This is a genomic window from Paenibacillus radicis (ex Xue et al. 2023) (assembly GCF_024722015.1).
Lineage (GTDB): Bacteria > Bacillota > Bacilli > Paenibacillales > NBRC-103111 > Paenibacillus_S.
Window position 1 is genome coordinate 57,672 of sequence record NZ_JANQBD010000004.1, and the last position, 115,343, is coordinate 173,014.

Consider the following 115,343-nt stretch of genomic DNA (forward strand, 5'->3'; position numbering starts at 1 on the left):
GCAAAACCGTACGGATCAAGTGATGAAGTGGATTTTTGTCAGCAGCGCGATTATGGTATCGGCAATTATTTTCTCCATCATTTCTTTCGTAGGGATTCAAGGCGTTAAAACATTCAGTGATGTATCACCATGGACATTTTTCTTTTCTACAGAATGGACACCTACCAAGGGTGAATTTGGTATCTTCGCGTTTCTATACAGCACGCTGCTGCTCACGCTCTTATCTATTGTACTTTCCGTGCCATTGGCATTATCAGGTGCTGTTTTCATGGCAAAAATCGCTCCTAATTGGGTGCGCGAAATCATGAGGCCTGCAACTGATTTGTTCGTAGGAATTCCATCTGTTGTATATGGCTTAATTGGTTTGACTGTCATTGTACCTGCTTTGGCTAAGATGACAGGAACTATCGGTTATGGAATTTTGCCGGCTGCTATCATTTTGGCCATTATGATATTGCCAACCATATTATCCATTTCAGAGGATGCGATTCGTGCTTTGCCTGGCCGCTTGGAGGAAGCTTCATTAGCGCTTGGAGCGACACGCTGGCAAACGATCTGGAGGGTGCTTGTTCCAGCCGCACGGCCGGGAATTATAACAGGCATCATTCTGGGGATGGGCAGAGCAATCGGTGAAACAATGGCGGTGTTTATGGTTATTGGTAACTCTCCGCAAATGCCAGGATCGTTATTGGAATCGACCACTGTGCTTACGACAGCGATTGTTAAGGATATGGGGAATACAAACTATGGAACAGCCTGGAATAACTCCTTGTACTTAATGGCGTTAGTGCTTCTGTTGATTTCATTGACTATGATTCTAGCGATTCGAATTGTTTCCAAGAGGAGTGAAGTGAAGTGACAAGTAAAAGTACGGATCGCATTGCTACCCTATATTTTTGGGCGGTCGGCATCGTTATTATATTGCTGTTAGCGTGGTTCTTGATTCGGATATTGGGTGATGGGCTTCCACAGCTATCCTGGAATTTCATTACAGGTAAGCCGCAGGAAATAGTGGCAGGCGGCGGCGTTGGACCGATGCTATTTAACTCCTTCTATATTTTATTCCTATCCTTGCTATTTTCCGTTCCAATCGGAATTGGATCAGGCGTATACTTAACTATTTATGCTAAACAAAATCGTTTTACTGATTTCATCCGTATCTCTGTAGAAGCCTTATCCTCAGTTCCGTCCATCGTATTTGGTTTGTTCGGTTTTCTATTGTTTGTAAACCTGATGGGGCTGAAATTTTCTATCATTGGCGGAGCTGCAACCTTATCCTTGCTGAATTTGCCTGTCCTGGTGAGGGTTACAGAGGAATCTTTGCGCTCAGTGCCGGATTCGTACTGGGAAGCCTCGCTGGCGCTTGGCTCAACCCGCTGGCAGGCGATACGTAAGGTGCTCTTGCCAGCAGCATTGCCTACCTTAATTACCGGTATAACACTGGTTGCAGGACGGGCTCTAGGGGAATCCGCTATTTTGATATATACAGCCGGTTTGTCCGTTTCCAGGTATTTTCCGGATTGGAATCCTCTGGCGATGGGAGAAACTTTGGCTACTCATCTGTGGTACGTACAGTCTGAAGCTATTGTTCCTGATGCCAAAAAAATTGCTCAAGGAAGCGCCGCGCTTCTCCTGATCGTCGTTCTAATCTTTAACTTGTTAATTGGTATTCCTAGCCGAATGCTGCAAAAAAGACTGACCGGGGGGAAATAATCATGATAGAAAAACATAAGATTAAAGTAGAGAAGCTTAATTTGTACTACGGTGACAATCAAGCGTTAATTAATATTGGCTTGGAGATCAGGAATCATTCTATCGTGGCGTTAATTGGCCCTTCGGGCTGCGGAAAATCGACCTTTCTGAGAACGTTAAACCGTATGAATGATCTTATTGATATTGTTAAGATTGACGGTAAAATTTATGTGGATGGTCAAAATATTTATGATCAAGAGACGGATGTCGTTTCGCTCCGCAAAAAAGTCGGCATGGTGTTTCAGCGTCCTAATCCGTTTCCAATGAGTATTTATGACAATATTGCTTATGGTCCTCGAATTCATGGGATCAAGAAAAAAGCGATGCTGGATGAAATTGTGGAAAAGAGCTTGAAGCAAGCTGCTTTATGGGATGAGGTTAAGGATCGTTTGAATAAATCTGCCTTGGGACTGTCCGGCGGTCAGCAGCAGCGTTTATGCATCGCTCGCCTGTTGGCGGTAGAGCCTGATGTTCTCTTGATGGATGAGCCTACCTCTGCGTTGGATCCTATCTCCACATTGAAGGTCGAGGAGCTTACACAAACGTTAAAAGAAAAATACACGATTATTATTGTAACGCACAATATGCAGCAGGCAGCCAGAATTTCGGACTATACTTCCTTTTTCCTGAATGGAGAATTAATTGAATCCGACCAAACGGATAAAATTTTCACAGCCCCAACAGATCAAAGAACGGAAGATTATATTACGGGACGTTTCGGATAATAAACAGGTCAATAGAAAGGGTGTATATATGGATACCAGAATTATTTTTCATCAATCCGTTGATGAACTGAAGAAAGCGCTGCTGCGCATGGGAGGGCTTGTAGAAGAGTCCATATCCAAGGCTGTCGAATCATTGTCTTCATTGGATGAAGGGCTTGCCAGAGAGATCGTGGCCAAGGATGATGTTATCGATGAGTTGATGTTAGGCGTTGAGGAGAGCTGCCTGCGTTTGATTGCATTGCAGCAGCCAATGGCTAGTGATCTAAGATTAATCGGTATGGCATTAAAGATTGCCACGGATTTGGAGCGTATTGGAGATCATGCGGTTGATATTGCAAAAATTACGATTCGCCTGTCAGGCGAAGAATTGATCAAGCCGCTTGAGGATATACCGAGAATGGCTCTGCTTGTCAAAAACATGCTTCATGAAAGCTTGCTGGCATTTACTGAAGGCGATATACATCGTGCAGCAGCTTTGGCTGAGAAGGATGACGAGGTAGATAAGCTTTACAGTATTCTTATGACGGAAATCATCGGCTTAATGAGCCAAGATCTTATTCGGAACAGACAGCTGTCTCATCTCATGTTTGTAGCGCATTATCTGGAGCGGGTGGCGGATCATGCAACTAATATTGGTGAGGGCGTCATCTATATGGTAACGGGCAAGCGCAAGGATTTGAATATTTAAAAGAAAAGAGCCGGGAAACCGGCTCTTTTTGCCGCTAAGACAAGAATGTATCTTCATCGAGAGGCTTCGAATAGAAGCTTTTCTTATCGAATAATATCAGCAAGCCGCTTGCTGGAATGTTTACGGTATGCTACCGTCCACAATATAGCTGCGCCGATGAACCCATAAAATACAAAATTCGAAACAATTAAGAATTGTGCGGTCGTTAGCTCGTAAACCAATATTACTCTCACGGCTGCTTCTGCGAGCAAAATAAATCCCCAAACGAGTGTCATCAGCCTCAAAACATAGCGAAAGTAAGCAAAATTCCATCTTGCTGCAAAAGCTTGTTGGGCTTGGGGATCTTTTTTCACATTAAACCTCATGGCCAGATGAAAAATAAGGGGTCTAGGGAATAACAAGGAGATTATAAACAGAAGACCTACCGCTGCGGTGATGAATGATTCTCGAATCAGCAGCAGCTTTTCATCGCCGCCCATGGCTATCAAGCCGATTCCAAGCAGGAAGGTGAAGAGCATAATGGCGGCGAATACATCCATTTTCTTATGGCGTATCAGATGCATCAGATTATCACACATAGGTATGACAGTAGCTATCGATAGGGCGGCAAAGCCGGACATATGAGGCTCAAGAATTAAGTAGACAATGAAAGGAGCGGCGCCGTTAATAAGGATCGTGAACAGTAATCCGCGAATCAATGGGGACATAGGTTTCCTCCAGCTGAGTTGTTATAAACTCGGTTATTGTTGTTTTAAGGTAGTCATGATCATATGGTATAAATATGCAGAATCTATAGCTGTAGACGTGGGGGCTATTAAATTTTGGACGCGTAAGCCGTAGGTAAATATAAGGAATAGATCTGCCATTTTAGCCGGATCGACGGAATGGGGAATAGCCTTCTCCTGCTGACCCGATTTAATCCATTGGATTGTAGTCTCTCTGGAGTACTGCTGCAGCTGCGCTAATATTTTAGCGATTGCAGGGTTTTCCTTTTGACTGAGCAGGTAGATAAAAATGCTGTTGTATGCGCTGCTTTCTTTGCTGGATTCATGTAGTCCCTGGGCTACAGCAAGAAAGGGGGCATTGGAATCGTTGCTTTTCATGGCTCGCGCTATGGCTTCTTGGAAGCTATCGTTCATGGCTTTGACTTTGGATTGAAGAATGAGTCCGAACAGCTCATCCTTGCTGGAAACGTAATGATAAATGGCTCCTTTGGAGAGTCCCGTTTTATTAATAATATCTTGCAAAGTAGTAGCGCGGCAGCCTTTTTCACGAATCAGCTCTTCTGCGGCTGCAAGCAGCAGCAGTAAACTCGGATTGGTATTGTTTGAATCGATAATCCTCATCATCCCTTCTTTACTCCATACCGACCGGCGGTCTGTATTACTTTCCTTTAGTATACAAACCGACTGGCGGTCTGTCAAGAGGCGGTAGCGGTAAACTTTATATAAAATATGGCTCAACCTTAAAATCAGTACTTGACCCTCTGCTCGCTATAAGTGCTCACAATCATCCAGCCACAAGTCCTCACAATCATCCACCCACAAGCCCTCACAAAATCCTGCAAAAACGCAGTTATTTTCCTACCGAAATTGCTGTAGAGAGAACAAACCTGCAAAAGTACATCCATTTTCATGGAAAACGCTCCGATTAAGCTAAGAATGAAAAAATAAATGCACATTTGCATGAATTCAATAAGACTTCGGATTTACCGGCACAAAGACTGTATAGATGCAGGTTTTTGGGAGAAGGCAATAGTTTCGAATCGAATAAATTGGAATAAAGTCGTGTGCGCTGTCACTATCGTTTTTAAGTTTTGTCTAGGGCTAGGCTGGACATGGTGACGAAATCGAATGACTTCGTCGAGCGCTGACTTCGGTTTTGAGCCTAAATTATTAGAATTAATATTTACAAAACCTCAACTTTAGTATATAAGTAAGTAGTTATATAATAATGTATATGAAATGCAAGGCGTTTGAAATGCTCTTGTAAGCAGGTATAGAAAGGAGAGAACCTCATGAGTGTAGTTGAAATTGAACAGATGGCTAACGTGCTGAAGCTGCTGGGGGATAAGACAAGACTTACTATTATCTCTTTGTTAATTGAGAAGGAGCTATGTGTATGTGAAATTGTCGATGTATTGCAAACCAGCCAACCTAATATTAGCCAGCATATGCGAAAGCTGAAGGATGGCGGACTTGTTAGGGAAAGCAAGAGGGGGCAGTGGGTGTATTACTCACTATCCGTTCAAGATAAACCTTATATGGCTGAGCTGCTGGCTCATCTTCCTTCACAGCAGGACACGCTAGGGAAACTGACTTGCAAAGATAATGAATGCTGTAATTAAACGGAGGACTGATGTTGAATGTTTCGCTAATGCGAAACACAGTGTGGATGTTAACGAATCCAGTTTTTGCTTACTTCAAGATTTTCGGGAGGTCTTATGCTTTACGCAGCTTGCATTATTTTTCTCATCACGTTGGTATTTGTAATTTGGCAGCCTAAGGGTTTGAATATTGGGTGGTCTGCCATGGGCGGCGCCGTATTGGCATTAATATTTGGGGTTGTAAGTTTCAGTGATGTTTGGCTTGTTACCTCCATCGTGTGGAATGCTACTCTAACTTTTGTAGGTATCATTCTCATTTCGCTTATTTTAGATGAAATTGGTGTGTTTGAATGGGCAGCGTTACATATGGCGCGAATAGCTAAGGGGAATGGCTTGTTAATGTTTATTTATGTCATTCTGCTCGGTGCCGTTGTAGCGGCCTTGTTCGCTAATGATGGAGCAGCTCTGATTTTAACCCCAATTGTTTTGGCGATGGTTCAGGCACTTAAATTTGAGCAGCGTATGGTTCTGCCTTTTATAATGGCTAGCGGTTTTATAGCGGATACAACCTCGCTTCCGTTCGTTATCAGTAATTTAGTGAATATCGTTTCGGCAGACTATTTTGGAATTGGATTTGTGGAATACGCGAGCCGAATGATTGTGCCCAGTTTATTTTCGCTAGCTGCCAGTATCCTGGTGTTGTATCTTTTGTTTCGTAAAAAAATTCTCAAAAACTATGATATGGAGCAGTTGAAGAAGCCGGCTGAAGCAATTAAAGACCTCAAGCTGTTTAAAATGTCCTGGTTCATTTTAGCCATTCTATTAATCGCATATGTCTTAAGCGAGTTTATTTCAATACCGGTATCCCTCATTGCAGGTGCAGCGGCTTTTAGTTTCATTATAATGGCGAGAAAAAGTGAGGTTATCGAAACGAAACAGGTCATCAAGAATACACCTTGGGCAATCGTTGTGTTTTCTATAGGCATGTATGTGGTTGTATATGGTTTGCAGAACGTGGGTCTTACAGATAAGCTGGGCGAGGTCATACAAATTATGGCGGGCTTCGGTCTGTATGCTTCAACGCTAGGCATGGGATTCATCGCAGCGATCCTATCTTCAGTTATGAACAATTTGCCCACCGTGATGATTGATGCTTTAGCAATTAAGGGCACACAAACGAATGGCGCCATTCGTGAAGCACTGATTTACGCGAATGTCATTGGCTCGGATTTGGGCCCCAAAATGACTCCAATAGGCTCGTTGGCCACTTTACTGTGGCTTCATGTCTTATCCCGCAAAGGGGTGAACATTACATGGGGCTATTATTTTAAAATAGGGATCGTCTTGACGGTGCCGACGCTTTTTATTACGTTAACCGGGTTGTACTTGTGGCTGCGGTTAATCTCATAAATTCATTATGAAATGAAAAGAGGGAATTACATGAACAAACCACTGATTTATTTTTTGTGTACAGGCAACTCCTGCCGCAGCCAGATGGCGGATGGATTTTTTCGGGCATTAGGCTCAGATCGTTATGAAGTAAAAAGCGCAGGACTTGAAGCACACGGACTGAATCCACGAGCAGTTATAGTAATGAAGGAGATAGGTGTCGATATTAGCAGCCATAGCTCTGATGTCATTGATCAGGAGACTTTGAACCGTGCTGATTATGTAATTACTTTGTGCGGTCATGCGGATGAGCATTGTCCAGTTATTTCGAATAATAATGTGGTGAAATGGCATTGGGGATTTGACGACCCTGCTAAAGCAACGGGAACAGAAGACGAAATAATGACACATTTCAGAAGCGTTCGTGATGATATCAAAAAACGAATAGAACAGTTCTTACACGAAGGGAAGTAAGTAAGACGAGCATTTCAGGGGAGATATTTTAAAGGTAAAACGTATGCATGTCCTGTAAACTGTACGGATTTAGTTAGTCGATAGCTTTATGCAAAAGTTTTTTGGAGTGGAGCTATTGGAGAAAGGCTGCGTCAAAGGGCTTATAATTGGTTTGCGGCGAAGCTGTTATGTGCCATGAAGGGTTTGGACGGAGCTAAGAGTTCCGTTATTCCGTCTGCCGCCTTCAGATTTAGATGTTAGCGGAAGTCGGAATTCCTTTATTTGGGTGAAACGAAGAACTAAGCACAAAAAACAGATTGATAAAGGAACAAGCTGTTCCCGTATCTCTCTGTTTTTTGTGCTTTTCGGGTGATAAAGGAACGAGCGCTTCCGTTATTGTTCTTCACTTTATTAATTGCAGTGGTGTTGCCTTTAAGAATCGAATGTATCTTCACTGAGAGGGCATCGAATAGCAGTTTTTATTGTTTTTCATTTACACAAACTTAACAAATGGCAATAGGGACATTTAACACTGGGATGAATTTCCTATGCTATAGTTAACACTATCAAGCATTTTACTGGAGTAGGGATGAAAATGGCGACTGACAAATCGATGATAAGTATGGGCGAAGACGGTGCTTTTTACCGGGAGCAATTCCAACAAATTCTTCAGCATAGATTGATCCACTCCGTTTATCAGCCGATCGTTTCCCTGAAAGACGGTGCAATTGCAGGTTATGAGGCGTTGACCCGCGGGCCAGAGAATAGTCCTTTTCAATCGCCTGTAAGATTGTTTGAGTATGCAGAAAGAGAAGGTATGCTATATCCACTGGACTGGCTCGCCCGTGAAATGGCCATTAGAGGCTCGTTTTTTTCCAAAGGTCAGGAGCTGCTGTTTATCAACATTCCTGCCGCCATTTTACAGGATCCGCAGTTTGCTTCAGGTAAAACGATGGAACTGCTGCATGCCCGTGGACTCACCCCAGGCAATGTAGTGTTTGAAATCACGGAGCGCAGCTCGATTGAGGATTTCTCCACGGCCAAGCAGGTGCTGGAGCACTACCGCAGTCAAGGCTATCGCATTGCCATTGATGATGCAGGTGCGGGGTATTCTTCCTTACAAGCGATTGCGGAGCTTCAGCCGGATTTTATAAAAGTCGACCGCTCTTTGGTCCAAGACATTCATTTGCATAAAACTAAGGAATATATAATGGAAACCTTCGTGACCTTTGCCAAAAAACTTCATATTGAGGTTATTGCCGAGGGAATCGAGTGTATCGAAGAGCTGCTTCATTTGACCCGAATGGGCGTCCATTATGGACAAGGCTTCTTGCTAGGAAGGCCAGGCTTGGAAAAGCTGTCGGTTGATACCGAAATGGTTAAACAAATTGTGCAGCATCGAAAAATTCATGATTCTGTTGGCAGTACATGGGCTATTGGCGATCTGACAGCACCCATTCAGGAATTTGATTCCAAGTCCCTTATTTCTGAGGTGGCCAATTATTTCAAGAAAAACGGTAATGCTGTTGGAGCTGTTGTTGTATCCGATAAGATTCCAGTAGGCTTGATTATGAGGGAACGGCTATTTCAGCAGTTGGCCGGTCAGTATGGATTCTCTCTATTCTGGAACCGGACCATCGATCAGGCTATGGATTCGAACCCTCTAATCGTAGAGAAGAATACACCGGTTGAAACCGTATCCCAGTTGGCGACCTCGCGAAATACGAATTTATATGATTTGGTGATCATTACAAGCGAAGGCAGAATGGCGGGCGCCGCTTCCATTAGATCGATTCTGGAATGTATAACAAACGCTCGTATGGAGACAGCCAAGGTAGCTAGCCCGTTGACCGGACTCCCTGGCAACATTCAAATTCACAGGGAAATGAATAAACGTCTCTTGGAGAAGAGAAAATTTTCCGTAATTTATGCGGATTTGGATTATTTCAAGTGGTTTAATGATAGATACGGGTTTCAAAAAGGTGATCAGCTGATCCAGTATACGGCAGATGTCATTCAGCAATCCATAGTCGTATGCGGCATGCCTTTTGATTTTGTCGGTCATATCGGAGGAGATGATTTTATCGCGCTTACCTCCACGGATATACCTGAGAAGCTGTGTGTAGAACTAATTCGCCGCTTTGACCAAGGGGTAAGAATGTTTTATGAAGGCGACGATTGGTCATATGTTGAGGATCGCAGCGGCAACCGTATTGATACGAGTGGTGTTACGATATCTTTATCTCTTATCGTTTGCGAGAATGAAGCAGCCGTTACGCTGGAGGAAATATCGCAGGCGGCGGCTAAGCTCAAGAAGCAGTCCAAGTCGAAGCTGGGCAGCGTATTTGTAAGCGAGCGAATAGGATTGCCTTCAATTGCGGAGGAACAGATTAATGAGATTGTCTACGAAAACAGCTCTAACAGCTGATCCATCTGCTGAATACAGAATACATTCCGTTTCCCGAGCTTTTGCTGGGAAATTTTTTTTGCTGATCCATCGGTATGCCGCTGTATCCAAACGGCATCCATACCGGATTTAACCGCTCCACATACATCGTGCTTCCAAGAATTTCCGACCATAACCGCTTGCCGCGGAGATAGGTCCAAAGTGCGTACGGCCGTTTTGAAAAGCGGAGTACCAGGCTTCTTGTCTGCATGCTTAACCGCTGTAAAGATGCGCTCGTTGGGGAAAAAAGGATGAAGTCCAAACCTGTCCAGCAGGTGAATGACCTCACTGCGCGGACTGTTGCTAATAATAGCCAGCTTGAAGTTGGGTGAGAGTTCACGAAGCGTATCCACTACACCCGGAGCAAGCGATTTGGCAGCTAGTCGGTGATTGCGGACCATGCGGAAGAAATCGATGGGAAAGTGCTGATGCACTGGGATTTCCAATTCCTTAAGAGCGTCCATCAGGCATTTCTGCTGCAATTCATCGAGCTGCAGCTTAACACCCCTGAGTTTTTTCTGCTGCTGCCAGTTAGCTTGATAAGCCTCCCATAGTCCAACAGCCCGCGGGGTTTCGTCGTCTCGTGACCAGCGGGCGGAATACTCGTTCCATACGGTAAGGAATGCCTGCTCAAAATGAACACCCTGATAAATAAGGGTTTGGTTAACGTCGAAGCAAATGGCTTTCTTGTCATGTGTTCGGTGTTGAATACTCATGATCGACTACCTCCGTTCGTGCTTGCGTTTTACCTGATAGTTATGTTTATGCGGAAGCTGGAGGCGTCACCCCCTTGGACAGGAGTAGAAGCTTATGCTTTTTTTAAAATATCAGATTTTGTAGGTTTTCAGCGGAGCTGAACAAGTATGATATTGCAAGAAAAGTTACTGCTGCGACCAATGAGAAGCTACGAGCATCCTTATATCTTTATGAATGGAAATCGAATAGTTTTTCTAATTGCATTATCCTATGCTATCATAGAGTTAGTATGGAAAATGAGGTGTAATCATGTCTAAATTAGTAGTGATCGATGGCAATAGTATTGCTTACCGCGCTTTTTTTGCGCTCCCGTTACTGAGTAATTCGAGCGGTTTACACACGAATGCAGTATACGGATTTACAACCATGCTGTTAAGGCTGCTGGACGAACAGAAGCCGACCCATTTTCTGGTAGCATTCGATGCCGGGAAAGCAACTTTTCGACATAAGGATTATGCAGAATATAAAGGTGGGCGGGCCAAGACTCCTCCTGAGCTGTCCGAGCAGTTTCCACTATTAAAGGAATTGATTAAAGCTTTCGGTATTTCCCAGTTTGAGCTTGACGGGTACGAGGCTGACGATATTATAGGTACATTGACCAGGATGGCTGATGAAAAAGGCGGCATGGAAGTAGTTGTTGTAAGTGGAGATAAGGATATGCTGCAGCTGGCATCCGATCAAGTTAAAATCGCTTTGACGCGCAAAGGCATCAGCGAGGTTGAGCTGTACGATCCTCCTTATATTAAGGAGAAATACGGTCTAACACCGAATCAAATCATTGATTTGAAGGGCTTGATGGGAGATACGAGCGATAATATTCCGGGGATTCCAGGAGTAGGGGAGAAAACAGCGCTCAAGCTTCTGCACGAGTTCGAATCCGTGGAAGGCGTTCTGGCCAATACAGATCAAATTAAGGGCAAGATGAAGGAAAAGATTATAGAGCATGCGGAAGACGCTCGGATGAGCAAGGGGCTGGCGACCATATTCCGCGAGGTGCCTCTTACCTCTACATGGGATGAATTAGCTTATACAGGCTATGAGGGACAAGCTCTAGCCCAAATGTTCCGCAAGCTGGAGTTCAAATCGCTGCTGGATAAAATGGATTTCGGTGGTGCGGATACATCATTGGACTCTAACCAGTCTCCACAGGAAGAAATCCAGACGGTTGCTATAGACCGGGAGCGCATGCCGGAGCTGCTTGAAGCACTGCCTCAAGTGAAAGCACTGCATGTTGAAGTGGTGGGAGATAATCCGCATACCGGGTATGTGCTTGGTTTAGCGTTAGCTTCGCAGGATACTTGCTACTATGTGCCGTTTGAGCTGCTGCGCGAAGAAGGAGCTTATTCAGAGGCTCTAAGAGCATGGGTGGAATCTCCGGATAAGTCTTTAGCCATCTACGACCAGCATCGGGCTGAAGTGGCTTTGGGCTGGCAAGGCCTTAGTCTGTGCGGATCGTCCTTTGATGTGCTGCTTGCTGCCTATCTGCTTGATCCAACGGAGTCGTCTTTAACATTGAACGGCCTAACGGCTAAATATGGCTTGTCTTCCTTGAAGGCGGACGAGGATATATTCGGCAAAGGCGCCAAATTTCAAATTCCCGCGGCCGAAGTCATCTGTGAGCATTTGTGCCGGAAAGTAACGGCTGTTCAACAATTGATGGAGCCGATGCAAAACGATCTGGAGAGCAATGGTATGCATCAGCTGTTCTACGAGTTGGAGCTTCCTTTGGCCAGTGTACTTGCATCGATGGAGAAAAAGGGAATCAAGGTAGATGTTGAAGGTCTGAAGCAGTACGGTTCAGAGCTCGCGGTTCAGCTGGAATCCATCATGAAATCCATTTATGAAGCGGCAGGAACCGAGTTCAACATTAACTCGCCTAAGCAGCTCGGAGAAATATTGTTTGAAAAGCTGCAGCTGCCTGCTGTGAAGAAAACGAAAACAGGCTACTCCACTGATGCTGAAGTGCTTGAAAAGCTGGAGCCTTATCACCCGGCTATCGGCCATATTCTTAATTACCGGACATTGGCGAAGCTTCAGTCCACTTATGTGGAAGGATTATTGAAAGAGGTTCGCGGTGAAACAGGTAAAGTACACACGTATTTCAAACAGACGATTGCCGCGACTGGTCGTTTGAGCAGTCAATACCCGAATTTGCAAAATATCCCGATCCGACTGGAGGAAGGCCGTAAAATCCGCAAGGTATTCGTACCTTCCAGGCCTGACTGGTCGATATTAACCGCTGACTATTCGCAGATTGAACTTCGTGTGCTAGCCCATATTTCGCAGGATGAGAGGCTGATGGAAGCATTCCTGAAGGATATGGATATTCATACGAAAACGGCGATGGACGTGTTTGGTGTGCCTGAATCAGCAGTCGATTCCAATATGCGCCGGCAGGCCAAAGCCGTTAACTTCGGCATTGTGTATGGCATCAGTGATTACGGCTTATCGCAAAACTTGAACATTACCCGTAAGGAAGCGTCTGCTTTTATTGAACAGTATTTTTTCGTATTCCAAGGGGTTCGCCAATATATGGATGACATTGTAAAAAAAGCGCGTCAGGACGGATATGTAACGACTTTGCTCCAGCGTCGACGTTATTTGCCTGAGATTACGGCTTCCAATTTCAACTTGCGCTCATTTGCTGAACGAACAGCGATGAATACGCCCATACAGGGCACAGCTGCTGACATTATCAAGCTGGCCATGGTACAAATGGATGAACGGATGAAGCGGGACGGCTTGCAGAGCCGCATGCTGCTTCAGGTGCATGATGAATTGGTATTCGAGGTGCCTGAAGAAGAAATTGAAATTATGAAAGCAACTGTAAAAGATGTTATGGAAAATGCGCTATCACTAGACGTTCCATTGAAAGCAGATGTCGATACCGGATCAAACTGGTATGAAGCGAAGTAAGGTAGTCCCCCACCCAAACCATGCATCCCCACCCAAACCCTCCCCGCCGGGAGGGCTCCAAGGGCTACGCCCTCTGGACACCCGTAAGAGAACGGTTATACTTGGATACCGTGATAGGGGATCGCTGTTGTCCCTGCGGGACAAGCTTTACAGTAGTTCTCTCTATTAACGATTCGGATGTACAAGGTGAGGAAAATTCACGAGTCGCTGCTGCACGGTCGGCCAAAACATAGTATAATGGTTAGCTTCAAGCGACAGCTGCACACACTACAAATGTTTATTGAGGTGAAATCATCATGCCGGAATTACCAGAGGTTGAAACGGTACGAAGGACCTTGAACGAATTAGTTTTACAAAAGAAGATTGATCACGTTACGGTTCATTTGAACCGAATAATACTGCTGCCGGAGGAGCCGCTGGAATTTTGCTTGCTGCTCGCCGGACAGACCATTCAAAACGTTGAGCGCAGAGGCAAGTTTCTTTGTTTTATGATGGATGACTTCACCCTGGTATCCCATCTGCGGATGGAAGGCAGGTATGGCTTATATGATCAGTTGGACCCATTGGAGCCCCATACGCATGTCGTATTCCATTTTACAGACGGCAGCGAGCTTCGTTATAAAGATGTTCGTCAATTCGGGACTATGCATCTTTTCCCAAAGGGACGTGAATTAGAGGAAAATCCGCTGAAAAAGCTCGGGCTCGAGCCGTTGGATGAGGACTTCACCTTAGCCGCTTTTAGCAGCAAGCTATCCGGTCGTTCAACCAAGATCAAGCCTTTGCTCCTCAACCAGGAATATATCGTTGGTATAGGGAATATTTATGTGGATGAGTCCCTTTTCTTGGCAGGTATTCACCCGGAGCGAGCAGCTAATACATTGACCCGACGGGAGCTTGCCTCTCTTTACGAGGCAATTGTAAAAACGCTGCAGGAAGCTGTAGCGGCGGGAGGATCATCTATCAAATCCTTTGTGAACGGACAAGGTGAGATTGGATTGTTCCAGCACCAGTTCAAAATGTACGGCCGCAAGGGAGAGCCCTGCTACACCTGTGGCCAGCCAATTGAAAAGAGTGTTGTTGCAGGTCGTGGAACCCACTTTTGCCCCAAATGCCAACCGCTTAAATGGAAGCAGAAACATGTAAAGAAGGTTAGGGTTTAATCAGTTGTGCACCCTCCGCCCATTTTTTCATATAGTAGGGGTAAAGCGATCGGGAGGGGAAAATTAATGCTGCTGCCTGTTATATCTTTATTGATTTTGGCTTTGGCTGTTAGTCTGGATGGTTTCGGTGTAGGAGTCATGTACGGCTTACGCAAAATTCGGATACCCTTATTATCTGTAGCCATCATTTCTGTATGTTCTGGGCTTATTATTTATATGTCAATGCAGATTGGCGTTTTTATAAGCAGGTTTGTAGACCCGGACGTTGCAAAAGGAATTGGTGGGATCATCCTGATTGGAATTGGAATATGGGCTTTATATCAGGTTGTGACGCAGAAAAAGGATTCAGCGGAGCAAGAAGAAAATATCGATCAGCCGAATACATTCGCGGCAGCAGATATCCAGGACGAGGCGGCTGTTCAAAGCGCCAAAGAAATTATGTATATAGAGCTTAAGAGGCTTGGGTTAGTCATTCAAATATTACGAACGCCCTCTATAGCTGACAGGGACCGTTCAGGCAACATATCTGCATCTGAGGCTGTGTTGTTAGGAGTGGCTCTTTCCCTGGATGCCTTTGGCGCTGGTATAGGGGCAGCTTTAATCGGATTTACTCCATGGCTTACTTCAGCTGTAATAGCATTTGCGAGCGGGGCATTTCTGGCTACAGGATTGCGGATAGGTTACAAGTATTCGGAGCTGGTATGGATTCGAAGGCTATCTGTTTTTCCGGGATTCGTTTTAATTTTTATGGGAATTATGAAACTGTTGTAATATAATGCTTACAAGCTGAGGAGAATTACTATGAACATCGGTTTGACCGGAGGCATCGCCTGTGGCAAAAGCACTGTTTCTAACATGCTGGTGCAGCGCGGGGCGATGCTGGTTGACGCCGACCGTATAGCTAGAGAGGTTGTCGAACCGGGCAGCCCTGTGCTGGAACAAATAGCAGAACGGTTTGGCCAGGAAGTGCTGCTTGAGGATGGGACATTAAATCGCAAAAAGCTGGGTGAAATGGTTTTTGGAAACCAGGCAGCTTTGAAGGATTTGCAGGATATGATGCATCCTTCTATCAGGGCCTTATTGCGGCAAAGAATGAAGGATTACGAACAGCAGCATCCGGATAAGCTGGTAGTAGTAGATGTGCCTCTATTGTACGAATCCGGACTGCAATCAATGTTTGAAGAGGTAATGGTCGTTTATATTCCCCGAAATGTGCAGATGGACAGGCTTGTTCTACGCGATGGTTTGTCATTGGAGCAGGCTGAGAAAAGACTGCAGGCCCAAATGGATATCGAGCAGAAGAAAGCATTGGCTGATATTCTCATCAACAATGAGGGCTCCTTACCGCAAACAGAAGAGCAAGTAGAACAATTCCTGAGAAAGAGAGGGCTTCTATGAGCTTTGGCTTTTGGCGAAGGAAGCGGGTATTTGCACTTTTCTTAATTGCATTTATCATATTTATGTTTTTAAGCAGCAGTATGGTGGGCCGATTACTTTATCCGATTCAATACAAGGATGAAATACTGCTTAATGGTGATAAATATGGTTTAGATCCGTTTTTGATCGCAGCCATTATTCGTGTAGAATCTAACTTCAAAGTGGATATCGAATCGAAAAAGGGCGCTTTTGGGCTAATGCAGCTTATGCCCGACACTTCAGATTGGATTGTGGAGATGGGACGTTTCTCTTCTACTCATAAAGAAAATTTACATAATCCTACGGTCAGTATACAATTAGGATCATGGTACTTAAGCTGGCTGCACAAGCAGTATAAAGGCAATACAGTGGCGGCCATAGCCGGATATAACGCAGGACAGGGAAATGTAAACCGTTGGCTGCAAAATCAGGAGTGGGATGGTACACTGGAAAAGGTGAATTCAATCCCATTTGGTGAAACAAGGCATTACATTCAGCGCGTTTTATATTATTATAATAAATATCATAAGCTTTATGCAGAAGAGTGGGGAGTTTCACCCAAAATGCAAAGAAGCATTGGACAAGCTCCCTGAGGAGCAATTGTCCAACACTTCTTCTTCCTAAAATGATTACTTAAATTGTCCAGCTAATTGTTGTTCAGCGATTTGTACCAAGCGGCGGGTAATGTGTCCACCGATCGCACCTGTATCACGAGTAGCCATGTTACCGTAGTAACCGTCTTGAGGAATGGAGATACCCAATTCCTGTGCTACCTCGTATTTCAGTTGATCCAACGCTGCGTTCGCTTGAGGAACTACAAGTACGTTGCTGCTCCGAGATTGTCCTGCACCCATGTCTGTTCACCTCCTTGTAGTTGGTAAACCTATTATGTGCGTTTATCGGAAGTTCATAACAGGGATTCGTTGGCAATCCGTTGGATTAGTTCGCAAGGGATATTCCCGGCAAAAGGAGTGTTAGAAGATGAAATGTCCATACTGCGATTACCTTGGAACTAAAGTGCTGGATTCCCGCGCAGCCAATGAGAACAAATCCATTCGCCGCCGCAGGGAATGTGAGAGATGCACCAAGCGATTTACGACGTTTGAAATGGTGGAGGAAACCCCCCTTATCGTTATTAAGAAAGATGGCAGCCGTGAGGAATTCAGCCGGGAAAAGATGCTTCGCGGTCTAATACGAGCCTGTGAGAAGCGCCCAGTGTCGGTAGAGCAGCTCGATAAAATCGTCTCTGAGGTGGAAAAGCAGGTCCGCAATACGGCGCATGCAGAAGTAGATAGCCGCAACATCGGTGAAATTGTAATGGAACAGCTGTACCCAGTAGATGAAGTTGCCTATATTCGGTTTGCATCTGTCTATCGTCAATTCAAAGATATCAATATGTTTATGCGTGAGCTCAATGACATTCTCTCTAAGCATGGCGTTGGCGAAGATAATAAATAGGCCGCAGGTGTGTGTTGTCATTTTTTGTTGACAACCTTTAAGCACCTGTGGTATTATCATTTTTGTCGCTACAGAGCTTTAGCTCAGCTGGAATTCCATGCTGGCCGGCGACACTGCTCTAAAAGTAACATGGAAAAATGAAATTGGTTTCCTTGATTGCGAATCTATGGGGAATTAGCTCAGCTGGGAGAGCGCATCGCTGGCAGCGATGAGGTCAGGGGTTCGATCCCCCTATTTTCCACCAATATCTAACACAAACGGCAGAAATGTCGTTTTTTTTGTATTTCCCGCCAAGTATCTGAATCAACTTCGAAGCAAGACCCCACTTCGTGGGGATATTCTATATAGTTTTTAGCTTAGCGTTTGTGCATTGTTGAAAAAAACGTATCATTATTAGCAGAGGATGGCACATTATGAAAGGTGATGAATATGGCTCGCGTTTTGCTGATCAATGGAGGTTCCGAAGGACATATCAATCCAACCCTCGGTGTAGTTCAAGAACTTATCCGTCGTGGAGAAGAGGTAGTTTACTTTATAGCTGAACAATTTCGTGATCGCGTCGAGCCAACGGGCGCAGAGGTGATCACATTCGATGGCAGCAAATTTATTGAGGCTTTCCTTGCCGGAGGAAGAAATCCTTGGGGTCGAGTAGGTGGACTATTGCGTACCGCCGACATTGTCATTCCCAGTCTTCTTGAGCAAACAAAAGGAGAACGTTTTGATTACATCATTCACGACTCGATGTTCGGCTGTGGGCGTTTACTTGCACAAATACTCGACCTGCCTGCAATCAATTCGTGCACGAGTTTTGCAATCCAAGAAAACAGTTTTGACAGTATGCAAGATCGCCTCTCCAGTCATTTTCCAGCAGATGTGAATGAACGTGAACAACAAGAGTTTCAACAGCTGGTTAATAACGTGCAAGCGAAATACAATGTGCAAATTGGCTCCGCCTACGAGGTTTTTTGCAATCCCGCCCCATTGACCATCGTCTACACATCGAAACGCTTTCAGCCTGATGGAGAAAGCTTCGATGAAACGTTTAAGTTTGTTGGACCGTCTTTCGTGCCGCACTCTCATGATCAATTTGATTTTTATAATGTGGATACGGATCACCTGATTTACATATCACTCGGCACTGTTTTCAATCAAGCCGTGGATTTTTACAAGCTCTGTTTTGCCGCGTTCGCTGAAACGAAGTATACCGTGATTTTATCCGTCGGTAAACAAACCCAGATAGCGGACTTGGGAGACATTCCTGCGAATTTTATCGTACGCAACTATGTACCGCAAATCGAAGTACTGATACACGCCAAATTGTTTATCACACATGGCGGCATGAACAGCACCAGTGAAGGTATGTATTATGGTGTGCCGTTGATTGTACTTCCCCAAAGCGCCGACCAGCCTGTTGTGGCGCGACGTGTGGCTGAACTCGGTGCAGGCACCCACCTTAATCAAGAAGGCTTAACCGCACAAGATCTCAGAGAGGCAGCGGAAAGCGTACTAAAGGATGCGTCAATTCCAAAGCAATGCGTTGAAATTGGCGATTCGTTCCGAGCTGCAGGCGGGTATCATCGAGCTGTAGAAGAGATATTCGCGTTTAAACGAAGTCTGGGCATCACTAAATAATCGAGTTGCCTCCAAGGGGCTTGCAGGAACGTTAGCAGGCTCGAACATGCCCTCTATGGTGGGAAGTAACGCGGTAAAGTACGGATATAAACAATTGTATAAGGAATTTGAAGTGGAATTCGATAGGCCCTAATGAATGGAGGAATTCAAATAAATAACTTGACGAAAATGGAGATTCGAAAACCTGCTTTTGACGTTTTTGAAGCTTTTGTCGATCCCGAAAAGATTGGAAACTTTTGGTTTTCGTCCAGCTCGGAGAGATGGGAAAAAGGCAAAACAGTCACGTTGAGGTACGAAGAGTACAAAGCTCAAGGAGATATTCATGTAATAGAAATGATTGAAAATCGAAAGATTGTATTTGAATGGGGGGCGGAAGACGGGGAACCGCATCTTGTGACAATAACGCTCAAGGATACGAATCAAGCAAATACCATCGTAGAAGTGAACGGAGATGGATTTGACGAGAATGATCCTGATTTAATAGCCAAATTGGTGGACAATAAAGAAGGATGGGTCTATATGCTGACTTGTCTAAAAGGTTATTTGGAATTTGGAGTGAACCGATTGAGGAGCGCGTTGGTAAAATGATTGGAATTTTATAATGCGTAACGCTTTCGTTTTCGAGCGTTGCGAATTTGCTCGCATATCAATAGATATCAAATTGAGCTTTTGCCAATGGGCTTGTACATCGTTTTTTCAATAAAATAATCGCCTTGTCCTTATTCAATGAGGCAGGGCGATTTGTGCATCAGGCCATCATCGTTTCCTCTTCTGTTGAAATTAACGCATCGATTGGACAACTTTCCAGTTGCTCTGGATTCGTGTAAAATAAAAGATTATGACAACGATCAACTTTAACGTTCTGCCTCCTCCTCCAGCTTTAAGCCGGGATATCGAGTGCTTGCGAATCTCAACTCACTTAGGAGATCAACCGCTCGAGGTTAAGGTTTGTCCAAGCGGTTACCCCGGTATCGTCTTCCAGCTTGCCGCAGATCAAAACGCAGCGATAGAAAGTATTGCAATCCGTTCCGCACAAACATCCAATATTCCGTTCTTATTTCTGCATGGACAAGGTTCGGAACCGAGCATCATGCGTTTTAGAGGTACACCTTATACGACGATCCAACTGGTTTTTAAGCCCCACGCACTATACAGCTTGTTTGGCTGGGATGCGGCAGCTCATAACCAATGCCTCTTGGCTGCGGATCAATTCGATGCGGTGGAACTCGAGAGGCAGCTTTTGTCCGCGAACTCGACTGACGAACGGGTTTATTTGCTCAATCACTTTTTACTGACTGCTTTAAAGCAGACGAATAGGCGAGACGAGCTCATCGAGTTGACACTCGATTATATTCGCAAACATATCGCAAGTATTACAGTGCAAGATTTGGTTGCCGTATTTCATATTTCTGAGCGGCAATTTCAGAAACGCTTCGCCCGTGTCGTAGGCATGCCGCCGCATCTGTACATCAGGGTAAGACGCATAAATGAAGCATTGAGGTTGATGCATTCAGGGCAGTATGAACGATTGTCCGACGTCGCTTATGCGCTGAACTATTATGATCAGTCTCATTTTATACGCGATATGAAATTATTCTCCTGGATAAGTCCGAAACATATAGCGATGAAGGTTAGTGAATTTCATAGCGACCTGGCAGGGTCCTCTTATTTATAATAAAGGACGGTTTTGTCCAATTATTTTATCGTAGTTCCGGGTATGATCAAGTTATTCCAATAGGAATTAATGATTCAATAACCGAGGAGTGGTAGGCTATGAACAAAATTAAAATGCTGAATCGAATATCGATTGATGGCTATTTTGCCAGCTTAAATGAAGCGACTTTTGGTATGGATTGGTTTATTCATGACCCGGAGGTTGACAAAGCGGCGCATGCTATCGGCGGCAAGATGAATATCCTTATTTTGGGAAGCACGACTTTCCGCGGATTTGAAAGCTATTGGGTGCCAGTGCTCCATAATCCGGATGCGCCCAGTCATTTGAAGGAGATAGCTCAAGAACTGACTGACATGACCAAAATCGTTTTCTCCAAAACAATCAATGAGACTGAGTGGGACAACACCCAAATTTATAATGATAACCTGATCGAAGTGGTACGACAATTAAAACGAGACGCTAGTTGTGACATTCTTGTGCTGGGCAGTGGTTCAATCGTACAGCAGCTTGCCGAGGAAGGCTTGATTTGATGAGTATATATTTATTGTCAGTCCTGTTGTGGCGGGTAAAGGTAAACCTTTGTTTGAGCACGTCAGGCAATTTGCGCTTACTCCGGTAGAGGCGAGGACGTTCGAATCTGGAAACGTCGTGCTTCATTATGTGAAGCCTTCTCCCGCAGGGTTTTCCTCCGAATAGCTAAAACTAAATAGTAACGGGCTATACGCGGCCCCCAGCCTGCTGACGAAAGAGAATAGCGAGTTATTCCGAAACTTCGATGAGAAACCTCCAAAACCACTGTTAAAGTGGAACTGGAGGCTTTTTTCTTGCGGAGTCTAAACGGGAATGGATGATTCTTGTTAACATATAAGAAAATTTAAGTGGGATTTTGTACGGAACAGATAGTTCCGCTAATCCATCAGCCGCCTCCAATCTGGGGCGATAGCGGAAGTGGGAATTCCGTTATGTTGGCCGAATTGGAGCATTTATGCACAAAAACAGAGCAATAACGGAACTAGCTGTTCCCGTATCCCTCTAATTTTTGGACTTTTCAAGTGATAACGGAACAATTACTTCCGCATTGCCCTTCACTTCCGTGGATGCAGTACTGATGGCTTCAATAGCGGCCGTAATCCCACACCCATCTCTCCAAAGCACACAAATGTAGATCTTACTATACTAACGACTCACTCGTTTGCTTTTGGCACAGATTGTTGCAGATCGAAGGCATGCTGAGAAAGGACACAAAAGGGATATAGAGCCAAACTGTCGAAAATAATAATATTCAATCAAGGCGCTGCAATTGACGGCGTAGAACGGTGGTTATTATGTCCACACCTATTGTATCCACTAAACTATTTATCCCTCCGCCTCGGCCTAACGTTGTTATCCGCCCTCGTTTGATCGATTGCTTGAACGAAGGTATGCAGCGTAAGCTGATACTCATCTCCGCTTCTGCCGGATGCGGTAAAACTACGCTTGTCAGCCAATGGCTCGCAGGCTGCTCTCAACCAGTTGCATGGCTGTCACTTGAAGAGGGGGATAACGACCCTGCATGCTTTCTGACATACCTCTTTGCTGCTGTGCAGACGATTGCGCCGAATATTGGAAAAGGCGTGTTTGCTTTGCTTCGATCCCCCCAGCTTCCACCAATCGAATCGATTATAACTTCCTTGCTCAATGAAATCACTGCCATTCCGGACCATTTTGTACTCGTTTTTGACGATTACCACGTTATTGATTCCAGAGCGATTGACAAGGCTATCGCCTTTCTGCTTGAGCACATGCCGCCACAGATGCATCTGGTCATCTCCACTCGCGAGGATCCAAGTATACCCTTGGCACGGATACGAGTCAGGAATCAATTGACTGAAGTGCGTGGGGCAGACCTGCGCTTTACCTCCACTGAAGCAGCCGAATTTCTAGGCAGCGTGATGGGGCTAAACCTTTCCCCGGAAAATATCGCCTTGCTTGAATCGCGCACAGAAGGCTGGATAGCCGGTCTGCAATTAGCCGCACTTTCCATGCAGGGACATAAAGATCCCTCAAGCTTCATCCAAACTTTCACCGGCAGTCACCATTTCGTACTGGACTATCTGGTTGAAGAGGTGCTGGAGCAGCAATCCGAAAGCATTCAGACTTTCTTGCTGCATACATCTATCCTCGATTGGATGTGCGGCCCTCTTTGTGATGCGGTTCTTCACAGGAAAGCCGGGGAACAACAAGCCCCTTCTGCTTCAGGGCAAGAAACCTTGGAATATCTCGAACGTGCCAACCTATTCATCGTTCCGCTGGACAACGAACGGCATTGGTATCGCTATCACCATCTTTTTGCTGATTTACTGCAGAAACGGCTGCACCAAAGTATACCCTCGAAAATAGTGGATAATGAGAGGGACGTGGCTGAATTACATATACGTGCCAGCATTTGGTATGAAGACAATGGACTGGAGATTGAAGCTTTTCACCATGCCGCAGCTGCCAATGATATTCAGCGTGCAGCTCGCCTAGTGGAGGGAAAGGGGATGCCTCTGCTATTTCGTGGAGCGGTAGCCCCTGTACTGAATTGGTTGGGTTCAATGCGTAACGAGGATCTGGATGCAAGGCCCTCGTTGTGGGTAATGTATGCTTCTGCATTGCTGATGGCGGGTCAAATGACCCGAGTCGAACAGAAGCTGCAAGCTGCTGAGAAGGCACTGCAAGGTGCTGAACAAGATAATAAGATACGAGATCTAATCGGACATATTGCCGCTATACGCGCTACTCTGGCTGTTAGCAAGCATCAGGCAGAAACCATTATTGCCGAATCGCGTCGTGCTCTGGACTATTTGCATCCGGACAATCTGCCTGTCCGCACTGCCACCACCTGGACGCTGGGATACGCTTACCAGCTCCAAGGAGATCGGGCCGCTGCTGGCAAGGCCTACGCCGAAGCATTATCGATCAGTCAGATGATCGGACATGTCATAATCAACATTATGGCCGCACTGGGCCTTGGGAACATATATGAAGCTGAAAATCAGCTTTATGAGGCGGCTGAGACCTACCGGCAAGTTCTGAATATGACAGGTGATTCACCGCTGCCTGCTGTGTGTGAAGCTCATCTGGGCTTAGCTCGGATATGTTATGAATGGAACAACCTGGATGCCGCTATGCAGCATGGTCAATGGAGCGTGCAACTGGCGAAGCAGTTTGAACAATCGGACAGAGTTGTTGCAGGTGATGTGTTTCTCGTCCGCTTGAAGCTTGCGAAGGGAGAGGTGAGCGGCGCGGCTGCTATTTTAGCCAAGGCGGATCGTGTCGCTCGCTTGCAGAATTTCGCGAACCAGCTGCCGCATATTGCCGCTGCTCAAGTGCTTTTGATGCTTCATCAGCATCAGGGCAATCTGGGGGCAGCCGCTCATTTGGCTCAGAAGCATGAGCTTCACATGAGTCAGGCTCGGATACATCTGGCACAGGGAGACGCGTCTGCAGCTCTAGTGTTGCTGGAGCCGTGGCGGGGGCAGGTGGAGACAAAGGGATGGGCAGATGAACGGCTTAAGGTGATGGTTCTACAAGCGGTTGCTCTGCATGAGCATGGCGAAAAGTTCAAGGCTGTGCAAATACTGGAAGACGCTTTGACAATGGCCGAGCCCGGCGGCTTCATCCGAATCTTTTTAGACGAAGGTGTTCCGATGCTTAGGTTATTGCTTGAAGCGGCAGCTGCCCATGAAGTTATGCCGAGCTATCTAGGGAAATTGCTGGCTGAATTTAAGGCTGAAGAACTCAAAGGTGGAACCAAATCTAGTCAGCAGCTAGCGCAGCCTGCCAAGTTCCTAATGGAGCCACTGAGCGGGCGGGAGTTGGAAGTTCTGCAGCTCATAGCCCAAGGACTCTCGAATCTTGAGATTAGCGAACGGCTTTTCATCGCGCTGACTACAGTAAAAGGGCATAACCGGATTATTTTTGACAAACTGCAAGTAAAACGTCGCACCGAAGCTGTAGCATGTGCCCGTAAGCTAGGTCTCTTGTGAGTTTACCCACTTTACATCGGAACATTTTTAAAACAATACTTTAGTATCTATATGTCAATACCGTATTGCAGCTATACTAATTGCAAATTGAGGCTTGGAGGAGACCCATGAAAGCAATTGTATGCACAAAATACGGATCACCGGATGTATTGAAGCTCAAAGAGGTAGAAAAAGCTATTCCGAAGGACAATGAAATATTGGTAAAAGTTTATGCGACAACTGTAACCTCAGGTGACTGTAGGGTTCGAAGCTTTAACAGTCCTCTCTCGTACTGGATCCCAATGCGAATATTTTTAGGCCTCAGAAAACCTAGAAAACCTATACTCGGCGTGGAGCTATCAGGTGAAATAGAAGAAGTGGGAAGAAACGTTAAAAAATTTAAGAAAGGCGACCAAATTTTTGCATTTACAGGGATGCGATTTGGTGCTTATGCCGAGTATACCTGTTTGTCTGAAGATGGATTGGTAGCCATGAAACCAGCCAATACGACCTATGAGGAAGCGGCTGCTGTTCTTTTTGGGGGGAATACAGCATTGCATTTTCTTAGAAAAGGAAATATCCAGAGCGGGAAAAAAATTGTTATCTATGGAGCTTCTGGAGCGGTAGGTACTTCCGCGGTACAGCTTGCCAAATATTACGGGGCAGAAGTTACTGGGGTATGCAGTACTGCAAATATAGAATTGGTGAAATCTTTGGGGGCCGATAAAGTCATAGATTACACGAAAGAGGATTTTACAAAAAGAGATGAGCTTTATGATATTATCTTTGATGCTGTTGGGAAAAATACAAAATCAAATTGCAAGAAAGCACTGGCTCCGAACGGGATTTATGTGACAGTTGAAGGGCAAGGGATTGCAAAGGAACGTATTGAAGATTTATTTTTCCTCAAAGAACTTATTGAGACGGGTAATATAAAATCGGTCATAGATAGGTGTTATCCGCTGGAACAAATTCCTGAAGCTCATCGATATGTAGAAAAAGGGCATAAAAAGGGAAATGTGGTCATCACGGTGAAGCATGATAACCAGCTCTAGTAAAGTATTGGGCTCACGCTTGGAGGTTCAGTCATTTTGGAAGATTCCATTTACCATATTATCCTGAATTTTAGGGCCACAAAAGAACCCTCAAATCCAACTTTGATTAAAGGTGGGTTTGAAGGTTCTTTTGCACATTTTATGGGATTCACTCAATAGGTTTGCGTTTGAGAAAGCCAAAATACTCATCAAAAAGCTCCTTGAATTTCAAGCTGTCAATTTTCACCTTTGTTAATATACCTTGATTCCACTCGGTAAATGAAGTGTCGGTTAAAGTTATGCTGCCTTCATCTGTAATTTTTGTTATTAATGGATGCTTATTAAAAGAAGATGCGGGGTGTTCTACAACAATCTTTTGAACGGCATTACATTCTGAGAAGTCAGCTATAGGGCTCATGGAATCAAAAGTGTATCCGATTCTCCAGTCGGAATCCTTATGTTTTAATTTCATTTTCAAGAACATAATCTCCAAATTCACCGGCCCTTTTTTGGATTCGAAACTGTCCATTGCTTGAGGTTATGGTTTCTCCGGATAAAGGAACAGGTTTTAATGGGAGATTTCCTCCAAACCCCGTATCTAGTATATAGATTTGTTTCTCGTGATTGAGAAGGATGGTTACATGTGTTCTCCCTAGCGTGAAAAAAGCTTGAGTATCGTTATTATAGACCACCCCACGTGTTAGAACAGCGTCAAATCCATTCTCAATTAAAAAAAGATAGAGCAGCGCGTTTAATTCATAGCAAAGCCCACCTTCGTTAGCAACTAAAAGTTTGTTGACCAAATGTTCTTTAGAAATAATGTTGGTTCTTTTTTCAATAATACATAAATTTTCAAAAGGAACGGTTTTCGCCATTTTTTCAAGTACTCCAGCCAGGTCTTCAAAAGTAATAGTATCGTTTTCCGGGAGACTTATTCTATTTCGAAATAAAGTATTAAGTTCACTCATCGATCATTCCTCCATTATCTTTAAATTCACCTTCAAATCATCCGGCATGCAGTCTATAGATGACCTCGACGTTCAAATTAACCTCAAGGTTTCGTTACTTAAAAGGATACGGCGAAATTATAACCCGAACAATAGCGAATCAACTAAACTGTATCGATACAGTTGGCAATTCGTATATAATAATTAGAGAAGAGCGAGGGGGAATGATATGAAAAAATATTTGCTTATTCTTTCCGATATCGAACAGAAAATATCAGACGGACAATACCGTCCGGGTCAAAAGCTGCCTTCCGTTCGCGGAGCTGCGGAGCTGTACGGATGCAGCATTAGTACGATCACACGGGCATATGCAGAGCTGGAGAAGCGGCATGCCATTTACTCGATCTCGCAAAGCGGCTATTACGTGGTCGGAAAAACGGAAGATAGGTCTGTCGACAAGGAAGACAAAACGATAGATTTCGCTTCGGTGCTGCCGGATGTAGATGTGTTTCCGTATTTGGATTTCCAGCATTGCTTGAACAAGGCGATTGATATATACAAACACCAACTGTTTACGTATGGCGATTCGTTGGGTCTGGAGAAGCTTCGCCATACACTTGCTTCTCACCTGGCAGGATATCAAGTATTCGCGAATATGGAACGGATTGTGGTGACTTCTGGCGCGCAGCAGCCGTTGGAGCTATTGGCTAAAATGCCGTTTCCGAATGGGAATTCGGTCATCCTGGTCGAACAGCCCAGCTACGATATATATTTGCGATTTCTTGAGAAAGAAGGAATACCGGTTAGCGGAATTGCCCGTACGGCAAAAGGGATCGATTTGCGCCAATTGGAGGATAGGTTCAAAACGGGCAGTATTAAATTTTTTTACACGATGTCAAGATATCACAATCCGCTTGGTACTTCGTATAGCGCAGATCAGAGGAAAGCAATCGCAGGTTTGGCCAGCAAATATAACGTATACGTCGTAGAGGATGATTATATGGCGGACTTGGGTGAAGAACAAGGGTTTGATCCTATTTACGCCTACAACCGAACCTCACATGTCGTTTATTTGAAGAGCTTCTCAAAAATCATATTCCCGGGCTTGCGATTGGGTGTAGCCGTATTGCCTGAAACTTTGCTTGAGACGTTTCATGCATACAAAGGATATTCCGATACATCGCTGCTATCCCAAGCTGCACTCGAAGTGTATATCAAAAACGGCATGTATGAGCGGCACAAGAGCAAAATATGCAGCCAATATGCAGCCAGAATTCGTTTACTGAACGAAGCTGTGGATCGATACAATGATGCGGGATTGATACAAATATCGAATGTTAGCTCTGGTATTTATGTGCAGTTCAAGCTGCCCCTTACAGTCAATCTGGAGCTTCTGATGAAGCGGCTTGTGGAGAGAAACGTCAGCGTAGTGTCAGGCAAAAGATTTTATTTATCGGATTATATGGAACGGGAGAAATTTCTGAGGATCAGCATTTCACGGACTCAGTCAGAGAAAATTGAAAGAGGGGTTAAGACGATTGTCGAGGAAGTTGATCGAATGGTTATTGATCCAGCTGCCCGGTCCTCCATTACATAGTTGATACTCCAAATACACGAAAATGCACCTCGCGTTGTGGTTGATGATGGCAGAAATCACCCCATTTACCATTTTCGCTTCGGTGCATTTTTGTTTATTATTCGTTTTTTTGACCAGTTTGAACGGGTCCTAATTGTAGGGCGTTAGCACTCGCTTCTATTTGTCATAATATCGATTTATTTATCATCAAGTTCAACACGCGAACCGTCCGGATCGTAAATATTTCCTACCCATCTGTCACCACTAGTATAATGAAGATCAACCGTTATTTTTGGATCGCGTTTTTTGAGGATATCTACGGCTTCCTGAATGGTCATGCCAGGATCCGTTTTAAGGTCAACCTGATTCTTTTTACCAGCAGTTGCTGCGTTAAGCGTCTCATTGGGACCTAAAACACCGCATTCGTAAAATTGATCGCTATTTGGAATCCTGATTAAATGTGAATTGAGTCCGGAATCGCCATTAGGAAGGAAACCTATCTTAGTCTGAAGAAATTCATTTGTTACAAGTTGATTCTTACTGGTGGCTCCATTAGAAATAATGGAAGTAAATATGCGAGTGCTCGGCATCGCTTTCCCTTGGGTCTTCCCGGTCAGACTTGTGCTCATATACTGGACAAATTCAATGACATGACCGTCAGGGTCTGTGACTGTGAAACTCAGGTTTCCAAGAGCATTTGTGGTAACGGAAGTCGGTACTTTTACGCCATTTTTTTTGAGTTGGGCAAGCAAAGCAGCTGCGTCAGTAGTGTAATACCCGATGTTCTTCAATTGATATTGACCATTCGTGGAATCAAGTTTGCCCTCGTACAGCTCAATGTACTGGTTGTCATTGATTTTGATCACCGCAACCTGACTTGAGACGGCAAACGGCTCGGCATAACCAAGGTAATCTACCCAAAATGCGCGCGCTTTGGCAAGACTGGTCACGTTGTAGGCCATGTGAGCGATTCCCTGGATTGTCGAAGCAGTCGGTTTTTTCGCTGCCTCTGCAGGAATTGCCATAAATGAAGCACTTACCAAAAATAACATTGAAGCAAGTACCAAGGCAATTCCATGTCTTACAGTTTTACTCATACTTTAACCTCTCTCTTTTTTTATTTATTTAACAGCAACCATAATCTGTACTCCATTCCAATTAAGTATTTGGTTGCATATTTAAATACTAGTTTATTAGGTGCTTCTATATGGAAATATTGGGGCGCGGAGGCATGAAGAGATAATTTTCTTCCCCAAAACAGATAAAACGGTTAGGTAAACGTTTACTTGTTTGCTGAATATTATCGATAATACAACGGTGTGAAAGGAATGTATGAAATTAATTATATGGCTCAATTAATAATTCTCTTTGTTGTACTTGTTTTTATGAATAATATCAAATGACTTTTCCAATCTTAAGGGTGAATCTGTAGGTGTAGGGTACCATGTATTGAGGGTATTCTTGGTGCGATGAAACGATGATAGCTGAATTGCAGCAGAGGCCAAATGGTGGGAAAAGATAAGTAAACGTTTACTTATAGAGGCTAAGTCATTAACATTTTCCATTCAGAGTAACATTCTACGGAATACAATGATTATTTTAAAGTGTATTTATCATTCCCGTAAACAGTTCAATACTAAGAAGCGGTTAAATCAGCCTAGTTGAGCGTTCACAAAATGAATTATACTATGATTTCCAATAAAGTCAACAACTTCAAAATTCGAAGATCTACACATACTCTAAGCCAGAAGTGAAGAGCTATGACTTTTATACGGCTGTTTTGAACGATAGCGTGAGAACACCCATTCAATTCCAAGTGTGGTAAAAAAATAAAATCGAATAATTAAAAAACCTCGTTCAATATTCCAATAAGCCTTGACTTCTAGCGGAATTAGGATCATAGATTAAAACGTAAAAACAATATAAATGCCCCACTAGAGATGTGAAGTTCTTGACTTTATGAACAAAGGTGGTACTATTACAGTATTAATCAGAACAATTCTCAAAAGTGATAAGGTGATAGGCCGAGGGAAGTTTTTTATTTTATCTAAATATGTAAACGTTTACATATCATTGTTTACACGAACAACTTGAATTATATCTTGGAAGGCTCTTTATATAATCATTGTAGGTAAACGTTTACTTGAGCATTTTTCAATTATCTGCTTGAATCTTATTGCTCCTCCTAGAAGGTTCGTGAATTTTAAGGAGCAGAAGAAAATAACAAAAGGCAATTGTTTACGTACAAGGAGTGGAAAACAGCAAACCATTTATTGGTTTAAGTAAACGTTTACCTATTTGATGAATTTAGTATTTTTGGAGGTGAGTTAATGGGAAATTTGGATGAAGTTTGCTATGAGAATACAAGCTGAGAGGAATAAGTGATCATAGTAAACGTAGAAATCAGACCAAACGACTGCATGAGGAGTGAGAGCATGTATAAAAAGATATATAGAGTCCTGAGCCTTATATTAGCAATCCTAATAGCATTAAACTCGTTTCAATTAACCATGGGCACAAAGGTTCAGGCTGCCGGAGATACATTTAACGCTACGACAGGGACATTAACGCTGAATGGTTCATTTGCCGCAGGCGGGTTAAAAGCCCAGATTGATGCCGTTATTAATCCCTTAGGTAAAGGTTATTCAGATATTAAAGCTTTAATTGTAACAGCAGGGGTGGTTGGAGTTGGAAAAACAGCTGATGGCGGGAGTGATATAACAGGAATAATTCCGTCCTTAACAGCTCTTGTAGATTTCCAAATGATTGGCACGTCTGCTGTACAAAGCTCATCGACTGCACCAGGGGATAATGTTGTTTTGAAAAATTTCTTCACTACTGCAAATGCCCAGTTAAAATCGGTGACGCTTCAAAATGCAACGACGATAAATGCGCAGGCGTTCCAAAATTTGAGCTCACTTACGACGCTTGTCATTCCTAAAGTAACAACCATAGCTAGTACAAACGCCTTTACGGGCGACAATAGTCTTACGTCTATTACGCTTGGTGCAACTCCGCCGACCCTAACATCCGGCACGATAACTGCGCTTTTAAGTAATTTGGCAGCAGGCGCGATATTCTATGTCCCAGCGGCCAACCTTGCAACTTATCAAGCAACCGCTCCTTGGAGCACCATTCCGACCCGCATCAGCGCCATTCCATCTGGCGGAGGCGGCAGCAGTGGCACGTTTGACGCAGCGACAGGTACTTTGACACTGACAGGTGCATTTGCGGTGAGCACGTTAAAGACTCAAATTGATGCTGTTCTTCCTTCCGGAAAAACTTATGCGGATATTAAAGTTTTGAAGATCACAGCAGGAATCGTTGGAGTTGATGATACGACTAACATCATTCCGCTTTTAACCAATCTTCAGGATTTTCAAATGACGGGTACAGCTGCCACGCAAAGCACAACCGTAGCAAACAGCGTCTACACCGTACAAGCTAACTTTTTTACCCAGACAAATGCCCAACTAACAACGGTAACGCTGCAAAACGCGAAGACGCTAAATGCGCAGGCGTTTCAGAATTGCAGCTGTATGACCACACTGATCGTACCCAGCTTAATAAATGTCGTAGATGTAAGCGCTTTTTCAGGTACGAATCTTACTTCTATTACCCTTGGACCAAGTATACCGACAAGTGGTCCGGCTTTCTTCCCGGCGAATGTGACCTTCTTCGTACCAGCGGGAAGCCTGTCGGCATACAAGACGGCATGGAGCAGTGCGGCGAGCCGCATTAAGGCCATCGGTGATCCTCCGGACAATACACAAGGCAGCTTCGACGCAGCGACTGGGACGTTGACGTTGACGGGCGCATTTGCCGTGAACACGCTGAAGGCTGAAATTGACGCCGTTATTAACCCTCTATCCAAAGCCTATACAGATATTAAAGATTTGGTAATCACCAATGGAATCGTAGGTTCAACCGATGCAACTGGCACAATACCACTTTTGACTAATCTTCAGGATTTGCAAATTGTGGGGAATGCGACAACCCAAAGCAGCTCAAACAGCAGCACGAAGAACACCACTCCCAAAAACCTTGCTAGCGGAACAGCGAACAGCAAATTGAGATCAGTTACGCTTAATAACGTAACTACATTAGGTACAACTACGTTCAGTGGTGTTGACAGCTTGACTAATTTAGTCATTCCTATGGTGACGGTTGTAGCCGATGCAAAGGTTTTTCAAAATGTCACCAATCTTACGTCTATTACGCTTGGCGCAACTCCGCCAACTTCGGGGGCCGGATTCTTCCCTGCAAACGCGACATTTTTTGTTCCAGCAGATAAAGTTGCTGCATATAAGACGGACGCTGTGATGGGCGCTATTGCAAATCCTATAAAGGCCATTGGCGAGGCGTTAGATTATATCCAAGGCTTTGAAGCAACGACAGGTACTTTGACTTTGACAGGTGCATTTGCTGTAGGGTCGTTAAAGGCTCAAATTGACGCTATTATTAACCCTCTTAACAAACAGTATTCAGATATTAAAGTTTTAAAAGTCTCTGCGGGCACCATAGGCATAGATGATGTCGCAGCCACTGGCGTAATGCCGCAGCTCATTAATCTTGAGGATTTGCAGCTCATAGGCAGTGCCACAACCCAAGGAACTTCCAACAGCAACACGGTGGGAAGTTCGCCGAAAAACCTTGTGAGCTCCGCAAACTCAAAGTTAAAATCGGTTACGCTTAAAAATGTAACGACAATAGGCACAAGTACATTCAGCGGTTCTGCCAGTTTGTCAACATTAGTCATCCCGAGTGTGACAACTGTGACGAATGCAGATGCTTTTACGGGTTGTACAAAGCTTACGTCAATTACGTTCGGCGCAACGCCACCACCAGCGACTGCCGGACCCAATTTGTTCCCAGCGATTGCGACCTTCTATGTGCCCGTGGACAAAGTCGCGGCTTACAAGGGTGACGCCGTTTGGAGCAGCGTAGCAAGCCGTATTAAAGCGATCGGCGATACATCCGGTGGAGAACCTCCTGTTACAGATGGGAACGCAGTCATCACGTTCAACACCACAGGCAGCCTTCTTGATCTTCTGGCTGCTGCTGGATATGACTCTACGGATTCCACGCAAGCAGCTAGCTTGAAGACGATTGTCATAAAAGCAGGCGGCGCAAAGAAAGTGTTTGCGAATAGTGACTTTAACCCAACTACGGGTAAATCCTTCAGCAATTATATAAATCTTACAACCTTCACAATAGAAAAGCCGGAGGATCCCAGCTATTTAACATGGAACGGCAACAAACTGCCTAATAATTCCTTTAAAGGGCTTGCAAAGCTGAAGCAAGTAAAAATCGGAATCGATACTTCCTATATCGGCACATCGGCGTTTGAGGGTTGTATATCACTGGAAACAGCCGAGTTCGGCTTGACCCGCGCGTTGGGTCCATGGGCTTTCAAGGGCGATACCAATCTTAAATCCATTACCTTTAACAAAACCTATCTTCCAATCGGGCTAGATGATTATGTTGGACCACCTGAAGCACAGGGCGACTGGTTTTATGGCGTCAACACCGACAATCTCATTATTTATGTGCCTACGGTTGCAGTCAATGCCTTCCTAGCCGATGCTGACTGGAGCAATATTGGTGACAATGGAATCACGATTATGTCCAATGGAGACAATGCCGCGGAAGATGCCGGCTCTGGGCCGCCAGCAACACAAAATGTTGTAGTCAATACGTTTACGAGCAAATTTCTACAAAGCGCTATCGACAGCTCTAATTATTCGGGCAACGACTATGGGGATATTAGAGTTCTGACAATTAATGCAGGTGTACTAGACCCTGCTGACTGTGTTTTTATTGCCACCAGTCTTAAAAAGCTGGAGGAGCTTTACGTTGTCGGTACGGCTAATTTCGTAGATGGGGTGATTCCCAAAAATGCCTATGAAGGCAACAAATACTTAAAAAAAGTTAAAGCCGATAACGTAACGACAATCGGAGCGAAGGCTTTCAATTTATTTGAAAGCTTGACGGAAGTTAACTTCCCCAATGTTACAAGAATAAACACGCAAGCGTTCGCACAAACAAAAGGCTCTAGTGCCAGCAAGCTTACGACAGCCAAATTTCCAAAAGTTCAAGTTATTGAACAAAGAGCCTTTTATTTTTGTGTGAATTTGACGGATTTGTACTTAGGAAGCTTACCGCCCAAGCTTGATGTGCCCTATGGCAAACAAGGGCTGTGGTTCAATTTTGTGACACATATGACGGTGCATGTACCCAGCTTGGCTGTATATAACGAGTATCTCAAACTTGAAAACAGCGATCAGATTGACTGGAGTGCAATGACTTTTGTGGCGGATAATGGAGATGCCTTGCCTATAATACCGCAGGCGGCCCCCTACGTTGACGCTGATTATAACTATCTGCGCGAGGATCATCCGGTACCCTATTATAACGGTGATTACGGAATAAGCCTCAATATGTATACCTTTAATATGAATTTAAACTCATGGCTGCAAGGGCGCACGTCCCCAGTCCCGATGACAACTCTAGACACGATACAGTGGGCGCATGATCATGGTTTTGATGCCGTCGACGTCACGTGCTACTACATTCCAGGGTATAGCAATACGGACATGCCGACCCCCGATCAGCAAGTGGCTATTCATGCTTATGCCAAACAAATTAAAGATCTTGCCGGCAGCTTGGGTATCGCGATAAGCGGTACGGGCATTCAGAATAACTTTGCGGACCCCAATCAGGCGAGGCGTGATGTAGATATTGAGCGTATTAAATTTTGGACGCAGATTGCGTCTGAAATGGGCGCTCCAGTTATCCGTATATTTGCCGGACCTCCTCCTGTTGATATTACGCGCACAGGCTGGGCTGCTATCACGCGAGATCGAATTACACCTGCCATTCAGCAAGTTGCGGACTTTGCAGCAGCTAATTTCCCGACGGTTCAAATCGGCATTCAAAACCACGGCGACATGCTGGCTACAGCCAATCAAGTGCTGCAGCTTGTCAAATGGGTTAATAGATCCAATGTTGGCGTTGTAAACGACACGGGATATTACAGAGATTTTATGAATACCGACGCGACACATTATGATTGGTACAAGGATATTTCACTGATTCTACCTTATTCTAACAACTTTCAAGTTAAGAAAAAGCCGGCAGGCGCTGAGACAACCGAGCTTATGGACTTGAATAAATTGTTCGGGACCATCAGAAACAGCCCATATCGTGGTTATATACCGGTTGAACTGTTATGGCTTGCAAACGACGACGGATATCCCGGCAAACTGAACACCCCGCCATATGAGGAGACATTAGCGTTCCTTGACTCGATGAAAAAGGCCATGCGTGATACAAAGCATATTATATCGGAGGATGATATTACATTATCTCTGAAAGCCAGCCATCCGAATATAGTGAGTGTCGACGAGAATGCGCGTTCCATACAGGTGATCGAAAAAACAAGTCTCGAGCAGCTTGATGCGCAAACTACCAATGGTGCCGGTACCATCTTGAGGGTATTGGATGCCAACGGCATTCCCAAAAAGGAAATAGCCGAGCTTGTTGCAGGCGACAAGTTTGTAGTCATTGTTGGAACTTCAAAAAAGGAATACACCATTCAAGTGATTCATTATACGTTGGAAAACCTGGCGCTTAATCCCAATGCGAGCAACATCAAGGTCAGCTCCTTCAGAAGCGGTATTGATCCCGCGAATGCCTTTAACGGCGCGTCCACAGGTAACGCAGGCAGCGGCTACCAGGTTGACGGCTCGCAGAGCACGGCATCCAATATTAGTGCAGGGAAAAATACATTCTGGCTTGCCCTGGACTTAGGTCAAATGAAGAAAATTGACCAATTTAGCGTAGCATGGGGCACGAGTGTAGGGGATTTAACTACACGTCTTAAAGACTCGACTTATCGCATCGAATATACCAATGACCCTGCTAAATGGGCTGCGATTTCAAACGCTACCGTTGCAGGTTCGAGTGGCATTGCGACTGGTTACAGCAAACCGGCGGGTTGGGATCTTGCCTATGCGCAAGATGTGACGCAATTGCCGGATGCAAACGGCAACAAGGTGTTCATGAGCAATCTTGCTTCTCCTATAAATGCCCGGTATGTGATGGTGACAGGCGAGCTTGCAAGCAATTGGATTGAAATTTACAATTTCTATGTTTTCCAAAAAGAAGTTAGCAATATTGTGCCTACACAACCTGTGTACCCTACAGGGGATTTGGCAAGAATCGTGCCTGATTATGAAGGCATGAGCCTTACAGTTGGACGGCCGGCTATTGTAAAAAAAGACAAAGCGGTACCTAAGTTTCATATCACCGCGATGGAAAACATTACGGTTTCCGGGGTAATGAAGGATTCGAGCGGAGCAACCGTTTATACGCTCCCAAGTCAGAATATCGCAAGCGGGGCAACCAGTGTAATCGCGCCCAATATAACGGCTTCCGCACTTGGAACGTATACGTTTGAATTTACAATTTCGGGAAGCAAAACGATCTATGATAAGGTTTATTTCACGGCCGTTGACGATGACATTACTAAATATAACTATACCAAGCCATATCCTGCATTTTCCGTCAACGCCGGTAAACTGGTCTATGTACCTGATTATCGCGGCAATAGCGTGATGGATTACTCTAATGTTGGATATAAGGGCGGCGGAGTTGAAATTCCGAATGTTCCTGTGAAAATTATTCTTGAACCCTCAGAAGACAGCAATTCTGACGATACCGAGCGCATTCAAAATGCTGTCAACATGCTTGGACGTATTGATCCTGATTCTAGCGGCTTTAGAGGCTCAATATTGTTGAAGGCAGGCACATACAGGGTAAGCAGCACCATTAAGATTTCTAGTAGCGGGATTGTTTTAAAGGGCGAGGGAGATGATCACGGAGGCATTGAGACGCATAATACGCCTCTTAGCCCCACGAACTGGAAGGATTATACGCACTCTGAGGCACCGCAGCCCAACGTCACGAAGGTTGTTGCCACATGGATTGCCAGTTCATACGATAAAAATACTGCTGTATTCAACTTTGCGGGTGCAGCAACATCCAACAGTGGTAGCCCAATCAAAGTTGTCGATCAGTACGTACCGGCAGGCGGGCATACAATAAGACTTGAGAATGTTAGCGGACTTAGTGTTGGAGACACGGTAAATGTTCGCAAAGCCGTTAACGCAGCATGGGCTCAGGATCTTAAAATGGATGTTATGACAGATGCGCCAGGCATACTGTCGGCCAATCAATGGGCGGTTAATGGAGCTGTCGACAGCGGGTATTCCACCATGGATGAAGAACGTACGATCAAGTCCATTAATCCCGTCACGAATGAAATTACACTTCTGGAGCCATTGGCGGATGCATTGGACATGAAGTATGGCGTTTCAACCGTCACCAAGTATAGCCCGACAGGCAGAATTAACAATGTCGGTATTGAGAATATGCAGATTATGTCGAGGTTCGATGCATCGTCGACAGCCATCAATACCGCATTTGGTGTGGATTATATGTCCTATAATGATGAGCTTCATGCGGAGCTAGCCGTTCGTTTCGGCAATGTGCAAAATGCTTGGGCGAGAACTATAACCACGTACCACATCGACAGTGCCGTGGCCATTGCAACGGGTGTCAGCAAGATTACTATTCAGGATGTTAATTGTCTTGAGCCTGTCAGCGGCACAGGCGGGGAGCGAAGATACAATTTCTCGAACGCTGGCGGCACCTTAGTGCTCAATCAACGAAACTACTCACGATATACTCGTCATGGATTTATTGTGATGGGCAATGTTGTCGGGCAAAACGTATTTTACAATAACAGAACGGATTACCAGTTTGACGCGAATGAGCCCCACTTGAGGTGGTCCATCGGTGGCTTGTACGACAATTTCAACGGTCGAATTTATCTTCAAGACAGATGGAACAACGGGACTGCGCATGGCTGGTCAGGGGCGAATTATACGCTCTATAACAATACAGGCTACTATATCATCAGCCAAAACCAGCTTGCTGCAAATTATTTGTTCGGCCAGTCTGGAACCAGATTGCCATTTGTCATGGATGCGGTAGACCCAGGTAATGTTCCAAATTTCCGTGCCTATGAGTATAGCAACGGAAGCAAAATGACACCGGGAAGCTTGTTTATACAACAGCTGAAGGACAGATTAGGGCAGGGGGCAGTTGATAAGACAAATAGCAGCGCTATTCCTGTCATTATTGACCAGTCTGGTAATTTTGCCTCTCAGTTTGCGACTTTGACAGGAATTTTCGTTGATGGTGTACCACTGGCGAACTTCAACAAAGAAGTTCTGGGATACACGGTTCCTGTAGCATTAGACTATACAGTTCTGCCTGCCATTACCTACACGGCGGATACAGGTGCAACCGTCACAACTTCAGTAGGCGGTAATAATGCGGTTATATTTACAGTTAGCGTACCGGGTAAGACAGATAGTGTTTATACCGTTAATTATGGGATTATCAACAAGGCTGTTCCGGTCACTTCAAGCGCGGGCGTATCAACGGTCAATAACCTGATTGACGGGATCACATCAACCTCCTGGTCATCGTCAGGCACGCCGTGGGTTCAGTTCTACCTTGGCGACAAACCTGCATTTATTGATAGCGTATCGCTTGGATATTCCAGGGACACCCAAATCAGAAGATCTTATTACTTCGATTTTTTAGTGTCGAATGACGGTTATACATGGACGAAGGTGATGGCGAGTAACTGGCAGCAGGATAACCTCGGTAACGGGCATATTATGGGCAAGGAGGTTATGCCTGGGTCAGACGGAGATTCAGCGTCCGATTACGAAACCTTTACATTCCCGGCCAATATTTCAGGAAGATTGCTGCGTGTAGCTATGTATGGTGCTAGAGCAGGTACGGGGACGGGCACAAGCAACGCCAATAAATATTGGGCTATTGATGTCGGAGCAGCAATCAACGGCGGACTGCTTACTGTTTCCAAGCAGCCTCAAAATGCGGCAAAACGAGAAGGCTTCACTGCAACATATACGGTAACCGTGTCGGGTGGAACAAGACCATACAACTATCAATGGAAAGTATCCAAGGACGATGGCTTGACATGGAATGATGCTGCAACAGGCACCGGTGCGAATACAGTGACATATACAACGGGCGAAATAACGGCAGCTATGGATGGCTATAAATATAGATCCAAGGTAACCGACTCCGATGCTGGCGGTCCACAAACTGCCTACTCCAATGTTGCGACGCTCACAGTCAAGCAAGATACAGGCATCACGGTTACTCCGGTGGATACAAGTGTTTCTGTTTTTGACAATGTGATTTACAGCAGAAGCGCTACGATAAGAAATACTTCATTTGTATACGGCCTATTGGGGTATGTCGATATCAAACCGGCAGGCTCTACGGTGTTTGTCATTCCTTCAAATATAGCGCCAAGGACGGAGTCTGTAGCGGCATTTCTAGACTCAATCGCCACATATTGGCCTCCGGATGATGATAGTTTGAGAGACAGTAAAAAAAGCTACATCAGAAAATCCGGTGAACAAATTCGCGATGGCGATCATCTCCTCATCATCAATCCGGCGAAAACCGGCGTTGAGAGATACATTATTAATTATGCCAAAATGGATGACTCTACAGTGGTGAGCGCAGATAAGTCCGTCCTTACTTTTGACAGGATCAAGGGTCAAAACACAGCTGCGGATAGTATCACGGGCAATCTTATTTTGCCGACAACTTCGAGCTACGGTTCAACTATAAGCTGGAAGGTTGAAAATAATACAAACCTGACGGCAGCCGGTGTCGTGAAGAGACCGCTTTACGTGGATGGAGATGCCAAAGTTACGTTAACGGCAACTGTAGCAAGCGCGGCAGTAATCGACACGGTAATATTTAACCTGACTATATTGAAAAAAGGCGCGGATGAGGTTCCAAGCAACAACGCAGCAGTTACGGCCAAGGGCAGCTCCGAAACGGGCTATCTATGGGGCTTGACGGTAGATAACGCCTCTAAGACGATTGCGGGATTAACGGCTTCCACGAGTGTTGATGTGTTTAAGAATGGAATTACTGCGGATCAGTCAGCAAGATTGAAAGTAGTGACAAGCGCTGTAGGAAGTGTTGTAACAGCTGCTACTTTTGCAGATGCAGTCGAAACGACAAAAAACGTGGCAAACGGCAATTTGTTAATCGTATTGGCTGAGGATGGCATCACGTTAAATAAATACACTATCGCGCTGAAGCCGAATGCAGCAACACCAACAGCGGTAGCTGTGCCTGGTAAAAAGTATAATACTACAAAATTGACAGGATTATTAGCCGGAACAACGTATCAATATGTGATCAGAACCGCATTAGGCACGCCTTCGGCATCTACCTGGGCATCGTCCTCCGTTCAGTTTACAACAGGTGCGAATGAAACGGAAAAAGACAATCTGTTTGTTACGCAAGGCAGCTATCTGTATATTCGAGCAGCGGAAACTGCAGCTATGTCTGCATCCAGTGCAATGTATATCCTTATAGACGTATCCCAAATAAACAAAACGGTAGATGCATCAGCTCCAGCCGTTGCTCTTCAGCCGGGATCAAACCACTTCACAACAAAGCTGACGAGTTTACTGTCGGGAACAGCGTATGAGTATATCAATAATACGAGTGCGCAAGAGCTTGATAACTGGGATGCCGCATTATTATTCACAACAGCCGTCGGTGAAACGACGAAGGACAATATTCCGGTTACAACCGGGCAATACCTCCATATCAGGTTTTCTGCCACAGACAGCAAAGACGCTTCTTCTGAAAAAAATATTTATATGACGGCAGATCTTGTTAAGGTGAAGCCTGTGAATGCAACGCCGCAGTCCAGCGCGTTACCTGGATCGCTGGGAGGAACAACCAAGCTGACGGGCTTATTGCCTAACACAACGTACCGGTACATTATCAATACCAATAATGACAACCCTGCAACAGATGCATGGGAACATAAAGGGCAATCCATCGCAACCGGGAGCGGCCAAACGGCATATGACAATATTGTTTCGTCACCCGAGCTTTATATTCATTTAATGGCTGTCGAAAATAGCAGCAATGCAAATTCATTGCCGCAAAATTATCTGGTAGGAGCTGGAGGCGTTAAAAGCTTGCCGCAGGGTGTAATTCCCACAGCATCAGCCGATCCGGGAACGGTTGGCGGCACTATGAAGCTGACAGGTTTATTGCCTGACACAGCTTATGAGTTCGTTGTTACCGATGCGCTATCTTCACCTAAAAACACTACATGGGGAGAGAGTATCGTGAGCAGAACGAGGACTGGGGCAGGAGAAACCGCCATTGACAATGTTGAAGTGCCAGCGGATCTTGGGAATATGCACATCAGAACCGGTGGAACAACGACTAATTCGCCGTCCGATGCGCAGAACTTTATCATTTTAAATGCCTATGTAAATAACGCTGCAGGGACGCTCAGCAACAATGCCTATGTGACAGCAGCTACAAGCGGTGTCGGTTATATTCCTGGCATCATCGTAAGCGGCAAAGCGCCGAACTTCACGATATTGAATGTTCCGGAAGGGACGACAAAGGAAGCGCTGAAAGCGACGCTGCTCAGAAACAGCAAAGCTGGCTGGAAAGTCGTTGCAAACGCAACTGTCTCGGCCACGGTGAAGGACACTGCAACGTTCAATAATGCAAGAGAGATTTCAACAAACGTGTTAAATGCCAACGTCCTTACTGTACTTGCCGAGGATGGGAAAACGGTACAGCGGTATACAATTTCAACAATTCCCGCCACTGCTGTGCGTGTAACAGGTATTACGGTATCTAAGGAGACATTAAGCATTGTGAAAGACTCAACCCAGCAGCTCACAGCAACGGTGTCTCCGACAAACGCATATAATAAGGATGTTAGTTGGAGCTCCTCCGATGAGAATGTTGCCACTGTCGATGAGAATGGTGTTGTCACTGCTGTTGCGGTAGGAACGGTAACGATCAAAGCGACAACTGTGGATGGCGGATTTATGGCAGCATCGATGGTTACGGTATTGAAGAACACTTCCACGCCAGCAACTCCAACGGAGGATGGAACGGCAAACAAAGCAGGAACCGTGCAGAACGCCAATTTCAACATCATTGTAAATGCGGATACGGGAGCCACGGTGACGGCGAAGATAGGAGGCATGAACGTACTGCAGTCTGGAACGGGTGTAATGGCTGCCAGTGGCAAAGCGACGCTGCCGATTGACCTCACCAAACTATCAGCGGGCACAAATGCTATTGTGATTATCGCCACGGATGCAACAGGCAACGTTTCTGGTGCATTAACGGTTACCGTAACACGTGCGGCAAGATCAAACGCGGATTTGAGCGACATTAGTTTGTCATCGGGTTCGTTGAATGAGACGTTTGTTCCAGCAACAACAAGCTATACGCAGAGTGTAGCGAATAATATTGTGAGCTTGAAGCTTACACCGACGGTAGTAGATGCAGCTGCGAGTGTGACAGTGAATGGAACAACTGTTACAAGCGGCCAGCCAAGTGCAGCGATTGCGCTTAATGTTGGGGTGAATACTATTACGGTGGTTGTAACGGCAGCGGATGGCTCTACAAAAATATACAAGATCCAGGTTACGAGGATCAGCAGTAATAGTAACGCGCTGCTATCCAGCATGGCTGTCGATCAAGGCACGTTGACACCGGCATTTTCACCAGCAAATCCGAATTATTCAGTGGAGCTGCCCAACGCTGCTTCAAGCATCAAGCTTTTCTTAATCAAGGCTGATCCACGCGCAACAATTACGGTTACAGGTGCAGTTTACAACAATGTTACAGGCAATGTGTATTCCTACACGGCTACAAACTTGATAATCGGGTCTAACTCAATCCAGATGGTTGTTTCTGCTGAGGATGGAACGATAAATCGATATCATATCACAGTGAATCGTGCTCCAGCAGTTAGCAGCAATGCCAACTTGAGCTCATTGACGCTGTCGAGCGGCACCCTGAGTCCTGCATTTGTATCTGGTACAACAGCTTACACTTCCAGTGTGGTTAATGGGGTTTCAAGCCTTACAGTAACGGGGAATGTAGAAAATAATAATGCCACGATGACGGTTAATGGAAATCCAGTCACAAGCGATCAAGCAAGCGATATGATTAAGTTGAATGTAGGCGACAACATCATTACTATCGTAGTAACTGCACAGAATGGTGAATTGAAAACCTACACAATTATAATAAATCGAGCGCCAGAAGCTGCACGTGTAACACAACCCAAGAGTAGCGGGGGAAACGTGGGTACCATTGCCATTGTTACATCGACAGACGGTAATTTAACGGTTCCTACAGGCAAAAACGGCGAGGTAAGTTTGGGTGATTCAGTCAAAATTTCAATTCCAGCCGATGCTAGTGATAAAGAATTGAAATTAACGATAGAAAAAGTGTTGGACAGCCAAAAGCTTCTAACGAATCAAAACATCTTAGTTAGCCCCATCTATGAGATTCTGAAAAACTTCTCGGAAAACTTCAGTAAGCCTGTAACGCTGGATTTTGCTTTCGATCCTGCAAGCTTGATGAGCAATCAAAGGGCAGCCGTATTCTATTACGATGAAGCGAAGAAAGTATGGGTGGAAGTTACCGGCAGTAAAGTAAATGGCGATCACATTACCGTAGAGGTAGATCACTTTACGAAATATGCGGTATTCGCTGTAGACCAAGTTACGGAGAAAACGGCAACAGAACAACCTGCGGGCACTAACCCGGCTGTGCAATTGAGCGATATTGCTGGACATTGGGCAGAGATTAGCATCAAGCAAGCGGTGAGCAGCGGAATCGTTAGTGGTTATCCAGACGGCACATTTAAGCCGAATCATACGGTGACACGCATGGAATTTGCTGTCATGCTGGTGAATACACTGAAGCTGCAGGGAGAAGGAGCGGTGCTGACTTTTACAGATACCATGAAGATCGGAACCTGGGCGCAGAAGGCAGTCGCACAAGCATTCCAGGCAGGTATTATTAAGGGTTATGAGGACGGAACCTTCCGTCCGGGTGCAGAAATTACACGCGCAGAGATGGCCGTGATGCTTGCTAATGCTTTGGGTCTGGCGCTTGACGCTGACACTACAACTGGATTCGCGGACGACAAGGATGTTCCGGAGTGGGCGAAAGGCTCAGTAGCGGCGATGAAGAAACAAAAACTTGTTGAAGGCAGAGGTGCCGACGAATTCGGTCCTACGGCTTTAACAACGAGAGCCGAGGCTGTAAAGGTGCTGCTGAACATGCAGGCGCAAAAAAGCAAGTAACGTATAAGGTGTAGTAAGATCGATATTAGGTTATTCCTCAGGCAGTCGAACAGACTGCTTAAGGATAACCTTTTTTTTCTGTTAAACGAAAATGATAAGTCTCTTACTTATGATATATGGTTAGGCTGAGCAAAACTAGGCGGATGGAAGGCAAGGCCTTTATCTTTGCAGGCTCCGAGCTGCCTTGCTTGCATACAGTGTAATTCCAAGTCCTGCCGCGTACACGATTGCACCAAAGCCATAGGCGGCGGTGTAGTTTCCGCTAAGGTGGATAATCCACCCGGAAAGCCCCGGCCCCAGCATCTGTCCGACGGCGTAGAAGACAGATATAAAACCGAGTGCAGCGGCAACGATGCTTTGTGGCACCTGCTGCGCCGCTTTAATTTGAATAAGCGTTATTAAACCGCCGATGCTTGATCCCCATAGCATGGAGGAAATTATAAAGCCTGTCACACTTGGTGTGAACATTGGAATCAGGTCTCCTGCGACCGCACAGCTCCAGGATAGAACGAACATCCGGTTTACTCCGAAGCGGTCGGACATGCTGCCCCATACGGGTCCGCCCACAATACTGAAAATTCCTGCCACAGCATACGTAACTCCTGCTGTTTGGTCAGATAACCCCTGGTCAAGCATGAACCCGGTCTGGTACAGATTAGGGATAAGATAAGCTAACCCAATCAGGAAATATAGCGAGGCGACTCTCATGAGGCCTTTGTTCTTGAGCCAGGCAGGTCTGTCCTCAATGCTCTTTCTACTGCTGCTTGCTGCCGGATTTCTTAAAATGACAAGCGCAGCGAGAACTACTATTAACGATAAAAAGCCGAAGCATAGCCAAACCGCGCGCCAGCGCCAATCGGGAAACTGCCCGATTAAGAATGGAACGAGAAAGCCGCTCAACAGCATGCCGATGCCGGCACCGCTTAGCAGAAGGCCGAGCACGGTTCCTTTGCGATTGGGGAAAAAGCCCAGCATAATTGTCATTAGCGGGGTGAAGACCAGGGAGCTCCCTGCCCCTGCGAGAAGCATGAAGGGCGCTATCGACTCCATGGAAGAAGCCCAGGATAAGCCAAACATACTGACAATAACCGCGCTGCCGCCCATCAGCAGAACGGACTTTCCGCCCCAGCGAATGGCTAGCAGGCCTGAAAGCCCGACAGTGACTAGATACCCAAGAAACATGATGGTTCCCAGCATACCTCCTTGGGAGACGGAGAAGCCGAGATCTTCTTCCATGTAAGGAAGAATGAGGCCATATGCCATTCGTGCAAAGCCGGTTGTCGTTACGACGAGCAGCATGCCAACCAGAGTAAACGGCCAGAAATTAACCGACGATAAGCTTTGTTGTTCATCTTTCAATCTATCCATCTCCGTTCTGTCCATAAATAAAAAGCTCTTGTTGTCATGTTACTGCTGCCGACAGCATTGCCTCTACCCCCAGACGGATTTAAGATGTCGTTTGCGGGAAACAATGGTTCAGGGATTGTTCGTTTAATCAGAATGATTGAATCCGACTATCTCTCGGGCTTTAACGCCAAAAGAGCCCCCAAACCGATTTATGGCTGGGGGCTCTTTTGGTGGCCGGTTAACCTATAATGGTGGACAAGGGGGCTTGCGGGAACAGGCCTCCTGCCCCTCCGCTCACAGAGGGTGGGTAACTGGAACTGCGGCGAAGCAGCGCCCCGGGGTTGACTCCATATTGTTTGCGGAAGGCCTCGGCAAAATGGCTCGGATTGGAGTATCCGACGGTGCAGGACACTTCATTCACATTAGCGTTCCCTTCTTGAAGCAGCAGCCAAGCTTGTTCCAACCGTTTTTCACGTAAATAGCCAAAGACGGTATTGCCGTACATCTCTTTGAATCCCACTTTCAGCTTATAATCATTCAGTCCTACTAGCCTCGAGAGTTGAAGCAAGGACGGAGGTTCACTCATTCGAACCATCATAATTTCGCGCGCAGCCTCGATTCGCGACTGCTCATCCCTCGTCAGCAGCGGTTTAGTCTCTTTTGAATTCACCAAGAAGGAACGGAAAGCAAGCAGCAGCAATTCCAAAATTCGGCATTCCAGTTCAATACGGTGTAAATCTCGGCTTTGCAGCCCTCCTACAAGATGTTTGAGAATGACGGCTACTGCGGGATCGATTGTTTCCTGAAATATTCTGTATGGTTTTGCTCCCAGCAGTTCGGCGAAATCAATTGATCTTCCGCCAGCTGCCTCTGTCAAGTAATCATGAAAAACAGCTACTGACATACCAATCCCAAGCATCATAAATGGCTGTTTGGCATCGAATTCCAACCTTGCTTCAGCCGTATTGATTAACTGCAAACTCCATTGTCCTGGTACTATTTCTTGTTCGGAGGCAGCCAAATTGGATCTTCTCGTTCCCTGAAAGCAATAACCAAACTCCACCATCGGCTCCAGGGAAAACAGTTCTACTGTCCTATCGGAGGTTAGTCTGAAATCCGATAGAACCAGCTCCATTTCCGGCCTTGGTTGAAGACGATGAATTAGGCCTGTCCCCGCCGGATGCTGAATCGTGATATCTCTAGATAAGTCCTCCCGGTGGTTTGTAAGTGGCTCCAACTGATCGAAGAAATGATTGAAATTATGATGAAAAGCCGCTGCATGCGCATGCATAGTTTTCACACTCCGGTCACATGAATGGAATTTGATGATAATCATTCTCATTATAAAGAAGATTGAGCTTTCTGTCGAACCTCTGGCACAAAGCTGCCAAATCACCCCATAGCTACTTAGAGATTTAGCAACAGATCTTTTTCAAGAAAATATCGAATTGTATTATATAATAGGAAGATGACATAGAGGAGTACGAACTCTTACATGATAAAGGTGATAGGACGATTATGGACATTGTAAAGGATTTTTTGCTGCAAATAGCTTTTATAGCAACGCTAATCTTCACCTTTCAAATATTTTTTGCGGGGAGGTCTGACAAAAATAATCATATAAAGATCATCCTAATTGTATTATTGGGGCTATCTATCGTATTATCCATGTCTTTTCCTGCTTATGTTAACTCCAGTATTCGTATGGATATTAGAATCGTTCCCTTATTATTAGGGACATTATATGGGGGCTGGAGAACAGGCTTAGCCTTATCTACACTTATCATTGTGTACCGATTTTATCTCGGGGTCGATTTTGGATTGTATACTACCATTCTAACACTATTATTTGGCATGCCGGTGATCATCTATTTTCAAAAGCTTTACATAAAAGCAAAAAAGAACAAAAGGATACAAATTGCGATTCTACTATCCATTTACTATTGTTTAGTTGGACTCATAGTGGGGACTACTATAAGAGGATTTTCACTTGAAGTTTTTCAAGTACAATTAATTCATATCCATATTATTGTTGTGGTAATGTTGTTCTTCACTTCTTTAAACGAAACGATTAATGAAATGATCAGAAAAAATCAGCAGCTGCAATCAGAAGCCAAGGACGCGGAAATCGCCTTCTTGCGTTCCCAGATCAAGCCTCATTTCCTGTATAATGCTCTCAATTCCATTGCAGCATTGTGTATAGATGAGCCTAGTAAGGCTGAGGAATTGACGATAGATCTTTCACAGTATTTGAGAAGCAGCTTTGACTTCAAACAACTGGATTCACTAACGACGATAGAAGATGAATTGGAGCTGGTGAAAGCTTATATCAACATCGAAAAGGCACGTTTTGGCGCCAGATTGCAAGTTGAGTACGATATCGATGTAAATCTGGATATCCGGATTCCACCGCTCATTTTACAGCCAATAGTGGAAAATGCTATAAGACATGGCCTGATGTCCACCTTTCGGGGAGGAGCCGTCAAAATAACCGTGAAAGAGGAAGCGGGATCCGTAGTCAGCTTTGCTGTAGAGGACAATGGATGCGGTATGACTGAACAAAAGCAGGAGGAAATACTTAAACCAGATGCGGAAAAGAAGGGCATAGGGCTGCGGAACATCAGTCAGCGTATTAAGCTGCTTTATGGAAACAATATTCGTATTGAAAGTGCCGAGGGAATAGGGACGAAGGTTTTATTCGAAATTCCCGATCAATCGATCAAGCAGAGTGGAGGTTGAAGGATGCTGCGAGCCATTATCGTGGATGATGAAGAATTATCATTAAAACGTTTGAATAAGATATTATCCGAAAGCGGCGAGATCGAAATATGCGATTCGTTTCTGAACCCGCTGGAAGCTTATGAATTTGTAAAGAGTAATCAGGTACATGTCGTATTTCTGGATATTTCTATGCCGGAGATTGACGGTATGAGACTTTCCAGCCTGTTGCTGGAACTCGATGCTTCCATAGATGTGGTCTTTGTAACCGGATATGACGATTATGCAGTTCAAGCTTTCGATATAAATGCACTGGATTATCTCATGAAGCCCGTATCCTCCCAGCGAATGTCCAAAACGTTGGACAAGCTAAAAAAAAGACATCGGATTACGGCTGTTGAGCCTTTCATAGAGGCCAGAAGTCCCGTAACACAGATAGAAGAGCTGTCTTCTACTGAAATACTGACCGACCAGGAAAAGAGAATTCTTCGATTGATCACGGATGGACTGTCGAATAAAGAAATCGCCAATCACCTGAACATTAAGGCTGAAACGGTAAAGTCGCATATTAAAAATTTATATAGAAAGCTTAATGTTAATAATAGAGTGCAAGCGCTGCAACGTGCCAAAGAATGGCTGATACTTGTGTGAGTGCCTGCTTTTAGATTTATCGCCAAGCTAGCAAACCAGAAGAAATGTAAGTTGGATTGATATGATATAGTAATGATTCTAAAATGGTAAACGAAGAGGAGAAATGACAATGACAAAGCAAATTTTGATTAATCTTCCTGTGAGCTGGCGGTACTATTTTCAGTAAACCCGCAGAACATCAAGGCTGGATGTATGGCTGCGGTTTTGCTGATTTGGATGGACATAGGTGGAATATGCTGTATATGGATATGAGTAAATTATCGAAGGAATAAAGGCTAGGAGTTGCTGCAATGGATAAATGGTCTTCTGAGTCTCCCAAGATTGTTGGTCAAACAGCTTCAGTGGGTTTTCAAATCGGCGTACGAAGAACGCTTCCAATCTCAGCGGAGCAGGCTTGGTCGTTTCTAATTTCTGCTCAGGGTGTGAAACTATGGATCGGTGATGTACCGTCCCTTAAATTGAGTGTAGGGGAATCCTTCACCTCCCAAGAAGGTATTTCAGGCGAATTCAGGGTCGTCAAACCGAATCAACAGCTTCGTCTAAGATGGAAGAAACAGGACTGGCCGCAGCCATCCACGCTGCAAATCAGGCTGATATCTACTAAGCCCGACAGAACAACGATTAGCTTCCATCAGGAGAAACTGGATCATGCGAATACACGGGAACAGATGAAGCTGTATTGGGAAGATGTGCTGGACACGATTAGAGAAAAACAAGCGTAGCCATATCGACCAGCCCAACCTATAACGCTGTATCTTTTGAGGACCCGTGCAGAAATAAATACGAAATGGTTCACCGATTAAATTAAAGCCGTATAAAAATCAGGGGCCTAAGCTCTACCCATTAAGAACTTTAACACACCAGATAGGGTGTGTTTTTTAATTCTTTACAGAAACAAAGTCCTTTACATTTTCTAAGATTTTTATGTATTCAAACATCAGACGGTTTCCTTCTTGAATATTCGGATAGGGGAGATCGTTGTTACTTAAGGTCTTGAACGGAACAGAAAATTCCGTTATTTAATCTTTTGCCTCCAATTTAAGACGATAGCGGAAGTCGGAATTCCGCTATGTGGCGCGAATGACCAGGGCAAGGCAACAAACAGAGAGATAACGGAAGTGCGTCTTCCGTTATCTCTCTGTTTGTTGTGCTTTCCAAGCAATAGCGGAATGATTGCTTCCGCTATTGCTTCAACTAATGATTATAAAAAAGGTTTACTTAAGAAATCAGTGCTAGGGGTTACAGGTTTTGTCAAAAGGGGTGTACAGACGATAAATTTTCATTAAAATCCTGTTATTTACAAAGTTAACCAAGTTCAGATGTTGCATATAGAGGTGCTTAATTGTATACTCAAATAAACGATGTACATATGATCTTATTATGTACAAATGTTCAAGTGGCGATGATAGGAGGTTTAAGATGGTATGCCAGAGATAAATCATGAACGATTTCGGCTGCTGGTAAAAATATGCCAGCTGTATTATGAGGATGGCTTGAATCAATTGGATATAGCCAAGCGTTTAGGGATTTCCCGTCCGCATGTTAGCCGAATGCTTGCAGCTGCCAAGAGTGAGGGCATTGTGCGAATATCGATACATAATCCGTTCTCCAGCGAGCAGGAGCTTGAGAAATGCTTCATTGAAACCTTCGGCATTCAAGATGCGATAATCGTTGATTCCTCTGATTCTGATCCGAACAAGCTGCATGCTCAGCTCGGCCGTACGAGTGCTGCGCTTATAGAGTCTGTACTGATGGACGGCGATATTGTTGGGCTTATGGCCGGGCGGACTGTAGCGAGCGCAGCAGAGGAGCTGGATTATTTTGCGAGAGAAGGACTGCAATTTGTACCTTTGGTAGGCGGTTGGGGATCTGAAGGGGGAGCATGGCACGCAAGCTCTAATACAATGGCCTTTGCAAACAAACTGAAATCCAAATACTGGATGGTGCATGCACCTGCCGTGGTGGCCAATGTAGAAACGGGTATTTTATTGCGCCAGGAACCGGAGATTGACAAGGTGCTTCAGCTAGCACAGCGTAGCCGTGTAGCTATCATCAGTATTGGCGAGGTTAGCGAGCAGGCGACTATGGTGAAAACGGGAAATATGAGTCACGAGGATATTACAGAGGTGGAAGCACGGGGCGCCGTGGCGAATCTATGTGCTTCCTTCATCGATCTTGACGGGCGGGAAATCGATTTTCCGGGAAAAAATAGATTTATCGGCTTGACGGCAAGAGAGCTTCGTGCCATACCGAACGTTATTGGAATAGCTGGCGGCGCCCAGAAAGTAAAAGCAATTACTGCGGCGTTGCGCGGCAAGTGGATCGATATTCTCGTAACCGACGCAGCGACAGCGAGGGCGATTATAGATTTTCATCGAAGTAATGAAGCAAAGTAAGAAGGAAGGAGATTGGTCCATGTCTGAGATAAAGTCGGTATTCAAGTCGGGTTCCGCTGAAGCCCATACGCTGTTATCAGAGAACGGTTACTATGGAAATTACGGAGGTTCGTTTATACCAGAAATTCTCGTTCCCGCATTTGAAGAGATTTCCAAGCAATTCGAGGTGATAAAAAACGATGAAGCTTTCTGGCAGGAATATTGCGCGCTGCTGGCTGATTATTCAGGCAGGCCTACCCCGCTAACTTATGCGGATCGTCTGACGGAGCATTTTGGCCGTGCGAAGATTTATGTTAAACGCGAGGATTTGAATCATACAGGAGCACATAAGCTGAATAATGCTCTCGGTCAAGCGATGCTTGCCAAAAAAATGGGCAAAACTCGGATTATTGCCGAAACGGGGGCTGGACAGCATGGCGTAGCAACAGCTACGGTAGCGGCGAAGCTAGGACTGTCCGCGACTATCTATATGGGGCGCGAGGATATGGAGCGCCAATATGCCAACGTCTTCTGGATGAGACGGCTGGGAGCAGAAGTCGTTGCAGTCGATTATGGATCGCAGACGTTAAAGGATGCGATTAATGAGACGCTGAGAGACTGGGTATCCAGCTTTGAAACGACCCATTATGTTTTAGGTACGGCATCAGGTGCCCATCCCTTCCCGGCTATTGTGGCATTCTTTCAATCGATTATCGGCATTGAAGCCAAACAACAGATTATTCAAGCGGCCGGTCAGCTGCCAAGCCATGTCTATGCATGCGTTGGAGGGGGCTCGAATGCACTTGGTATATTTCAAGCGTTCTACCCCCATGATGAGGTGCAGCTAGTCGGAGTTGAAGCGGGTGGGCAAGGCAAGGAATCCGGCAATCACGCTGCGCGAATTGCTTATGGAGAAGGAATGCCTGGTGTCGCTCAAGGTTATAAAACCATGTTCCTGCAAAATAAGGATGGACAAATGCATGATACGCACAGCATTGCGGCCGGCTTGGACTACGTGGGTGTATCACCGATTTTGACCGATTTATCCGAGAAGGGGAGAGTTCAGTTCGCAGCAGCAACCGACGCGGAAGTAATTGATGCGTTGGAGGTAGTAATGAAGACAGAAGGGCTGATTCCTGCTTTGGAGTCCACACATGCTTTTGCTGGGGCATTCCAGCATCTTGCTGAATCATCGAGGTCGGATATCTTCATTATTAACATGTCCGGGCGAGGCGACAAAGACATCTTCAATGTAGCGGAGGGATTGCGGGATGAAGAATGGAAAGCATTTATCCAACAAAAAAACAAGCAATACAACGATTAAGCTCGCTGAGCAAATTAAGGGCAATAAAGCGGCATCCGGAAAGTCCATTCAACTGATGACACATCAGATTCTAGGTTATCCCGATTTCGATACCAATTACGAGATGATCCAACTGTTTCATGAGAATAGCGTTGATCTTGTAGAATTGCAGCTGCCTTTCTCGGAACCTATTGCGGACGGTCCTGTATTTTTGCGAGCGAATCAAACCTCGTTGGCGAACGGGACGACGACCCGGCAGTGTATGGATTTTGCAAGGCGAGCCGTTACAAACTTTCCGAACATCTCTTTTATATTCATGACTTATTATAATATTGTCATACAATATGGTATTGAGCCATTCATTAGAGAATGCGCGGACATCGGTATCCGTGGGCTGATTGTACCGGATGCCTTGCCTGAGGAAAGCTGTGACTTCATGAATGCATGTCGTGAATATGGGGTGGAACCGATTCTTATCGCCACTCCCTATACAACTGATTTGCGTTTAGCCTATTTATCGGAGCAAACCGGAGGCTTCCTCTACTGCGCGCCACGAAAAGGAGTGACTGGATCGAGAACAGCATTCGGTGATGAGACTGACGATTTTTTATCCCGTGTACGCGGCTTTGCAAAGACACCTATCGCTGTCGGATTCGGTATTCAGACCGGCGAGGATGTTGCATTCCTGCAGGGGAAATGCGATATCGCCATTATTGGAACTCAACTGCTGAATATTCTGGAGAAGGATGGGCTCACAGGCGTGGAGAGGTTTTTGAAATCCGTAAACAGTAATACTCGATGACTTAAAGTAATTCGGGGACTATACAAAGAGCTAATCTCGCCACGCCGAATAAAGTGTGGTTTTTTGCTGTAAATAAATCTATTGATGCTTACATAATATTTTATACTTACTTTTTAAAAGTAACTATGGTAATATAACTATTGTGATTATATTTGGAATATTTTAGACCAGAGGAGAGAAGATACAATGAGCCCATTCACTGAGCTTTTAAAATCCAGGAGATCAGCTAACAAGTTCAAATCAGAAGTGACGATCAGCAGGCAGGAGCTGGACGAGCTGTTTACTCTTGTTAAGTTTGCTCCGTCCGCTTTTAATTTGCAGCATACACATTATGTGGCAGTAACGGATCAAGAATTGAAGGAACAAGTATATGAGGCAGCTTTCAAGCAATATAAGGTCTTAACCAGCTCAGCGGCGATTGTTGTACTTGGAGATTTGGAAGCGTATCGTAATATCGGGCCAATTAACGAGGGGTTATTGAGTCTGGGCATTATAGATCAGCGGGAATATGACGAAACCGTAAGCAGTGTGCATGCTATGTATGAGGGCGGAGGCGAGCGGTTCAAACGGGATGAGGCCATCCGTAATGCAAGCTTATCTGCTATGCTATTCATGCTAATCGCCAAGGATAAAGGCTGGGATACTTGTCCGATGATAGGTTTCGATCCCGTCCGGATCACACAAGCGCTTAACATTCCGGACAGGTATGTTCCTGCTATGCTGATAACCTTAGGGAAGGAAGATACAAGCAAACAAAGACCACGCGGTTACCGTAAGCCGAATGGGGAATTTGTCAGTTATAACGGTTTTTAAGAAACGCCTCAACTAATAGTAAGCTTTGACCCGAAAAGTGGACTCACTTTATAAGAGTACCCATTAGTCGGGTTATTTGCGTTAAGCACAATAAATGAGAGCTCCCCGAGAGAAATCTGCTTTTAAAAGAGAGCTGCGGTTTGACAACTACCTTAAATTCATTTTAACTATAATTAATAGATTGTTTACCTTAAGGATTGGAGAAGTTCAATGGTATATCGAAATTTGGAAGAATGCATAATCGATTTAGAGAAGAATGGACATTTGGTTCGTATTCATGAAGAAGTTGATCCTTATTTGGAAATGGCCGCAATTCACATAAAAGTTTATGAGTCCGGTGGGCCGGCGTTATTATTTGAAAATGTAAAAGGCTCGAAGTATCGGGCCGTATCCAACCTTTTCGGTACTATAGAACGCAGTAAGTATATATTTCGGCATACCTGGGAAGCGGTACAAGATGTAATGTCCTTGCGTAACGACCCTATAAAAGCTATAAAAAATCCGCTTAAATATATAGGAACGGGCTTGGCAGCATGGAAGGCTCTTCCTATTAAAAAAACTGGGGGTCATCCGGTTACGTTGCAGGAAATCCAAATATCAGACCTGCCTCTCATCCAACATTGGCCTGAGGATGGCGGCGCATTTATCACCTTGCCTCAAGTGTACTCGGAGGATCCCGATAAGCCGGGAATTATGAATTCCAATCTGGGTATGTATCGTATTCAACTCAATGGTAACGATTATGAACTGAATAAGGAAATTGGTCTGCATTACCAGATTCATCGCGGTATCGGAGTTCATCAGGACAAAGCTAATAAAAAAGGAGGCCCTCTTAAAGTGAGTTGTTTCATTGGGGGGCCTCCGGCACATACACTGTCAGCGGTTATGCCCTTGCCCGAAGGCTTAAGTGAAATTACTTTTGCGGGACTGCTGTCTGGGCGTCGATTTCGCTATAGCTACATTGACGGCTACTGTATTAGCAATGATGCTGATTTTGTTATAACGGGAGAAATTTATCCCGGAGAGACTAAGCCAGAGGGACCTTTTGGCGATCATTTGGGCTATTACAGCCTTACGCATCCTTTTCCTCTAATGAAAGTGCATAAGGTGTATGCCAAGCCTAATGCCGTATGGCCATTTACCGTCGTCGGTAGGCCGCCACAAGAAGATACGTCATTCGGTGAGCTTATCCATGAGCTAACAGGCGATGCGATCAAGCAGGAAATCCCTGGTGTAAAAGAAGTTCATGCTGTTGATGCTGCAGGCGTGCATCCGTTGCTTTTTGCAATTGGCAGTGAACGCTACACCCCTTACCAGCAAGTCAAACAGCCCGCCGAGCTGCTGACGATTGCTAATCGTATTTTGGGAACAGGGCAGCTGAGCTTGGCGAAGTACTTATTTATAACAGCTGAAGAGAATCAACCCTTGAATGCGCATCATGAAGTTGATTTTTTAGCCTACATTTTGGAACGTATGGATCTGCAGCGGGATATTCACTTTTATACTCAAACTACAATCGATACGCTGGACTATTCCGGTACAGGATTAAATAGCGGCAGCAAGGTTGTATTCGCAGCATATGGAGATAAAAAAAGAGATTTATGCCTCGAGGTTCCTAACATTTTTAATGAACTGCGGGAGGTTGAACAGGCTCGCTTGGCGATGCCCGGTATCGTGGTAATTCAAGGTGCCAAGTTTACTACCTACAGCGAAGCGCAGCAGGAATTAAAAGAGCTGTGTGATGATATTCAGTCTAAAGGTCCGATTCCGTCTTGCCCGATGATCATATTGTGTGATGACAGCCAGTTTATGAGTGCGACGATTAACAATTTTCTTTGGGCAACATTTACACGCAGCAATCCTTCCCATGATATATATGGCGTCAACAGTTATTATGAGAATAAGCATTGGGCTTGTGATAATGTTATTATTGATGCCCGTATCAAACCTCATCAAGCACCGCCATTAATACCGGATCCGGATGTTGCAAAAAACATCGAAAGATTTTTTGCAGAAGGTGCTAGCTTAGGTGGAATTAAGCTGTGATGAGTATGCAAGGAAGGGCTGCACCGAAAGTCATTTTGGGACAGCCCATCCACCACTTTATCCTGATATAGAGTCGCAAAAGAACCCTCAATTCCACTTTGGTAGTGGAGTTGAAGGTTCTTTGTACATTTTATGGGATACAGACACTGGGCTTTTCCCTTTTGAGACAACCACTTCTTGAGGTATAGAACGGAGATGGGATTGGGATCAACATTTAATAGTTTTGATTACAATATCCCCATCCATTTCCGATGACAGCCTGCTGTTGTTGAGGATAATAATCATAAGGTTGACGATTCGAATGAACAGGAGCCTGATTGTTGTTGGGCTTATTCGAATAGGCTGAATTAGCTGCTGCATTGCTTTGGACCTGATTTGTTTTGCAATCGCTAGGCGGTCCAATGAAAACAGTTTTCGTTATAGGGGCCAACGTTTCCTTCACTTGTGCCTCATTAAGGCAATAAGTATGGGCGAACACACTAGCAGGTGTTAATCGCAGCAGGTCGGAACCACCTATAAATTCAGGAGTCGGCGCATCGAATATGGCCAATAGATGTGTGTTATCTACCGTAGCAATTTCATAATGCCACCAGCCCTGCGGCACATTAGCGACTTGGCCCGGATGGATTGAGAAATTGAGCAGCTGTTTTGTAAATGGATTGACTATGGAGACAACAGCGGCGCCGGAAATACAATACACTAGTTCTGAGGCATTTTGATGGATGTGGGGCTCAATGACATTTCCAGTACTAAGAAAAATATCAAGCAGAGACGTGTTGCCTAATGTGTTAAGCTGATCGATGGAAAGAATATTAATATAATTCTGATCATCCTTTTTGAAAAAGAGGTTGTTATTTACATCAAAGGTGAATTGTGTGGACGGTGAAGTATAGTCCATGTATGAAACGGTCACTTTTTTCCCTACCTTCATTTAATATAGGCTTTTGACTTATGGGATATCTTATGTTTCTCCCCAGAAGAAAGTGCACTATTTTATAGCGAAGGTATTTCACTGTGTTTAGAGGGGGGAAACGGGACTGGACAAACAGGGGGGCGCCTATATTTTCTTTTACAATGGGTTTTAATCAATTTGATGATAGATCAACAGCTCCTCAGCAATGAATGCATTTGATATTCCTGGTCAATTGACCATTGTACTTCCTTGAGTTTAGCGCGAGACTTGGCAACCTCTGAAGCTTGCCGAGGGGTGTTACTCAGTACCACGATTGTAAAGTCGCCAAGCTGTCAGCTGCCTTTGGGCATATCTATCTTGGCGGTAGCTCTTGTTTACTTTGCAAAAGATCCGATTGTTATAGAGTGAACACCGTTCCTGCGTCCGGTACATCGGCCAATCGCTCCCCATAACTTCCTCCTGGCGGTCGGTTGAAGCCATTCTAGCATCATTATTTTTTCCAGCGGTTCGGCGGCATGTAAAAAACTGCGAAAGTGCAGGTTTTTTCAATGGAAAACGTTCGTTTAGAGGAAATGCCTGCAAATATACAGGAATGTTAGCCTAGGATTGTTTCGCCTTGAGTTTGAAAGGTAAAAACATGTATTTTTGCAGGAAAACTTCGCTCTGTACAAAAAAAGATAGAAAAGATGTAAGATTGCAGGCTTTTTACAATCGTTTCATCGCATTTGGATGGAGCTCATACCTCACAACATGCTTGCCCTCCGCGCCGGCTACAGGGGAGAACAATCCCTTTGTGCAGAGTGAATGCAGGATACGAATGGCAGTGCGATGGTTTATGCACAAATGAGTCTCCACATCAATGGGGCGCAGCGGACGAGCGAGCATGCAGGCAAGCCGGATGATTTCCAGTTCCGCTACACTCTTCATGCTTGTAGGAGAAGATTGTGGGAGATAGCGGCTAAACACCATTTGCAGCAGGGTCTTGCACAGTTCAGGACGGTGAGCAACATCATCGTATGCAACTGAAATTACCTGAAAGCCCATAGCAGATAAGAAGGTTTCCCGGTTCAGCTCGTGGCAATATTTTTGTCTGTCCATATCCCGTACATGTGGACCGAAACCTTTGATTTCTAGGATTAGCTTGACATGCGAGGTTATCAAGGCAAAGTCGCAGAAGTAGGATAACCCCCGCCAATCGAGCACTTCGAATTCTGGATGTAAATTGTTGAAATCCCCCTGCAGAGGCCACCATACGTTGCTGCAAAACAGCTTCTCAGCTTCCCGGTGTCCTCGCTCCAAGCGGCCTCTCCGTTCCCCCGTTCTTTTATGCAAATGATGTTGAATAAATGCTGCATGCGCCGCCTCGAAATTCATGGTATCATCCCTCCCAAATTAAAAAAGAACGTCCCGGGTCCATTTCGCGTAGGAATGGACCCGGGACGTTCTTCGTCACTTACATTTTATTATAGTAAAGAATCTATCATTTAACCAGTAGGCATAGGGTGAATGTACAAAAGTCGTGGTGATAATTAAAATTACGGTAAGGTGTTAAATTTTAAAATGGTACAGTCTGGGTCTGTTACTCGCTGATGATAATAAGCTTCCCAGCCCAGAGTAAACGGAACGCGTGGGGTTCGACCGATCACCATGCAACGCCACAACGGGAGCCGCGCACGTTGCAAAAAATCAAGCTTTGCGGCGCTTATTATGAACCCAGCGGCGATAAATCAGATAGGTTACTAATAAGAATAGAGCATAGATTCCAATGGCCATAAGAAGCTTATATACACCGGAGAACAGATGCTCCCCGATATAGGCATATACGAGCATGGCGGGAATTTTTCCAACAGCTGATGCTACCGCGTAAGTGAGCAGCCGGATGGACAATAGGGCCGAATATACATTGACTAAGGCTTGCGGCAAAACGGGAATCATGCGGGCAAAAACAATTGTCCAAAACGGATGATGCTCAATGGTTTGTGTCAGTCGTTCAAGTTTGTTAAATTTGGCTAAATAGGCTCGGCCTTGCTTTTGGAAAAAGATTTGCACCAGCAAGTAAATGATCACACTACCTACGGAGGCGGCAAGCCAGCTTATTAATGCGCCCAGTAAAGAGCCGTAGAAATAACCGAGCATTCCGATAATAATTTTGAAAGGAATGACTGGAAATAGGATGAAGCCTACGGCTATGAGAAATATAAGAGCTAAAGGGGCTTCGCCATTTTGAAGCCAGCTCACAATTTCATTTCTGTACATATAGAAAATCAGGATAGCTGCTGCGTAACCGATGCCTGCGAGAATGCTTTTCATATTTGTTTTTAGAGCCCCACTTCATTAGATAAGCTGTGGATATATTCGTCCAACATTGGATAAGAAAATAATACCATTCATTATAGCAAGCTTGCCAAGCCAATGAAAGTTTCAAGGGCTCGGGGACATGGAAAAAAACTGGCTTGGAATTATAATCCAGGCCAGCTTTTTTAAGCATTCATAAATTATTGATGCGTTACATTGTAAGCATAAACCCAATTTTCAGCATAGGCATCAGGACTTTCCCCAGGGGCCGTTGTGTCATTTGACTGTGTATAGTTGCCTATCTTGAAATAACAACCTGTAGCATTTTTTGTTTGCGTGTACGGTACCGTTTGGCCATTGTATTCATAGCTGAGGACGCCGCCTGAAGCGGTGACTTTAACGGTAAATACGGTACCTAAAGTATAATTGCTGTCAAGCAAATACGCGTGCGTATTGTCTCCATCTGTAATATAGATTTTGGCTGTTGTTGAAACACCGCCAGGGTTGTTTCCTTCAACACGGAAAACAGTTACGTCATCATCTGCATCATGGATTTGGCCGACTACCGTATGCGGTTTTATGGACGTCAAGTGAGTAACTTTTTGTTTGATAAACATGGAGTGTGTTTTTCCATCATTGGTTCCCCATGACTTTAGACTGCTCGAATCCTGCGTTGTGTAGTTATCGACCATCTCACGCAATTCGCTTCTCGGATTTTTGGACCCGCTAGTTGAAACGGCACCGTGGTTAGCCCGGAATTGAACCGCATAGCCATCGGTATCGTTCACAACTTTGAACCATGGGTTAATGGAATAGGTATCCAAATCAGGCTGGAAGATTTCCAATGGTGTGGATGGATTAGAGGTCGATTTAGGTATAGGCAGAGTAAGCTTCCAGTTTTTCAAATATAACACTTGTGACGGTAATGTTGGTGTACTGCCGGATTGCGTTGTCGCGCTGGCGGTATTACTTGCCGTTGATACATTTCCGGCCGCATCCTTCGCTTTGACTGTGTAGCTGTAAGCGGTGGATGCACTCAGGCCCGTGTCGCTGAATGAGGTAGCTGTTGGTGATCCGACAAGGGTGGAGCCACGGTATACTTGATAGGCCGTAACACCCACATTATCGGTAGAGGCAGTCCAGCTCAAGTTGATTTGGCTGCTGGATGCTGCTGTTGCGGTCAAGTTGGTTGGTGCTGTGGGAGATTGCGTATCTCCGCTGCTACCACCACCTCCAGTAATTGTAAAGTCGTCAAAACGAACGTCAGTCGACGTAGTTCCACGGGCAAAAATGATAGCGCTCGTGTTAGACGACCCTGTGGTGAAGGATACCGAAATGGAGGTCCAGGCTGAAGAATTGCCGCCTATGGTAACCTCGCTGCCGCCAAATGTATTCGCGCCAATTAACCCTTGACCCAAAATCCAGGCACTAAGAGTATAGGTGGTGTTGGTGCTCAGGCCAGAGATGGTTTGTGAAATTTGCGAGCCTGAGGATGAAATTTTGCCTGAGCGGGCACCGCTGTGGTAATCACTCGTAGAGATCGCGGTGCTGCCGCTAGTTGTCCAGCCGGTGAAGCTGTTCTCAAAACCAGGGTTCGCAATTGTAACCTGAGTTCCGCCGGCTTGAGTTGTAGCACTGGCTGTGTTGCTGGCAGCTGAAAGATTGCCTGCAGCATCCTTTGCTTTAACGGTGTAGCTGTAGGAAGTGGAGGCGTTCAGGCCCGTGTCGCTAAAAGAAAGAGTCGTCGGAGATCCGACAAGGGTTGAACCACGGTATACGTTATACCCGGATACACCTACGTTGTCGGTAGAGGCATTCCAGCTCAAATTAATTTGGCTGCTGGAAATTGCAGTTGCGGCGAGATTCGCAGGCGCTGTCGGAGCTTGTGTATCGCTTGAGGCAATATCGCTGACGAGAACATCGTCCCACCAGCCGGCTCCTGAAGAGTAAATGGCGATTTTACCGCTGGTGAGGCTGCTGTCGGTCACGCTCACGAGCTGTGAACCATTGACAGATCCGGAAATTGTCGTGCCATTCAGCGACAGCTTCAAAGTATAGAAAGTCGATGTGTTAAAGGTATAAGCAGCACTTTGTAAGGTTGTGGTTGTGCCGCCCACTTTTTTCTTCAGCACTACATTGCCGTTGTTCAACGCAAGTATGTAATAGTTGTTGTTATCCGTATAGCGTCCAACAATACCTGTAGTAGAGCTGGTTGAAGCGGTTTGGATGCGCGCTTGGTAGGTGTAGTTCGTCCAAGAGGATTGGCCGTTGGTCATCATATAATCGGTTGAAGATGTAGTGGTTTGTTTGGCTAAGTTTGTACTGATCTGTGAAATCGCCCAGCTGCCGTTGCTGGTTGCGTTCACCCAGCCGCCCTGAGGAAATGAGGAGTATGATTCAAAATCATCACTGAACAAAGTGGCGGCAAAAATAGGAGTGATAGGGACTAAAGCCACCAATAAAAGCAAGCAAAGCAAGAAACGCATACCTTTTTTTGCATCAGAACACAACATAATTATAGCCTCCCTAATTATTTGTATGGGATCTCATGTTGTCATTTGGTTTTCAGTTCTTCCACTCCGATTAACTATTTTCTTTTGATTAAGCGCTTTCATTTGAAAGTTACAGCTGCACCTCCTCAGAGCTTTACGTAGCCATGCTATTTTATAAGCAATGGGCAAGCTGGATATATTTCACTTCGACTTCATTGTACAACATTGATTTGCAAAGGAAGCAAGGGTAATTTTTGGGTCTGGTTGTCATTCCTATAGGTTTCTTTGAGTTTTTTTAATTTGCAATAATCTTTGAAATGAATATGGTAGAATAATTAATAATAGTGCTGCTAATCGCTAATGCTCAATACTATGAAAGTCCAATTTGATTTGCATAGGAGGAGGAATAATGGACAAAGAATTTTTGTTGCAAAATGCAATCGAAATAATGGCAGACCGCTACAAATCAGCCCAGACGCCAGAATTGGAGCTAGGTGCGGATCTATTTGCAGTAAGAATTAAAAAGAAGCTGATCAAAGACGGATGTACAGAGGCAGAGGCTGAAGCGGCAAGGTTAAAAGCGAAATTTTCTCACTAAAGGGGTTTTATTAATGTCACAGATGCTTAGAACTTTGTATACATTTTGCCAAAAAACTAAACATAATTCAAATAAATTGATAGTCTCCCAGTACAATCACAGCAAGGAAGTGAGCGAATATTCTTGTGATCGTATCGAATTTGAAACATCCCCCTATGATAGCTTGAACCTCGTTGAGGACAATGGCGATAGAGTATTATCCTTCATGATTCAAGATTGTGTTATTAACTTCGAAGGGAACAGCGCTAAAATATATCATTTGAATAAAATGTACCTGGAATTTGATTTTATTGAGTAGAATCATTGAAACATAAGAATCAGCCAAGGGGCTGCGGCCAATGTAATGAAAGCTGTAGCCATCATGGCTATAGCGGCGATGGAGCCAGAGACGTCACCATACTCCATGGCTTTGCTGATTCCGGCTGAATGTGCGCTTGTGCCAAACAGAACGCCGCGTGCAATAGGATGCTGAATGCGGAGCCACTTAACAATTAATGGACCTACAATCATGCTGAGCAGTCCGGTGAAGATAGTGGCGACAGCGGTTATCGTCGGAATGCCGCCGATGTTGGAAGATATGGAAATAGCAATGGGAGTCGTTGCGGAGCGCGGAGCCAGACTGTCCATTATTTCCGGCGATAGTCCAAGCAGGTAAGACAATCCTGCTGAGGTTACAAAGGCAGCAATTGCGCCACATCCTACACAGATAATAATGGTCCACGCATTTTTCTTTAATTGCTCCCAATTTTTGTACAAAATTACCGCGAGCGCAATAGTAGCTGGTTCGACCAAGTCGGTAAGCCAACCGGCTCCTTTATCATACGTATTATAAGAAACGCCGGACAATTCGATAACAGCGATAACGACCATTGGGGTAACTAGCAACGGTGTCAAATACATTTTTTTATAAGTTCGGTATAAGCGTTTGGATGCCCAATAAACTATTATTGTGCCGAGTAACCAGAGAATAGCGTTCATCATCGGCTTTCTCTCCTTTTACGTAACATAAATAATTGGCCCATGAGACCCGTACATATCATGACGGCTATTGTACTGAGTAAGATAGTGAGCGCTATTCGGGCTCCGCTATGAATCACTAGGCTTTTATAGTTGATAATAGCAACAGTTGAAGGAATAAAGAACAGAAGCATTTCCGATAGCAGCCACTTGGAGCCATATTCAATCCAATCGAGCCGGAGCACTTTGAGTTTTAGAAGTGTGAACATGATGATTATGCCGACAATACTGCCGGGAACTGGGATATGCAGCCACTCAACGATAAAGTTGGAGATTCGGGCGAGGATGATAAATAATACGACCTGAAAAATTGTTTTAAGCAGCAATCTCATTATTTCCGCCCTTCTTTCCTATTCCTAGTATACGAAGGTGCGTTGCATGAGTAAAATGAATATATAGAATGGTATTCATTCCATTTGTCTATGAAAACGAGGGTTTATTATCCGTGGAGATACGCCATTTAAAGTATATTACCGAAATCATGCGTCATAATAGCTTTACAAAAGCTGCGGAAGCGCTGCATATAACACAGCCAACCATTAGCAAAATGATCAAAAATCTGGAGAATGAGCTTAACATCGAGGTGTTTGCCCGGGATGGAAAACAGATTAAACTGACGAATGCCGGTGAAGCGATAGTAAAGCATGCCGGGCCGATTCTTCAGCTGTTCGATGGCATGATGACCGAAATAAACGATTTGACTTATTTGCATAAGGGCAGCATCCGTATTGGGCTTCCTCCGATGGCCGGATCGAGGTTTTTCCCTGAGGTACTCAAACGGTTTCAGGAGCAATATCCGGGAATCTCGATCAAAATGGTGGAGGATGGAGCGAGAAAAATTGAGGAAAGCCTCTCGGATGGAACATTGGATGTGGGAGTTGTCTTGGGCCCGGTTGACGAGGAAATGTTCGATACATTCCGGCTCGTAGAGGATCGGTTAAAGGTCATTATGCATCCAGCGCATAAGCTGGCTCAGCGGAGCCAGATTGAACTTGTGGATTTGGCGCACGAAAGGTTTATCCTGTTCAGCAGCGATTTTGCCCTGCATGACCGGATCATTAACGAATGCCGCGCTATAGGTTATGATCCACACATTGTCTATGAAAGCTCGCAATGGGATTTTATCGGTGAGATGGTAGGTGCGGATTTGGGCATTGCAATGCTGCCCGACACTATTTGCAGAGTACTTGATCCTGATAAGTTAAGAGCGGTTTCTTTGGTCAATCCAATTATACCGTGGGAGCTGGTGATGGCTTGGAGGAAGGAAGGATACCTTTCTTTGGCGGCCAGGGAATGGATTGCGTTTACGAAAAAAATATTTAATGAACGTGTATGAGAAAGAGTAATAGTATGCCTTGATTTAACCCATATTGTATAATAAACATGAAACTGTAGATTAATAAATCGATCTGCCGGTTCTGAATAAGTCTTTTAAACTCATATTTTATAGGAAGGTGTTGAGGATATGAAAATTATTTATCATGGACATTCCGCAGTACAAATCGAGACGAATGGAAAATCGCTAATTATCGATCCATTCCTCAGCGGCAATAAACTGGCAGTTATGAAGCCGGAAGATATCAAGACCGATGCAGTCCTTTTGACCCATGCCCATATAGATCACATTCTCGATGCAGCACCAATCGCCCAAGCGAATAATATTCCTGTCGTTTCCAATGTAGAGCTGGCTGCCTATATGTCCTGGAAAGGTGTAGAGACAATCGGTATGAATATCGGCGGAACGGTGGATCTTGGCTTCGCTCAAGCCAAAATGATTCATGCACTCCATAGCTCAGGCATCGTTGATGAGGAGAACAAAACGATATTATACGGAGGCATGGCTGCCGGGTTCATCATACGTGCGGAGGGCAAGACCCTATTGCATACAGGTGATACCGGACTCTCCCGGGATATGAAGCTGATAGGCAATCGTGAAAAAATTGACGTTGCTTTTGTACCGATTGGAGGCCATTATACGATGGGCCCGGAGGATGCGCTTCAAGCAGCGAAATGGTATAGGGCCAAGCTGGTCATTCCTGTCCACTATAACTCTTTCCCCATTATTAATCAGGATGCCAAAGCTTTCGTAAAGCAGTTGGAAGCTGAGGGGATTAGTGGAAAAGTAATGGTGCCGGGCGACGAGATAGAAATCTAGGTCTGTAGTTCATAAGGAGTGCACATTAAGGCACTTTTTGTAACATTTTATCGAATATTAGATTGCCATAAGGCTTCTATTTCTGTAGACTAAGTGTATAGACTAAACATAGTTAGGCTACTCGAATGGAGACGAATTGATGGACAATATCAGGCAATTTTTTTTGAATTTAACGGTAAGACGATTTTCGATCCTTTTTCTAATATGCTTGCTGCTCATTAGTATTAAGGACATGCTGAACCTGGTACTTTTGACCTTCCTGATAGCATTTATTATGAGCAGTATTCAAAGGTTTTTAACGAGAAGGCTTAATAGATACGTCCAGATTAACAGCAAAGTCATTATCATACTTCTGTATGCTGCGATGATTTCCATATTGGTTTATGCGATCGTAAATTATTTACCGAAGGTCTTTGTTCAGATCATACATTTAAAAGAAATTTTAGTCGGATTAACGAATTTGCCTGCTCCTCAAGATGAGATTTCCCGATATGTATATAAAACTTTGAAGGATCTGAATTTACAAGCTTATGTGAAGCAAGCCTTCGAATATATTCTCAGGTTCAGCAACTGGGGTACAACCTTTGTTCTGGCAACCATATTGAGCTTGTTCTTTATTCTGGAGAAGAATAGAATCTCTGCATTTACTTCCAAGCTTAAAACAAGCAAAGTTTCCTGGCTTTATGAAGAGCTTGAATATTTCGGCAATAAATTCATTCTGTCCTTCGGGAAAGTTATCGAAGCTCAAATTCTTATTGCTCTGTTCAACACTATATTGACCGTGATCGGGTTATGGATTCTTGGCTTCCCGTACCTGTTTGCTCTAGCTCTTATGATCTTCCTGCTTAGCTTGATACCCGTGGCAGGGTTCCTGATATCCTTAATTCCTTTATGTATTATCGGCTATAATGTAGGTGGTCATATGATGATCATCTATGTGGTTGTAATGATTGCGGTGCTTCATTTCCTGGAAGGGTACTTCTTAAATCCGAAGCTGATGTCTTCCAAAATGAATCTCCCTATGTTCTATACGTTCATAGTTCTTATTTTCTCACAGCATTATTTCGGCACATGGGGCTTGATCGTAGGCATTCCCGTGTTCGTGTTTATATTGGATATTCTCGATGTGGATACCTCAACTTAAAATGAGATAGTAATGAACCGCGGCAAACCGCCCAAGTGGTGTTTAAGCAGTCAGAATTCGACAAATTCACAAGTCCTCCATCCGAGTAATAGCTCAGAAGGAGGGCTTTTTACTGCGATTACCGAACGGGGATCAGCCGAGGGATCAGCACTGCATCCTGACCGTCGTATAGCAGCTTGAAGCGTGGTAGTGTGTCGGTTAATCTTAGACTTTGGCCGTCACTAATGGTAAATTTAAACTTATTAATAACAAGAAGGAGCTGAGCTGTATGAAGATTGCTTTTATATCCGATATCCATGGGAATGCACATGCATTGGAAAAGGTGCTAATAGATATTAATAAAAAGAATGTGGATAAAATGTATGTGATGGGAGATTTATGTTACCGCGGCCCGGAACCGAAAAGATCTATTGAATTGATTCGTTCCTTGAATGCTGATGTAATTAAGGGCAATGCAGACGAGTGGGTCGTTCGCGGTGTCCAGAAGGGCGAGGTTGCAGATTCCGCTTTGGAAATGATGAATCGTGAACGGGATTGGACTGTATCTAAACTAGATCCAACCGATATCGACTATTTGTCCAAGCTGCCTACAGAAATTAACGTTACAATAGAGGGCCTGCCCCTGCATCTTTTTCATGCTACACCGGATAGCTTGTTTGATATTGTGCCTCCGGATGCTGATAATGAAACGGTTAGTTCCAGGCTGATGTCATCCAAGGACGCGCAAATGTACATATATGCTCATATTCACAAACCATATATCAGGTATATCAATGGTAAAGTGATCATGAATACAGGGAGCGTCGGGCTGCCCTTTGACAGTACGGCAATGGCTTCCTACGCTACTTTGGAGATAACGGAAGGGGCTATCACAACCGCTATTGAACGGGTAAGCTTTGATATTGAAGAGGTTGTCCGGCAATATGAGGCTTCGAGCTACCCCAATGCGGAAATGATGACCAGGGTTCTTAGGAACGCTAGAGTTAATTAAAGAAATCAAGCAGGGAACAAGGAGGAGCTATGTCAACGAAAACGAATGCCTGCCGAATTTTAGATTCATCTCAGACGGAGTATACATTGCATGAATATGAGTGGAGTGAGGACCAGCTTGATGCTTTTACAGTTGCTGATAAAGTAGGATTGCCGGTGAATCATCTATATAAAACGCTTGTATTACGTGGAGACAAAACCGGAATTATTATGGCGTGTATTCCCGGGGACAAAGAGCTGAACTTGAAGGGACTCGCTCAAGTGAGCGGCAATAAGAAGGTCGAGATGGTTCAGGTAAAAGAAATTCAAGCATTGACCGGTTATATTCGCGGTGGAGTGTCGCCACTTGGGGTTAAGAAGAAATATCCCTTTTATATGGATCTAACGGTTACTACAGTTAATCCAGTCAGCATAAGCGCAGGTCGCCGTGGACTTCAAATATTTCTCGATGGCAAAGATTTGGCAGCCGTCTCTGAAGCTGTTTTAGCTGATATTACTCTGTAGATTAGCAATGAAATGATGAACGATAAGGAGACTGTACATTGGATTTTTCCAGCAAGCTTAAGGAGCTGCGGCAGCAGCGGGATATTTCATTGCGGAAATTAGGAGAAAAGGCCAGCATTAGTTATTCGATCCTTAATTCAATAGAGAATGGCCGATTCCAACCCTCCAAAGAAATTGTAATATCATTAGCGTATGCATTAAGAGTAGAAAATGTAGAAGAGCTGTTAGTCCTTGCAGGTTACCCTACAACTAGTAGCACAGATAGTGAATGATATATTGCGAGGGTCTGCATTTGCCTAGCGTTATATAAGGAGTGAAAACAAATGGTGAGTCAGGGTTCCATCACGGCCATGATCGTGCAGGTCATTCTGGGAGTTCTCATTCCCGTGGCGCTTGTGTTATATTTTCGCAGGACTACTGGTATTTCTTATCGTGCGATAGGTGTTGGGATACTCGTTTTTTTCATCTTTTCGCAGGTTTTGGAAAAAGGTATGCATTATTATGTATTATCCTTTAATAAATCGACGGCAGCTTGGTTCAAAAATCCTTGGCTGTTTGCTCTTTATGGGGGGCTTGCCGCAGGTATATTTGAAGAGGTAGGACGGTGGCTTGGCTTCACTTTTCTTCTGAAAAACCGGCAGCAGCGCAAGGACGGCATCTCCTTGGGAATCGGTCATGGAGGCATTGAAGCTTTCCTGATAGCCATCGTTTCCGGTGTACAGGGAATAATCTTTGCAACAATGATTAATGCGGGTAAGCTTGAGGAGTCACTTGGAGCAGGTTTGCCGCCGGAGCAGATAGCTGAACTCAAGAACCGTTTGATCCAAACTGCGCAAAGTGAATTTTGGTTGGGAGGACTGGAGCGTATCCCGGCAATATTCATGCAAATTGCGTTCTCTCTAATTGTATTGTATGGCGTTCGCAATCGTAAGGTTGTATATTTACTTTATGCGATTCTGCTTCATGCCCTTGTTGACTTTGCACCTGCCATGTATCAAGCTCATTTCTTATCATTGTGGGTGGCTGAGGCTGTAATATGGATATTGGGTATTGGGGCAATAGTGGTGATTGTGAAGTCGAAGAAATGGTTTGCGTAAATAAAGAGGGATTGTCTCAGCGTATGAGGCAGTTCCTTTTTTTGTAATTTTATTATTGACATACCATAATGTAAGCGATATCATTTGTTTATCGAACGAAGTTCGCATATGCGAACTACAAAAAATGGAAGGTGGCGCAGCCAGTTGCGAATTACAAAATTAGAATTATTTCATGTTAAGCCAAGATGGCTCTTTTTGAAGGTTCACACCGATGAAGGGATAACAGGCTATGGAGAACCGATTGTTGAGGGCAGGGCCAAGACGGTTGAGGCGGCAATCCGGGAGCTGGAATCTTATTTGATCGGACAGGATCCTTTAAGAATTGAACATCATTGGCAGGTGATGTACCGTGGGACTTTTTATCGTGGAGGTCCGATTCTGGTAAGCGCAATAAGCGGTATTGAACAAGCGTTATGGGATATCAAAGGGAAATACTACAACATTCCGGTGTATGAAATGCTTGGGGGTGCTTGTCGGCATAAAATTCGTATGTATAGCCATTGCTCGGGAGATACGCCTGAGGAAATTGCCAAAAATGCGGTTAAGAAACAACAGCAAGGCTTTACTGCTATCAAAATCGGCATTGATCCCCCGGTGCTGAACGTAGATAGCTTAGCATTCGTCGAAAGCCAAGTAGCCAAATTGGCGGCAATTCGCGCTGCGGTTGGTAAAGAAATGGATATCGCCATTGATTTCCACGGTAGAGTGAGTCCAGCCATGTCAATCCGACTTGCACGGGAGTTTGAGCCTTATTATCCGATGTTTATTGAGGAGCCATGCCTGCCTGAGAATGTGGATACTATGGTGAGGGTTGCACAATCAACGTCTATTCCTATTGCATCGGGAGAGCGGTTGTTTACACGCTGGGGCTTCAGAGAAGTGTTGGAGAAGCAGGCGATCGCCATTGTACAGCCAGACCTGTGCCATGCGGGCGGAATTCTGGAAGCTAAGAAAATAGCGGCCATGGCAGAGGTGTATTACGGCTCCATCGCTCCTCATAATCCACTCGGGCCGATCTCATTGGCATCTTGTCTACAGCTGGATGCATGCACGCCTAATTTCTTGATTCAGGAGCATCCTTCTCTCCATGAGAAATGGGATTTGGGCGCGGGCTATCTTAAGAAACCTTTTGTTATAGAAGACGGTTATATCAAGCTGCCGGAAGGTCCAGGCTTAGGCATCGAAATTGTAGAAGAATCACTGGTGGAGAGGGCTTACCCTGGTGATTGGGATACTCCGAGATTGTATCACGAGGACGGCTCTTACGCAGAATGGTGAGCCTTAGAAGTTATGCAGCGAGTGGTTGAGCCATAGGTGGAATGTGAGTGTGCTGAAGCTCTATAAAAATTTGGGAGGTCCGATTATGCTTATTAAAATGTCAAAGCTGCACGCAGTAGTTACGAGTACCTTGTTATCGCTCAGCTTGCTTCTAACGGCTTGCAGTGGAGGCGGTACGGGTGCTGGAGCGGGCGGTGCGGTACCCGCGAGCGATAAGGGGAGCGGTAGTTCAACAACTCCAGCGGCAACAGCAACTGGTAACGATGCTTCCAAAAACGAGCCTATCACACTCACTATCGTCTCAACCACTATTCTGGAAAAACCGGAAGCAACCGTTGAACAAGCAATTGCTGATGAATTTATGAAGCAGCATCCGAATGTGAAAATTCAGTTTGTCGGCGTGCCGATGAATGATTTGTTTGCTAAGCTGACCACGATGGCAACAGGCAAGCAGCTTCCGGACATTTTCACAAACACACCCGATTTCGTAGCTAAGGCTGAAGAAATGGGTATTACAGCAGATATGTCCAAATTATTGGGTGATGATTTTTTGAAAGGCTTTTATCCATCTAATCTTAAAGAAGCAACGTTCAAAGATAAGCTGCAGTTTATGCCTTGGTTTACAGCTCCCACAGCTCTATTATACCGGGCCGACTGGTTTCAGGAAAAAGGCTTGAAGCCTCCAACTACATGGGATGAATTCAGGGATGCTGCGAAAGCGTTAACAGAACCCGGTAAACGTTGGGGTTTTGCATTGGTTGGCTCGAAAAATGGATCGGGTGCGGGACGGTTCATGCACATTCTTCGTTCCTATGGGGTAGAAGAGCTGCGTGAAGAGAATGGGAAGTGGGTGACGGATATGGATAAACCACAGGCCATTGAAGCGCTGAAAATGTTCGGCGAGCTGTACACGAAGGATAAAGTAGCTCCTCCTGGGCCTACTCAAGTAAGCTATGCAGAAGCGGTAACCTTGATGGCTACGGAAAAAACGGGGATGATCGTGACAGGTCCGCATTCTACGGGAGCCATTTATGCGCAGAATCCTAATTTGAAAGGGAAATTAGGCTCGGTCCCGCTTCCAAAGGCGGCTAATGGAGGGAAGCATGTCACTACATTAGGGGAACTTGGCTTCTCCATCTCCAGCGGCTCGAAGAATCAAAAGATGGCTGTAGAATATTTGAAATTTCTTGTTTCCAAGGACAATGCGGTTAAATTCAACGAAACGACAGGACGTATGCCGACAAGAACGGAAGCTGGAGATTTGGTGAAAAGCAGCGCAACGTTTGCCGGGTTTGTTCAAGCGCTGGAATATGTAGTTAACTTCCCGCAGGTGCCTTATTTGCCGAAAGTTCAAGATATACTGGGCGAGGCTTATCAGGCTCTGCTTACCGAACAAGCGACGCCTGAAGCTGCTGCCAAGAAAGCGGCACAAGCCATCCGTGACGAAATCCAGAAAAGCTCCAAATAACTTTGCCAGAGGGGAAAACCGCCTGTTCAAGGACATTTCCCCTCAACCACCAACGGTCAAGGGGGGATTTCCCTGAAACGGCATACCTTACGGGGCGAATGGGCGGGGTTATATTTTGCGCTGCCTGCTATACTGATCATGCTTGCTCTTATTGCTTATCCGCTCGTATATGGAATGGTCATCAGTTTATATGACACCAATCTGCTCAATAAATACGACTTCAAATGGCTGACCAATTATAAAGATGTATTAACGGATCCCGGGTTTCTGAAAAAACTGTATATCACCTTGAAATTTACCGTGCTTGTGGTTGCAGGCAATTTTATAGTCGGCTTTGTTCTGGCCATACTGTTAAGTATGAATATCAAAGGAAGGGCTGTATTTCGGGCCATTCTAGTGCTGCCGTGGCTGTTCCCCGAGGTTGTCGTTGCCCTAATATGGAAGTGGCTATATAATCCTCTGTATGGGTTAATCAATTACTACCTGATGGAATTTCATTGGGTCAAGGAGCCCTTGGATTTGTTAGGTAATCCTAATCTCGCATTGTTCAGCGTTGCTATTCCTGCGATCTGGAAGGGCTTCCCGCTTGTACTTGTTATGATTATGGCGGGACTGCAGTCCATCTCACAGGATCTGTATGAAGCGGCGGAGATTGATGGTGCCAATGCCTGGCAATCGATTCGTAATGTCATGATACCCGGGCTTATGCCCGTGCTGTTGGTTACTCTCATCCTGGAGACAATCTGGTGGTTCAAGCATTTTACAATTATTTATTTGCTCACATCAGGCGGTCCGGTTGACGCGACCAGTGTGCTCAGCATCGATATTTTTAAACAGGCCTTCGAGCAGTTCCAGTTCGGCCGTGCATCAGCAACAGCTGTTCTTGTTTTCATTATTTGCTTATTGATTAGCTACTTGTACAGGAGGCTGCTAAGAGATGATGACAAATAGGAAACCCAATACGATGCTGATGGCGATCATCTATGCGATTCTGATTGTTGCCTGCTTACTTATTATTGTTCCGGTACTGTGGATGGTTTCGACTTCATTGAAAGCGGAAAGCGATATTTTCTCCATCCCTCCAAGATGGCTGCCTGAGAAGGTGACATTCGCGGCTTTCACAAGGCTATGGACGGATTATCCGTTCAGCAGTTACTTCTACAATAGTCTGGTTTCCGTTGCTTTTGCTACGGTGCTGTCGCTGTTCTTCTCAACATTAGCCGGGTTTGGGGCATCGAGGTTTCATTTTAGAGGAAAAGGCGCCTTTTTAACCTTCTTACTGGTTACTCAGATGTTTCCTTCTATCATGCTGCTCATTCCTTTTTACAAAATTATGTCGATGATTGGACTGCTGGATTCCTTGGCCGGGTTGGTGCTCACCTATATCTCGTTTACGATTCCGTTCTGCTCCTGGATGATGATGGGGTATTTTAATACCATTTCCAAGGAGATTGACGACGCTGCTGCTATTGACGGCTGCAGTAAGCTGCGTATTTTCTGGCAAATTATATTGCCCTTGACCTTGCCTGGGCTTGCAGCGACGGCTATTTATTCGTTTATTGCTGGCTGGAATGAGTATATTTTCGCCTTGGTGTTAATTACGACGGAGACGAACAAAACGGTGCCTATTGGTATCGGACAGCTCATCGGACAATATAAAATTGTGTGGAACGATCTCATGGCCGCTTCTTTGGTAGCATCCGTTCCGTTGACGATTTTGTTCTTATTTATGCAGAAATATTTTATTTCGAGCTTGACTGCGGGAGCCGTGAAATCATAAATGATCAAAGAAAACAAATCTGCAGCACGAACCATAGACCTGCTTTGTCTGATACAAAGTCGAAATGCCCCGCTGACGTTAACGGAAATCTGCGATGGCTTGGACATCCCCAAGAGCAGTGCTTTCGAGCTGGTGCAGACGTTAACGAGTAAAGGCTTTTTGGAAGTCGATGATGAGCGTCTTAAGACATATAAGCTTGGTTTGAAACTGTACCAGGTTGGAGTTTCCTACTTGACTGGAAGTGATCTTCACCGAATTGCCCGTCCGATTATGCAGCAGCTGGCCGATGAGCATGGGGCAACCGCTCTACTCGGGATGGAGGATAACGGCGGCTTGGTTTATCTGGATCAAGTAGAGCCACTAACTTCCGTAAGAACGAGGACGCAGCTCGGCTCCAGAGCCCCCATGCATAGCACAGGCTTAGGTAAAGCTCTTCTGGCAGCTTATTCAGATGCAAGGATAAAGCAAATTACTGGAGGGGGAGCGTTGCTTCCCCAAACGGAATTTTCCATTACAAAGTTTGACGCGCTGATGGTCGAATTGGATCATACAAGGGCAAGAGGTTATTCTATTGATAACCGAGAGAATGACTGTGATGTTATCAGCGTATCGGCTGCCATTTACGATTGGACTCATAACGCTACGGCCGCGCTCGGTTTTGCCGCTTTATATGCTCAAACCGATGAGAACCGTATCATTACTCTCGGGAAAAGCATTACAGAAGCTGCATTAACCGTATCGAGGAAACTGGGCTATGTGGGAACAAGGCTCTATGAGATAGATAAGGATGGTAAATTGGTATAGAGCTTTTATGTGAGATGGATGGTAAATTGGTATAGAGCTTTATGCGAGAAGGATAAGGATGGAAAGTTGGTATAGAGCTTTCATGTGGGATGGATAAGGATCGTAAGTTGGTATGGAGCTTTTATGTGGGATGGATAAGGGTGGAAAGTTGATATGGAGCTTTATGTGGGATGGATAAGGATGGAAAGTTGTTACTGAGCTTTTATGTGGGATGGATATGGATAGTAAATTGATATGGAGCTTTATGTGAGAAGGATAAGGGTAGAAAGTTGGTATAGAGCTTCTAGAGAGATGAATAAAGGTGGTAAAATAGTATAGAGCTTTAATGAAAAACATAGCAGGTAGTAATACTAGCTAAGCTTCGTCAGGTAGAGTTTCTACTTTGAGGCTTAGCTTTTATTAATATATTAGCCAGAAATTTTAAGTTCATGTCAGCACCAAAGTATGAAACAGGGGTGCCTTTTCTAAGTTTTTAACATATTATCTGAATTCTTGAGATCTTTACGTATTCAATCAACAGGTGAGTTCCTTTTTATATTTGGATAGCGGGGAAGTAGCTATTTGCTCTATAGCTCCTGAACGGAACAGAGATTTCCGTTATTCCATCTGCCGCTGCCAATTTATGACGATAGCGGAAGTCGGAACTCCACTATTTGCGGCGAATGATGAGTATTATGCAACAAATAGAGAGATAACGGAAGCAGATCTTCCGCAATCTTTCTATTTGTTGTGCTTTTCATGCCATAGCGGATAATTACTTCCGCTATTTTGGCTTATTCATATGGGGTGTACGAAGCTTGCCCCATATTTAAACATGGACTTGCTCAACTTCGTCAAATAGAAATTTATAATTTCACTAACACGAATTTTGACTTTTTGCTCACAAGAAAAGTGCTGCTAAAGCCCGAATGCATGTTCGTCGGTGGTAGCGAATGGTTAACTGGAATTTCTGGAGCTAATTCTTCCGTTACATGCCTAATGAGGAACTTAACTGGAAAAAGTCATGCTAATATAGATGTTTTTGGATTAAATTCAATAAATCATTAGAATTAACAGGAGGATTTCCAGTTATTTGAAAAAAAGTACCTCGATTCCTGGAATTAACGGGAGGATTTCCTGTTAACCATCGATGCCTCCCCTTGAACTGCACCACAGGTACACATCCTTCACTTTTCCATGAGAATGTCCAATGAACAGCCGTTCGAGGTCCCTTTCACTTTTTACAGGACATTTTGTTATGGATTCATTTAGTAGGGTATCGTACTATAGATAGTAGAGATTAATAGTATGTAATTATATCGATACCAATAAAGAGAGGAAACATTAACATATGAGACGCCAAACTACTGGAAACCGAACGCAATCCAACCGAAAAAGGAATTATTTGCTCGCCTTAGTAGGCATCGCAGCCGCTTCGTGCTTGTCGATTATTATTCTTGCGCCAAATTTCGCTAACAGCTTAATTATACCGAAGGGCAGCACTGAGGCGCTGCAAACTATAGAGAAAACCGTACCAGCCAAACCTGCAAGAATAGCGCTCGATTTTCAAATGGATGATATTATGAATGGTTGGGTCTCTTATTCTGACGGGATTATGAAAACCAACGATGGGGGGGTGAGCTGGTCTGCTGCCGCCACAGCTACAGCTACAACTACAGCTACAACTGCCACCACTACCGCTACCGCTACCGCTACCGCTACCGCTACCGCTACCGCTACCGCTACCGCTGGAGCAGATTCGCCTGATAAATCTAACCAGACATCCGCAGCTCCTGTCGAAAATGAAACTTTACAATGGATCAAAGGGACCCTGCCTAGCAACATTCAGCGAATTGCCGTTGGAGCGAAAGAGCTTGAGGTTAAAAAGTCGCAGTTTCTAAGCGAGCATATCGGCTGGGCGCTGTTGGTTAAGGAGGAGCAAGGAGCTTCGCCCTTGTGGGTGACTACAGATGGAGGTAAAAGCTGGAACCAGCAGGTTACACCTGAGCTTGTGAAGCAGATGGAAACAGAAAGTTTGCGACTGCGAAGCATAGCGAAGGAAGCGGAATATTATGCCGACAATGAGGCAGCGCGGAAAGCTATTCAGTCGGAGTGGACGTTAATGCCCGAAACGGCAGCTCGTGGAGATATTGTACTTGTACGTCACCGTTCTCCCGGTAATGTGGAATGGCAAGGAAAATCTTATGAGATGAAGCCGTTTGGTTCCGGTTACTTCACCTATTTGCCGATCCCCATGAATACTAAGGCGGGGAGTTATCCCATTGGGGACAAGACCCTCACGATCAAGGAGAAGAAATTCGAAACTCAATATTTACAAGTGACGAAACAAATGGAAAGCATGAAGCAGGATACGAAAAGAATTCAAGACGATCAGAAGAAGATTGATCTGGCCAGAAGCAAGTCAGAGCCGGAATTTTTATCATCCTCTCCGTTTATTCAACCGATTGAAGGTATCCTGACGACGCCATATGGTTACACAAGATATGTGAACGGCAAGCTTGACAGCAGCCATATGGCTATAGACCTTGCCGCGAAGGAGGGGACTCCTATCAAAGCAACTAATGACGGCGTAGTGGCTCTCGCTGATAGTTTGTATTTGACAGGAAACTCCATTTATATCGATCATGGTATGAACTTGTTCTCCCAATATGCGCATCTATCTGAGCTGAAGGTTAAAACAGGGGATCGGGTGAAGCAGGGTGATATTATTGGCCTTGTAGGAACTACTGGGTTTTCTACCGGTCCTCATTTGCATTTTACATTTTGGGCGCATAATATACAGGCCAACCCCAACCTGTTCTTCAATACCAAACCGTTTAATTGGTTTCAGCCTGCACCTTAACTAATGTTATGTGGAGTCGTGATCGTCTTGGTCGACGGGATGGTAAGGCTCCATAGCTTTTTGAAAATGGCGCAAAAACAAATAATCCACGCTGTTTAATTCTTCTTCCCGGTACATGAGAAATAGCTGATTAAGTGGAAACGGATTCTGCTCGATGGGAATGGCGAACATTTCTCCCGATTCAATCTCCGCCTGCATGTAAAGAGGGAACGACAGAAAAATACCAAGCGTACTCTTGATCCAATGTTTAATCAATTGCAAATTATTGGTTTCATACTGCGCATTATAGTGCAGGTTCAGATCATTGAAGGTAAGATCTATTTTTTTGCGGAACATGCTCTCCGGCTCATAAAGAATAAGCTGTTCTTTCAACACATCCTGCAGCTTAAGGGAAGCTCGACCGGCATAAGGATGCTCCTCCGATACGATGGCATAAACTGGATGCGAATGCAGCAGCCGAAAGGTGATTGCAGGATCATTGGCGGTATAGCGCGTAATCCCGAATTGAAAATGCTTGTTCTTGATCATCTTGATTTGCTCTTGGGTTGTGCAGCAAAGCACCTGAAGCGCAATGTTGGGGTAGGCTTTACTAAAGCTGTCCAAAATCGGGGGCAGGATGATACTGGCAAATGAATTGACGCAGCCGAATGAAAGCTTGCCCGTCAAGCCTTGCTTCAGATGATCCACTGCCTCACGGCCTTGGTCCAGCGCGGCGAGCGCGTTTAGTGCATAGGGGAGGAAGGCGCTGCCTTCTTCAGATAGCCTGATTATTCCATGGGCCCGGATGAGCAAGGGCTTGCCCAGCTCTCTCTCCAGCTGCTTGATCCGGTGTGAAACCGTAGGCTGGGGCAAGTAGAGCTTCTCCGCGGCTTTGGAAATACTCCCTAATCGGTAAACCGTCACGAAGGTTAGGATTTGATCGAAGGTCATGAAACACCGCCACTTCCCAAATTAATGTTGCTTGCAGCCGTCTCTGTGGACCTGGTATTCAAAAAATGAATAAGGTCATTCAGTTTTGGATATGTACTTGATATCGAATTCGCCATAAAATAAAGATAAATAACGGGCGCGGCAAATTGTTCAAGACATTGTCTTGGGCCAGTTTATTAATTTCATAAATACTAGAAGCCAAGTTCAAAAAGGAGGCATTTTGAACAACCTCTAAGTGAAAAGGATAGGGTAGCTAATGCCGCTCCTTAAGTTAGGATATCCCCTAAAGCTCACCAATACAAGAGACAATTAGAAGACAAGAAGGTGACTTGCTGTGAATTCGGAAAAAGCGGTGCGAGCGATTGGGATTTATGGTGGAGGAGTGTTTTTCGGGGTGATGACGGTAGCCCAGCCGTTTTTTACGCTTTATGCAGATGCACTTGGGGCTTCTACTGCATTGATTGGATTAATTGTAACACTCAGGTCTTTATTGCCAATGTTTATTGCAATGCCTATCGGGCAAATGATCGATACCTTGGGACCTTTTCGGATGACCAAGATAGGATGCTTATTGCTTATGGCTTCATTAGCTATTATGTCGTGGAGCAGTACACTGTTGGTGCTAGCTGTTTCACAGGTGCTTCTTGGAGCGAGTATGATAATCATGGCGTCTTCGCTTCAGGTTCTTGCTACGGATGGGGAGCAGGATAAGGCGAAACGCAACAAGAACATCAACCGTTTCTCCATGTGGTCTTCCGTAGGCAACATGGCTGGGCCGCTATTAGGCGGACTAGTTGTTTCCTATTACGGTTCTTCCATATGGAGCTACCGCTCTGCTTTTATCGCTTCGTTTATCGTATGCTCGGTTTGTTTTATCCTTGTTTCGTTGATCAAGAGTCAAGATGGACCTGGCAAGCTGACGAAAACGAAAGAGCTTTTTAAACCTAAGGAGATGCTGAACAGCTATATCAGTGGGATTCACTTAACCAGGCACAGGGGCGTTCAGTTTGGGCTTGTGGGTACATTTCTGATTATGTTCATTCAAGCGTTGTATGGCAGCTTTATCCCGCTTTATTTAAATGAGCATGGCTACTCAGCCTTTATTATTTCATCAGTTATCTCGCTAATGGGTTTGTCTGGTCTGGTTTCACGGTTTTTATTGGGCCAATTCATGAAACGGGTGACATTGGAAACGATTCTGCTCACTGCTGGCTGTGTAGCTTCAATCTGCCTGATCTTTATTCCCGTAGCTTCCTTGCATATTATCGGAATTGGCATTATTACTTTCCTGCTCGGCAGCTCAATCGGCATGAATTTGCCGGTGACCATTATGATCATGGTGGAGGAAACGAAGGAGTCGGAACGCGGGAAGGTTATGGGGCTTCGCCTCTTAACGAATCGTTTATCGCAAATGACCGCTCCTGCCATGTTTGGCCTACTTGGACAGTCTTTCGGCTTGACCGCAGCTTTTTATACGGGAGGCGGCATGCTTCTTGCAACGATGCTGGGCTTTGCTGTCTACAGCTCCAACAGGCAGGCACCGGTGAAAAGCGAAGCATCCGCTTCTACTGCCGCGGAGCAGTCATCCAACCTTTGAGTATTACGCAGCAGCGGTCATAATAGAAACAGATTCAGATATTAACCGGGCATTAACATATGGATGTGAAAATCTCCTACATCAGTTATTGATAATGGGACTGCCATTACCTTGCATTCTGTGGAAATATGATGATCTCCCAAAATATTCGGAGGTGTAATATCCACATGAATTCCGTCGTTGTACAGCATTGTGCTGGCATTACCGCTGATCATGTTCCCTAATTCGGAAATAGCGCTTTGACACATTTCGTCCAATTCGGTTACTGCATAACCGCCCATCATGGCAGATACGATTTTCAAGGCCACTTGCTCAGGAAAGCCAAACACGACATCACCTTTGAAATGGCCAACGATTCCGACTTTTAGCCAAATGTGTTTCTCCATGAGCTCTAATTTCTTTACAGTAAGCTGGCCGATTGACGGTTTGGTCTGTACAAAGGTTTCGATTACAAGGATGGAAGCTGATAAAAACGGATTGATATAGCTTGCTTGCATAATGAATTCCCCCTGCCTGATTAGAATGAATAAAAAAGGACTGCCCCGAATTGGAGCAGTCCTTTTTCTGAAAAAAAAGTAAAGCTGCATTTCGGCAACCCAGCTGTCATAGGAATGATTTCCCTTAGACCTGAGGCTTTGCGTCCCTGACTTTCGACAGGTTTGCTATTATCGTTGTAGCTTGTAGGTTATAAGAACTGGTTACAAAGTACTAAAACTATCATATCACACTGCTTCAAGATTAGAAACGAAAATAAATGTTTAAAACACCACAAAATGATAGTCAATAAATAATGAAAATAAAAAAGATTATAGGACTAAAATGGGTACTCTCCTAATAGTATAATAGTAGGCTTGGGTTAGAGCCTGGGCTACTAATGGAGGGATAAAATATGGAAATCGAAGCAGTAGAACAAGAAGTATTGTTGTCGGATGAGGAAACTATCGAAGAGGCTGAAGAAGTAGAGGCAGAAGAAGAAGAAATCGAAGCAGAGGAAGAAGCAGCAGAGGAAGAGAGTGAGGAATCAGAATCTGAATCGGCCGAAGAGGCAGAGGAAGAAGCTGACAGTTCGGAGGAAGAGTCTGCCGAGGAATCCGAAGAAGAGTCCGCTGAGGCTGATGAATCCGAATCCGATGAGTCCGGTTCAGAAGCGGAAGCGACTGAATAATACTGCTTCGATCCCTTCTCTACATCTCGAACTGAAATCTATATCATATAGCTTATGATGACAGCAGCACCGCATTATGCGGAAGCTGCTGTTTTTTATTGTGAATATTTTCAAAAAAGTCCATGGATAAAATAAATATCATTGTATTTATATGCATTTAAATGTATAATTATGCATTATTGATTAGGGGTGATGGAATGAGTTTACAAATAGCCTTAGAAACTTCTCAGCTGTTGGATGAAGCAAAGAAATCGATTTTATTTACTGCAGCACGCCCGGAGCTTGTAATGGAACGCGGCGAAGGCATGTACTTATGGGATACGGAAGGCAATCGGTATCTGGATTTTATCGGAGGTTGGGCTGTAACTTGTCTGGGGCATTCACCCGAGGTTATCCGAGAGGCTTTGAACCGGCAAGCGGGCATGTTAATTAATTCGAGCCCTTCATTTTACAACAAGCCGATGCTTGAATTTGCCAGTCTCTTAACGGATAATTCGTGCTTTGACAGAGTGTTTTTTGCAAGCAGTGGGGCGGAAGCCAATGAAGGTGCGATTAAACTAGCCAGAAAACACGGTCAGTTAAACCTCGGTGGAGCTTTTGAAATTATTACTATAATTAACAGCTTCCACGGACGTACGTTAGCAATGATGTCTGCGACTGGAAAGCAGCAGTGGGGACCTTTATTTGCACCCAAGGTGCCAGGCTTTAAGCATGTGCCATTGAATGATATAGATGCATGCCAGGCAGCTATCAATCCCAATACTTGCGCTATTATGCTAGAGCTTGTTCAAGGTGAAGGCGGGGTTCATGAAGTTGATGCTGAGTATTTATACAAAGTGCGTGAATTGTGTAATGAGTTTGGTCTTATGCTTATCTTCGATGAAATACAAACGGGGCTCGGAAGAACAGGGAAGTTGTTTGCCTATGAACATTATGGAATCGAAGTGGATGTCATGACTTTAGGAAAAGGAATTGGCGGAGGATTCCCTCTGTCAGCCTTATTGGTTAAAGAGCCTTATAATATATTTGAGCCTGGGGACCAGGGAGGCACATATTCCGGGCAACCATTGGCCATGGCAGTGGGGCTTGCGGTAGTGAAGGAGATCATAGATAAGAAACTTTCCGTTCATGCAGAAGAGCAAGGGAATTATATTTATAACAGCCTGCGCGATATTGCTCGTAAATATCAGCTAAAGCAGCTGCGCGGCAAGGGGCTGCTGCTAGCCTTTGATCTCCCGGAAGCCAGAGGAAGTGAGCTGGTCTCCGAATGCTTAAAGGATGGCTTGCTGATTAACTCTCCCAAGCCGACAACCATCCGCCTGATGCCTTCACTAATTGTGTCTAAGGAAGAGATCGATGCCATGATTCAAATATTATGCGGAGCGCTGGATAGGTTGCAGATTTCGTAGTTTCAGACTCCTTTTATCTTATTGAGCCCTGGAGGATTTTGTACGGAACTAAGAGTTCCGTTATTCCATCAGCCGGCTCAAATCTAAGGAGATAGCGGAAGTGGGAATTCCGTTATGTTGGCCAAATTGGACATTTATGCATAAAAACAGAGGGATAACGGAACTGGCGCTTCCGTTATCCCTCTGTTTTTTGCCCTTTCCAGCTGATAGAGGAACAATGACTTCCGTATTGCCCTTCACTTCTGTGGATTCAGTACTAGTCGGTTGTTAGGGTCATATACAGGTGATCTCTTCTCTAAAGGAGGTGGAGCTAAATGTACATGGAGCACTGTAGAGGTGAAAGCTTTTCTTTTTTCCTGAGCATCCATGTTTACAATTTATTCATACCTGTTTAATACTCGCCAAATGTTTGATTTATATAATCAAAACAAACATAAACAAGCAATAGAGAAATAAAACGAACAATAAATGATTGCATTTGCTTGAATTGCATGTGGAAGAAGGGAACGATCCTGTTGACAGATGTTTTAACAAAAATCAAAAGAGCGGCTGCAGGTTGCGATGAAAGGGTACTTCAAGCCATTGATCTGGATCTGATCAAGATCGATGCAGGAGCTATCCTGGATGTAGCTCCCTATCTGCAAGGCAAATGCTACCGGAATATTAGCATAGCAGCCGATGCAACAACTTATGAGGTCGCAGGCAACAAGCTGGTTGAGGTCATTGAAAATACAGCCATATCGGTACATAGAACGATCATCAAGCCGGACCCTCAAGGTGACGTCATAGCCGATGAAGCCTCCCTGCTTCAACTGATAGCCGATATTAAACAAAATGATGCAGAAGTTGTAATTGCGGTGGGAGGAGGCACCCTTCATGATATCGTCAGATACTCGGCTTACATATTGGGAATCCCCTTTATCTCCGTGCCGACGGCGCCTTCGGTAGACGGATTTAATTCCAAAGGAGCTCCCATCCTAATAAGAGGGGAAAAGATAACGATTCCCGCGATTGGGCCAGACGCTATTTTTGCAGATCTTGATGTGCTGGTAAAAGCTCCTGAAGCTTTGGTAGCTGCGGGGTTTGGTGACATGCTTGGCAAATATACATCCTTATTTGATTGGAAATTCGGGTCGTTAGTTGCCGGGGAGCCTTACTTGCAAGCTGCTGCCGACATTACCAGATCGGCATTGCAGCAATGTGTGAAGCATGTGGATTTGATCGCTGACAGGCGGGAGGAAGGGATTCGCACTTTAATTAGTGCGCTGATCGAATCGGGTCTCGCCATGCTGTTGTTGGGCCAATCACATCCGGCCTCGGGTGCTGAGCATCATTTGTCCCATTACTGGGAAATGGAGTATATCAAACTTGAGCGCAGGCAGCTGCTGCATGGAGCAAAAGTAGGTGTTGCTTGCATCGAAATTTCCAAGCTGTATCATCGAATCGCCCAAGAGGGTTGGAAGAATCAATCCTGGACAAGCGAGACGGAGAAGCCTGATCCAATCACAGTGAATTGGGAGGAAATCAGCAAGGAGATTCGGGACATTCCTACTGGGGAGACGCTTGGTAAGCTTCTGAGAAAAGTTGGCGGTCCTATATCGGTTGAGGAGCTCCCGGTGAGCAAGGAGCTGCTGGCGCGCAGCTTACGTGAAGCCCATCAGGTTCGTCCCAATCGGTTCACGCTTCTAAGGGCTTATAATGAACGATTAAATATGCGGAGCTAAAAACGAAACGTTAGAGCAGCTCCATACACTTTTGCAAAGCGAGGGATATTTTTGTTAGCGGTACAAAGAAAAATGCGAATTGTGGAATATGTCAGGCAGTATCGCACAGCGACAATCGCAGTGCTTGCCAAGGAATTTAATGTACATGAGGCTACGATCCGACGAGACCTTACTGAAATTGAACAAGAAGGTCTCCTGAAGAGGACACATGGCGGAGTCATTGTTGAGCAATGGACGCATGACGAGCCTCCTTTTAACGAAAGAACCAATCAGTGCCTGGAGCAAAAGATGAGAATCGGTCAAATGGCCGCAAGCCTGGTAGAGGATGGAGAAAACATAATCATCGATTCCGGGACAACTACGCTGCATATCGCGAGAAATTTAGTTCATCGCTCTAATATTACCGTGGTTACCAATGATATGAACGTTGCTGCAGAGCTGCGCGACGCCCCGCGTGTTAAGGTGATTTTGACCGGGGGAGAGCTGTATCCATCCAGTTATATGCTCAACGGCATGTTCACGGATTATGTGCTCAAGTCTTTGCATGTGGAGAAGGCGTTTATCGGAACCCCAGCCCTGCACCAGCAGCATGGCCTAATGCATCCTGAGGCTCAATTGGTCCCTGCTAAACAGGGCATGATCAAAGCAGCCAGAGAAATTATCGTGGTTACGGATGATAGTAAGATCGGCAAGCTATCGCTCCATTCGGTGGCTCCCAATAGTTCGATTCACACATTGATTACTGGGAAAGAAGCATCCGACTTCGATCTCAAGCTATTTCAAGAATGGGGAATTAATGTTGTAACGGTTTGAATGTGATAAGGAAGAGGAGGGGGATTACTCTTGGCATCCATTGAGTTTATGTGTGTTACGAAATCTTTTGAAAAAAGCGTCGTCATTCGAGATTTGGATTTAAAGATTGAGGATGGAAAATTTACCGTACTGGTAGGTCCTTCGGGCTGTGGGAAAACTACGCTTCTCAGAATGATAGCTGGGCTTGACCCCCAAACATCAGGCTCGGTGTTCATTGATGGAAAGGATGTAACACGTACTGCACCTGGTCAAAGAGGTGTGGCTATGGTTTTCCAAAACTATGCACTCTACCCAACAATGTCGGTCCGAGAAAATATCGAATTTGGATTAATTAACAATAAGGTAGACAAAGCGGAGAGAATACAGCTGGTAGAAAGTATAAGCTCTACAGTCGGGTTGAAGGACTATCTGGACCGCAAGCCATCCACTTTATCCGGAGGACAACGTCAGCGTGTTGCTCTGGCCCGCGCTATGGTCAAGAAACCATCCGTGTTTCTAATGGACGAGCCTTTGTCCAATCTGGATGCCAAGCTCAGAGCGCAGATGCGCCTTGAACTGATAGAGCTCCACAAGAAGCTCGGTACCACCTTCGTATACGTTACTCATGATCAAGTGGAAGCTATGTCTATGGCGGATACGATCGTTCTGATGAATCAAGGGCTTATTCAACAAGAGGCTCCGCCGGATGTTATCTATCATGAGCCTAACAACCTGTTCGCTGCTCAGTTTATTGGAGTTCCGCCGATGAATGTGGGAGATTTGGGGGTAGATGGGGTAAAATTCGGATTTCGTCCAGAAAGCGCGGTATTGTCCGATGAACCCGGCGGGCTGCATTATTCCGTAAGTGGAGTCATAGCTACTAGGGAGATGCTTGGCTCTGAAACTCTTTATCAAGTAAGAACAGAACGCCATTCTTTCATGATCAAATGTATCGAAGATCCGTTTTCAGTCGATCAAAGGGTGCATATCGGAGTCGCGGCTGCAAAAATATATTTCTTCGGAGCGGATGAAACCCGTATTGGTGAGGATCACATTCATTTCCGCAAATATTTGGATGTGCTGAGAGGGCATCGGAATGGATAAAAAAACAATTTGGGAATCTGCCCGTCCTTATATTATGATCGCTCCGGCTATGGCAGGCATCTGTATGTTTGTTATGTACCCTATCCTTTACTTAATCTATTTAAGCTTTTTTAAATACAACCTGATGAATAAAGCCAAAAGCAAGTTCATCGGACTGGATAATTTCACCCAAATTTTTACTCGCGCCGATTTTTACAAGGCATTGACGAATACGCTGCTTTATACAGTCGGAGTAGTAAGCCTGACGCTAATCTTGTCATTGCTCATAGCGGTGTGGCTTTCCAAAAGGACCCGGTTTAATGCAATTATTCAAGCCGGTATATTCACGCCTCATATCGTTTCCATAGTTTCTATTTCGCTAGTGTGGTTGTGGCTTATGGAGCCTAACCACGGGATGCTCAACTTTCTGCTCAAGTCGCTGGGCTTGCCGACATCCCAATGGCTGCAAAGCTCCAATACAGCTCTGCTATCTGTCATTATTGTATCGGTGTGGCAGGGCATCGGCTATTACACTTTGATTATAGTGGCTGCGCTTCAGAGCATATCCCCCACCATATATGAAGCAGCAGCATTGGATAACGCCAGCAGGTTTAAAGTATTTTACAAGATTACATTACCGCTTATTTCACCGCAGCTGTTTTTTATCCTGATTATTATGACTATCGGTTCCTTTAAGGTTTTTGACACAGTTCAAGTCATGACAGGCGGGGGTCCCAATGATGCAACAAGTACGATTGTTTATTATATCTTTGGGTACAGGACGACGAATATAGGCTATTCAGCTGCTACTGGAGTGGTTCTGATGGCGATCATAGGACTGCTGACCTTTGTATACTTCCGAGTGTTGTCTAAAAAAGTACATTATCAATAGGTGGCCGTTCGGACCACTCAAAAGGGGAATTCGTACTTGAAAACATATGAATTCAAATACTTGAGGCTGACAAGGGACTTTTTATTGAAAGCGATTATTTTAATGGTTTTCATTTTCCCGTTTCTATGGATGATATCCACCTCTCTTCAAACTTTTCGGGAGACCTTATCCTTTCCGCCTACCCTGATTCCAGCATCGCCGCAGTGGATTAATTTTGTACAGGCTATGAGTGCGGGCCCTTTTCTGACATATGCTAAAAACTCTGTAATCATTACGATCTCCATTATCATCATCCAGTTGGTTGTAATGATTCCTGCGGCGTATGCCTTTGCCAAGTACAAGTTTCGCGGGAAAAATATGCTGTTCGGCATGGTACTGCTCGCCTTTATGATTCCGGGTCAGATCACCTTCATCCCGGTTTACTTAATGATGGCGGATTGGGGAATCAGCAAGACGCTATTGCCTCAGATTATCCCTTTTATGTCAAGCGCATTCGGCATCTTCCTGCTGCGTCAATATTTTATGCAAATTCCACAGGAAATTGTTGAAGCGGCCAGACTGGATAACGCGAGTGAGTTCAAAATAATGTGTCAAATCATGATTCCTATGTCCAAGCCTGCATTAGCAACTATAGCTCTGTTCAGCTTTGTCAGTCATTGGAATGATTACTTCTGGCCTTTGATAATGACAGATTCAGCCTCTATCCGCCCGCTGACTGTGGGAATTGCAATGCTCCGGGAGACAGAAGGAATAAGCAACTGGCACATTATTATGGCCGGCAACGTTGTATTGGTCGTTCCTATTCTTATCGTCTACTTGTTTTGCTCCAAGCAAATTGTAAAAGCTTTTGTTTACTCAGGGATTAAATAAGAGCTTAGTCCCTTTCAAATAAAAATTTGAGAACTCACAATGGAGGGAATTTAAATGAAGAACAGATTAAGTAAAATGTTGGCAGTTCCGGTAGTTTTGGGATTAATTGCAGGTTGTGGGGGAGGTCAGCCCGAGCAAACAGCTCCTGCGGCAGCGAAGCCTTCAGAGCCCGCCAAAGCGGCTGAGCCAGCGAAGGCTGCAAAGCCTGCTAAAGCCGGAGGCAAAGTTACCGTACAGTTCTGGCATTCCTTGGGTGGCAAGAACGGCGAATACACCGATGCCATGATCAAGCGGTTTAATGAGAGCCACAAGGATATCGAGGTGGTGGGAACCTTTCAAGGAGGTTATGATGAAACAGTGACCAAGCTTCAACAAGCGATTGCTTCTAAGAATGCACCGGATGTAAGCATGCTCGAGCGCGCTTATGTAGAGCTTTTTGCGGATGCAGATGTTTTGGAAGATTTGACTCCAATGATGAAAAGCTCTAACGTAAGCGTCGATATTTTCAACCCGGGCTTGATGGGTCATTCGACTTTCAATAAAAAGCTGGTATCCTTGCCGTTAAATCGTTCGACTCCAATTATGCATATTAACAAAACGATGCTGGACGAGAAAGGGCTTGCGATACCTACAAACTGGGATGAATTAAAGAAGGTTGCCGAAGCGCTTGTCATCAAAGAGAACAATGAATATAAGCGTTATGGTGTAACCATGCCTTATGATACTTGGTATCCAATTGCTATGATCTCACAGGCTGGCGGCAAATTTTTTAGCGATGATAAAAAGACAATCGGGTTCCATGATAATGGAGTCGGCGTTAAAGTGTTTAATTTCCTGAAGAACCTTCAGAGTACAGGGGCCTTATATTATCCGCCGGCTAAAGATTCTGGAAATATTACAACACAGATGTTTGTGGATGGTAAAGTAGGCATCATGTACGGGTCTACTGGAAGCATTGGCGGCTTGGCGAGTACTGTTAAATTTAATTATGTCACTGCATTTTTGCCTCAGGATAAGATGTATGCGAATCCGACCGGCGGAGCCAATGTTTCCTTGTTAGCCTCTTCCAAAAACAAAGCCGCTGCGTGGGAGTTTATTCGCTGGATGGAGACGGATTCCCAAGGAGCTTTACCGTTTATTCTGCAATCCGGTTATCTTCCATTTACCAAAACTATGGTTGAATCCACAGAAATTAAAGAGCAATGGGCAAAAGAACCGAATCGGAAAGTGGCTTACGATCAGCTTCAATACGCTATCGATACGAATAAGGATGTAGCTTGGCCGGAGGTTATGCACGAGTTTTTCTCGGCGATAGAAGCTGTGATGTATGACAGTAAGAATGTTCAGTCCACCTTGGACACTTTCAAAAAAGAAGCTGAAAGAATTCTGGCTAAGTAATCGCGAGGAGCTGAAGGGATGTCCTTACAGAATAACAAAATAAGTGGGCAGAAAATTCATTGGCAGGCTCACCAAAGCACGAATACAGAAATGCCGGAGAACACAACGTCAGCCATGCATTATGCATGGGAGCTTGGCGGTATCCCCGAGATTGACATCCGGCAAACAGCAGATGGGATCATTATCGGCATGCATGATGCTACACCGAAGCGGACGACAACCGCGCCAATTGCAGATCAAGATACTCCGATTTCTGAATTAACTTTTGCGCAAGTACAGAACTGGGATGCAGGAATTAAATTTAGCGAATCGTTCAGAGGAGAGAAGATTCCTTCACTGGAGCAAGTACTGGATGTTTTGTCTGATTATCCGGAGCGAGAGGTTTATCTGGATTACAAACAAGTGGATCTGGCCAGCTTAGCGGGCGTCATTCAAAAGTATGGCGTCGAACGGCAAGTCATATTCTGTCACCGGGATCAAGATAACTGTAGAACTATGAAACGGTTGGCTCCTGAAATAAGGACGATGCTGTGGATACCGGATACAGAGATTGACACCCGGTTTGGAGAAGTGGCAGAGGCCGGATTCGACTCTCTCGATATGATCCAATTTCATTTGGTAGATGCAGAAGAAAAGCCGGAATGGAGATACAGGCTGCAGCTCCAATTTCTGCAGAATGCATTGGAACAATTGAGAGAAGCAGGATTGGAGCTTGAAGTATTGATCTTTCATTTCGACCAAGCTTCATTATTCGGGCTGCTTGATGTTGGTATTCGAAGGTTTGCTGTAGATGAACCAAAGGTATTTGCAGCAGAGCTCGAGCGTTATTACAATAAATAAATTCAAGTCGTGCTTAAGGTTCGGATATCTGGTACCGGTATTATGCTGGTGCCAGTTTTACTTGTTTTACTTAACCTCGAGTACCGAGCCGCCAAGAACAAAACGCCATTCGAGATGATTGCCGAACACGTTATCGATTCGAACGCCACCGGTTGCTGCAGAAGCCGTATGGATCATTTTCCCATTCCCCAAATAGATGCCTGTATGAGTGATACTTTCGATCGATTTGTTCTTGTTGCGGTAATTTTGTGGATCGACACCATTGAAGCTTATGAAAAATAGTAAATCCCCGCGCTGCGCGTCATAGATATTGGAGTAGTTTCGATTGGAAAAGGTTTGCACATATAATGCCTGATTACGGGAATCTTTCGGTAAATCCATGCCAAGGGAGGAAAGAAAAGCCCATCTTGTAAAATCCGAGCAGTCAAATGTAGAAGGATCAGAACGATCTGAACCATACTCGTAAGGCGTTCCAAAGTACATAGTCGCTGTCGAGATTACATTCTCCGCATAGCTGCCTTGAGTGGCGGCTATCGAGGGATTGGGTCTCACTTCTACAAGCTGCCCAGCTTCTAACCCATGAATCTTGACGGTTTGATTGTAACTTGTAGAGTTATCCTGGGCACGGTAGCCGCTAATTTCTTGTTCAATATATGCGTCCCCTTTTCTAAGCCACCGATCATGCTCTGTAATAGTATCGTTAAACAGACGTTCATCCATACCTCCGAATTGTGTCGATGCTTCTTTTTGTGCGGCCTTACTATTGCAACCCATCAATATAATCAATAATGCGGCTGCTGCAAGTAACTTTTGTTTAATGCCCATGAGCTTTAGTCCCCTTTTTTAGTTAGAAGAAGATACCCATATATTGCATTAAACGGTTAAGTTCTATTCAGGAAAGATGTATCAGGACAAAAAAGAAAAGCTTCTGATCGAAGCCCTTTCGAGGAAGATACATTCGTGTCTTAGTTGTAGCTTTTCTTGCAATATCAGACTTCTTCAGCTCCGCTGAAAACTTATGAAGTCTGATATTATAAGAAAAGCCCCGGCAAGGCCGCGGGCTCTTTGAGCTTGTATAATGTTGGTCTTAATTATTGTTTTAGTACAGTAACATCGGCAGATACTTGTGTACCTTTGGAAGTTATTGCGGTTATAGTAAATTTAGTTACATTTCCATTAACATGAACGGTTCCATTGGGGTCAATCATGACAGTACCTACAGCTCCGCTATTCGGATCTCCAACGATATCCTGTGGAATAACAACAATGCCGAGTGCGGTATTATAGGTGGAAAGCTCTGCTCCCTCATATTCGCTGCCATAATTATCGGTAACTATCATGTCCATCTTCTCAAAAGCGTTGAATTGGGCAGAATACACACCATTGGTAACAGTTACGTACTGAATAAAAGCTGAATCTCTTGCTTTAATGGATTCAGCAACCGAATAATCGCTTTTTACATGGACAGGAATGGTAACTTGCTTGAAGTTGCCGTCAAGGGTCGAATAAACAATGTTTATTGTAGCCGTTCCAACTTTATTACCTAAAATATAACCCTTGTGTTCAGACGAAACGGCTGCTTTTACGATAGATGGGTTCGATGAGGTAATCGATTGAATAATACCAGGCGCAGATACCTCTTCGCCGGATGCCTTGTTCACTGTAAATACTATTTCTTTGGCGAATTTACTGATGGTTGGGTCTTCGGCTTCTGTTTTCGAAAGTCCTGTAGTTGATTCTGCTATCCCGCTATCAATAACGTTGCTTAATTCATAGGACTCGGGCAGCGTAAAACGCAGGTCGCCTGTTGCAGCTGTTGTACCGACTGTAAGAGTACCGGATGCTGTTAGGATAGATGAGCTATCCAGACCGCCTAAAGTTACTGTATAAGTTCCTGTAGAAAGCTTCGTATCGGACGATAAGGCTAATGAGGCTGATTTCTTATCGCTGGACCATGTAGTAGTAACCGGAATGTCTGTACCGTTTTTGCTCAGAGACAAAGTAGCTTTGGAAGTGTCAACCTCCTTATCCAACGTTACTTGCACGGTTTGATCTCCCGATGCCTGAACAGTGGATACGGATACCGGAGACTGCTGCGTAGGGGAAGATGGCAAGGAAGCATAGGCTCCTACTGCCAAATCAGCCCGTGTTGCGTCGCTGTCACCTTTTTTATCCAATGGATGGATGCTTAATTCAGTCGCTTGTTTAACTGCATCGGCATACCATGGACTTGCAGATGTGTTGACTTTATGGCCTAGTCCTTTTAGCAGCACGGTATCTAATTGTCCTACGGTAACCTTATCGCCGGGAGCGAAGGTCGTATCCGTCATACCATCAATTAAACCCGCTTTCTTAGCGGCTTCAATATACGGAATTGCCCACCCGTTCGCTGGATCCGTGGCAAGAACGTCAGTGAAGCTGGAAGTTTGAATGGAAGTATCAACCTTGAGACCAAACACCAGGGAAGCGACCTTCGCGAATTGGGCTCTCGTCATGTTTTGCGAGATACCAAAAGTATCACTGGAGACGCCTTCGAAAATACCTTTCGACAGAAGGGTATCGATTTTGCTTTTCAAACCAGCGTCAATACTTGTTAAATCTTTATAATCAGAAGTGGTTTTTACATTTTCGGCCAATGCTGTGGAAGCAAGCATAGAGAAAGCTACAGCTGCGGTTGCGATAAGGGTGAAACTTTTTTTCATAGCTTTGTTCCTCCAAATATTTTTAATAGTAGTCCATCTATCAAACTTAATCATACTACTAGTGGATAGTAATTGCTAATTTAGCAGGTATGCAAATGTTGGGCAGGCAGGGAGGAGACAGCTATGATCTCACAGAATGTAATAATGGAATTAGGAGATAAGATATCGAGGAGAGTATATTATGGAAATTCGAACATTGCATGCAGATGAACAACTTCCAATGGAATTGCTTTTATTAGCAGATCCTTCCCGGAAGCTTGTCGAGGAATATGTACAAAGGGGCCAATGTATGGTGGCGGTTGCGGATAACGTAATAATAGGTGTCTACGTACTGCTGCCAACAAGGCCTGAAACAGTAGAGATAGTTAATATAGCAGTTGATGAAAGGCATCAAGGCAAGGGGATAGGAAGACAGTTGGTTCATCATGCCATTGCAAATGCAAAGCTTCTCGGATTTAAAACGATTGAAATTGGAACCGGGAATTCAAGTGTAGGACAACTGGCTCTCTATCAGAAATGCGGCTTCAGAATTATTGGAGTTGATAGGGACTTTTTTATTCGACATTATGAGGAAGAGATTTTTGAGAATGGAATACAGGTTGTAGATATGATTCGTCTATCGCAGGATTTACTGGTAAAATAAACTAGTGAAAAATCATAGAAGGAGAATTGAATATGAAACAGCTAAAACTAGGTATGGTCGGCAGCGGGGATATTAGCAACCGCTTTTTTGAGCAAGCGGCGAAGCTGGATAATGTCACGTTTGTGGCCACATGTGCGAGACGCTTGGAGAATGCCAAAATCAAGGCTGAAACGTATAAGATAGCACGCTGGTATGATGATTATATTCAAATGATGGATAACGAAGAGCTGGATGCAGTCGTCGTTACCACTCCTCATTCCGTACATGCTGAAGTTGTGTTGGCCGCCCTGGAAAGAGGACTTCATGTGCTCAATGAAAAACCTATGGCTACGAGCTTTGATGACTGCAAAAAAATGGTCGAGCTTGCAGAGCGGAATAATAAAATTTTCATGAGCCTTCCCTATGATTTAAACCCGGCCTTTACTACGGCGCTTGAGTATATAAAAGAGGAAGTAATCGGTAAAATAACCGGAGCTGAGGCGCAGCTTAACATTCCCGGCCCGGGTAGGGATAATTGGTACTACAACCGGGAAATTTCCCATGGAGGAGCAATCCTGGATTGCATGGTATATCCGATAAGCCGATTAATTTCACTGCTTGGTCCCGCTAAGAGCGTCACGGCGGAGGTTAATACTTTGATTCCGAATCGAATTGTCAGGGGCGGCAAGGAAATACATAGCGATGTGGACGATAATGTTACAGTGATTGTGGAATTTGCAGGAGGCCAGCATGCGGTATTCCGCACATTGTGGGCTACCTCGTTTAATCAGAACAATACGATCATTTATGGTCGCAAGGGTACTGTAGCTATTAACGATTGTGGGCTTCCTCTAGTCGTTCATTCTCCTAACGCACCGATTCCTGATGCAGAAGAAGTAACTTGGCGTGGTGTAAAAGAATGCTATTTACCAAAGCTGCTGCCTTCTGCCAGCTCCGAGCAAGATATCATGAGTCATTTCGTTCATTGCTTGAGAACCGGTGAGCAGCCGAAGCAGTCAGGCCGGTTGCAGCTGCATGTCCATGAAATTATGTTCGCCGCTTATAAGTCCGCAGAAACCGGTCAGCGCTGCATGTTAACTACTACCTTCGAGCCTTGGCATAAGCTGGACACGGGAATATTTGATACAAAGAGCCAGTTTATTTAATTAATCATGCAGGAGTTCAGTAATTGGAGCTCCTGTTTTTGTTGGTTGGAGACGTTATAAAAAGATGTTTGAAATAAAAAAGAGCCTGCTGTAAACTGGGTCTTGAATCTGCAAGAAGGGGCCTGAACTTATGAAGATGATACTTTTTATACTATTGCTGCTCATGTACCCGCTGTTTTTACACTGGATCAAGATTTCCGATCTCCGGGTTATTCCTTTGGTGATCCCTTATGCGCTCGGGGTTTTGTCGATCACGATTATGCTGACTGGAATTGCTGAGTATGTTGCAGGCAAATTTAAGAATAAATCGGATAAACAATAAAACAGCGTTGAAATTTTGGGACGGTAGGTTTACAATATATAGCATAAGCGTTTTGCAATGTCGTCAACTGTTTTATAATGTAGAACAAAATAAGAATCTGCGGAAGGAGATGCATGAATTTGTCAAATCCAAACTCCAGTACAGTTAATAATCCAAAGCAAGATTTAGTAGACTTGACGATTCCCGCTACTATGAAAGCAGCCGTAATGACAGAGCCCCTGAAAATTTCAGTGGTCGAGCTGCCGGTTCCAGCACTCGAACCTGACGAGGTATTGGTTAAGGTCATGGCTGTAGGTGTGTGCGGCTCCGATATCCATTATTATGAGCATGGCCGAATCGGACCATATATTGTTAAGAAACCGATTATACTCGGACATGAATGTGCGGGGATAGTCGTTGCATGCGGTGAGAAAGCGAACCGCTTCATCCCGGGAGATCGGGTTGCCATTGAGCCGGGAGTTACTTGCGGTCGTTGTGATGCCTGCAGACAAGGTAGGTATAATTTATGCCCGGACGTACAATTCCTTGCAACACCTCCGGTTGACGGAGCTTTCGTTCAATATATTGCTCATCGCGAAGATTTTCTGTTTCCTATTCCCGATCATCTCTCCTTCGAGGAAGCAGCTTTGAATGAGCCGTTTTCCGTAGGTATTCATGCTTTGAAGCGGGCGGGCTTCCAGCCTGGTCAGACAGTAGCGATTATTGGCATGGGACCGGTAGGGCTGATGGCAGTTGCCGCGGCCAAATCATTCGGTGCAAGTCGAATTGTTGTAAGCGATGTTGAAGTGAATCGTTTGAAAGCGGCTACATTACTAGGGGCGACTGATACTGTATTGGCAGGCGAGGAGGCTTCAGCGGAAATCATCCGCTTGACGAATGGTCTTGGAGTGGACGTTGCGTTAGAGACGGCAGGGCATCCAAGAGCGTTGAAAACCGCATTGAGCTCGCTGCGTCGTGGAGGCAAGCTCTCTATTGTAGGCCTTCCTCCTGTTGATGAGGTTGGTATGCAGGTTCCTTTCATATGTGATAACGAGATTGATATTTACGGTATTTTCCGCTATGCCAATACATACCCGCAGGGGATTCAATTCCTGTCATCGGGCTTATTGGATATCCAGCCAATGATCACGGACCGTTATCCATTAGAGCAAACACAGGAAGCAATGGAAAGAGCGCGGACGAACAAGGCGGGAAGTCTGAAGGTCATGGTTTATCCCAACCCCATAGCTTAAGGAGCCGATATGCCGATCATACAATCATTGGACCGTGCTTTGAACATATTGGATTTATTCGATGAGCATACGAAGGAATTGAAAATTACCGAAATCAGTACCCGTATTGGACTGCATAAAAGCACCGTGCATTCTTTGCTCAAAACGCTGCAAATGCACGGCTATATCGATCAGGATGCGGAAAGCGGCAAATACAGGCTTGGTTTGAAGCTTCTAGAGAAGGGCCACCTGCTGCTGCAAGGAATGGATATACGCGAGACAGCCCGTAAGCATTTGGTCTCACTATCCAAGCAAACCGGGCAAACGACGCATCTGGTCATTTTGGATGGTAAGGACGGCGTTTATCTCGATAAGGTGGATGGGGATAAAGCAGCCATACGCTACTCCCGAATCGGACGCAGAGTGCCTTTGCATAGCAGTGCAACAGGTAAAGCATTAATTGCCTTCCGCACCTCCGACGAAATAGAGCAATTGCTGAATGGCTACCGCTATATCCAACAAACGGCGTTTACGGTTACGGATAGAGAAAAGTTCGTCCTTGAACTGGCCGATATTCGACTTCAAGGTTATGCGATAGACAATCAAGAGAACGAGCCTGGAGTTCGCTGCGCCTCGGTTCCAATCTTCAATCATGCCGGAGATGTAGCCGCAGCGATGAGTATCTCTACGATGATCGCCGTTGTGGATGACGAGCAATTTCAACATTGCATTCAATTATTAATATATGAGGCTGCTCAAATTTCTCAGCTGCTAGGATATAAATCATGATGAGACAGTCAATTTCCATGTGGTTTTTCTAAAACTTACTATAGAACATTTATCCACTATGAGAGGATGTTTGAGCATGAGGATTATTCGTTATAAGACAGCGGCTTCCCAGATCGTATTGGCCGCATTGACCGAGGAAGGCAAGCTTACTGAGCTGCCGCAGCAGGATTTTTTAAGCGTGGTAAAGCAGGCCCAGGAAGAAGGAAAGACTGTGCTGCAGTACGTACAATCCATCTCAGCTTCGAAGGAAGGCTTGCCTTTCTCTATGGAGAAGCTGGATCTGCTAACTCCTATTGAAGCGCCTGAGGTTTGGGCAGCGGGAGTTACCTACGAGAAAAGCCGTGAAGCCCGAAACTACGAAGCAACGGGTGGAAAGCTGGATGCGAGCACATTTTACGATAAAGTATATGATGCCGTTCGACCTGAAATATTTTTTAAGTCTACAGCAGCTCGTACAGTGGGGCCTGGACAAGGCGTGCAGCTTAGAAGCGATTCCGAGTGGCAAATTCCTGAGCCGGAGCTTGCGTTAGTGCTGGACAGCAGCGGTACGATCTTAGGGTATACGATTGGCAACGACATGAGCTGCCGCGATATCGAAGGGGAAAACCCGCTGTATTTGCCTCAGGCGAAGATGTGGAAGCGCTCTTGCTCCATCGGACCGGCTATTTTGTTGGCTGAGGCTGTGGAGAATCCTTATGATTTTCAAATCTCATGCCGAATTTTCCGTGATGGAGAGAAGGTTGTAGAAGGCTCGGCAAGCACTGGGCAGCTGAAGCGGAAGCTGGATGAGCTGGTTTCTTTCTTGAAGCGGGATAATGAGCTTTTTGAAGGGACTGTGCTGCTCACAGGAACCTGCATCGTGCCACCTAATGAATTCACGCTTGCAGGCGGGGATAGGGTTGACATCGAGATCAGTGGAATCGGTGTGTTATCCAATCCGGTTCTTGCTGCACAATAAAAGTTAATTTTTCATGGATGCAAAAGAATAGCAGCTGCGATGCCAGTTTATTGGCTGGCTTCAACAACTTTAAGGAGGAATAAACATGTCTACAGCAGTCAACGCGCCAACGTATCAAAACTATATTAATGGGGAGTGGAGCGCTTCGGTCAGCGGTCAAACCGTTTCAAGCATCAGCCCTGCAAATAAAAATGAAGTGGTTGGTTACATCCAGCTATCCACACCCGAGGATCTTGACCGTGCCGTACAAAGCGCCAAGCATGCACAAAAAGCTTGGAGAAAGCTCGCTGGTTCAGCAAGAGGAGAGTTTCTATACAAGGCTGCCAATGTTATGGAGAAGCGGTTGAATGAAATCGCCGAAACGATGACACGCGAGATGGGGAAAACTTTGCCTGAAGCAAAAGGCGAAACAGCGAGAGGCATTGCCATCCTGCGTTATTATGCCGGTGAAGGCATGCGCAAAGTCGGCGACGTGATTCCTTCAACAGATGCCGATGCTCTTATGTTCACAACCCGCGTACCGCTTGGCGTAGTCGGTGTAATTGCGCCTTGGAATTTCCCGGTAGCTATTCCGATTTGGAAAATGGCCCCAGCCTTGATTTACGGCAATAGCGTCGTGCTTAAGCCTGCACAGGAAACTGCAGTCACAGCTGCTAAAGTTATCGAATGCTTCGCAGAAGCAGGTTTCCCGGCTGGTGTCATCAATTTAATTACAGGCAAAGGTTCTGTAATCGGACAAGGGCTAGCTGAGCATTCGGACGTGAGCGGTATTACCTTTACAGGCTCCAATCAAGTCGGTAAACAGGTGGGTCAAGCTTGCTTGGCAAGAGGCGCTAAATATCAGCTGGAGATGGGCGGCAAAAACCCGGTTATCGTTGCAGCGGACGCCGATCTTGATTTGGCTGTAGATGGAACAATCAGTGGAGGACTCCGTTCGACAGGCCAGAAATGTACTGCGACCAGCCGTGTTATTGTACTTAGCGAAGTATATGATGAATTCAGAGAAAAGCTGATGGCGAAGGTTCGTACTATTAAAGTGGGCAACGGGCTTGAAGGTGATACCTGGATGGGGCCATGCGCTAATGAAAACCAGCTTGAAACCGTACTTTCTTATATTCAAAAAGGAATTGAAGAAGGAGCCGAATTATTGCATGGTGGCGGACGTCCTGAAGATCCGGCATTAGCTGATGGTTTCTTTGTAACGCCGACCGTATTCGATAATGTCACTTCTTCGATGACCATTTCTAAGGAAGAAATTTTTGGACCTGTGCTGGCTCTAATCAAAGTCGACACTATTGAACAGGCGATTGAAGCAGCCAATGAAGTCGAATTTGGGCTGAGCGCTTCCATCTATACGGCAAGCATTAGCAATCTGCTTTCCTTCATTCAGGACATGGATGCCGGTCTTGTTAGAGTGAATGCGGAAACTGCCGGTGTGGAGCTTCAGGCTCCGTTCGGTGGAATGAAGCAGTCGAGCTCGCATTCACGTGAACAAGGGCAAGCTGCAATCGAGTTTTTCACAGCAATTAAGACGGTGTTTGTAAAAGCATAACATACAGCATGAATTTGCGGTCACATTTACGTTCTCTTTTACGTGATGTGACCGTAGTTGTATAAAAGGACGAAGGAAAGGTGTGGATTGCGGATGACAGAGTCGTTACACGGAATTATGGGTGCTTCGCAGGATGGCTTATATGAGATTCGAACGAAAGCTCCGGGCCCGGCAGGCTCTTTGCCTCTAACTCGTGATATGCTTCTGAATGCTCCAAGCGGGGAGTTGTTCGGTCTCTCGCAAAACGTTGGAATGGGCTGGTCTCCTGAGCGTCTTGGGGGTAAGCAGTACCTGATTCTAAGCACACAGGGAGGTATTCGCCGAGAGGACGGGACTCCAGTCGCTTTGGGTTATCACACAGGACATTGGGAGGTTGGCCTGCTCATGCAGGCCGCTGCACTGGAGCTCTCCAGCAGAGGGGGCGTCCCCTTTGCCGGATTCGTAAGCGACCCTTGTGATGGTCGCTCGCAAGGGACCGACGGCATGTTCGATTCCCTGCCGTACCGCAATGATGCAGCCATCGTATTCCGCCGCCTGATCCGATCGCTCCCTACACGCAAAGGCGTGATTGGGGTCGCGACCTGTGATAAGGGGCTGCCTGCGATGATGGTCGCTCTGGCTGCGATGCACGAGCTGCCCTGCATCATTGTTCCCGGCGGGGTTACCCTGCCGCCTGAGCAAGGCGAGGATGCAGGGAAGATCCAAACCATCGGCGCAAGGTATGCAAGCGGCGAGATGACGCTGGAGGAAGCGGCCGATCTCGGTTGTAGAGCCTGTGCGACGCCTGGAGGCGGCTGCCAGTTCCTCGGAACCGCCGCTACGGCACAGGTCGTTGCCGAAGCGATGGGGATGGCGGTTCCGCATTCAGCCCTGGCGCCATCCGGCCAGCCGATGTGGGAGGAAGTAGCCCGGCAATCTGCACGGGCTGTGACCGCCATGGAGGCCAGAGGCCTACGGATGAAGGACATTATTACGGACGGAGCCATCCGCAACGCAATGGTCGTACACGCAGCCTTCGGCGGTTCGACCAACTTGCTGCTGCACATCCCGGCAATCGCACATGCAGCAGGACTTCGTGTGCCGGATGTGCAGGATTGGACCGAGGTGAATCGCCGCGTTCCCCGCTTGGTAAGCGTGCTGCCTAACGGCCCGGAGTATCATCCGACAGTCAGGGTGTTTCTGGCTGGAGGCGTGCCGGAGGTTATGCTTCATCTGCGCAGCCTTGGCTTGCTGGACGAAACCGTCCTGACCGTTACGGGCGAAACGCTCGGAACGGTGTTGGACTGGTGGGAAGCAAGCGAGCGCAGACAGAAGGTGCGTGAGCTGCTGGTTCAGTTGGACGGAGTCGATCCGGACGATGTGATCATGAGCCCGGAGAAAGCGAAAAGCCGGGGATTGACGTCCACAGTGACGTTCCCTACCGGCAACATCGCTCCTGAGGGAGCTGTTATTAAATCGACCTCGATTGATCGATCGGTGCTCGATAGCGAGGGCGTCTACCGCCACAGAGGCAAAGCCAAGGTGTTTACTACGGAGAGAACGGCCATTGCCGCTATCAAAACAGGCGGTATTCAGGCCGGCGATATTATGGTGCTAATCGGTCGTGGGCCATCTGGAACAGGAATGGAAGAGACCTATCAGCTGACATCGGCGTTAAAGCATCTTTCCTTCGGCAAGTATGTATCCTTGATTACGGATGCCCGTTTTTCCGGTGTTTCCACAGGCGCTTGCTTTGGGCATGTCGGTCCGGAAGCGCTGGCGGGAGGTCCCATCGGCAAGTTGCGGGATGGCGATTTGATCGACATTGTAGTGGATACGCATAAGCTGGAAGGAACCGTTCATTATATTGGCAGCGAGGATCAGCCGGTCAGTCCTGAAGCAGGGGCTGAGATATTGGCTGCAAGAGAGCCTCATCCCGATATGAAGCCGGACCCGAAGCTGCCGGATGACACTAAGTTGTGGGCAGCGCTCCAATCGGTGAGCGGCGGTACCTGGAAGGGCAGCGTCTACGATGTGGAACGAATTACTGCCGCCCTTGAAGCAGGCAAGAAAGCGTTAGGCTGGTAAGGGAATTATTCATTGATATAACAATGATGGAAAATAGCGTGCAAATGCTGCATTTTACAGCCTGGGATGATCACAGAAATGGTCAACAACAGGTTATAAATCAGACTTGCCACGCTATTTTTAGTTTAATTTTATAAGCTGCAGTTTAATGGGGGAAGGTGGGGGTAGTATGAAAATTAAAACCAAAGGGATCTCAGAAGCTGTCTTGGATATGGAAGAAGATTATTTAGGCAGATTAAATAAGAACCAGATAGAAAAAACTTGAAAAGCCCGTTCCTGATGGTTATGATCTTATTGAACTTATTGATAACTACGCTATAGCAGCAGAAAGAAAGGTAGAGTAACTATGATATTCAGCAAAAATGACAAGCTGGTCATGATTGGCGACTCCATCACGGATACAGAGCGTAAAAGACCTTATGGAGAAGGCCGCGGCGAAGCTACTGGCAAAGGCTATGTGAGCGCTGTTAGCGCTCTCATCAATTCCGTGTATCCTGAATTATCACTGCGTATCATTAATATGGGAATCAGCGGCAACACAGTCCGCAGTCTTAAAGAACGTTGGCAGACCGATGTGATCGATTTGCAGCCGGATTGGGTATCCATAATGATTGGCATCAATGACGTTTGGCGTCAGTACGATCAATCAGTAATCAAAGAAACGCATGTCTATTTGGAGGAATACATAAGGACATTGGATGAGCTTGTAAAATCAACAAAACCTTTGGTGAAGGGTATTATCCTTTTTACTCCTTTTTATATCGAGCCCAATGCCAATGATGCAATGCGGAAGACGATGGATGAATATGGCAGAGCAGTTAAGGAGATAGCGGCCTCCAATCAGACGAGATTTATCGATGTACAGGCGGCTTTTCAACCTGTGCTGGAGCATACCTATCCCGCTGAGCTTGCGTGGGACCGTGTTCACCCTAATATGACCGGGCATATGGTGCTGGCTCGCGCATTTTTGAAAGAAGTAGGCTTCGACTGGAATAAAGAATAGCGCGAAAAAATTCCCATAGCGAGTGGCAGTCTTTTTTTTATCTATCGATTAGGGTATAATACTCACATTACTTAAACGGGAGGTGTTACTGATGGCAATCACAGATTGCCGGATTGGCAAAGCCTCATGCAAAGCCTGATTTGGAGGCGATACTTTGCATGGGCTGGACTAGGATTCATCAACGTCGCCCAAATAAGCATCTATCGTTTCTAATATTGGCTTTGCACCTTATTTTCTTTCCAAAATAAGAATAAGGGGCTGACGTCCATGTGCGAACCATTTATTAGAAACCATCAATATAACTTTATCAAAAACCAGGCAGAATCCGTGCTCAATGCTCTTCGAACGGTCGGCGATCCAAAAATATTGGAGTCCGTACGCTTCAGTGCACAAACTAAGGTGGCGGAGCTGTTTCCCGCCGTCACGGATAACAGGAAAACGATGTTGGATTCGATTTCGGATTTGAAAACTACAGACGATTTTCAAACCTATTTGCAGGCGCTCGAGCCGTATCTGATCGAATTTCCGCAAATTACCGAGAAGCAGATCCGGAAGCTTTTCCCGAAAAACAAGAAGCTGAAGGTGCCCGATCTTGCACAAATCGACCTCCGCTACGTATCCTGCCTGAGTTGGACCGATATATCGACCAATAAAATGTTCATTGTGTATTCTGTAGGCGGACAATTCGTCGGCGTAGAAGGCAGATACACTGCGACTAATAAGAAAGGCTACTGCTTCGTATGCAGCAGATACGAAGAGCTGGCTTTATTTTCGGCGATATCCAAAAAAAGACCGGCAAATGCTTCGCCTGACTATTACAAGTCGGTCGGCAACTATTTATGCATGAACGGCCATGAGTGCAATAAGAACATGACCGATGTTACTTCTTTGGAAAAATTCATCGACTCGGTTCAAGGCTAGGCTCGGGAACACAACTCAAGTCAAGGGGCGGCTCTGGCTGCCTCTTTTTTCACAGCTGCCGAGTCGGGGATCCCGAAAGCTCCAGACACGGTGGCTATATAAGAATCAAAAAGAAAAGAAATGAAATAGACCGCCCTGGGATTGAAGGGGGTCTTTACTATTTTATGCACACCAAATTTTAGCTCAAATGAAACTTATGTTTTTTTGTGCGACTATTATTAGTAGAGTTTAGTTGCTATGTATACAAGTACACAAGTATAATGACTAAGTAATGAGCTTTATAAGGAAGCGGGTGAACTTATGAAATTTATCAACCTACAATCGACTCGGCAAACCTTGGGTGAAAGAGCTTATGAATCGATTCGGGACGCCATAATCTCGCTTCAGTTTGAACCGGGGCAAATGATTTATGAAAATGAATTGGCCGCGTCGCTTGGAGTCAGCAGGACTCCCATTCGAGAAGCATTTCGTATGCTGCTGTCGGAGGAGCTAATCGAGATTTTGCCGCAAAAGGGAGCGAAGGTGACCTTAATCTCTGAAACGAAGGTGGAGGAGACACGTTTTGTGCGAGAAAGCTTGGAAGCTGCCGCATTCCAGATCGTGGCGCGCAAATGGGTACAGGATGAAGAGCCCTACATAAGCAGCGGAAAGCAAATTGATCTCCTTATTGATCAGCAGGAAACTGCTGCCCAGAATGATGATGCGGCTTCATTTCTGCAGCTGGATGAGACGTTTCACCACCATATTCTGGAGCTTAGCGGTAATCAGACCTTGTTGACGGTGGTCAATCATATGCGAGGTCATTTAAACCGGCTGCGTTATTTGACACTTAGGCAGTTGAACAACATGCATGAGCTAACGGATCAGCATAGGCGCATATGGGCGGCCGTCCAAGCAAATGATGAACAGCAAGCCAGTGATCTGCTGCGTATGCATTTAAGCCGATTGCCAGGAGAAATGGCCTCCTTAAAAGGTCAGTTTGACACATATTTTAGTTGACCAGAAGGTTCGAGCACAAGGAACAAACCAAGCAGGCCGTGAAGCAGCTTCCGGCCTCTTTGGTTTGTTCTGAGATAACGGCGGCTCCTTATGGTATGAATGAAAGCGTGTTTCGGAGAACGAATTAATCAAGGAGAAGGAATGTCCCGAAGTGTTATCCGAAATACTGCATGAATGGAGGCAGGTAGTCCAATAAATTAGTATTGAAGCTGTTTGCGGGCTCCCAGAAGCTTGATGTAGTCCTTATACATGACGAATCGGTGTCAGTGTTCGAACGGCAAAGTTGGTAGACACTGTAAACGGTAATTCGAAATCATTTTTATGTAAGGAGAGCCCGCTATTTGAACCCTCATTCAGGGTAAGTTCCTCGTTAATAAGGGCGTCAAACTCATCTCTCCAATTCTTTATCGTCTTCTCGCTTACTTTTCAATTTTGTATCCAATGCCCCATACCACCTTCAAATATTTTGTGGCCTGAATACCGTCCATCCTGGGCTTCATAGTGTCCAGCAGGTTCAGATGAATGTCGTACTGCTCGAGTACATTCAGTGCTTCAAGACCGTTGCTTGCGGTAATACATCAAATTTATTTCGATTCGAAACCATTGCCTGTTCCCAAAAACCTGCATCTATACAGCCTTTGGGCCGGTATATCCGAAGGCTCATTGAATTGATGCAAATGTGCATTTATTTTTTCATTCTTAGCTGAACCGGAGCGTTTTTCATGAAAATGGATGTACTTTTGCAGGTATGTTCTCTCTACAGCAATTTCGCTAGAAAATAACTGCATGTTTGCAGGATTTTGTGAGGAATGGTGGCGGTCGGAAGAAGGTCAAGTACTGATTTTGAGGTTGAGCCAAAATTCTTACAAATCTTTTAAAATATAATTGGTGTCACAAGTTATGCCTCCCACCACTGTAAAGTAGCTGTGGATGAAAGCAAGCCGGCAACCGTGAGAGCGGCTGATATCGTTACAGTAATAGATTGACCGGGGGGAACCACGATTCCACCATTATAGGGAATGGATAGCATGCCAGGAGGAAGCGGGAACGAAGATACTGGGGTGCCTCCTGAAGGAGCGGATGTCGATGATTGAATGGTCAATCCGCTTGTATTGGTGCTGGAAAAATTGGTGTTAACGGCAGTAAGAGTCGTTGGAGAGGTTAGAGTTCCTCCTTTTATAATAGCGGCTGTGGCAGTAAAGGAAGATAATAAATTGAGGGCAATGCTGGTACCGCCCACAATACTTGACAGGTACATGGTTATTCCACTCCCAGAACCATTGTTGGCTTGCAGGGTGATTATGACGCTTCCTCCCAGTAAACCAAGACTAGTGGAGTTTATGGCGGTTACAACGAACAGCTTGCCGGTCTGACCCGCACCATTGTCAGGAGGCGCCACAATGGAAGGGGAGCTTAAAGTATTGGTCGACAGGAAATAAACCGGATTATTACTCAAGTTATAAACATTGTTGTTAGGCATATCAATATTCCCACCAAATGATATTTATAGAGCCTGTCAACGCCCCAGTCCCCAGAGTTGCCGTAAAAGTCTGTCCCGCTGGGATGACAAATGCGCCGCCCAAAGCAACCAGGTACATACCAGCGGTAATAGGAAGGGTTATAACGGTGGTAGGCGTTCCGGTGAGTGAGCCGGTATTTTGCTTGGAAGTAATAATGCTTGCGTTCGAGCTCCCAAAGTTTGAGTTGACTGGGACAGGTGTGGTACCACCGGTTATGGTGCCGCCGGAATAAAATAGGAGTGTGGCGGCAGCTGTCGTTCCGCCCATTACTTTGGAGAGATACAATGTCTTACCGCTTCCGGCAGGGTTAGCGGCTTGCAGCAGTAAGCTTTGTCCTGACGAGACACTTACGCCGCCAGTAGTTAATGTGAACAACAGGCTGGATATGGCCGCATTGCCTTCAGGCAGCGTCTCCACACCAGGGTTGGCATACGTATTTGTCATGTTAGTATAGAGCGGAGCGTTAGCATGATTAAAAATTGAATAGTTTGTCATAAAAGTCACCTTCCTCTTGCAGCGAATGCTTCATTACATTATATGAAGTTGTCCTGATCCCGCTTGGATAGATCATAAAAAAGGGTTGAACGAAAAGGGGGAATACAGCAGGTCCTAGTTAAGTTTGCTTTTGAGAACAAGAAGAACTTCATCAAGTAATAATTGTACTCCAGTCAGGTACGTGATAAAATTTGAAACATAAGAACTGTTTATGATCGAAAGAAAATGAGGAAATCCGTTTATGAATAAAGTTGAAGCGGAATTTAGCAATTTAGTGAAAGCGTTTCGAAAGCGCCATATGGGCAAGGGGCCAAGAGAAATTCGGACCACCTTTTGTAAGCATTGGGCAATATGTGAGATGGAGGGAAACCTTTCTCCTGTCGAAAAGTTCATAGCATCCGGAACGGAGGGTAAGCAGGTATTGCGTACAGCCAGAACCGAAATGGTTAAGGACATGTACCGTAAACATCCGCCTGTAGAGATGGAGCAGCTGCTGGGAGCCAAATTTATAGAGCTGTTCGTAGATATTGATCTTGATAAAGATTTCGGGATGTCGATTTTCGTATTCGATCAGGATATTCAAAGTAAATTTTCGTAAGCAGCCTTTTACGCACCAGCTTACTCCATGAACATGCAGGAAACAAACCTTTCATTGCACAAAATGATACATGTGCCGTTGGCACTTGGCAGCGATCCTGCTCAAGACTAACAGCCGCAACAGTCACTTTCATTTGTTGAACGATAACCAACAAACGAGGGCACGCCTGCTGCGGCTTTTTTCGTAGAGACAAGGGCTGATACAATAACAAGCAACAACACTTTTTGGGGAGGGATTAGCATGGGAACAACCAAACATACGGGCCCCATTCGTCTGCCGAAGCAGCTGGACCCGAAGCTGTGGGTCAGCAAAGTTCCATTTGGCTTAGGACAAATTAAGCCTCATCATATTAAAGATACGCTCAAGGTCGCATGGGATAACCGCGACCAGCTGCCATACGCTTACCGCATCCTGACCCAAGGGGTCTGTGATGGCTGCGCGCTTGGCGTGTCCGGTTTGTATGACCGGACGCTGGAAGGGCCGCATCTGTGCACGACGCGGCTGAATGTGCTGCGGCTCAATACGATGCCGCCAATCAAGCCCGAGGTGCTGCACCAGGACATCGCCGCTCTGCGGACGATGGACAGCACCGAGCTGCGCAAGCTCGGCCGGATCCCGTATCCGCTGATCCGGCGCAAGGGTGAAACCCACTTCTCCCGCTTAACGTGGGACGAAGCGCTGGAATTCATCGCGGCCAAGATACGCGCGATTGAACACAAGCAGCTCGCCTTTTACCTCACCGCTCGCGGCATTACTAACGAGTCGTATTACGCCGCTGCCAAGGTAGCTCGACTCCTCGGAACCAATAATATCGACAATGCTTCGAGAATTTGTCATTCGCCATCCAAAACCGCTCTCAAACGCTCCATAGGAATCGGAGCATCGAGCTGTAATTACAAAGATTGGATCGGCACTGATGTGCTTATCTTTTGGGGCAGTGTTGCAGCGAATAACCAGCCGGTGTCGACCAAATATATGTACGCTGCAAAGCGCAAAGGGACGAAAATTATCGTAATCAACCCTTATTACGAGCCTTCCATGGAGAAATATTGGATTCCTTCTATTCCTGAGTCGGCGTTGTTCGGAACCAGGCTGACGGATGACTTCTATCAGGTTAACATTGGCGGAGATATTGCCTTCATGAACGGTGTCATGAAGCACTGGTTTCAAATGGAAGATCGGGTGCGAGGCTCAGCGGTCGATCATGAGTTTATACGTATGCATACCGGAGGCTATGAGGAGCTCAAAGCTCATGTGAAAAAGCAGGAGTGGGAGCTGCTTGAGCGCTCTTCGGGATTGAGCCGTGAGCGGATGCTTGAATTTGCGCAGCTGCTAGCGGGAGCGAAGTCGGCTGTGTTCGTTTGGAGCATGGGCCTGACACAGCATCGCTTTGGCACGGACAATATCTTGCAGGTAGCGAACCTCGCGCTATTGCGTGGCTTTCTCGGCCGCGCTCATTGCGGGCTGATGCCAATCCGCGGACATAGCGGTGTGCAGGGCTCGGGCGAGATGGGAGCCGATCCGTTCAGTCTGCCTGGCGGTGAATTCAAAGGCGAGGATATCGAGCGGATTGAGCGGGCATGGGGCTTTAAGCTGCCCAAGTGGCAAGGAGACATAGTAGGAGTGTCACTTGAAAACGCGGTGCTGCCGGATAGGCATGAGCGCAAGCTCAAGCTATTTTACACATCTGGCGGTAACTTTCTGGAAACGATGCCGGATCCGGCCTTCGTGGAGTATTGTTTGGAAAGCGTAGAGCTACGGGTTCATCAGGACATAGTATTGAACACATCGACACTGGTGGACGCCAAGGAAGCGGTAGTTGTGCTGCCGGCGATGACACGCTATGAACAGCCAGGCGGCGGTACGTCTACTTCCACAGAGAGAATGGTCTACTTCTCGCCTCAAATTGATGGCCCGCGAATAGGGGAAGCCCGGGCGGAATGGGCGATTTATGCAGAGCTTGCCGCCAAGGTCAACCCTGCGTACAAGCGGCTGGTTGCTTTCGAAAGCGCTTCAGATATTCGTAGGGAGATTGCTGTTGCTGCACCTTATTATGAAGGCATTCAACATTTATCTCAACGGGGGGATGTTTTTCAATGGGGCGGGGCTTGGCTGTGCGAGGAAGGAGTATGTCCGACATCGGATGGACGTGGACGGTTCATTCCTATTGAGCAGCCGGAGCTGCGTAAGCCTGAGGGGCATTTCCGGGTAACTACGAGGAGGGGCAAGCAATTCAATTCCATGATATATAGTGATGTCGACCCTTTTAACGGTGCTGACCGCTACGATGTACTGCTGAATCCTGATGATGCTAAATCGTTGGGATTAAGAGAGGGAGATGCCATCGTCGTGTACAATCAACACGGTATGCTGCATGGAAGGGCTAAGCCGGTGAGAGTTCAGAAGGGAAATATTGAAGTTCACTGGCCGGAGGGCAACTCATTGATACCCAAAAGAGTGTATGAACCGCATGCAGGTATTCCTGAATATAATACAACAGCTATCGTAGAGAAAGCGGAAACGTTCCATGCCTTCAAAGATACGAAGTATGTGGAGAAGCGGATCGCGGAATTGGAAACGGAAGTGGAGTGATCGCCAATGGATAAACCTGTCACGGTAATATGGCCGATTACCAAATATGTCGCAGGTGAATTACAGCAGCTTAAGGATGAGGTCGTGACTGAATTCCCGCTTACAATTAAGCTGGACCGGGAAGAGTTTGCAACCATTGTATGCACCCCGACAGATTTGGAGGATATGGTGATAGGCTTTCTTGCCTCTGAGGGGATTATCCGATCGCTTTCAGAGCTGCATTGTTTAAGCATAGACGATAGCAGGGGGATAGCCGAAGTGGAGCTGGTCAATAAGCAGAGCACCGCCAAGGACTGGGTGAACAAGCGGTTTATCGGCTCTTGCTGCGGTAAAAGCAGACAGTTTTATTATCATAACGATGCTCGTACAGCCAAAACCATTCCTGTAGGAAGCGCTATGGTAACTGCTGAGCAGTGCTTGGAGCTGATGCGTCAGCTTCAGCAGGCTTCTCCTGAGTTTCAGAGTACGGGAGGGGTCCATAATGCGGCATTATGTGATAATGAAGGGATGCTGACTACACGAACAGACATTGGCAGACATAACGCTTTGGACAAAATCTATGGCTACTGCATTCGTAAACATATCCCGTTAAAAGGAAAAATAATTACTTTCAGCGGCAGAGTATCCTCGGAGGTTCTGTTAAAAATAGCTAAAATCGGAGCGGGGATCATACTTTCCAAATCTGCTCCGACTCAGCTTGCGCTGCAGCTTGCCGATGAACTGGGCATTACTGTGGTTGGTTTCATTCGCGGCCAAAGTTTCAATATATACACCCACCCTGAGCGGATACATGGATAAGGGGAAATATCCTCTAAAACAGCCAATAAGCCATATTTTAAAATAGGTTAAGATCAGCTTATAGACCGTTATCGCTCTGAGCACGTATATTAATAGAGATTAATATACAATTATTCGGAGGAGATCATCTTATGAGTAAAGCGGAGTTTACAGCCGCGCAAGGCGGTTCCGTATGGACGCCTGATTTGGGCGACGGCACTTTTCAAAATCCTATTGTACACGCCGATTATTCGGACCCTGATGTTATTCGGGTAGGCGCTGATTTCTATATGACAGCCTCTAGCTTCTCCCACGTACCTGGATTGCCAATTTTGCATTCCAAGGACTTGGTCAACTGGACTATTATCAGCTATGCAATCGATCGGCTGGTTCTGCCTGGATACGAGCTTCCCCAGCATGGTAAAGGAGTATGGGCCCCGAGTCTTCGTTATCACGACGGGAAATTCTGGATCTATTTTGGCGCGCCTGATGAAGGCATCTATATGACCACCGCTGTAGATCCTCGCGGACCGTGGACGCCTCTGCATAGAGTCAAAGAAGTGAAAGGCTGGATTGATACATGCCCATTATGGGATGAAGATGGACAAGCTTACCTGGTGCATGCGTTTGCTCACAGCCGCAGCGGAATCAAGCATAAGCTGCAGGTTTGTAAAATGAGTCAAGACGGCAAAACACTTCTGGATGATGGAGTCATCGTGTTTGATGGAACGGTTAGCCATCCAACCTTGGAAGGACCCAAAATATATAAGCGCAACGGCTATTATTATTTGTTTGCGCCTGCAGGTGGAGTCCCTACCGGATGGCAATTAATTTTGCGCTCCCGAAGCATTTATGGCCCCTACGAGGAGAAAATTGTGCTCCACCAAGGAGACTCTATTATTAACGGACCGCATCAAGGCGGTTGGGTAGAGCTGGAATCAGGCGAGTCCTGGTTTATTCATTTCCAGGACAAGGAAGCTTATGGGCGTATTGCTCACCTTCAGCCAGTTCAATGGGTTGATGATTGGCCGTTAATGGGTGTCGATACTAACGGCGATGGAATAGGCGAGCCTGTGCTGCGGGCTACCAAGCCGGATGTTGGAGGAAGCTGGCCTGTTGCTGTGCCTGCCACAACGGATCATTTTGATAGTGACAGGCTTGGTTTGCAATGGCAATGGCAGGCGAATCCTCAAGATAATTGGTATTCGCTTAAGGAGAAGCCAGGTTATCTGCGCCTGCATGCTTCCGCCCTGCCTGATGGTGTTGACACGCTCTATGGCGCACCGCAGCTGCTGATGCAGAAGTTCCCAGCCGAAGTTTTTACCGTAACAGCCAAGGCTGAGCTTCACGCGGTGCATTCTGCTGAGCAAGCAGGTCTGATAGTGTTCGGATACACCTATGGAAGCCTGTCGCTGCAGCAATCGGACGAAGGCATGAGGGTAGTCATGCTGCTAGGCGAAGCTGTCAATGATTCCGTTAATGAGCAGGTAGAGGCTAGTGTACTATTGAACATCGCATCGGGACCGATTTATTTGAGGGTTGCTGTAACGGAAAATGCCAATTGCCAGTTCAGCTACAGTACAGACGGTGAGGAGTTCCAGTCGATCGGATCGAGCTTTAAAGCTCGCGAAGGCAGATGGGTCGGTGCCAAAGTGGGCCTTTATGCACTAGGTGGTCTAGGCAGCAAGGAAGCTGAAGCTGCTTCTGTAGGTTACGCAGATTTCGATTGGATTGTTTTTGAATAATTAAATGCTCGTCAAACGGGGCTGTCCCAAAAGTCATTTTGAGACACCCCCTCCACCATTTTATCCTGAATAGATGGTTGCAAAAGAGCCCTCAATTCCACTTTAGTTGAAGGCTTTTTTGCATATTCTTGTGTATTCTTAGTGATGAATAAGATGAGGTCGCTTTCCAGCGCGTACTCATCGCGGGTATCGGGTTCGTGGTTCGTGGCATGGTTCGGTTACGGCATTGCATGGCAGTCTGGCGCACTCCGTGCAATTATCAGGAAAATGTCAAGTTAGTTACTCCGAAAATAGCGTTCCAAGACTTATAGCTGGAATTCCTCATGCTAATTCTACGTATTTTGGCTGATATCCACCATTTCACCTATATTAGAGTTAGTTTTTCCAGTTAGATTGATTTCAAGCGATATCCAAGCTGGATTAGCGTTACAATTTCCATCTATTTTCTTTCCTTCTGAAGCGGCCCCGACAAATCATGGTCTCCTCTAGATTGAAAGCAGCCGTCCCATCACTTAAGTAACATCCAAAAAGCGGCCGGACTCATTTTTCGATTTTCGAACCCCCACTCTGATGGGGATTTCCCTACAAAAAAGACGCTTCCATTTCCGCTTACATGGTGGTTATGGAGGCGTCTTTGTACATAGTTTGGGACTGATTCATTCACTGATACCCTTTTGGGACAGCCTCTTTTTTGCAGAACAGACGTAATGTACGGAAGGTCTTGGAGGACTCGATCATAGCTTTTCACCATTTCTATGGAATAGGTATAAATTAATAAAGCATTTGTTAACCTATTTGACAGAAGGAAGGGCATTTCTTCTTGACAAAGCAAAGACTGTAACCGATAATACATATGAATACATGCTCATATGTTATTTAATAATTAATGCCTATAAGGTATTTGATCCAGGGAGGCAAGTCTTATGCATAATCATCATTCCAATGATTCTCATCATGGACACACACATGGACATGAACATAATCATGTTCACGGGCATAGCCATCATCAACATCTTCCGTCATCGGAAGGGAATCGCAAAGGATTAACAATTGCATTGATAATCACGGCAAGTATTATGCTTCTTGAGTTTTTCGGAGGAATTGTCACCAATAGTCTTGCCTTGTTGTCCGATTCAGGACATATGCTTAGCGATGCCGCATCCTTGCTGCTAAGTCTGATAGCCATAGGGTTTGCTTCACGACCTGCCTCACCTAGCAAAACCTTCGGTTACCTCAGGTTCGAAATTCTTGCTGCATTGTTTAATGGCGTTACCTTGTTTGCAGTTGCGATTTTTATCATGTGGGAAGCCTACCACCGATTCCTTCAGCCCCCAGTTGTAGCAAGCGGATCCATGATGATAATAGCGGCAGTTGGCTTATTAGCTAATTTGGCAAGCGCTTGGTCCCTTATGCGTAAGGGAGATGTGAAAAATAACATGAACCTTCGCAGCGCCTACCTTCATATCATAAGCGATGCTTTAGGATCAATTGGAGCCATAATAGCTGGATTGTTAATGCTGGCATTTTCCTGGTATATTGCTGACCCCATAATTAGTGTCATCGTGTCCTTGCTCATCTTGAAAAGCGCATGGGGAGTCATTAAGCACAGCATCCATATATTGATGGAAGGCACTCCTTCCTCACTGAATCAGGATGCTGTGAGGGAGGCTCTAGAGGGAATTGCAGGGGTTGTTGATGTACATGATCTTCATATTTGGACGATTACTTCGGGGTTGGACTCGTTAAGCTGTCACTTACTGATAGAGGATAATCAAGACAGTCAACATATATTGCAGCAAGCTATTCAACAGTTGGAGGAGCGTTTTCAAATTCAACATGCAACGATTCAAGTTGAGACATCAAGAATCCATCATCAACCGCTAAAAGTATAGTGCAATATATGTTGAGAATGAGCATTATCTGGCAAAAAACGTTCGGAAACATCTCACTTTTTACTGTAAGATAAAAAGTGAGATGAACGCTTATTCTAATAAATTGCGCATGCGTCATAAGCAATCATCGGCTGCTCGCCCAAATTGGAGGAGGAATTGAAATGACAGCATTCGGTTGGTGTTTACCTATTGAACATGCCGGTGAATTAAATGAATACGGTTACGATTATATCGAATGTATGCTTGCCCCCTTATTAACCAAAAACGAAGAAGATTTTAAGAAAGCGCTGCCACTTTACATAAACAGTCCATTGCCTGTAAAAGCGTGGAATGTATTGTTTCCCCGTGAAATTAAAGTAGTTGGACCTGAAGCTAATGATGAAGTTACAAAGAGATATATAAGCAGAGCTGTGGAAACGATGGAAAAGGTAGGATCTTCGATCTTTGTTTTTGGCAGCGGAGGCTCCCGCTCTGTACCTGAGGGCTGGGACCTTAATCGCGCAGAAGAGCAGTTGCTGAATCTGTTGAATTGGTTTGCCGATGAATGCGAAGGGACGAAGCTCACTCTAGCCATTGAGCCGTTGAACAGGAAAGAGAGCAATATTATTAACAGTGTCAATGATGGAGTGCACTTGGCTAAGCAAATTAATCGTTCGTCC

At 45.2% G+C, this 115,343-nt stretch carries 91 protein-coding genes, 1 tRNA gene, 2 pseudogenes and 1 riboswitch (2 of these 95 cut by a window edge); of the genes and pseudogenes, 73 read left to right on the forward strand and 21 right to left on the reverse strand.

The genetic code is table 11. The features are described from left to right. The 4 genes in view from pstC to phoU are tightly spaced (at most 28 nt apart) and all read left to right on the forward strand, a layout consistent with a single transcriptional unit that may run on beyond the window. A protein-coding gene (pstC, locus tag NV381_RS06900; RefSeq protein WP_308861685.1) for a phosphate ABC transporter permease subunit PstC crosses the window boundary here: on the forward strand, window positions 1-859 show its 3' portion. The gene continues 71 nt to the left of window position 1, outside the view; 859 of the gene's 930 nt are visible here — the last part of the coding sequence; its start codon lies off the left edge, out of view; it ends in the stop codon at window positions 857-859. After that, the gene (gene pstA / locus NV381_RS06905) at window positions 856-1,713 is read left to right on the forward strand and encodes a phosphate ABC transporter permease PstA (RefSeq protein ID WP_258212538.1); all 858 of its coding nucleotides are present in this window, start codon (window positions 856-858) and stop codon (window positions 1,711-1,713) included. Before pstC ends, pstA begins: the two co-directional genes overlap by 4 nt. A 2-nt stretch (window positions 1,714-1,715) precedes the next feature. Then, window positions 1,716-2,477 (forward strand): phosphate ABC transporter ATP-binding protein PstB, encoded by a 762-nt coding sequence (pstB, locus tag NV381_RS06910; protein ID WP_258212539.1) that lies wholly within the window; start codon window positions 1,716-1,718, stop codon window positions 2,475-2,477. 28 nt (window positions 2,478-2,505) lie between these two features. After that, window positions 2,506-3,165: a phosphate signaling complex protein PhoU gene (gene phoU, locus NV381_RS06915; protein ID WP_258212540.1), complete on the forward strand. Its 660-nt coding sequence runs from the start codon at window positions 2,506-2,508 to the stop codon at window positions 3,163-3,165. An 83-nt stretch (window positions 3,166-3,248) separates the two neighbouring features. Here phoU and NV381_RS06920 read toward each other — a convergent pair whose 3' ends face one another. Both NV381_RS06920 and NV381_RS06925 read right to left on the reverse strand, forming a co-directional pair. Next, a complete protein-coding gene (locus NV381_RS06920; RefSeq protein WP_258212541.1) occupies window positions 3,249-3,872 on the reverse strand; it encodes a VC0807 family protein in 624 nt (207 codons plus the stop codon). Between the two features lie 33 nt (window positions 3,873-3,905). Then, entirely contained in the window at window positions 3,906-4,514 is a 609-nt protein-coding gene (locus NV381_RS06925) for a TetR/AcrR family transcriptional regulator (protein ID WP_258212542.1), read from the reverse strand. A gap of 668 nt (window positions 4,515-5,182) precedes the next feature. Here NV381_RS06925 and NV381_RS06930 point away from each other — a divergent pair. From NV381_RS06930 to NV381_RS06945, 4 genes are all read left to right on the forward strand, one after another. Further along, complete coding sequence (locus NV381_RS06930; protein WP_258212543.1) at window positions 5,183-5,512, forward strand: ArsR/SmtB family transcription factor; 330 nt, start codon at window positions 5,183-5,185, stop codon at window positions 5,510-5,512. 96 nt (window positions 5,513-5,608) lie between these two features. Next, complete coding sequence (locus NV381_RS06935; protein WP_258212544.1) at window positions 5,609-6,901, forward strand: arsenic transporter; 1,293 nt, start codon at window positions 5,609-5,611, stop codon at window positions 6,899-6,901. 30 nt (window positions 6,902-6,931) lie between these two features. Next, on the forward strand, window positions 6,932-7,354 hold the full coding sequence (gene arsC, locus NV381_RS06940) for an arsenate reductase (thioredoxin) (RefSeq protein WP_258212545.1): 423 nt from the start codon (window positions 6,932-6,934) through the stop codon (window positions 7,352-7,354). A gap of 574 nt (window positions 7,355-7,928) precedes the next feature. Continuing rightward, window positions 7,929-9,761 (forward strand): GGDEF domain-containing protein, encoded by a 1,833-nt coding sequence (locus NV381_RS06945; protein ID WP_258212546.1) that lies wholly within the window; start codon window positions 7,929-7,931, stop codon window positions 9,759-9,761. Here NV381_RS06945 and NV381_RS06950 read toward each other — a convergent pair. Further along, the gene (locus tag NV381_RS06950) at window positions 9,737-10,495 is read right to left on the reverse strand and encodes an HAD family hydrolase (RefSeq protein ID WP_258212547.1); all 759 of its coding nucleotides are present in this window, start codon (window positions 10,493-10,495) and stop codon (window positions 9,737-9,739) included. The two genes, NV381_RS06945 and NV381_RS06950, sit on opposite strands and share 25 nt — an antisense overlap. A gap of 289 nt (window positions 10,496-10,784) precedes the next feature. Between NV381_RS06950 and polA the strand changes: the two genes are divergently transcribed. From polA to NV381_RS06975, 5 genes are all read left to right on the forward strand, one after another. After that, on the forward strand, window positions 10,785-13,451 hold the full coding sequence (gene polA / locus NV381_RS06955; protein WP_258212548.1) for a DNA polymerase I: 2,667 nt from the start codon (window positions 10,785-10,787) through the stop codon (window positions 13,449-13,451). Between the two features lie 296 nt (window positions 13,452-13,747). Beyond that, window positions 13,748-14,611, forward strand: a complete 864-nt coding sequence (gene mutM, locus NV381_RS06960) for a DNA-formamidopyrimidine glycosylase (protein ID WP_258212549.1) — start codon at window positions 13,748-13,750, stop codon at window positions 14,609-14,611. A 69-nt stretch (window positions 14,612-14,680) separates the two neighbouring features. Then, entirely contained in the window at window positions 14,681-15,382 is a 702-nt protein-coding gene (locus tag NV381_RS06965; protein WP_258212779.1) for an MntP/YtaF family protein, read from the forward strand. Between the two features lie 30 nt (window positions 15,383-15,412). After that, window positions 15,413-16,009, forward strand: a complete 597-nt coding sequence (gene coaE, locus NV381_RS06970) for a dephospho-CoA kinase (protein ID WP_258212550.1) — start codon at window positions 15,413-15,415, stop codon at window positions 16,007-16,009. Then, window positions 16,006-16,620, forward strand: coding sequence for a lytic transglycosylase domain-containing protein (locus NV381_RS06975; RefSeq protein ID WP_258212551.1), 615 nt, complete (start codon window positions 16,006-16,008; stop codon window positions 16,618-16,620). The genes coaE and NV381_RS06975 overlap by 4 nt, the downstream gene beginning before the upstream one ends. Window positions 16,621-16,656: 36 nt before the next feature. Here NV381_RS06975 and NV381_RS06980 read toward each other — a convergent pair whose 3' ends face one another. Continuing rightward, the gene (locus NV381_RS06980) at window positions 16,657-16,881 is read right to left on the reverse strand and encodes an alpha/beta-type small acid-soluble spore protein (RefSeq protein ID WP_258212552.1); all 225 of its coding nucleotides are present in this window, start codon (window positions 16,879-16,881) and stop codon (window positions 16,657-16,659) included. Between the two features lie 127 nt (window positions 16,882-17,008). Between NV381_RS06980 and nrdR the strand changes: the two genes are divergently transcribed. From nrdR to NV381_RS07020, 8 genes are all read left to right on the forward strand, one after another. Next, entirely contained in the window at window positions 17,009-17,485 is a 477-nt protein-coding gene (gene nrdR / locus NV381_RS06985) for a transcriptional regulator NrdR (RefSeq protein WP_258212553.1), read from the forward strand. 168 nt (window positions 17,486-17,653) lie between these two features. Beyond that, window positions 17,654-17,729, forward strand: a tRNA-Ala gene (locus NV381_RS06990). A 185-nt stretch (window positions 17,730-17,914) separates the two neighbouring features. Next, a complete protein-coding gene (locus NV381_RS06995) occupies window positions 17,915-19,117 on the forward strand; it encodes a macrolide family glycosyltransferase (RefSeq protein WP_258212554.1) in 1,203 nt (400 codons plus the stop codon). A gap of 150 nt (window positions 19,118-19,267) precedes the next feature. After that, entirely contained in the window at window positions 19,268-19,705 is a 438-nt protein-coding gene (locus tag NV381_RS07000; protein ID WP_258212780.1) for an SRPBCC family protein, read from the forward strand. A gap of 250 nt (window positions 19,706-19,955) precedes the next feature. After that, window positions 19,956-20,792 carry an AraC family transcriptional regulator gene (locus NV381_RS07005; RefSeq protein ID WP_308861686.1) on the forward strand — a complete coding sequence of 279 codons (837 nt, stop codon included), beginning with the start codon at window positions 19,956-19,958 and terminating at the stop codon, window positions 20,790-20,792. A gap of 98 nt (window positions 20,793-20,890) precedes the next feature. After that, window positions 20,891-21,322 carry a dihydrofolate reductase family protein gene (locus NV381_RS07010; RefSeq protein ID WP_258212556.1) on the forward strand — a complete coding sequence of 144 codons (432 nt, stop codon included), beginning with the start codon at window positions 20,891-20,893 and terminating at the stop codon, window positions 21,320-21,322. Window positions 21,323-22,117: 795 nt separating this feature from the next. Beyond that, window positions 22,118-24,802, forward strand: coding sequence for a LuxR C-terminal-related transcriptional regulator (locus tag NV381_RS07015; protein ID WP_258212557.1), 2,685 nt, complete (start codon window positions 22,118-22,120; stop codon window positions 24,800-24,802). Between the two features lie 107 nt (window positions 24,803-24,909). Continuing rightward, window positions 24,910-25,836: an NAD(P)-dependent alcohol dehydrogenase gene (locus NV381_RS07020; RefSeq protein ID WP_258212558.1), complete on the forward strand. Its 927-nt coding sequence runs from the start codon at window positions 24,910-24,912 to the stop codon at window positions 25,834-25,836. Window positions 25,837-25,984: 148 nt separating this feature from the next. Here NV381_RS07020 and NV381_RS07025 read toward each other — a convergent pair. After that, window positions 25,985-26,783: pseudogene (locus NV381_RS07025) on the reverse strand (arylamine N-acetyltransferase family protein). A gap of 208 nt (window positions 26,784-26,991) precedes the next feature. On the opposite strand from NV381_RS07025, the gene NV381_RS07030 reads away from it, so the two are divergent. Beyond that, window positions 26,992-28,359, forward strand: coding sequence for a PLP-dependent aminotransferase family protein (locus tag NV381_RS07030; RefSeq protein WP_258212559.1), 1,368 nt, complete (start codon window positions 26,992-26,994; stop codon window positions 28,357-28,359). Between the two features lie 176 nt (window positions 28,360-28,535). Here NV381_RS07030 and NV381_RS07035 read toward each other — a convergent pair whose 3' ends face one another. After that, window positions 28,536-29,435 (reverse strand): VOC family protein, encoded by a 900-nt coding sequence (locus tag NV381_RS07035; protein WP_258212560.1) that lies wholly within the window; start codon window positions 29,433-29,435, stop codon window positions 28,536-28,538. Between the two features lie 1,338 nt (window positions 29,436-30,773). Here NV381_RS07035 and NV381_RS07040 point away from each other — a divergent pair. Then, the gene (locus NV381_RS07040; RefSeq protein ID WP_258212561.1) at window positions 30,774-44,621 is read left to right on the forward strand and encodes a leucine-rich repeat protein; all 13,848 of its coding nucleotides are present in this window, start codon (window positions 30,774-30,776) and stop codon (window positions 44,619-44,621) included. A 159-nt stretch (window positions 44,622-44,780) separates the two neighbouring features. On the opposite strand, the gene NV381_RS07045 is transcribed toward NV381_RS07040, so the two are convergent. Continuing rightward, window positions 44,781-46,004 carry an MFS transporter gene (locus NV381_RS07045; RefSeq protein WP_258212562.1) on the reverse strand — a complete coding sequence of 408 codons (1,224 nt, stop codon included), beginning with the start codon at window positions 46,002-46,004 and terminating at the stop codon, window positions 44,781-44,783. A gap of 202 nt (window positions 46,005-46,206) precedes the next feature. Then, a complete protein-coding gene (locus tag NV381_RS07050; protein WP_258212563.1) occupies window positions 46,207-47,259 on the reverse strand; it encodes a helix-turn-helix transcriptional regulator in 1,053 nt (350 codons plus the stop codon). A 227-nt stretch (window positions 47,260-47,486) separates the two neighbouring features. Between NV381_RS07050 and NV381_RS07055 the strand changes: the two genes are divergently transcribed. From NV381_RS07055 to NV381_RS07095, 9 genes and pseudogenes are all read left to right on the forward strand, one after another. Then, window positions 47,487-48,707 (forward strand): sensor histidine kinase, encoded by a 1,221-nt coding sequence (locus NV381_RS07055; protein WP_258212564.1) that lies wholly within the window; start codon window positions 47,487-47,489, stop codon window positions 48,705-48,707. Between the two features lie 3 nt (window positions 48,708-48,710). Continuing rightward, the gene (locus NV381_RS07060; protein WP_258212565.1) at window positions 48,711-49,337 is read left to right on the forward strand and encodes a DNA-binding response regulator; all 627 of its coding nucleotides are present in this window, start codon (window positions 48,711-48,713) and stop codon (window positions 49,335-49,337) included. 143 nt (window positions 49,338-49,480) lie between these two features. After that, window positions 49,481-49,609 (forward strand): annotated as a pseudogene (locus NV381_RS07065) (extradiol dioxygenase); the annotation flags it as partial. Between the two features lie 18 nt (window positions 49,610-49,627). Next, window positions 49,628-50,059 (forward strand): SRPBCC domain-containing protein, encoded by a 432-nt coding sequence (locus NV381_RS07070; protein WP_258212566.1) that lies wholly within the window; start codon window positions 49,628-49,630, stop codon window positions 50,057-50,059. 702 nt (window positions 50,060-50,761) lie between these two features. Next, a complete protein-coding gene (locus tag NV381_RS07075) occupies window positions 50,762-51,733 on the forward strand; it encodes a sugar-binding transcriptional regulator (protein ID WP_258212567.1) in 972 nt (323 codons plus the stop codon). Between the two features lie 19 nt (window positions 51,734-51,752). After that, window positions 51,753-53,036, forward strand: a complete 1,284-nt coding sequence (trpB, locus tag NV381_RS07080; protein ID WP_258212568.1) for a tryptophan synthase subunit beta — start codon at window positions 51,753-51,755, stop codon at window positions 53,034-53,036. Beyond that, window positions 52,984-53,817: a tryptophan synthase subunit alpha gene (gene trpA, locus NV381_RS07085; protein WP_258212569.1), complete on the forward strand. Its 834-nt coding sequence runs from the start codon at window positions 52,984-52,986 to the stop codon at window positions 53,815-53,817. The genes trpB and trpA overlap by 53 nt, the downstream gene beginning before the upstream one ends. Before the next feature lie 186 nt (window positions 53,818-54,003). Then, on the forward strand, window positions 54,004-54,630 hold the full coding sequence (locus NV381_RS07090) for a nitroreductase family protein (RefSeq protein ID WP_258212570.1): 627 nt from the start codon (window positions 54,004-54,006) through the stop codon (window positions 54,628-54,630). 210 nt (window positions 54,631-54,840) lie between these two features. Continuing rightward, window positions 54,841-56,676 carry a UbiD family decarboxylase gene (locus tag NV381_RS07095; RefSeq protein ID WP_258212571.1) on the forward strand — a complete coding sequence of 612 codons (1,836 nt, stop codon included), beginning with the start codon at window positions 54,841-54,843 and terminating at the stop codon, window positions 56,674-56,676. A gap of 214 nt (window positions 56,677-56,890) precedes the next feature. Here the strand turns inward: NV381_RS07095 and NV381_RS07100 are convergent, their stop codons facing one another. The 5 genes from NV381_RS07100 to NV381_RS07120 all read right to left on the reverse strand — a co-directional run bounded on the left by NV381_RS07100 (window position 56,891) and on the right by NV381_RS07120 (window position 62,397). Further along, window positions 56,891-57,589, reverse strand: coding sequence for a cupin domain-containing protein (locus tag NV381_RS07100; protein ID WP_258212781.1), 699 nt, complete (start codon window positions 57,587-57,589; stop codon window positions 56,891-56,893). 297 nt (window positions 57,590-57,886) lie between these two features. After that, window positions 57,887-58,039 (reverse strand): hypothetical protein, encoded by a 153-nt coding sequence (locus NV381_RS07105; RefSeq protein WP_258212572.1) that lies wholly within the window; start codon window positions 58,037-58,039, stop codon window positions 57,887-57,889. Window positions 58,040-58,294: 255 nt separating this feature from the next. Next, window positions 58,295-58,963 (reverse strand): hypothetical protein, encoded by a 669-nt coding sequence (locus tag NV381_RS07110; protein ID WP_258212573.1) that lies wholly within the window; start codon window positions 58,961-58,963, stop codon window positions 58,295-58,297. 312 nt (window positions 58,964-59,275) lie between these two features. After that, window positions 59,276-59,899: a TVP38/TMEM64 family protein gene (locus tag NV381_RS07115; protein WP_258212574.1), complete on the reverse strand. Its 624-nt coding sequence runs from the start codon at window positions 59,897-59,899 to the stop codon at window positions 59,276-59,278. A 185-nt stretch (window positions 59,900-60,084) separates the two neighbouring features. Beyond that, window positions 60,085-62,397 (reverse strand): polysaccharide lyase family 7 protein, encoded by a 2,313-nt coding sequence (locus NV381_RS07120; protein WP_258212575.1) that lies wholly within the window; start codon window positions 62,395-62,397, stop codon window positions 60,085-60,087. Between the two features lie 388 nt (window positions 62,398-62,785). On the opposite strand from NV381_RS07120, the gene NV381_RS07125 reads away from it, so the two are divergent. Next, window positions 62,786-62,974 (forward strand): hypothetical protein, encoded by a 189-nt coding sequence (locus tag NV381_RS07125; RefSeq protein ID WP_258212576.1) that lies wholly within the window; start codon window positions 62,786-62,788, stop codon window positions 62,972-62,974. Window positions 62,975-63,274: 300 nt separating this feature from the next. On the opposite strand, the gene NV381_RS07130 is transcribed toward NV381_RS07125, so the two are convergent. Continuing rightward, window positions 63,275-63,955 carry an LrgB family protein gene (locus NV381_RS07130; protein ID WP_258212577.1) on the reverse strand — a complete coding sequence of 227 codons (681 nt, stop codon included), beginning with the start codon at window positions 63,953-63,955 and terminating at the stop codon, window positions 63,275-63,277. Continuing rightward, window positions 63,952-64,323, reverse strand: coding sequence for a CidA/LrgA family holin-like protein (locus NV381_RS07135; protein ID WP_258212578.1), 372 nt, complete (start codon window positions 64,321-64,323; stop codon window positions 63,952-63,954). The genes NV381_RS07130 and NV381_RS07135 overlap by 4 nt, the downstream gene beginning before the upstream one ends. 113 nt (window positions 64,324-64,436) lie before the next feature. Here NV381_RS07135 and NV381_RS07140 point away from each other — a divergent pair, with 113 nt between their 5' ends. The 13 genes from NV381_RS07140 (at window position 64,437) to NV381_RS07200 (ending at window position 78,053) form a co-directional block, all read left to right on the forward strand. Then, a complete protein-coding gene (locus NV381_RS07140) occupies window positions 64,437-65,327 on the forward strand; it encodes a LysR family transcriptional regulator (RefSeq protein ID WP_258212579.1) in 891 nt (296 codons plus the stop codon). A gap of 129 nt (window positions 65,328-65,456) precedes the next feature. Continuing rightward, on the forward strand, window positions 65,457-66,146 hold the full coding sequence (locus NV381_RS07145; RefSeq protein ID WP_258212580.1) for a metal-dependent hydrolase: 690 nt from the start codon (window positions 65,457-65,459) through the stop codon (window positions 66,144-66,146). 139 nt (window positions 66,147-66,285) lie between these two features. Then, the gene (locus NV381_RS07150) at window positions 66,286-67,290 is read left to right on the forward strand and encodes an AI-2E family transporter (RefSeq protein ID WP_258212581.1); all 1,005 of its coding nucleotides are present in this window, start codon (window positions 66,286-66,288) and stop codon (window positions 67,288-67,290) included. A 268-nt stretch (window positions 67,291-67,558) separates the two neighbouring features. Beyond that, on the forward strand, window positions 67,559-68,281 hold the full coding sequence (locus NV381_RS07155) for a metallophosphoesterase family protein (RefSeq protein ID WP_258212582.1): 723 nt from the start codon (window positions 67,559-67,561) through the stop codon (window positions 68,279-68,281). Between the two features lie 29 nt (window positions 68,282-68,310). Next, complete coding sequence (gene ybaK, locus NV381_RS07160) at window positions 68,311-68,784, forward strand: Cys-tRNA(Pro) deacylase (RefSeq protein ID WP_258212583.1); 474 nt, start codon at window positions 68,311-68,313, stop codon at window positions 68,782-68,784. Window positions 68,785-68,822: 38 nt separating this feature from the next. Continuing rightward, a complete protein-coding gene (locus NV381_RS07165) occupies window positions 68,823-69,056 on the forward strand; it encodes a helix-turn-helix domain-containing protein (protein ID WP_258212584.1) in 234 nt (77 codons plus the stop codon). Window positions 69,057-69,107: 51 nt separating this feature from the next. Next, window positions 69,108-69,881 carry a YhfC family intramembrane metalloprotease gene (locus NV381_RS07170; protein WP_258212585.1) on the forward strand — a complete coding sequence of 258 codons (774 nt, stop codon included), beginning with the start codon at window positions 69,108-69,110 and terminating at the stop codon, window positions 69,879-69,881. Window positions 69,882-70,025: 144 nt separating this feature from the next. Continuing rightward, the gene (gene dgoD, locus NV381_RS07175) at window positions 70,026-71,159 is read left to right on the forward strand and encodes a galactonate dehydratase (protein ID WP_258212586.1); all 1,134 of its coding nucleotides are present in this window, start codon (window positions 70,026-70,028) and stop codon (window positions 71,157-71,159) included. 85 nt (window positions 71,160-71,244) lie between these two features. Further along, window positions 71,245-72,627: an ABC transporter substrate-binding protein gene (locus NV381_RS07180; RefSeq protein WP_258212587.1), complete on the forward strand. Its 1,383-nt coding sequence runs from the start codon at window positions 71,245-71,247 to the stop codon at window positions 72,625-72,627. A gap of 138 nt (window positions 72,628-72,765) precedes the next feature. Beyond that, a complete protein-coding gene (locus tag NV381_RS07185; protein ID WP_258212588.1) occupies window positions 72,766-73,578 on the forward strand; it encodes a carbohydrate ABC transporter permease in 813 nt (270 codons plus the stop codon). Further along, entirely contained in the window at window positions 73,565-74,407 is an 843-nt protein-coding gene (locus NV381_RS07190; protein WP_258212589.1) for a carbohydrate ABC transporter permease, read from the forward strand. Before NV381_RS07185 ends, NV381_RS07190 begins: the two co-directional genes overlap by 14 nt. Next, window positions 74,408-75,211, forward strand: coding sequence for an IclR family transcriptional regulator (locus tag NV381_RS07195; RefSeq protein ID WP_258212590.1), 804 nt, complete (start codon window positions 74,408-74,410; stop codon window positions 75,209-75,211). Window positions 75,212-76,541: 1,330 nt separating this feature from the next. Beyond that, window positions 76,542-78,053: a M23 family metallopeptidase gene (locus tag NV381_RS07200; RefSeq protein ID WP_308861687.1), complete on the forward strand. Its 1,512-nt coding sequence runs from the start codon at window positions 76,542-76,544 to the stop codon at window positions 78,051-78,053. 6 nt (window positions 78,054-78,059) lie between these two features. Here the strand turns inward: NV381_RS07200 and NV381_RS07205 are convergent, their stop codons facing one another. Further along, a complete protein-coding gene (locus tag NV381_RS07205; protein ID WP_258212591.1) occupies window positions 78,060-78,983 on the reverse strand; it encodes a LysR family transcriptional regulator in 924 nt (307 codons plus the stop codon). Between the two features lie 334 nt (window positions 78,984-79,317). Here NV381_RS07205 and NV381_RS07210 point away from each other — a divergent pair, with 334 nt between their 5' ends. After that, window positions 79,318-80,580 carry an MFS transporter gene (locus tag NV381_RS07210; protein ID WP_258212592.1) on the forward strand — a complete coding sequence of 421 codons (1,263 nt, stop codon included), beginning with the start codon at window positions 79,318-79,320 and terminating at the stop codon, window positions 80,578-80,580. 41 nt (window positions 80,581-80,621) lie between these two features. Here NV381_RS07210 and NV381_RS07215 read toward each other — a convergent pair whose 3' ends face one another. Beyond that, window positions 80,622-81,077 (reverse strand): chemotaxis protein CheX, encoded by a 456-nt coding sequence (locus NV381_RS07215; RefSeq protein WP_258212593.1) that lies wholly within the window; start codon window positions 81,075-81,077, stop codon window positions 80,622-80,624. A gap of 90 nt (window positions 81,078-81,167) precedes the next feature. Further along, a riboswitch (cyclic di-GMP riboswitch) is annotated at window positions 81,168-81,254 on the reverse strand. 215 nt (window positions 81,255-81,469) lie between these two features. Between NV381_RS07215 and NV381_RS07220 the strand changes: the two genes are divergently transcribed. From NV381_RS07220 to NV381_RS07260, 9 genes are all read left to right on the forward strand, one after another. Beyond that, entirely contained in the window at window positions 81,470-81,745 is a 276-nt protein-coding gene (locus NV381_RS07220; protein WP_258212594.1) for a hypothetical protein, read from the forward strand. A 197-nt stretch (window positions 81,746-81,942) separates the two neighbouring features. Next, window positions 81,943-83,154, forward strand: a complete 1,212-nt coding sequence (locus NV381_RS07225; protein ID WP_258212595.1) for an aspartate aminotransferase family protein — start codon at window positions 81,943-81,945, stop codon at window positions 83,152-83,154. A 515-nt stretch (window positions 83,155-83,669) separates the two neighbouring features. Next, window positions 83,670-84,878 (forward strand): sn-glycerol-1-phosphate dehydrogenase, encoded by a 1,209-nt coding sequence (locus NV381_RS07230; RefSeq protein WP_258212596.1) that lies wholly within the window; start codon window positions 83,670-83,672, stop codon window positions 84,876-84,878. Between the two features lie 51 nt (window positions 84,879-84,929). Next, complete coding sequence (locus NV381_RS07235; protein ID WP_258212597.1) at window positions 84,930-85,691, forward strand: DeoR/GlpR family DNA-binding transcription regulator; 762 nt, start codon at window positions 84,930-84,932, stop codon at window positions 85,689-85,691. Window positions 85,692-85,721: 30 nt separating this feature from the next. Then, window positions 85,722-86,774 (forward strand): ABC transporter ATP-binding protein, encoded by a 1,053-nt coding sequence (locus NV381_RS07240; protein ID WP_258212598.1) that lies wholly within the window; start codon window positions 85,722-85,724, stop codon window positions 86,772-86,774. Beyond that, entirely contained in the window at window positions 86,767-87,645 is an 879-nt protein-coding gene (locus NV381_RS07245; RefSeq protein WP_258212599.1) for a carbohydrate ABC transporter permease, read from the forward strand. The genes NV381_RS07240 and NV381_RS07245 overlap by 8 nt, the downstream gene beginning before the upstream one ends. A gap of 36 nt (window positions 87,646-87,681) precedes the next feature. Then, window positions 87,682-88,515: a carbohydrate ABC transporter permease gene (locus tag NV381_RS07250; protein WP_258212600.1), complete on the forward strand. Its 834-nt coding sequence runs from the start codon at window positions 87,682-87,684 to the stop codon at window positions 88,513-88,515. A gap of 54 nt (window positions 88,516-88,569) precedes the next feature. Further along, entirely contained in the window at window positions 88,570-89,913 is a 1,344-nt protein-coding gene (locus tag NV381_RS07255) for an ABC transporter substrate-binding protein (RefSeq protein WP_258212601.1), read from the forward strand. An 18-nt stretch (window positions 89,914-89,931) separates the two neighbouring features. After that, window positions 89,932-90,753: a glycerophosphodiester phosphodiesterase gene (locus NV381_RS07260; RefSeq protein WP_258212602.1), complete on the forward strand. Its 822-nt coding sequence runs from the start codon at window positions 89,932-89,934 to the stop codon at window positions 90,751-90,753. 66 nt (window positions 90,754-90,819) lie between these two features. Here NV381_RS07260 and NV381_RS07265 read toward each other — a convergent pair whose 3' ends face one another. Both NV381_RS07265 and NV381_RS07270 read right to left on the reverse strand, forming a co-directional pair. Then, window positions 90,820-91,578, reverse strand: coding sequence for a C40 family peptidase (locus tag NV381_RS07265; protein ID WP_258212603.1), 759 nt, complete (start codon window positions 91,576-91,578; stop codon window positions 90,820-90,822). A 266-nt stretch (window positions 91,579-91,844) separates the two neighbouring features. Beyond that, complete coding sequence (locus NV381_RS07270; RefSeq protein WP_258212604.1) at window positions 91,845-93,455, reverse strand: S-layer homology domain-containing protein; 1,611 nt, start codon at window positions 93,453-93,455, stop codon at window positions 91,845-91,847. Between the two features lie 181 nt (window positions 93,456-93,636). Between NV381_RS07270 and NV381_RS07275 the strand changes: the two genes are divergently transcribed. The 11 genes from NV381_RS07275 to NV381_RS07325 all read left to right on the forward strand — a co-directional run bounded on the left by NV381_RS07275 (window position 93,637) and on the right by NV381_RS07325 (window position 105,065). After that, a complete protein-coding gene (locus tag NV381_RS07275; protein WP_258212605.1) occupies window positions 93,637-94,098 on the forward strand; it encodes a GNAT family N-acetyltransferase in 462 nt (153 codons plus the stop codon). A gap of 32 nt (window positions 94,099-94,130) precedes the next feature. Beyond that, entirely contained in the window at window positions 94,131-95,243 is a 1,113-nt protein-coding gene (locus tag NV381_RS07280) for a Gfo/Idh/MocA family protein (protein ID WP_258212606.1), read from the forward strand. 130 nt (window positions 95,244-95,373) lie between these two features. Beyond that, on the forward strand, window positions 95,374-95,565 hold the full coding sequence (locus NV381_RS07285) for a hypothetical protein (protein WP_258212607.1): 192 nt from the start codon (window positions 95,374-95,376) through the stop codon (window positions 95,563-95,565). A gap of 191 nt (window positions 95,566-95,756) precedes the next feature. Further along, window positions 95,757-96,797, forward strand: coding sequence for an NAD(P)-dependent alcohol dehydrogenase (locus NV381_RS07290; RefSeq protein ID WP_258212783.1), 1,041 nt, complete (start codon window positions 95,757-95,759; stop codon window positions 96,795-96,797). A 9-nt stretch (window positions 96,798-96,806) separates the two neighbouring features. Next, window positions 96,807-97,565 carry an IclR family transcriptional regulator gene (locus NV381_RS07295; protein ID WP_258212608.1) on the forward strand — a complete coding sequence of 253 codons (759 nt, stop codon included), beginning with the start codon at window positions 96,807-96,809 and terminating at the stop codon, window positions 97,563-97,565. Window positions 97,566-97,641: 76 nt separating this feature from the next. Further along, window positions 97,642-98,523, forward strand: coding sequence for a fumarylacetoacetate hydrolase family protein (locus NV381_RS07300; RefSeq protein WP_258212609.1), 882 nt, complete (start codon window positions 97,642-97,644; stop codon window positions 98,521-98,523). 85 nt (window positions 98,524-98,608) lie between these two features. Then, on the forward strand, window positions 98,609-100,075 hold the full coding sequence (gene gucD, locus NV381_RS07305; RefSeq protein ID WP_258212610.1) for an alpha-ketoglutaric semialdehyde dehydrogenase GucD: 1,467 nt from the start codon (window positions 98,609-98,611) through the stop codon (window positions 100,073-100,075). A gap of 93 nt (window positions 100,076-100,168) precedes the next feature. Continuing rightward, on the forward strand, window positions 100,169-102,142 hold the full coding sequence (locus tag NV381_RS07310) for a YjhG/YagF family D-xylonate dehydratase (protein WP_258212611.1): 1,974 nt from the start codon (window positions 100,169-100,171) through the stop codon (window positions 102,140-102,142). Window positions 102,143-102,488: 346 nt separating this feature from the next. Then, window positions 102,489-103,145 (forward strand): SGNH/GDSL hydrolase family protein, encoded by a 657-nt coding sequence (locus NV381_RS07315; protein ID WP_258212612.1) that lies wholly within the window; start codon window positions 102,489-102,491, stop codon window positions 103,143-103,145. Between the two features lie 267 nt (window positions 103,146-103,412). Then, entirely contained in the window at window positions 103,413-104,066 is a 654-nt protein-coding gene (locus NV381_RS07320; RefSeq protein WP_258212613.1) for a FusB/FusC family EF-G-binding protein, read from the forward strand. 300 nt (window positions 104,067-104,366) lie between these two features. Then, the gene (locus tag NV381_RS07325) at window positions 104,367-105,065 is read left to right on the forward strand and encodes a GntR family transcriptional regulator (protein WP_258212614.1); all 699 of its coding nucleotides are present in this window, start codon (window positions 104,367-104,369) and stop codon (window positions 105,063-105,065) included. 898 nt (window positions 105,066-105,963) lie between these two features. Here NV381_RS07325 and NV381_RS07335 read toward each other — a convergent pair. Together NV381_RS07335 and NV381_RS07340 are read right to left on the reverse strand one after the other, a co-directional pair. Continuing rightward, window positions 105,964-106,545 carry a hypothetical protein gene (locus NV381_RS07335; RefSeq protein ID WP_258212615.1) on the reverse strand — a complete coding sequence of 194 codons (582 nt, stop codon included), beginning with the start codon at window positions 106,543-106,545 and terminating at the stop codon, window positions 105,964-105,966. A gap of 1 nt (window position 106,546) precedes the next feature. Continuing rightward, entirely contained in the window at window positions 106,547-107,080 is a 534-nt protein-coding gene (locus NV381_RS07340) for a hypothetical protein (RefSeq protein ID WP_258212616.1), read from the reverse strand. Window positions 107,081-107,321: 241 nt separating this feature from the next. Between NV381_RS07340 and NV381_RS07345 the strand changes: the two genes are divergently transcribed. From NV381_RS07345 to NV381_RS07370, 6 genes are all read left to right on the forward strand, one after another. Beyond that, entirely contained in the window at window positions 107,322-107,678 is a 357-nt protein-coding gene (locus tag NV381_RS07345; protein WP_258212617.1) for a DUF2294 domain-containing protein, read from the forward strand. 240 nt (window positions 107,679-107,918) lie between these two features. Further along, window positions 107,919-110,270 (forward strand): FdhF/YdeP family oxidoreductase, encoded by a 2,352-nt coding sequence (locus NV381_RS07350; RefSeq protein WP_258212618.1) that lies wholly within the window; start codon window positions 107,919-107,921, stop codon window positions 110,268-110,270. A 6-nt stretch (window positions 110,271-110,276) separates the two neighbouring features. Beyond that, on the forward strand, window positions 110,277-111,068 hold the full coding sequence (fdhD, locus tag NV381_RS07355) for a formate dehydrogenase accessory sulfurtransferase FdhD (protein WP_258212619.1): 792 nt from the start codon (window positions 110,277-110,279) through the stop codon (window positions 111,066-111,068). 131 nt (window positions 111,069-111,199) lie between these two features. After that, on the forward strand, window positions 111,200-112,792 hold the full coding sequence (locus NV381_RS07360) for a glycoside hydrolase 43 family protein (protein ID WP_258212620.1): 1,593 nt from the start codon (window positions 111,200-111,202) through the stop codon (window positions 112,790-112,792). Window positions 112,793-113,715: 923 nt separating this feature from the next. After that, complete coding sequence (locus NV381_RS07365; RefSeq protein WP_258212621.1) at window positions 113,716-114,684, forward strand: cation diffusion facilitator family transporter; 969 nt, start codon at window positions 113,716-113,718, stop codon at window positions 114,682-114,684. A gap of 161 nt (window positions 114,685-114,845) precedes the next feature. Then, window positions 114,846-115,343 carry the 5' portion of a sugar phosphate isomerase/epimerase family protein gene (locus NV381_RS07370; RefSeq protein WP_258212622.1) on the forward strand. It continues 267 nt past the right edge of the window, so only the first 498 of its 765 coding nucleotides appear in the window; it begins with the start codon at window positions 114,846-114,848; its stop codon lies beyond the right edge, outside the window.

Excerpts from the sequence above, each read along its gene's own strand:
- NV381_RS07020 (WP_258212558.1), top strand. The coding sequence starts at position 24,910 with ATGAAAGCAATTGTATGCACAAAATACGGATCACCGGATGTATTGAAG.
- NV381_RS07145 (WP_258212580.1), top strand. The coding sequence starts at position 65,457 with ATGAAAATTATTTATCATGGACATTCCGCAGTACAAATCGAGACGAAT.
- NV381_RS07155 (WP_258212582.1), top strand. The coding sequence starts at position 67,559 with ATGAAGATTGCTTTTATATCCGATATCCATGGGAATGCACATGCATTG.
- NV381_RS07280 (WP_258212606.1), top strand. The coding sequence starts at position 94,131 with ATGAAACAGCTAAAACTAGGTATGGTCGGCAGCGGGGATATTAGCAAC.
- NV381_RS07340 (WP_258212616.1), bottom strand. The coding sequence starts at position 107,080 with ATGACAAACTATTCAATTTTTAATCATGCTAACGCTCCGCTCTATACT.
- NV381_RS07095 (WP_258212571.1), top strand. The coding sequence starts at position 54,841 with ATGGTATATCGAAATTTGGAAGAATGCATAATCGATTTAGAGAAGAAT.
- NV381_RS07220 (WP_258212594.1), top strand. The coding sequence starts at position 81,470 with ATGGAAATCGAAGCAGTAGAACAAGAAGTATTGTTGTCGGATGAGGAA.
- NV381_RS07225 (WP_258212595.1), top strand. The coding sequence starts at position 81,943 with ATGAGTTTACAAATAGCCTTAGAAACTTCTCAGCTGTTGGATGAAGCA.
- NV381_RS07180 (WP_258212587.1), top strand. The coding sequence starts at position 71,245 with ATGCTTATTAAAATGTCAAAGCTGCACGCAGTAGTTACGAGTACCTTG.
- coaE (WP_258212550.1), top strand. The coding sequence starts at position 15,413 with ATGAACATCGGTTTGACCGGAGGCATCGCCTGTGGCAAAAGCACTGTT.
- NV381_RS07115 (WP_258212574.1), bottom strand. The coding sequence starts at position 59,899 with ATGAAAAGCATTCTCGCAGGCATCGGTTACGCAGCAGCTATCCTGATT.
- gucD (WP_258212610.1), top strand. The coding sequence starts at position 98,609 with ATGTCTACAGCAGTCAACGCGCCAACGTATCAAAACTATATTAATGGG.
- NV381_RS07040 (WP_258212561.1), top strand. The coding sequence starts at position 30,774 with ATGTATAAAAAGATATATAGAGTCCTGAGCCTTATATTAGCAATCCTA.
- NV381_RS07190 (WP_258212589.1), top strand. The coding sequence starts at position 73,565 with ATGATGACAAATAGGAAACCCAATACGATGCTGATGGCGATCATCTAT.
- NV381_RS07185 (WP_258212588.1), top strand. The coding sequence starts at position 72,766 with ATGCTTGCTCTTATTGCTTATCCGCTCGTATATGGAATGGTCATCAGT.
- NV381_RS06950 (WP_258212547.1), bottom strand. The coding sequence starts at position 10,495 with ATGAGTATTCAACACCGAACACATGACAAGAAAGCCATTTGCTTCGAC.
- NV381_RS07050 (WP_258212563.1), bottom strand. The coding sequence starts at position 47,259 with ATGCATGCGCATGCAGCGGCTTTTCATCATAATTTCAATCATTTCTTC.
- NV381_RS07315 (WP_258212612.1), top strand. The coding sequence starts at position 102,489 with ATGATATTCAGCAAAAATGACAAGCTGGTCATGATTGGCGACTCCATC.
- NV381_RS07255 (WP_258212601.1), top strand. The coding sequence starts at position 88,570 with ATGAAGAACAGATTAAGTAAAATGTTGGCAGTTCCGGTAGTTTTGGGA.
- NV381_RS07275 (WP_258212605.1), top strand. The coding sequence starts at position 93,637 with ATGGAAATTCGAACATTGCATGCAGATGAACAACTTCCAATGGAATTG.
- NV381_RS07270 (WP_258212604.1), bottom strand. The coding sequence starts at position 93,455 with ATGAAAAAAAGTTTCACCCTTATCGCAACCGCAGCTGTAGCTTTCTCT.
- NV381_RS07060 (WP_258212565.1), top strand. The coding sequence starts at position 48,711 with ATGCTGCGAGCCATTATCGTGGATGATGAAGAATTATCATTAAAACGT.
- NV381_RS06925 (WP_258212542.1), bottom strand. The coding sequence starts at position 4,514 with ATGATGAGGATTATCGATTCAAACAATACCAATCCGAGTTTACTGCTG.
- NV381_RS07200 (WP_308861687.1), top strand. The coding sequence starts at position 76,542 with ATGAGACGCCAAACTACTGGAAACCGAACGCAATCCAACCGAAAAAGG.
- NV381_RS07015 (WP_258212557.1), top strand. The coding sequence starts at position 22,118 with ATGTCCACACCTATTGTATCCACTAAACTATTTATCCCTCCGCCTCGG.
- NV381_RS07055 (WP_258212564.1), top strand. The coding sequence starts at position 47,487 with ATGGACATTGTAAAGGATTTTTTGCTGCAAATAGCTTTTATAGCAACG.
- NV381_RS07320 (WP_258212613.1), top strand. The coding sequence starts at position 103,413 with ATGTGCGAACCATTTATTAGAAACCATCAATATAACTTTATCAAAAAC.
- ybaK (WP_258212583.1), top strand. The coding sequence starts at position 68,311 with ATGTCAACGAAAACGAATGCCTGCCGAATTTTAGATTCATCTCAGACG.
- NV381_RS07300 (WP_258212609.1), top strand. The coding sequence starts at position 97,642 with ATGAGGATTATTCGTTATAAGACAGCGGCTTCCCAGATCGTATTGGCC.
- NV381_RS07110 (WP_258212573.1), bottom strand. The coding sequence starts at position 58,963 with ATGAATTTCGAGGCGGCGCATGCAGCATTTATTCAACATCATTTGCAT.
- NV381_RS07245 (WP_258212599.1), top strand. The coding sequence starts at position 86,767 with ATGGATAAAAAAACAATTTGGGAATCTGCCCGTCCTTATATTATGATC.
- NV381_RS06975 (WP_258212551.1), top strand. The coding sequence starts at position 16,006 with ATGAGCTTTGGCTTTTGGCGAAGGAAGCGGGTATTTGCACTTTTCTTA.
- NV381_RS07070 (WP_258212566.1), top strand. The coding sequence starts at position 49,628 with ATGGATAAATGGTCTTCTGAGTCTCCCAAGATTGTTGGTCAAACAGCT.
- NV381_RS07125 (WP_258212576.1), top strand. The coding sequence starts at position 62,786 with ATGGACAAAGAATTTTTGTTGCAAAATGCAATCGAAATAATGGCAGAC.
- NV381_RS07325 (WP_258212614.1), top strand. The coding sequence starts at position 104,367 with ATGAAATTTATCAACCTACAATCGACTCGGCAAACCTTGGGTGAAAGA.
- NV381_RS07335 (WP_258212615.1), bottom strand. The coding sequence starts at position 106,545 with ATGCCTAACAACAATGTTTATAACTTGAGTAATAATCCGGTTTATTTC.
- NV381_RS07345 (WP_258212617.1), top strand. The coding sequence starts at position 107,322 with ATGAATAAAGTTGAAGCGGAATTTAGCAATTTAGTGAAAGCGTTTCGA.
- NV381_RS07310 (WP_258212611.1), top strand. The coding sequence starts at position 100,169 with ATGACAGAGTCGTTACACGGAATTATGGGTGCTTCGCAGGATGGCTTA.
- NV381_RS07350 (WP_258212618.1), top strand. The coding sequence starts at position 107,919 with ATGGGAACAACCAAACATACGGGCCCCATTCGTCTGCCGAAGCAGCTG.
- NV381_RS07045 (WP_258212562.1), bottom strand. The coding sequence starts at position 46,004 with ATGGACAGAACGGAGATGGATAGATTGAAAGATGAACAACAAAGCTTA.
- NV381_RS07295 (WP_258212608.1), top strand. The coding sequence starts at position 96,807 with ATGCCGATCATACAATCATTGGACCGTGCTTTGAACATATTGGATTTA.
- arsC (WP_258212545.1), top strand. The coding sequence starts at position 6,932 with ATGAACAAACCACTGATTTATTTTTTGTGTACAGGCAACTCCTGCCGC.
- NV381_RS07205 (WP_258212591.1), bottom strand. The coding sequence starts at position 78,983 with ATGACCTTCGATCAAATCCTAACCTTCGTGACGGTTTACCGATTAGGG.
- NV381_RS07105 (WP_258212572.1), bottom strand. The coding sequence starts at position 58,039 with ATGGGGAGCGATTGGCCGATGTACCGGACGCAGGAACGGTGTTCACTC.
- NV381_RS06935 (WP_258212544.1), top strand. The coding sequence starts at position 5,609 with ATGCTTTACGCAGCTTGCATTATTTTTCTCATCACGTTGGTATTTGTA.
- NV381_RS07215 (WP_258212593.1), bottom strand. The coding sequence starts at position 81,077 with ATGCAAGCAAGCTATATCAATCCGTTTTTATCAGCTTCCATCCTTGTA.
- NV381_RS06980 (WP_258212552.1), bottom strand. The coding sequence starts at position 16,881 with ATGGGTGCAGGACAATCTCGGAGCAGCAACGTACTTGTAGTTCCTCAA.
- trpA (WP_258212569.1), top strand. The coding sequence starts at position 52,984 with ATGAAGAATGGAAAGCATTTATCCAACAAAAAAACAAGCAATACAACG.
- NV381_RS07130 (WP_258212577.1), bottom strand. The coding sequence starts at position 63,955 with ATGATGAACGCTATTCTCTGGTTACTCGGCACAATAATAGTTTATTGG.
- NV381_RS07290 (WP_258212783.1), top strand. The coding sequence starts at position 95,757 with ATGAAAGCAGCCGTAATGACAGAGCCCCTGAAAATTTCAGTGGTCGAG.
- pstB (WP_258212539.1), top strand. The coding sequence starts at position 1,716 with ATGATAGAAAAACATAAGATTAAAGTAGAGAAGCTTAATTTGTACTAC.
- NV381_RS07150 (WP_258212581.1), top strand. The coding sequence starts at position 66,286 with ATGGACAATATCAGGCAATTTTTTTTGAATTTAACGGTAAGACGATTT.
- NV381_RS07090 (WP_258212570.1), top strand. The coding sequence starts at position 54,004 with ATGAGCCCATTCACTGAGCTTTTAAAATCCAGGAGATCAGCTAACAAG.
- NV381_RS07005 (WP_308861686.1), top strand. The coding sequence starts at position 19,956 with ATGACAACGATCAACTTTAACGTTCTGCCTCCTCCTCCAGCTTTAAGC.
- NV381_RS07195 (WP_258212590.1), top strand. The coding sequence starts at position 74,408 with ATGATCAAAGAAAACAAATCTGCAGCACGAACCATAGACCTGCTTTGT.
- NV381_RS06945 (WP_258212546.1), top strand. The coding sequence starts at position 7,929 with ATGGCGACTGACAAATCGATGATAAGTATGGGCGAAGACGGTGCTTTT.
- mutM (WP_258212549.1), top strand. The coding sequence starts at position 13,748 with ATGCCGGAATTACCAGAGGTTGAAACGGTACGAAGGACCTTGAACGAA.
- phoU (WP_258212540.1), top strand. The coding sequence starts at position 2,506 with ATGGATACCAGAATTATTTTTCATCAATCCGTTGATGAACTGAAGAAA.
- trpB (WP_258212568.1), top strand. The coding sequence starts at position 51,753 with ATGTCTGAGATAAAGTCGGTATTCAAGTCGGGTTCCGCTGAAGCCCAT.
- nrdR (WP_258212553.1), top strand. The coding sequence starts at position 17,009 with ATGAAATGTCCATACTGCGATTACCTTGGAACTAAAGTGCTGGATTCC.
- NV381_RS07135 (WP_258212578.1), bottom strand. The coding sequence starts at position 64,323 with ATGAGATTGCTGCTTAAAACAATTTTTCAGGTCGTATTATTTATCATC.
- polA (WP_258212548.1), top strand. The coding sequence starts at position 10,785 with ATGTCTAAATTAGTAGTGATCGATGGCAATAGTATTGCTTACCGCGCT.
- NV381_RS07260 (WP_258212602.1), top strand. The coding sequence starts at position 89,932 with ATGTCCTTACAGAATAACAAAATAAGTGGGCAGAAAATTCATTGGCAG.
- fdhD (WP_258212619.1), top strand. The coding sequence starts at position 110,277 with ATGGATAAACCTGTCACGGTAATATGGCCGATTACCAAATATGTCGCA.
- NV381_RS07360 (WP_258212620.1), top strand. The coding sequence starts at position 111,200 with ATGAGTAAAGCGGAGTTTACAGCCGCGCAAGGCGGTTCCGTATGGACG.
- NV381_RS07030 (WP_258212559.1), top strand. The coding sequence starts at position 26,992 with ATGAAAAAATATTTGCTTATTCTTTCCGATATCGAACAGAAAATATCA.
- NV381_RS07170 (WP_258212585.1), top strand. The coding sequence starts at position 69,108 with ATGGTGAGTCAGGGTTCCATCACGGCCATGATCGTGCAGGTCATTCTG.
- NV381_RS06930 (WP_258212543.1), top strand. The coding sequence starts at position 5,183 with ATGAGTGTAGTTGAAATTGAACAGATGGCTAACGTGCTGAAGCTGCTG.
- NV381_RS07265 (WP_258212603.1), bottom strand. The coding sequence starts at position 91,578 with ATGGGCATTAAACAAAAGTTACTTGCAGCAGCCGCATTATTGATTATA.
- NV381_RS07120 (WP_258212575.1), bottom strand. The coding sequence starts at position 62,397 with ATGTTGTGTTCTGATGCAAAAAAAGGTATGCGTTTCTTGCTTTGCTTG.
- NV381_RS07010 (WP_258212556.1), top strand. The coding sequence starts at position 20,891 with ATGAACAAAATTAAAATGCTGAATCGAATATCGATTGATGGCTATTTT.
- NV381_RS07035 (WP_258212560.1), bottom strand. The coding sequence starts at position 29,435 with ATGAGTAAAACTGTAAGACATGGAATTGCCTTGGTACTTGCTTCAATG.
- NV381_RS07075 (WP_258212567.1), top strand. The coding sequence starts at position 50,762 with ATGCCAGAGATAAATCATGAACGATTTCGGCTGCTGGTAAAAATATGC.
- NV381_RS07365 (WP_258212621.1), top strand. The coding sequence starts at position 113,716 with ATGCATAATCATCATTCCAATGATTCTCATCATGGACACACACATGGA.
- NV381_RS06995 (WP_258212554.1), top strand. The coding sequence starts at position 17,915 with ATGGCTCGCGTTTTGCTGATCAATGGAGGTTCCGAAGGACATATCAAT.
- NV381_RS06920 (WP_258212541.1), bottom strand. The coding sequence starts at position 3,872 with ATGTCCCCATTGATTCGCGGATTACTGTTCACGATCCTTATTAACGGC.
- NV381_RS07285 (WP_258212607.1), top strand. The coding sequence starts at position 95,374 with ATGAAGATGATACTTTTTATACTATTGCTGCTCATGTACCCGCTGTTT.